At 71.4% G+C, this 115,343-nt stretch carries 94 protein-coding genes; 48 read left to right on the forward strand and 46 right to left on the reverse strand.

The window, feature by feature from the left end; all coding sequences use genetic code 11:
* Positions 1 to 4,280, reverse strand: a 4,280-nt coding sequence (locus tag C8054_RS01980) for a type I polyketide synthase (protein WP_146179834.1), incomplete at its 3' end; no start/stop codon positions are given.
* A 281-nt stretch (positions 4,281 to 4,561) separates the two neighbouring features.
* On the opposite strand from C8054_RS01980, the gene C8054_RS01985 reads away from it, so the two are divergent.
* From C8054_RS01985 to C8054_RS02000, 4 genes are read left to right on the forward strand one after another with little or no spacing between them, the layout of a single operon-like run.
* The gene (locus C8054_RS01985; protein ID WP_233219441.1) at positions 4,562 to 5,506 is read left to right on the forward strand and encodes a 3-oxoacyl-ACP synthase III family protein; all 945 of its coding nucleotides are present in this window, start codon (positions 4,562 to 4,564) and stop codon (positions 5,504 to 5,506) included.
* A gap of 28 nt (positions 5,507 to 5,534) precedes the next feature.
* On the forward strand, positions 5,535 to 6,344 hold the full coding sequence (locus C8054_RS01990; protein ID WP_107154955.1) for a 2-oxo acid dehydrogenase subunit E2: 810 nt from the start codon (positions 5,535 to 5,537) through the stop codon (positions 6,342 to 6,344).
* A 13-nt stretch (positions 6,345 to 6,357) separates the two neighbouring features.
* Positions 6,358 to 7,821 (forward strand): FAD-dependent monooxygenase, encoded by a 1,464-nt coding sequence (locus tag C8054_RS01995; protein WP_107154956.1) that lies wholly within the window; start codon positions 6,358 to 6,360, stop codon positions 7,819 to 7,821.
* A complete protein-coding gene (locus tag C8054_RS02000; protein WP_107154957.1) occupies positions 7,818 to 9,284 on the forward strand; it encodes an MFS transporter in 1,467 nt (488 codons plus the stop codon). Before C8054_RS01995 ends, C8054_RS02000 begins: the two co-directional genes overlap by 4 nt.
* On the opposite strand, the gene C8054_RS02005 is transcribed toward C8054_RS02000, so the two are convergent.
* Complete coding sequence (locus C8054_RS02005; RefSeq protein ID WP_107154958.1) at positions 9,281 to 9,835, reverse strand: TetR family transcriptional regulator; 555 nt, start codon at positions 9,833 to 9,835, stop codon at positions 9,281 to 9,283. The genes C8054_RS02000 and C8054_RS02005 overlap by 4 nt on opposite strands.
* A gap of 141 nt (positions 9,836 to 9,976) precedes the next feature.
* Between C8054_RS02005 and C8054_RS02010 the strand changes: the two genes are divergently transcribed.
* Positions 9,977 to 10,399 (forward strand): nuclear transport factor 2 family protein, encoded by a 423-nt coding sequence (locus C8054_RS02010; protein ID WP_107155213.1) that lies wholly within the window; start codon positions 9,977 to 9,979, stop codon positions 10,397 to 10,399.
* 48 nt (positions 10,400 to 10,447) lie between these two features.
* Here C8054_RS02010 and C8054_RS02015 read toward each other — a convergent pair whose 3' ends face one another.
* Positions 10,448 to 11,479 carry a methyltransferase gene (locus tag C8054_RS02015; RefSeq protein WP_107154959.1) on the reverse strand — a complete coding sequence of 344 codons (1,032 nt, stop codon included), beginning with the start codon at positions 11,477 to 11,479 and terminating at the stop codon, positions 10,448 to 10,450.
* A gap of 354 nt (positions 11,480 to 11,833) precedes the next feature.
* Here C8054_RS02015 and C8054_RS02020 point away from each other — a divergent pair, with 354 nt between their 5' ends.
* The 6 genes from C8054_RS02020 (at position 11,834) to C8054_RS02045 (ending at position 17,934) form a co-directional block, all read left to right on the forward strand.
* Positions 11,834 to 12,535 (forward strand): thioesterase II family protein, encoded by a 702-nt coding sequence (locus tag C8054_RS02020; protein WP_233219442.1) that lies wholly within the window; start codon positions 11,834 to 11,836, stop codon positions 12,533 to 12,535.
* The gene (locus C8054_RS02025; protein WP_107154961.1) at positions 12,532 to 13,308 is read left to right on the forward strand and encodes an AfsR/SARP family transcriptional regulator; all 777 of its coding nucleotides are present in this window, start codon (positions 12,532 to 12,534) and stop codon (positions 13,306 to 13,308) included. Before C8054_RS02020 ends, C8054_RS02025 begins: the two co-directional genes overlap by 4 nt.
* Positions 13,309 to 13,417: 109 nt before the next feature.
* Positions 13,418 to 15,310: an HAD family hydrolase gene (locus C8054_RS02030; protein WP_107154962.1), complete on the forward strand. Its 1,893-nt coding sequence runs from the start codon at positions 13,418 to 13,420 to the stop codon at positions 15,308 to 15,310.
* On the forward strand, positions 15,310 to 15,552 hold the full coding sequence (locus tag C8054_RS02035; protein ID WP_107154963.1) for an acyl carrier protein: 243 nt from the start codon (positions 15,310 to 15,312) through the stop codon (positions 15,550 to 15,552). The genes C8054_RS02030 and C8054_RS02035 overlap by 1 nt, the downstream gene beginning before the upstream one ends.
* Positions 15,549 to 16,736, forward strand: a complete 1,188-nt coding sequence (metK, locus tag C8054_RS02040; RefSeq protein ID WP_107154964.1) for a methionine adenosyltransferase — start codon at positions 15,549 to 15,551, stop codon at positions 16,734 to 16,736. Before C8054_RS02035 ends, metK begins: the two co-directional genes overlap by 4 nt.
* Before the next feature lie 40 nt (positions 16,737 to 16,776).
* Positions 16,777 to 17,934 carry an NAD(P)/FAD-dependent oxidoreductase gene (locus C8054_RS02045; protein ID WP_107154965.1) on the forward strand — a complete coding sequence of 386 codons (1,158 nt, stop codon included), beginning with the start codon at positions 16,777 to 16,779 and terminating at the stop codon, positions 17,932 to 17,934.
* Between the two features lie 62 nt (positions 17,935 to 17,996).
* On the opposite strand, the gene C8054_RS02050 is transcribed toward C8054_RS02045, so the two are convergent.
* The 9 genes from C8054_RS02050 to C8054_RS02090 form a co-directional block, all read right to left on the reverse strand.
* Positions 17,997 to 19,220 (reverse strand): cytochrome P450, encoded by a 1,224-nt coding sequence (locus C8054_RS02050; protein WP_107155214.1) that lies wholly within the window; start codon positions 19,218 to 19,220, stop codon positions 17,997 to 17,999.
* Positions 19,221 to 19,532: 312 nt separating this feature from the next.
* On the reverse strand, positions 19,533 to 20,957 hold the full coding sequence (locus tag C8054_RS02055) for an XRE family transcriptional regulator (RefSeq protein WP_146179835.1): 1,425 nt from the start codon (positions 20,955 to 20,957) through the stop codon (positions 19,533 to 19,535).
* Between the two features lie 458 nt (positions 20,958 to 21,415).
* On the reverse strand, positions 21,416 to 22,771 hold the full coding sequence (locus C8054_RS02060; protein WP_107154967.1) for an FAD-binding oxidoreductase: 1,356 nt from the start codon (positions 22,769 to 22,771) through the stop codon (positions 21,416 to 21,418).
* The gene (locus C8054_RS02065; RefSeq protein ID WP_107154968.1) at positions 22,768 to 23,103 is read right to left on the reverse strand and encodes a hypothetical protein; all 336 of its coding nucleotides are present in this window, start codon (positions 23,101 to 23,103) and stop codon (positions 22,768 to 22,770) included. Before C8054_RS02065 ends, C8054_RS02060 begins: the two co-directional genes overlap by 4 nt.
* On the reverse strand, positions 23,100 to 24,407 hold the full coding sequence (locus C8054_RS02070; RefSeq protein ID WP_107154969.1) for an ATP-grasp domain-containing protein: 1,308 nt from the start codon (positions 24,405 to 24,407) through the stop codon (positions 23,100 to 23,102). Before C8054_RS02070 ends, C8054_RS02065 begins: the two co-directional genes overlap by 4 nt.
* The gene (locus C8054_RS02075; protein ID WP_199199484.1) at positions 24,404 to 25,543 is read right to left on the reverse strand and encodes an FAD-dependent oxidoreductase; all 1,140 of its coding nucleotides are present in this window, start codon (positions 25,541 to 25,543) and stop codon (positions 24,404 to 24,406) included. Before C8054_RS02075 ends, C8054_RS02070 begins: the two co-directional genes overlap by 4 nt.
* Positions 25,540 to 27,093: a class I tRNA ligase family protein gene (locus C8054_RS02080; RefSeq protein WP_107154970.1), complete on the reverse strand. Its 1,554-nt coding sequence runs from the start codon at positions 27,091 to 27,093 to the stop codon at positions 25,540 to 25,542. The genes C8054_RS02075 and C8054_RS02080 overlap by 4 nt, the downstream gene beginning before the upstream one ends.
* Positions 27,090 to 27,461 (reverse strand): cupin domain-containing protein, encoded by a 372-nt coding sequence (locus tag C8054_RS02085; protein ID WP_199199486.1) that lies wholly within the window; start codon positions 27,459 to 27,461, stop codon positions 27,090 to 27,092. Before C8054_RS02085 ends, C8054_RS02080 begins: the two co-directional genes overlap by 4 nt.
* Positions 27,458 to 28,777 carry a SidA/IucD/PvdA family monooxygenase gene (locus tag C8054_RS02090; protein WP_233219443.1) on the reverse strand — a complete coding sequence of 440 codons (1,320 nt, stop codon included), beginning with the start codon at positions 28,775 to 28,777 and terminating at the stop codon, positions 27,458 to 27,460. The genes C8054_RS02085 and C8054_RS02090 overlap by 4 nt, the downstream gene beginning before the upstream one ends.
* A gap of 525 nt (positions 28,778 to 29,302) precedes the next feature.
* On the opposite strand from C8054_RS02090, the gene C8054_RS02095 reads away from it, so the two are divergent.
* The 3 genes from C8054_RS02095 (at position 29,303) to C8054_RS02105 (ending at position 32,811) form a co-directional block, all read left to right on the forward strand.
* Positions 29,303 to 30,529, forward strand: coding sequence for an MFS transporter (locus tag C8054_RS02095; protein ID WP_158273778.1), 1,227 nt, complete (start codon positions 29,303 to 29,305; stop codon positions 30,527 to 30,529).
* 100 nt (positions 30,530 to 30,629) lie between these two features.
* Entirely contained in the window at positions 30,630 to 31,817 is a 1,188-nt protein-coding gene (gene eis / locus C8054_RS02100) for an enhanced intracellular survival protein Eis (protein WP_107154973.1), read from the forward strand.
* 127 nt (positions 31,818 to 31,944) lie between these two features.
* Positions 31,945 to 32,811 (forward strand): alpha/beta fold hydrolase, encoded by an 867-nt coding sequence (locus tag C8054_RS02105; RefSeq protein ID WP_107154974.1) that lies wholly within the window; start codon positions 31,945 to 31,947, stop codon positions 32,809 to 32,811.
* A gap of 208 nt (positions 32,812 to 33,019) precedes the next feature.
* Here C8054_RS02105 and C8054_RS02110 read toward each other — a convergent pair whose 3' ends face one another.
* Entirely contained in the window at positions 33,020 to 33,469 is a 450-nt protein-coding gene (locus C8054_RS02110) for a CGNR zinc finger domain-containing protein (RefSeq protein WP_107154975.1), read from the reverse strand.
* Positions 33,470 to 33,622: 153 nt separating this feature from the next.
* On the opposite strand from C8054_RS02110, the gene C8054_RS02115 reads away from it, so the two are divergent.
* The gene (locus C8054_RS02115; RefSeq protein ID WP_233219444.1) at positions 33,623 to 34,282 is read left to right on the forward strand and encodes a M23 family metallopeptidase; all 660 of its coding nucleotides are present in this window, start codon (positions 33,623 to 33,625) and stop codon (positions 34,280 to 34,282) included.
* Here the strand turns inward: C8054_RS02115 and C8054_RS02120 are convergent.
* A complete protein-coding gene (locus C8054_RS02120; RefSeq protein WP_107154976.1) occupies positions 34,257 to 34,919 on the reverse strand; it encodes a TetR/AcrR family transcriptional regulator in 663 nt (220 codons plus the stop codon). The two genes, C8054_RS02115 and C8054_RS02120, sit on opposite strands and share 26 nt — an antisense overlap.
* A 70-nt stretch (positions 34,920 to 34,989) precedes the next feature.
* On the opposite strand from C8054_RS02120, the gene C8054_RS02125 reads away from it, so the two are divergent.
* Together C8054_RS02125 and C8054_RS02130 are read left to right on the forward strand one after the other, a co-directional pair.
* A complete protein-coding gene (locus C8054_RS02125) occupies positions 34,990 to 36,258 on the forward strand; it encodes an FAD-binding oxidoreductase (RefSeq protein ID WP_107154977.1) in 1,269 nt (422 codons plus the stop codon).
* Positions 36,259 to 36,273: 15 nt separating this feature from the next.
* A complete protein-coding gene (locus C8054_RS02130) occupies positions 36,274 to 37,005 on the forward strand; it encodes a MerR family transcriptional regulator (RefSeq protein WP_107154978.1) in 732 nt (243 codons plus the stop codon).
* On the opposite strand, the gene C8054_RS02135 is transcribed toward C8054_RS02130, so the two are convergent.
* Positions 37,002 to 37,679 (reverse strand): DUF3159 domain-containing protein, encoded by a 678-nt coding sequence (locus C8054_RS02135; protein ID WP_107154979.1) that lies wholly within the window; start codon positions 37,677 to 37,679, stop codon positions 37,002 to 37,004. The two genes, C8054_RS02130 and C8054_RS02135, sit on opposite strands and share 4 nt — an antisense overlap.
* A 112-nt stretch (positions 37,680 to 37,791) precedes the next feature.
* Positions 37,792 to 38,646 carry an NmrA family NAD(P)-binding protein gene (locus C8054_RS02140; RefSeq protein WP_107154980.1) on the reverse strand — a complete coding sequence of 285 codons (855 nt, stop codon included), beginning with the start codon at positions 38,644 to 38,646 and terminating at the stop codon, positions 37,792 to 37,794.
* 127 nt (positions 38,647 to 38,773) lie between these two features.
* On the opposite strand from C8054_RS02140, the gene C8054_RS02145 reads away from it, so the two are divergent.
* From C8054_RS02145 to C8054_RS02155, 3 genes are all read left to right on the forward strand, one after another.
* Positions 38,774 to 39,181 (forward strand): helix-turn-helix domain-containing protein, encoded by a 408-nt coding sequence (locus tag C8054_RS02145; protein ID WP_107154981.1) that lies wholly within the window; start codon positions 38,774 to 38,776, stop codon positions 39,179 to 39,181.
* A 212-nt stretch (positions 39,182 to 39,393) separates the two neighbouring features.
* Positions 39,394 to 41,403 carry a hypothetical protein gene (locus C8054_RS02150; protein ID WP_107154982.1) on the forward strand — a complete coding sequence of 670 codons (2,010 nt, stop codon included), beginning with the start codon at positions 39,394 to 39,396 and terminating at the stop codon, positions 41,401 to 41,403.
* A gap of 30 nt (positions 41,404 to 41,433) precedes the next feature.
* The gene (locus tag C8054_RS02155; protein WP_107154983.1) at positions 41,434 to 41,829 is read left to right on the forward strand and encodes a hypothetical protein; all 396 of its coding nucleotides are present in this window, start codon (positions 41,434 to 41,436) and stop codon (positions 41,827 to 41,829) included.
* A 263-nt stretch (positions 41,830 to 42,092) separates the two neighbouring features.
* On the opposite strand, the gene C8054_RS02160 is transcribed toward C8054_RS02155, so the two are convergent.
* Entirely contained in the window at positions 42,093 to 42,569 is a 477-nt protein-coding gene (locus C8054_RS02160; protein ID WP_107154984.1) for a DUF6326 family protein, read from the reverse strand.
* Between the two features lie 186 nt (positions 42,570 to 42,755).
* Here C8054_RS02160 and C8054_RS02165 point away from each other — a divergent pair, with 186 nt between their 5' ends.
* Both C8054_RS02165 and C8054_RS02170 read left to right on the forward strand, forming a co-directional pair.
* Positions 42,756 to 43,889: a sensor histidine kinase gene (locus C8054_RS02165; protein ID WP_107154985.1), complete on the forward strand. Its 1,134-nt coding sequence runs from the start codon at positions 42,756 to 42,758 to the stop codon at positions 43,887 to 43,889.
* Complete coding sequence (locus tag C8054_RS02170) at positions 43,886 to 44,542, forward strand: response regulator transcription factor (RefSeq protein ID WP_107154986.1); 657 nt, start codon at positions 43,886 to 43,888, stop codon at positions 44,540 to 44,542. The genes C8054_RS02165 and C8054_RS02170 overlap by 4 nt, the downstream gene beginning before the upstream one ends.
* 124 nt (positions 44,543 to 44,666) lie before the next feature.
* Here C8054_RS02170 and C8054_RS02175 read toward each other — a convergent pair whose 3' ends face one another.
* The 11 genes from C8054_RS02175 to C8054_RS02225 form a co-directional block, all read right to left on the reverse strand.
* Entirely contained in the window at positions 44,667 to 47,363 is a 2,697-nt protein-coding gene (locus tag C8054_RS02175; protein ID WP_107154987.1) for a sugar-binding protein, read from the reverse strand.
* Between the two features lie 485 nt (positions 47,364 to 47,848).
* Entirely contained in the window at positions 47,849 to 48,865 is a 1,017-nt protein-coding gene (locus tag C8054_RS02180) for a LacI family DNA-binding transcriptional regulator (protein WP_107154988.1), read from the reverse strand.
* 40 nt (positions 48,866 to 48,905) lie between these two features.
* On the reverse strand, positions 48,906 to 49,568 hold the full coding sequence (locus C8054_RS02185; protein WP_107154989.1) for an SDR family NAD(P)-dependent oxidoreductase: 663 nt from the start codon (positions 49,566 to 49,568) through the stop codon (positions 48,906 to 48,908).
* Positions 49,565 to 50,347, reverse strand: coding sequence for an HpcH/HpaI aldolase/citrate lyase family protein (locus tag C8054_RS02190; protein ID WP_107154990.1), 783 nt, complete (start codon positions 50,345 to 50,347; stop codon positions 49,565 to 49,567). The genes C8054_RS02185 and C8054_RS02190 overlap by 4 nt, the downstream gene beginning before the upstream one ends.
* Positions 50,347 to 51,429 carry an ABC transporter substrate-binding protein gene (locus tag C8054_RS02195; RefSeq protein ID WP_107154991.1) on the reverse strand — a complete coding sequence of 361 codons (1,083 nt, stop codon included), beginning with the start codon at positions 51,427 to 51,429 and terminating at the stop codon, positions 50,347 to 50,349. Before C8054_RS02195 ends, C8054_RS02190 begins: the two co-directional genes overlap by 1 nt.
* Positions 51,426 to 52,295: an ABC transporter permease gene (locus C8054_RS02200; protein ID WP_107154992.1), complete on the reverse strand. Its 870-nt coding sequence runs from the start codon at positions 52,293 to 52,295 to the stop codon at positions 51,426 to 51,428. The genes C8054_RS02195 and C8054_RS02200 overlap by 4 nt, the downstream gene beginning before the upstream one ends.
* Entirely contained in the window at positions 52,292 to 53,089 is a 798-nt protein-coding gene (locus C8054_RS02205) for an ABC transporter ATP-binding protein (RefSeq protein ID WP_107154993.1), read from the reverse strand. Before C8054_RS02205 ends, C8054_RS02200 begins: the two co-directional genes overlap by 4 nt.
* Positions 53,086 to 54,024: a polysaccharide deacetylase family protein gene (locus tag C8054_RS02210; RefSeq protein WP_107154994.1), complete on the reverse strand. Its 939-nt coding sequence runs from the start codon at positions 54,022 to 54,024 to the stop codon at positions 53,086 to 53,088. Before C8054_RS02210 ends, C8054_RS02205 begins: the two co-directional genes overlap by 4 nt.
* Positions 54,018 to 55,481, reverse strand: coding sequence for an MmgE/PrpD family protein (locus C8054_RS02215; protein ID WP_107154995.1), 1,464 nt, complete (start codon positions 55,479 to 55,481; stop codon positions 54,018 to 54,020). Before C8054_RS02215 ends, C8054_RS02210 begins: the two co-directional genes overlap by 7 nt.
* On the reverse strand, positions 55,478 to 56,509 hold the full coding sequence (locus tag C8054_RS02220) for a zinc-binding dehydrogenase (protein WP_107154996.1): 1,032 nt from the start codon (positions 56,507 to 56,509) through the stop codon (positions 55,478 to 55,480). The genes C8054_RS02215 and C8054_RS02220 overlap by 4 nt, the downstream gene beginning before the upstream one ends.
* A complete protein-coding gene (locus C8054_RS02225) occupies positions 56,506 to 57,483 on the reverse strand; it encodes an asparaginase (RefSeq protein WP_158273779.1) in 978 nt (325 codons plus the stop codon). Before C8054_RS02225 ends, C8054_RS02220 begins: the two co-directional genes overlap by 4 nt.
* Before the next feature lie 371 nt (positions 57,484 to 57,854).
* Here C8054_RS02225 and C8054_RS02230 point away from each other — a divergent pair, with 371 nt between their 5' ends.
* Together C8054_RS02230 and C8054_RS02235 are read left to right on the forward strand one after the other, a co-directional pair.
* Complete coding sequence (locus tag C8054_RS02230; RefSeq protein ID WP_233219445.1) at positions 57,855 to 59,828, forward strand: SCO2524 family protein; 1,974 nt, start codon at positions 57,855 to 57,857, stop codon at positions 59,826 to 59,828.
* Positions 59,829 to 59,972: 144 nt separating this feature from the next.
* Entirely contained in the window at positions 59,973 to 60,338 is a 366-nt protein-coding gene (locus C8054_RS02235) for a hypothetical protein (RefSeq protein WP_146179836.1), read from the forward strand.
* Here the strand turns inward: C8054_RS02235 and C8054_RS02240 are convergent.
* The 3 genes from C8054_RS02240 to C8054_RS02250 are packed head-to-tail and all read right to left on the reverse strand — an operon-like array spanning position 60,316 to position 62,620.
* Complete coding sequence (locus C8054_RS02240) at positions 60,316 to 60,996, reverse strand: GPP34 family phosphoprotein (protein WP_107155000.1); 681 nt, start codon at positions 60,994 to 60,996, stop codon at positions 60,316 to 60,318. The genes C8054_RS02235 and C8054_RS02240 overlap by 23 nt on opposite strands.
* Positions 60,993 to 61,712 carry an ABC transporter permease gene (locus tag C8054_RS02245; protein WP_107155001.1) on the reverse strand — a complete coding sequence of 240 codons (720 nt, stop codon included), beginning with the start codon at positions 61,710 to 61,712 and terminating at the stop codon, positions 60,993 to 60,995. Before C8054_RS02245 ends, C8054_RS02240 begins: the two co-directional genes overlap by 4 nt.
* A gap of 26 nt (positions 61,713 to 61,738) precedes the next feature.
* Positions 61,739 to 62,620 (reverse strand): ABC transporter ATP-binding protein, encoded by an 882-nt coding sequence (locus C8054_RS02250; RefSeq protein ID WP_107155002.1) that lies wholly within the window; start codon positions 62,618 to 62,620, stop codon positions 61,739 to 61,741.
* Positions 62,621 to 62,727: 107 nt separating this feature from the next.
* Between C8054_RS02250 and C8054_RS02255 the strand changes: the two genes are divergently transcribed.
* From C8054_RS02255 to adhE, 4 genes are all read left to right on the forward strand, one after another.
* Positions 62,728 to 63,882, forward strand: coding sequence for a sensor histidine kinase (locus C8054_RS02255; protein ID WP_107155218.1), 1,155 nt, complete (start codon positions 62,728 to 62,730; stop codon positions 63,880 to 63,882).
* Positions 63,879 to 64,481 carry a response regulator transcription factor gene (locus C8054_RS02260; protein ID WP_107155003.1) on the forward strand — a complete coding sequence of 201 codons (603 nt, stop codon included), beginning with the start codon at positions 63,879 to 63,881 and terminating at the stop codon, positions 64,479 to 64,481. The genes C8054_RS02255 and C8054_RS02260 overlap by 4 nt, the downstream gene beginning before the upstream one ends.
* 158 nt (positions 64,482 to 64,639) lie before the next feature.
* Complete coding sequence (locus tag C8054_RS02265; protein WP_199199488.1) at positions 64,640 to 65,872, forward strand: glycoside hydrolase family protein; 1,233 nt, start codon at positions 64,640 to 64,642, stop codon at positions 65,870 to 65,872.
* Between the two features lie 290 nt (positions 65,873 to 66,162).
* Complete coding sequence (gene adhE / locus C8054_RS02270; protein WP_233219446.1) at positions 66,163 to 68,847, forward strand: bifunctional acetaldehyde-CoA/alcohol dehydrogenase; 2,685 nt, start codon at positions 66,163 to 66,165, stop codon at positions 68,845 to 68,847.
* 58 nt (positions 68,848 to 68,905) lie between these two features.
* On the opposite strand, the gene C8054_RS02275 is transcribed toward adhE, so the two are convergent.
* The gene (locus tag C8054_RS02275) at positions 68,906 to 69,505 is read right to left on the reverse strand and encodes a flavoprotein (protein ID WP_233219447.1); all 600 of its coding nucleotides are present in this window, start codon (positions 69,503 to 69,505) and stop codon (positions 68,906 to 68,908) included.
* Between the two features lie 93 nt (positions 69,506 to 69,598).
* On the opposite strand from C8054_RS02275, the gene C8054_RS31910 reads away from it, so the two are divergent.
* The 4 genes from C8054_RS31910 to C8054_RS02290 all read left to right on the forward strand — a co-directional run bounded on the left by C8054_RS31910 (position 69,599) and on the right by C8054_RS02290 (position 73,904).
* Entirely contained in the window at positions 69,599 to 69,766 is a 168-nt protein-coding gene (locus C8054_RS31910; RefSeq protein ID WP_158273780.1) for a hypothetical protein, read from the forward strand.
* 70 nt (positions 69,767 to 69,836) lie between these two features.
* A complete protein-coding gene (locus tag C8054_RS02280; protein WP_107155005.1) occupies positions 69,837 to 71,027 on the forward strand; it encodes a hypothetical protein in 1,191 nt (396 codons plus the stop codon).
* 73 nt (positions 71,028 to 71,100) lie between these two features.
* Positions 71,101 to 73,221: a tetratricopeptide repeat protein gene (locus tag C8054_RS02285; RefSeq protein WP_107155006.1), complete on the forward strand. Its 2,121-nt coding sequence runs from the start codon at positions 71,101 to 71,103 to the stop codon at positions 73,219 to 73,221.
* Positions 73,218 to 73,904, forward strand: coding sequence for a flavin reductase family protein (locus tag C8054_RS02290; RefSeq protein ID WP_107155007.1), 687 nt, complete (start codon positions 73,218 to 73,220; stop codon positions 73,902 to 73,904). The genes C8054_RS02285 and C8054_RS02290 overlap by 4 nt, the downstream gene beginning before the upstream one ends.
* Here the strand turns inward: C8054_RS02290 and C8054_RS02295 are convergent.
* A complete protein-coding gene (locus C8054_RS02295) occupies positions 73,891 to 76,815 on the reverse strand; it encodes an AAA family ATPase (protein WP_107155008.1) in 2,925 nt (974 codons plus the stop codon). The genes C8054_RS02290 and C8054_RS02295 overlap by 14 nt on opposite strands.
* Positions 76,816 to 77,378: 563 nt before the next feature.
* Between C8054_RS02295 and mtnA the strand changes: the two genes are divergently transcribed.
* Both mtnA and C8054_RS02305 read left to right on the forward strand, forming a co-directional pair.
* Positions 77,379 to 78,389 carry an S-methyl-5-thioribose-1-phosphate isomerase gene (gene mtnA, locus C8054_RS02300; protein WP_107155009.1) on the forward strand — a complete coding sequence of 337 codons (1,011 nt, stop codon included), beginning with the start codon at positions 77,379 to 77,381 and terminating at the stop codon, positions 78,387 to 78,389.
* 28 nt (positions 78,390 to 78,417) lie between these two features.
* Positions 78,418 to 80,376, forward strand: coding sequence for a bifunctional aldolase/short-chain dehydrogenase (locus tag C8054_RS02305; protein ID WP_107155221.1), 1,959 nt, complete (start codon positions 78,418 to 78,420; stop codon positions 80,374 to 80,376).
* A 113-nt stretch (positions 80,377 to 80,489) separates the two neighbouring features.
* Here the strand turns inward: C8054_RS02305 and C8054_RS02310 are convergent, their stop codons facing one another.
* From C8054_RS02310 to C8054_RS02320, 3 genes are all read right to left on the reverse strand, one after another.
* Positions 80,490 to 81,173 carry a response regulator transcription factor gene (locus tag C8054_RS02310; RefSeq protein WP_233219448.1) on the reverse strand — a complete coding sequence of 228 codons (684 nt, stop codon included), beginning with the start codon at positions 81,171 to 81,173 and terminating at the stop codon, positions 80,490 to 80,492.
* Complete coding sequence (locus tag C8054_RS02315; protein WP_107155010.1) at positions 81,170 to 83,122, reverse strand: sensor histidine kinase; 1,953 nt, start codon at positions 83,120 to 83,122, stop codon at positions 81,170 to 81,172. Before C8054_RS02315 ends, C8054_RS02310 begins: the two co-directional genes overlap by 4 nt.
* Before the next feature lie 100 nt (positions 83,123 to 83,222).
* Positions 83,223 to 86,372: a hypothetical protein gene (locus C8054_RS02320; protein ID WP_107155011.1), complete on the reverse strand. Its 3,150-nt coding sequence runs from the start codon at positions 86,370 to 86,372 to the stop codon at positions 83,223 to 83,225.
* A 207-nt stretch (positions 86,373 to 86,579) separates the two neighbouring features.
* On the opposite strand from C8054_RS02320, the gene C8054_RS31915 reads away from it, so the two are divergent.
* From C8054_RS31915 to C8054_RS02330, 3 genes are all read left to right on the forward strand, one after another.
* A complete protein-coding gene (locus C8054_RS31915; protein ID WP_158273781.1) occupies positions 86,580 to 86,741 on the forward strand; it encodes a hypothetical protein in 162 nt (53 codons plus the stop codon).
* Positions 86,738 to 87,763 carry a cupin-like domain-containing protein gene (locus C8054_RS02325; protein WP_199199491.1) on the forward strand — a complete coding sequence of 342 codons (1,026 nt, stop codon included), beginning with the start codon at positions 86,738 to 86,740 and terminating at the stop codon, positions 87,761 to 87,763. Before C8054_RS31915 ends, C8054_RS02325 begins: the two co-directional genes overlap by 4 nt.
* A gap of 86 nt (positions 87,764 to 87,849) precedes the next feature.
* On the forward strand, positions 87,850 to 89,394 hold the full coding sequence (locus C8054_RS02330; protein WP_107155012.1) for an NAD(P)-binding domain-containing protein: 1,545 nt from the start codon (positions 87,850 to 87,852) through the stop codon (positions 89,392 to 89,394).
* Here C8054_RS02330 and C8054_RS02335 read toward each other — a convergent pair.
* The 7 genes from C8054_RS02335 to C8054_RS02365 form a co-directional block, all read right to left on the reverse strand.
* Entirely contained in the window at positions 89,378 to 89,977 is a 600-nt protein-coding gene (locus C8054_RS02335; RefSeq protein ID WP_233219473.1) for a nitroreductase family protein, read from the reverse strand. The two genes, C8054_RS02330 and C8054_RS02335, sit on opposite strands and share 17 nt — an antisense overlap.
* 120 nt (positions 89,978 to 90,097) lie before the next feature.
* Positions 90,098 to 91,222 (reverse strand): glutamate--cysteine ligase, encoded by a 1,125-nt coding sequence (locus tag C8054_RS02340; protein WP_233219449.1) that lies wholly within the window; start codon positions 91,220 to 91,222, stop codon positions 90,098 to 90,100.
* A 65-nt stretch (positions 91,223 to 91,287) separates the two neighbouring features.
* Positions 91,288 to 92,451, reverse strand: coding sequence for a M20 family metallopeptidase (locus C8054_RS02345; protein WP_107155014.1), 1,164 nt, complete (start codon positions 92,449 to 92,451; stop codon positions 91,288 to 91,290).
* 92 nt (positions 92,452 to 92,543) lie between these two features.
* Positions 92,544 to 93,122: a carboxymuconolactone decarboxylase family protein gene (locus C8054_RS02350; RefSeq protein WP_107155015.1), complete on the reverse strand. Its 579-nt coding sequence runs from the start codon at positions 93,120 to 93,122 to the stop codon at positions 92,544 to 92,546.
* 417 nt (positions 93,123 to 93,539) lie between these two features.
* Positions 93,540 to 94,526 carry an aldo/keto reductase gene (locus tag C8054_RS02355; RefSeq protein ID WP_233219450.1) on the reverse strand — a complete coding sequence of 329 codons (987 nt, stop codon included), beginning with the start codon at positions 94,524 to 94,526 and terminating at the stop codon, positions 93,540 to 93,542.
* A gap of 4 nt (positions 94,527 to 94,530) precedes the next feature.
* The gene (locus C8054_RS32200) at positions 94,531 to 94,818 is read right to left on the reverse strand and encodes a hypothetical protein (protein WP_199199493.1); all 288 of its coding nucleotides are present in this window, start codon (positions 94,816 to 94,818) and stop codon (positions 94,531 to 94,533) included.
* A 275-nt stretch (positions 94,819 to 95,093) separates the two neighbouring features.
* Complete coding sequence (locus C8054_RS02365; RefSeq protein ID WP_233219451.1) at positions 95,094 to 95,492, reverse strand: hypothetical protein; 399 nt, start codon at positions 95,490 to 95,492, stop codon at positions 95,094 to 95,096.
* 102 nt (positions 95,493 to 95,594) lie between these two features.
* Between C8054_RS02365 and C8054_RS02370 the strand changes: the two genes are divergently transcribed.
* Entirely contained in the window at positions 95,595 to 96,179 is a 585-nt protein-coding gene (locus C8054_RS02370) for a dihydrofolate reductase family protein (protein WP_107155017.1), read from the forward strand.
* A 185-nt stretch (positions 96,180 to 96,364) separates the two neighbouring features.
* Here C8054_RS02370 and C8054_RS02375 read toward each other — a convergent pair whose 3' ends face one another.
* Positions 96,365 to 97,372 carry an RNA polymerase subunit sigma-70 gene (locus C8054_RS02375; protein WP_107155018.1) on the reverse strand — a complete coding sequence of 336 codons (1,008 nt, stop codon included), beginning with the start codon at positions 97,370 to 97,372 and terminating at the stop codon, positions 96,365 to 96,367.
* 416 nt (positions 97,373 to 97,788) lie between these two features.
* On the opposite strand from C8054_RS02375, the gene C8054_RS02380 reads away from it, so the two are divergent.
* The 6 genes from C8054_RS02380 (at position 97,789) to C8054_RS02405 (ending at position 105,617) form a co-directional block, all read left to right on the forward strand.
* On the forward strand, positions 97,789 to 99,261 hold the full coding sequence (locus C8054_RS02380; protein ID WP_255562936.1) for an FAD-binding oxidoreductase: 1,473 nt from the start codon (positions 97,789 to 97,791) through the stop codon (positions 99,259 to 99,261).
* Positions 99,258 to 100,049, forward strand: coding sequence for an enoyl-CoA-hydratase DpgD (dpgD, locus tag C8054_RS02385; RefSeq protein ID WP_107155020.1), 792 nt, complete (start codon positions 99,258 to 99,260; stop codon positions 100,047 to 100,049). The genes C8054_RS02380 and dpgD overlap by 4 nt, the downstream gene beginning before the upstream one ends.
* 536 nt (positions 100,050 to 100,585) lie before the next feature.
* Positions 100,586 to 100,822 carry a hypothetical protein gene (locus C8054_RS02390; protein ID WP_146179837.1) on the forward strand — a complete coding sequence of 79 codons (237 nt, stop codon included), beginning with the start codon at positions 100,586 to 100,588 and terminating at the stop codon, positions 100,820 to 100,822.
* A 535-nt stretch (positions 100,823 to 101,357) separates the two neighbouring features.
* Complete coding sequence (locus C8054_RS02395) at positions 101,358 to 102,179, forward strand: methyltransferase domain-containing protein (protein ID WP_199199495.1); 822 nt, start codon at positions 101,358 to 101,360, stop codon at positions 102,177 to 102,179.
* 88 nt (positions 102,180 to 102,267) lie between these two features.
* A complete protein-coding gene (gene acs / locus C8054_RS02400; protein ID WP_107155022.1) occupies positions 102,268 to 104,277 on the forward strand; it encodes an acetate--CoA ligase in 2,010 nt (669 codons plus the stop codon).
* Positions 104,278 to 104,414: 137 nt separating this feature from the next.
* Complete coding sequence (locus C8054_RS02405) at positions 104,415 to 105,617, forward strand: acyltransferase (protein ID WP_107155023.1); 1,203 nt, start codon at positions 104,415 to 104,417, stop codon at positions 105,615 to 105,617.
* 1,157 nt (positions 105,618 to 106,774) lie between these two features.
* On the opposite strand, the gene C8054_RS02410 is transcribed toward C8054_RS02405, so the two are convergent.
* Positions 106,775 to 108,421: a condensation domain-containing protein gene (locus C8054_RS02410; protein ID WP_107155024.1), complete on the reverse strand. Its 1,647-nt coding sequence runs from the start codon at positions 108,419 to 108,421 to the stop codon at positions 106,775 to 106,777.
* Between the two features lie 150 nt (positions 108,422 to 108,571).
* On the opposite strand from C8054_RS02410, the gene C8054_RS02415 reads away from it, so the two are divergent.
* On the forward strand, positions 108,572 to 109,585 hold the full coding sequence (locus C8054_RS02415) for an LLM class F420-dependent oxidoreductase (protein ID WP_233219453.1): 1,014 nt from the start codon (positions 108,572 to 108,574) through the stop codon (positions 109,583 to 109,585).
* A gap of 125 nt (positions 109,586 to 109,710) precedes the next feature.
* Positions 109,711 to 110,268, forward strand: a complete 558-nt coding sequence (locus C8054_RS02420) for a dihydrofolate reductase family protein (RefSeq protein WP_107155226.1) — start codon at positions 109,711 to 109,713, stop codon at positions 110,266 to 110,268.
* A gap of 362 nt (positions 110,269 to 110,630) precedes the next feature.
* On the opposite strand, the gene C8054_RS02425 is transcribed toward C8054_RS02420, so the two are convergent.
* Positions 110,631 to 111,920 (reverse strand): MFS transporter, encoded by a 1,290-nt coding sequence (locus C8054_RS02425; RefSeq protein ID WP_158273782.1) that lies wholly within the window; start codon positions 111,918 to 111,920, stop codon positions 110,631 to 110,633.
* Positions 111,921 to 112,096: 176 nt separating this feature from the next.
* Here C8054_RS02425 and C8054_RS02430 point away from each other — a divergent pair, with 176 nt between their 5' ends.
* Positions 112,097 to 113,728: an alpha/beta hydrolase gene (locus C8054_RS02430; protein ID WP_199199496.1), complete on the forward strand. Its 1,632-nt coding sequence runs from the start codon at positions 112,097 to 112,099 to the stop codon at positions 113,726 to 113,728.
* Between the two features lie 717 nt (positions 113,729 to 114,445).
* Positions 114,446 to 115,318: an AfsR/SARP family transcriptional regulator gene (locus C8054_RS02435; RefSeq protein WP_199199497.1), complete on the forward strand. Its 873-nt coding sequence runs from the start codon at positions 114,446 to 114,448 to the stop codon at positions 115,316 to 115,318.
* Positions 115,319 to 115,343: the final 25 nt, after the last annotated feature.

Consider the following 115,343-nt stretch of genomic DNA (forward strand, 5'->3'; position numbering starts at 1 on the left):
GGGGGGGGGGGTGGTGGTGGGGCTTGTTCGAGGATGACGTGGGCGTTGGTGCCGGAGATGCCGAAGGCGGAGATCGCGGCGCGGTGGGGGCGGTGGTGGGGCCAGGGGGTGTTGTGGTGCAGGAGTTGGATGGCGCCGGTGTGCCAGTCGACGTGGGGGGTGGGGGTGTCGGCGTGCAGGGTTTTGGGCAGGGTGTGGTGGTGCATGGCCTGGATGATTTTGATCATGCCGGCGATGCCGGCGGCGGCTTGGGTGTGGCCGATGTTGGATTTGATCGAGCCGAGGTGCAGTGGTTGGTCGGTGGGGCGGTGTTGGCCGTAGGTGGCGAGTAGGGCTTGGGCTTCGATGGGGTCGCCGAGGCGGGTGCCGGTGCCGTGGGCTTCGACGATGTCGATGTCGGTGGGGGTGAGTCCGGCGTTGGCGAGGGCTTGGCGGATGACGCGTTGTTGTGACAGTCCGTTCGGGGCGGTGAGTCCGTTGCTGGCGCCGTCGTTGTTGATCGCTGATCCTCGGATGATGGCCAGGATCGGGTGGTTGTTGCGGTGGGCGTCGGAGAGTCGTTCCAGTAGGAGGGTTCCGGCGCCTTCGCTCCAGCCGGTTCCGTCGGCCCCGGCCCCGAACGGTTTGCACCGCCCATCCGGCGCCAACCCCCGCTGGCGGGAAAACTCCACGAACATGCCCGGCAACGACATCACGGTGGCGCCGCCGCTGAGCACGAGGTCGCATTCGCCGCTGCGTAGTGCCTGGCAGGCCTGGTGCAGGGCCACCAGTGACGACGAGCACGCGGTGTCCACGGTGACCGCCGGACCCTCCAGGCCGAGCGTGTACGCCACCCGCCCCGACGCCACACTCGGCGTCTGCCCGGTCAGCAGATACCCGTCGTGGCCGTCCGCCGGCTCGTGCAGCCGCGGCCCGTAGTCCTGGGCGGAGACGCCCACGAAGACCCCGGTGCGGCTGCCGCGCAGGCTGGTGGGGTCGATCCGGGCCCGCTCGATCGCCTCCCACGCCGTCTCCAGCAACAACCGCTGCTGCGGATCCATCGCCGCCGCCTCACGCGGACTGATCCCGAAGAACTGGGGGTCGAACTGGCCGACGTCGTACAGGAAGCCGCCACGCCGCGTGTACGTGGTGCCGGCGCGGTCCCCGTCCGGGTCGTACAGGCGGTCCAGGTCCCACCCGCGGTCGTCCGGGAACTCTCCGGTCGCGTCCACCCCGTCGGCGACCAGTTGCCACAACTGCTCCGGTGACGCGGCGCCGCCGGGGAACCGGCAGGCCATGCCGATCACCACGATCGGCTCGTCGGTCGCTACCCGGGCAGCCGCAGGGCCGGCTTCGTCGGAGGACTCCCCGGCCAGTTCGGCGCTCAGGTGCCGGACCAGTGCCCGGGGCGTCGGATAGTTGAAGATCAACGTGTTCGGCAGCCGCAGGCCGGTGGCCACGGCGAGGCGGTTGCGCAGCTCGATGACCGTCGCCGAGTCGAAGCCCAGGTCCTTGAACGGCAGCTCCATGTCGACGTCGTCCGGCGTGTCGTGACCCAGCGCGATGGCCGAGGTCGTCCGTACCAGGTCGAACAGGTCGGGGTGCCCGGCGGTGCGCGCCGGTGCCGGCTCGTCGGTCAGCGAGGGCTCCGCCGCCGCCACGTCCGGCTCGGCGGCGGTGGTGGTGTCGAACGCGAAACGCCGGCGCTGGAAGGCGTACGCGGGCAGGTCGACGCGGCGGGACGTGGCCGCCCGCACCGCCCACCGCACCCGGCCGCCCTGCACGTGGTACTGGCCGAGCGAGGACCGGAACTGTCGCAGGTCGCCCTGGTCCCGGCTCAGCGTACCGACGACCAGGGAATCGGCCAGCCCGGCGGCCTCCAGGGTCTCGCTGAGGGCGCCGGCGAGCACCGGGTGCGAGCTGCACTCGACAAGCGCCCGGTAGCCGTCCGTGGCCGCGGCGCGCACCGCGGCCTCCAGCTCGACCGGCTGACGCAGATTGCGATACCAGTAGTCGGCGGTCAACTCGGTGGTGTCGAGGCGGCCGCCGGTGACGGTCGAGTAGTAGGCGAGCGCGGACCGGCGCGGCCGGATCTGCGCGAGCGCCTCCAGCAGGCGGTCGCGCAGAGCCTCGACCTGCGGCGAGTGCGACGCGTAGTCGACCGGGATGGTGCGTACCGGGACCCCGTCCGCCCGGTAGCCGGCGAGCAGGTCCCGCAGCGCCCCCAGGTCACCCGAGACGACGGTGCTGGACGGCCCGTTCACGGCCGCCACGCCGAGCCGGTCGGCGACCCCGACGAGCCGGGCCCGGACCTCGTCGGCGGGTGCGGCGATCGACGCCATGCCACCCTGGCCGGGCAGCGCGGTGATCGCTTGGCTGCGCAGCGCGACGACGGCGGCGGCGTCGGCGAGTGACAGGGCCCCGGCGATGTGGGCCGCAGCGATCTCGCCCTGCGAGTGGCCGATGACGGCGCTCGGGCTGACGCCCTCCGCCTCCCACAGCCGGGCGAGCGAGACCATGACGGCGAACAGCAGCGGCTGGACCACGTCGACCCGGTCCAGCGGTGGCGCGTCGGGACGCCCGCGCAGGACGTCGACCGGCGACCAGTCGATGTGCTCGGCGAGCGCCCGCGCGCAGGACCGGAACTGCTCGGCGAACGCCGGGGCGGTGTCCAGCAGGTCAAGCGCCATGCCGGCCCATTGGGAGCCCTGGCCGGGGAAGACGAACACCGTGTCGCCGACCGGCCGGGCGACACCACGGATCAGGTTCGCCGCCTGCCCGTCGCGCTCCAGCGTCTGCAGGCCGGCGACCAGTTCGGTGCGGTCGGCCCCGAGCACCAGGGCGCGGTGCTCGAACGCGGTACGGGTGGTTGCCAGGGAGAAGGCGACGTCCGCGAGGTCGACGTCGGCGTGCGTCTCCGCGTACGCGCGAAGGCGTGCCGCCTGGCCGCGCAGGCCGGCCGGGCTGCGGCCGGAGAGCGGCCAGCCGATCGGGACAGCGCCGTCCGGGCGGGCCGGCCGGAGCGCCGGCTCGTCCGGCGGGCCGGCGCCGGTCGGCTCGGCGAGGACCAGATGACAGTTGGTGCCGCCCATGCCGAACGAGCTGACCCCGGCGATCAGCGGACGCTGCTCGTCCGGCCACGGCGCCAGCGCGCCGTGCACCCGCAGGTTGAGCTCGTCGAACGGGATGGCCGGGTTCGGCGCCTCGAAGTTCAGGCTGGCCGGCAGCAGCCGGTGTCGGATGCTCAGTACGACCTTGAGCAGCCCGGCGATTCCGGACGCCCCCTCCAGGTGACCGACGTTGGTCTTCGCCGATCCGACCGCCAGCGGACGGTCCGCCGGCCGCGCCGCGCCGAGCGCCGCACCGAGGGCCCGCGCCTCGACCGGATCGCCGACCGGGGTGCCGGTGCCGTGCAACTCGACGTACTGGACGGCATCCGGTTCGACGCCGGCTGCCCGGGCGGCCAGCCGGATGACCTCCCGTTGTGCCTCCGGGCTGGGAACGGTCAGGCCGTCGGTGGCGCCGTCGTTGTTGACCGCGCTGCCGAGCACGATGCCGTGGATCCGGTCGCCGTCGGCCCGGGCCTGCGTCACCGTCTTGAGCACCAGCACGCCGCCGCCCTCGCCCCGGACGTAACCGTTGGCGCGGGCGTCGAAGGTGTAGCAGCGGCCGTCCGGCGACAGCGCGCCGAACCGCTCCACCGTGGCGCTGCTCTGCGGATCGAGCATCAGACTGACGCCACCGGCCAGCGCCACCGTCGATTCCCCGTCGCGCAGACTGGTGCAGGCCAGATGGACGGCCAGCAGCGACGACGACTGCGCCGAGTCCACGGTCAGGCTCGGGCCGTGCAGGTCCAGCGCGTACGACACCCGGTTGGCGATGATGCCGCGGTTCAGGCCGGTCATCAGGTGCGGCGAGATCCGGCCGCCGCCGCGCCGGGAGAAGAGGGTCGCGTAGTCGCTCGCGATGGCGCCGATGAACACGCCGGTCCGGCTCCCGGCCAGCTCGGCCGGCACGACTCCGGCATCCTCCAGCGCCTCCCAACAGAGCTCCAGGACCAGGCGCTGCTGCGGGTCCATCGCGGTGGCCTCGCGGGGGGAGATGCCGAAGAACGCCGCGTCGAACCCGTCGACGGCGTCCAGGTAACCGCCGTACCGGGCGGACCCGGGTCGATCGGCCGGAGCCTCGGTGATGGCGTGCCGGCCGTCCCGGAGCAGGCTCCAGTAGCCGGCCGGGTCGGTGGCGCCGGGCAATCGGCACGACATGCCCACGATGGCGATTCCAGCTAGCTCTTCAGTCATCGGTCCCACCCGCAGAGTGACGGTGAAGGAGCGGTGCGGCTCCTCGGCGACCGTGTGCGCGGCCGCTGAAGACGGCCTAAACCCGCCCGCACGGAGCGCGACCTTTAGCCGTGCTTCAGGCCGGCGGCCGACCGTGTCGCCAGGCGCCGGTCCAGCGGCATCGGCGCGCCGAGCAGCGGGAGGTACGCCGGATGGCGGCGCGGGACATACGCCTGGTATCGGCCGGCACAGCCCTTCCGGGCGAGCCCGTCAGCAACGCCCTGCTGGCGAAGGGCCTCGGCATGACCCCGGTCTTCGAGGAGTGGATCGACGCCTTCGTGGGCACCCGGAGCCGCTACCTCTCCATCGACCTCGCCACCGGGGAGGTGCACTGTTCGGTCGCCGACCTCGGCGTGCGGGCGGCCCGGCAGGCGTTGGCCGGGGCCGGAGTCGACGCCGCTCACCTCGACATGATCGTGATGGCGACGTCGATGCCCGACCGGCTGCTGCCCACCACCGCCGGTGAGATCGCCGACCGGCTCGGCGCCGGCCCGGTCCCGGTGCACCAGCTGCAGTCCGGCTGCACCGGGGCGGTGCAGGCGCTCGACCTCGCGTACCAGGCACTCCTTGCCGGCGCGGCCCGGACCGTGCTGGTGGTCGGCGGTGACGTCTGTGCCAAGCACGTCGACCTGCGGCTCGACTACAGCCGGCTGCCGCCCGCGGAGATGGTGAACGCGGTGTTGTTCGGCGACGGCGCGGGCGCGGTGGTGCTGGGCAGCGGCGGGGACTTCCCCGACGCGCCGGTCCTGCACCGGGTGCTGCTCGAACTGACCGGCCTGAACCGGCCTCCCGCACAGATCGTGGAGTGGTTCGGCCCGGGCGATGCCGACCCGGCCAAGCCCGCGGTGTGGGAGGACTTCAAGGCGGTCCAGGAGTACGTGCCGGTCATCGCCGAGGAGATCCTCGCGGATCTTCTCGACAGCCAGGGATGGACGGCGTCGGACGTCGACTACCTCCTGCCGCCCCAGCTGTCCGGCCAGATGACCGCGGCCATCACCAAGCGGCTCGGCATGCCCGCGGCGGTGGAGGTCAGCTGCGTCGCCGACACCGGCAACACCGCCAACGCCCTGCCCTTCACCCAGCTCCAGATGATTCTGCCGGAGCTGGCCAGTGGCGACCGGCTGGTCGCCATCTCAGTCGAGTCCAGCAAGTGGATCAGGGCCGGGTTCGTCCTGGAGAAGCCGTGACGGCCGGCCACAGCGGAGGTGACGCGTCATGACCCGGACCACGCCCGTGCCGCGCGAGCGTCGGCACACCCTGCACTTCCTCAGGTACGCCCGGGTCCATGCTCCGGTCTTCCTGGACACCGAGGTCGACATGTCCGCGGTGCGGCGGGACCGGGAGAGGGCCCGTCCGGACGAGCGGCCGCCGTCCTGGGTGACCTACGTCCTGCACGCCGCCGGCCGGGTGCTCGCCGAGCACCCGGAGGCCAACGCCGCGCTCTGCGGCCGCTTGCGCCCGCGCCTGGTGCGGTACGACACCGTGAACGCCAAGCTCGCCTTCGACAAGTCGCTCAACGGCGTACGGGTGGTGCTGACCGGGCTCATCCCGGACGTGCACACCGCGACCCTGCGCGACATCCAGGAGTGGATCAACCGGGTCCGCGACGGCGATCCGGCGCAGGTGACCGAGTTCGGCGGGGCCCGCCTGATGCACCGGCTGCCCCCGGCCCTGGGCAACCTGCTGTTCCGTGCGGTGGCGCACTCGCCCCGGCAACGGCTGGGTGTCCTCGGCACGCTGGCCGTGACCTCGCTGGGGCACCAGCCGGTGGACGCCTTCCACTCCAACGGCGGCACCACCATCACGCTGGGCGTGGGCCGGGTGACGGACCGGCCGGTGGTCCGCGCCGGTCAGATCGTGGCCGCGCCGGTGATGCGGCTCAGCATGGCTTTCGATCACCGGGTCATCGACGGGGCAGCCGCCGCCGACATTCTCGGCGACCTGGTGGACGCACTGGAGAACTTCGACGGCGACGAACAGCCCTCGACGCCGGACCCGGCCGGTGCCGCGCGCGGTGCGGTCTGACCAAGGAGGACACATGAGCCCTGTGGTGATCGTCGGAGCGGGCCCGACGGGTCTGATGCTGGCCTGCGAGCTGCGGGTCGCGGGCGTGGCGACCGTCCTGCTCGAACGCCTGCCCGAGCCGACCGGCCAGTCCCGGGCGCTGGCCCTGCACGCCCGCTCCGCCGAGGTGCTCGACCAGCGGGGACTGCTCGACCCGTTCCTGGCCGAAGGGGTGGTCTGGCCACACGGGCACTACGCCGGCCTGCGGCTGGACATGGCACGGCTCGACGGCCGCCACCGGTACACCTTGCATGCGCCGCAGTCGCGGGTCGAGGCGTTGCTGGAGAAGGCCGCGGTGGGGCTTGGCGCGGAGATCCGCCGGGGCCACGAGGTGGTCGGGCTCAGCCAGCACGACGACGGGGTCGAGGTGACGGTGCGCGCGAACGGCGACGAGTACCGGCTGTCCGGCTCGTACCTCGTCGGCTGCGACGGCGGGCACAGCGCGGTCCGCAAGCTCGCCGGCATCGGCTTCCCGGGTACGCCGTCCTCGCTGTGGGGGGTGCTCGCCGACGTGGACGCCTTCGACGCGCCCGTGGCGATCCGCGAGGCGATCATCTCGGAGCGGGGCTGGTTCTCGGTCATCCCGCTCGACGAGAAGCTGACCCGGCTGATGTTCATCCAGGACGAGCCGCCCCGCGGCGACGTCGAGAACCTGACCGCCGAGGACCTGCGTGCCATGGTGCGCGAGATGACCGGGATGGACGTGGCGGTCGGTCGGCCGCAGTGGTCGTCCAGGTTCGGCGACGCGACGCGGCTGGCCGAGCGCTACCGGCAGGGACGCGTCTTCCTGGCCGGCGACGCCGCGCACATCCATTTCCCGCTCGCCGCGCAGGGGATGAACACCGGCATCCAGGACGCCGCCAATCTGGGCTGGAAGCTGGCCGCCACCCTGCACGGCTGGGCACCGCCCGGCCTGTTGGACACGTACCACAGCGAGCGGCACCCGGTGGGCGAGTTCGTCTGCACGAACGTCCGCGCCCAGATCGTGCTCACCTTCCCGTCCGATCGGATGGCGCCGGCTCGCGACCTGCTCTCCCGACTGCTGGAGTTCGACGACGTCCACGACTACCTGTCCAGGCGGATGTCCGGCACGGACGTGCGCTACCGGGTCGACGGCCCGCAGGACGATCCGCTGCTCGGGCGCCGGCTCCCGGACGCGGTCCTGGCCACTGCCGACGGGGAGACGACGGTGCTGGCCACGCTGCGCGGCGGCCGTGGGGTCCTGCTCGACCTCTCCGCGGGGGGCGGGACGGATGCCGTCCACGGATGGTCGGACCGGGTCGACCTGGTGCGCGCCGACGCCGTCCCGGACCTGCCGCCGGAGGCTTTCCTGCTCCGGCCGGACGGGCACCTGGTGTGGCACGGGCGCGCCGGGGACGACGGCCTGGCCGAGGCGCTGCGGAACTGGTTCGGCGTGCCCGCGGCGGCCAACCCGTGACCCGGCTGACCGAGGCGGTGCGGCCGGCTGCCGGCACGGAGGCGCGGCGCTGGATGGCGGTCGTCGTGCTGTCCGTCTGTGTGCTCCTGCCGTTCATGGACATCACCATGACCAGCGTCGACCTGCCCAAGATCACCCGGGAGCTCTCGATCACCTGGGTGGACGCACAGTGGGCCGTCGGCGGCTACCTGCTCGTCTGTGGCATCGGCATGCTTGTCGTGCCCGCGATCGGCGGACGCTGGGGATACCGGCGTACCCTGCTCGCCGGGATGGCGCTGTTCGGCGGCGGCGGGGTGCTCGCCGCCTGGGCGCCCGGCCCGGCCGCCTTCCTCGCCGGCCGGGTCGTCATGGGGCTCGGCGCGGCCACCGTGCTGCCGGCCTGGGTGAGCATCACGTCGGCGCTGTTTCCCGCGCAGCGGCGTAAGCGCGCCTTCGCCGTCGGCGCCGCGCTCGTGTCGGCGGCGACCCCGTTCGGACCGATCGCCGGCGGCGCGCTGCTCGACCGGGCCTGGTACGGCTCCCTGTTCGTGCTGGACGCGGTCGTGGCGCTCCTGGTCCTGCCGTGCATCGCCGGGCTGACCCCGGAGGCCCGCACCGGCCGGGGTCCGAGGCCCGACGTGCTCGGCATCGGGCTGGCCGCCGGCGCCTCACTGGCGCTCTTCGGCACGTTGACGGCGGCCCGGGACGGGCGGGAGCTCACCGCCGGGCTGGCCGCCGCGGTGGTCGTGCTGGCCGGTTTCGTCCTCCGGCAGCGGGCGGCCGCTCATCCGCTGATCGACCTGGCGGTCCTCCGCCGACCCGGGTTCGTCTGGTCGCAGCTCACCATCTCGCTTGTCAACTGCGCCTGGACCGGACTGCTGTTCCTGCTGCCGACGTACCTCCTGGTGGTCCGGGGCAGCACCGCGCTCGCCGTGGCGCTGCTGCTGGTGCCGCTGGCCGCGATGGCGAGTGTCGCCTCGATGGTCACCGGGCGGGTGACCCGCCGGCTGGGCGTACGGGGCACGGTGATCACCGGCCTGCTGCTCTTCGCCGCCGGGCTCGCGCTGCTCTCGCTGCTGACCCCCTGGCCGGGGTACGGCCTGGTGGTGTTCGCGCTGGCCCTCAGCGGCCTGGGCGCCGGGCTGCCGCAGGCGCCGGCGCTCGCCACCGCCCTGGCCGCGCTGCCGGAGCGCTCCGCGGCGAACGGTCCGGGCGTCGTCAACGCGCTGCGTCACCTGGGTGGCGCGCTGGGCGTGGCCGTCGCCGGGCTCACCGTCGCCACCGCGTACGGCCGAGGGCTTCCGGATGCGGCCGGCGCGACGGCACCCGCCTCCGTGATCACCCCCGTCGGGGGACTCCGGGAGACCGCCCGTGCCGCCTTCACCGACGGCGTCTCGCTGTCTCTGCGCGGCGGCGTCGTGCTTCTTCTCGCGCTCGCCCTGCTCGCGGCGGTCCTGCCCGATCGGGGACCGGAACCGGGCTAGCGGTCCAGGCAGCGCAACGCGGCGGCGAGGAACTCCGCCCGCGCCGCTGCCGTCAGCGTCCCGTCGCCGGCCCGCACCGCCCAGAACGTGCCCTGTTTGGCCACCGCGAACGCGGCCCAGGCCCGCGTCCAGGCCGCCTCGGTCGGGTCCGGCCCGGCCAGTGCCCGGACGAACGTCTGCACGCTGCCCTCGACGTCGTAGAGGCGGCGCAGCACCGGGGCGATCGAGGGGTCGTTGCTCAGCAGCGCCTGCATGGAGTGGGTCGCCGCGGTCAGGTCGATGAGCGACCCGAGCAGCTGCTCCGCGCTCATCCGTTCGTTGCGGCAGCGGTCGGCGAGGGCGGCGTAGACCGAGACGGGCTCGGTGATCAGGGCGCCGAGGAGCTCATCCTTGGACTTGAAGTGGTAGTACAGCGCGGCCTTGCTGGTGCCCAGCTCGCGGGCGATGTCGGCGATCGACGTGCCGGCATAGCCGCGTTCGGCGAACAGCTCCTGGGCGAGTTCGAGGATCTTCGCCCTGGTGCGAACGCCATCGCGCTCGGCTACGGCCACGACATCTCCCTCCCGGTCGGGGAGTTTACGCTACTTGACGACCGATCGGTAATCCAGCCACATTGGGGTGGTTGGTCGATTACTCTCCGTTTCGACGCCTTGTTCGATCAGCGGGCGTTCGACGACGGGGGGAACTGGCCGATGACCGTGACGTCGCGCGAGGTCGTGGAGCGCATCCTGCGCGCCGGCCGCGAAGCGGACACCGAGTCGTTCGTCGACCTGATGGCGCCCGACGGCTACATCGAGTGGCCGTTCCGGCCACCGGGGGCGCCGGCGCGTGTGCAGGGCCGCTCGGAGATCCGCCGGTTCCTGACCGAGACCGCCGGCGGGCTCGTCGCGTTCGACGAGTACCGCAACGTCATGGTGCACGAGACCACCGACCCGGAAGTGATCATCGTCGAGTACGACGTGCGCGGCAGGGTGCTCGCGTCGGGCGCGCCGTTCCGGCAGCGGGTCATCGCCGTCTTCCGGGTCCGGGACGGCCAGATCGTGTCGTACCGCGACTATCTCGATCCGCTGCCGGTGGCCGAGGCGCTCGCCGACGCCGCCCGCGCCGAGGGGTAGACGCCGTCAAGCCGCCCGACGGGCGACTTGACGGGGTACGCGCGGCGCTTACGCCTCCTTGAACCCGACCACCAGCGTCTCCGCGCCGGCGAGGTCCCGTACCGACGTCCGGGTGAAGCCGGCGGCGGTCAGGTAGCTCTGGCAGTCCGACGCCCGGTAGTCGCTGCCGCCGCCGTCGCTGACCACGTAGAGGTGCAGGCTCTCGATCAGCCGGGACAGGTCGGCTCGGTCCTCGTCGACCATGCGCTCGACCACCAGGATCGTGCCGCCGGGGTTCAGGCTCCGGAACGCCTTGGCGGCCAGCGCGTACCTGGTCTCCGGCGCGAAGTTGTGCAGGATGTGGCCGAAGATGTAGACGTCGGCCGGCGGGAACTCGTCGGTGAAGAAGTTGCCGGGGTGGAAGTCGACCCGGCCTTCCAGCCCTGCGGCGGCGATCTGCTCGAGGGCGAACGGCCGCACCTGCGGCAGGTCGAACACCACCCCCCGCAGGTGCGGGTGCGCCGAGACGATCTCGGTCAGGTGCCGGCCGTCGGCCCCGCCGAGGTCCGCGACCGACTGGCGGCCCGACCAGTCGACCGCCTCGACCAGGGCCGGTCCCGTGGAGCGGTTGACCTCCTTCATCATCGCCAGCAGGTGCCGCGCCTGGTCCGGGTCGTCGAGAATGGCGCTGAAGTTCTCCCGGGCGTTCCCGTCGGTGGCCGCGTCCTCGGTCCTGGTGAGCAGCGCGGCGAGGTTCTGCCACCTGGCGTAGAGGGAATTGTTGTAGAAGGTCAGCGTGCTGCCCAGGTATCCGGGGCTGTCCGGCACCAGGTACCGGTCGGCGGCCGGGCTGTTGGCGAACTCGTCGTCACCGGTCCGCCGCAGGATGCCCAGGGCCACCAGCACGTTGAGGAAGTCGGGTGCGGCCTGTTCGTTCAGGGCCAGCTTGGCGCAGATCTCGCCGGTGCTCAGCGGCCCGGCCTTCAGCAGCCCGAACACGCCCAGCTCGTCAGCCGCCAGCAGGCATCTCGCCTCCGCGAAACGGTTGGCAATGCTGAGGAACGCGGACGAGTCCTCGGCCGGTGCGGCGGGTTGCGACATCCGGAGACCTCCGTTGCGGCTTGGCCGCCGTGGTGCCGGCGGCGGGTCGGCTTTGCGGGCAGCCTGGCCGGGCCGGCCAAAGTCTCGCTAACCCCGCAGCACGTAGGTGACGGCGATCGGCTGATAGGGGTGGCGTCGTCGGCTACGGCGTGTGCCCGCAAGGTCTCTAGGGGTGTCCGCCTATTCCCGCCCTACCTAGGCTGATTTTCTGTGGTCGTGGGCTGAATTGGATATGCGCTCGGTGATGAGCGCGATATTCCTCGCACAACGATTACGACGGGAAGATCGATGATTCAGGAAAATCCTGCACAGAATCCATGGATTCAGCGTTTCCACCCATCTCCGGACAGTCGGATGAGCCTGTTCTGCTTTCCGTACGCCGGAGGATCCGCCACCTACTACTTCCCGCTCTCCCAGGCCTTGGCGCCGGAGTGGGAGGTTTTCGCGGTGCAGTACCCCGGCCGGCAGGAGCGGCACCGGGAGAAGGTCATCGATACGGTGCCGGACCTGGCCGACCGGGTCGCCGAGGCACTGACCGATCGGACCGACCGTCCGTTCGCCTTCTTCGGCCACAGCATGGGCGCCGTGGTGGCCTTCGAAACCGCGCGGCGCCTGCAGGTGGCCGGCCGGAAGAGCCCCGCGTGGCTGTTCGCCTCGGGACGGCGTGCGCCGTCCCGCCGCCGGGCGGCCACCGTCAGCCGGCTCGACGACGCCGGCCTCCTCGCGGAACTGCTCCACCTGGGGGCGACCAGCCCACGACTGCTGGCCGACCCGGAGATCCGGGCGGCGATCGTGTCCACCGTCCGCGCCGACTACCGGGCGATCGAGACGTACGAGGCGGAGCCCGGCGCGTCCGTGTCGTGCCCGGTCACCGTGCTGGTCGGCGACTCCGACCAGCAGACCAGCTACGAGGAGGCCCTGGCCTGGCGCGACCACTGCACCGGACGGTTCGCCATCAAGGTCTTCAGCGGCGGTCATTTCTATCTCGACAACTGCCGTCGGGAGGTCGTCGACACGATCCGAGACAGCCTGGTCCACGAACGGGGGATGTCATGAGGTACGAGATCCTGGGTCGCCTGCAGGTCAACGACGGTCAGCGGGCCGCCACCATCGGCGCACAGAAGGTCGAGACCCTGTTCGCCGTGTTGTTGAGTCAACCGAATCAGATCGTCGCGGCCAGCCAGCTCATGGACGAGATCTGGGGGGAGCGGCTACCGGGACGGGCCGCCGCCGGAATTCATGTGTACGTGTCGCAACTGCGCAAGTTCCTGAGCCGATTCACCGGCCCGGACACCCCTGTCATCACCACCGCGCCGGGATACGTGTTCGATCCCCGCGACGGCGACATCGATTTCCAGCTCTTCGAGCGGCTGACCCGACTGGGCAAGAAGCACGCCCGGGAGAAGCGGCACCGGCAGGCGGTCAGCCATTTCGAGAGCGCCCTGGCGCTGTGGCGCGGGCCGGTGCTGAGCGGGCTCACCCTCGGCTCGCTGCTCAGCGGGTTCGCGGTGCACCTGACCGAGTTCCGCCTGGAGTGCACGGAGGCGCTGATCGAGTCGTACCTCGCGCTCGGCCGGCACCGGGAACTGATCGGCCGGCTGTATTCGCTGATCGCCGAGAACCCGCTGCGCGAGGCGTTCTACCGCCAGCTCATGCTCGCCCTGTACCGCTCCGACCGGCAGGCCGACGCGCTGAAGGCCTACCAGTCCGCGCGTCTGGTCCTCCGCGAGGAACTGGGGCTCGAACCGTGCCGCGCGTTGCAGGACCTGCAGCGGTCGATCTTGTCCGCCGACTACCACCTCGACCGGTTCCGCCAGGTGGCCGGGTAGCGGCCGGGACGAGCGGGATGCGGGCGCCCTCGTCGTCGACCGCCGACCGTTAGCGCGACTTTAGCCCGGCCGCTGAGCATCAGCGCAGGCCTAGTCCACGAGGAGTGAGATGGACGGTTCCGAGGTTCGTCCGAGCGATCCGCCCGCGACGCTGCTGGAGCTGCACCGGTCGGGGCGGCTCGCCGCCGAGTACCCGGCCGTCCGGGGACTGCTCGCCGGCCTCTCCGGCGCGCAGTTGGCGCAGGCCGGCCAGCTGCTCAGCCGGCTCACGCCGGAAGCGGTGCTCCGCGAGCACCCCGGGACCCCCGCGTTGACCGTGGCGATCACCGGACACGGCACCCTCTCCGCGCTGCGCCCGGCGCTGACCGCCGAGATGGCGCGGCACGGGCTGCTGCTGCGGCCGTTCCTGGCCGACTTCGACAGCTACGTCTTCGACCTCGGCGACCCGGGCAGCGCGCTGTACGCGGCCGACCCGGACCTGGTGCTGTGCGTGCTGGATCCGCTCGTCGTCTTCGACGAAACGCCGACGCCGTGGCGACCGGCCGATGTGGAACGCGTCCTGGACGAGAAGATCGGTCTGGTGGAGCGGCTGGCCGCCCGGTTCGCCGGCCGGGCCCGCGGCACGCTGGTGCTGAACACGATGCCCCTGCTACGGCGCTTCACCGCCCAACTCGTCGACCACCGGTCCCGGGCGCGGCTGGGCGCTGTCTGGCGCGAGGCCAACGCCCGGCTGCTGCGTCTCACCGAGACACACCCGGCGGTGCTCACGGTGGATCTGGATCCGTTGCTCACCGAGGACGTCGCGGCCAGCGAGATCCGGATGTCGATCTACGCCAAGGCCCATCTGTCGGCCGGCCTGCTGGCCGCGTACGCCCGCGAGGTCGCCCAGCTGGCCCGGCACCTCGCGGGCCTGACCAGGAAGGCCCTGGTGCTCGACCTGGACGGCACGGTCTGGGGCGGCGTGCTGAGTGAGGACGGCCCCGCCGGCATCGAGGTCGGCGACGGCTACCGCGGCGAGGCGTTCACCGAGTTCCAGCGGGTGATCAAGCAGCTCGGCGCGCAGGGCGTGCTGGTCGCCGCGGTCAGCAAGAACGACCTGGCGCCGGTGCTGGAGGTGCTGCGCGACCACCCGCGGATGCTGCTGGGTGAGGACGACTTCGTCCAGGTGATCGCGAACTGGCGGCCCAAGCACGAGAACCTCGTCGAACTCGCCGCCGCGCTGAACCTGGGCGTGGACAGCTTCGTGTTCGCCGACGACAGCGCGTACGAGTGCGGGCTGGTGCGGTACGCCCTGCCCGGCGTGGGCGTGGTCGCCCTCGACGACGAACCGGCCCAACACGTCGCCCGGCTGCTGCACGAAGGCTGGTTCGACGTGCGCGAGCTGACCGACGAGGACACCGTCCGGCCGGCCCGGTACCGCGAGGACCTGGTCCGCAAGACGTTCCTGGACACCTTCGACTCGATCGAGGAATACCTGCGGGAGCTGGATGTCCGGGTGCGGCTCGTCCCGGCCACCGGGGACGAGGCGGCGCGCGTCTCGCAGCTCACCCTGCGCACCAATCAGTTCAACCTGACCAGCCGCCGGCTCCAGGTGCCGGACATCCGCGACCGCCTCGCCGACCCGGACGCGTCGGTGCTCGCCGTCCACGCGAGTGACCGCTTCGGCGACAACGGCCTGGTCGGCGCCGTGCTGCTCCGTCGCGACGGGACCGACCTGCACATCGACAACTTCCTGCTGAGCTGCCGGGCCTTCTCCCGCGGCATCGAGCAGGCCTGCCTGAGCTCGGTGCTGCGGCATGCGCGCGACACCGGCACGCGATCGGTGTACGCGGCCTACCGGGCGACCCCGAAGAACGGCATGGTACGCGACTTCTACCCGCGCAACGGCTTCGAGCGGCTGACCGACGACGGAGTCACGACGACTTTCCGGCACGACCTGGCGCAGATCGCCGCGCCACCGGCGACGGTCACCCTCACCGACTTCCTGGGAGTGAACGCCTGATGGAGACGATCGACGACTTCCTCCTGCTGGTCGAGACCGAACTGGGGCTCCGGGTGACCTCGCGCGAGGCGGCACGGAGCTTCGACGAGCTCACCGGCTGGGACTCGATGAACCTGCTGGCGCTGATCGCGGCGGTCGAGCGGAACACCGGCCGGTCGGTGTCGCTGGCCCGGGTCCTCGAAGCCGCGAACCTGGAAGAGGTCTACCTGCTGACCGTACGAGGCGCGGAGGCGATCGGATGAAGCGTCTGTTCACGTCCGAGTCGGTCACCGAAGGCCACCCGGACAAGGTCGCTGACCAGATCAGCGACGCGATCCTCGACGCCCTGCTCGCGCAGGACCCGGACAGCCGCGTCGCGGTGGAGACCCTGGTCACCACCGGGCAGGTGCACGTGGCGGGTGAGGTCACCTCGCGGGCGTACGTCGACGTGCCGCACATCGTGCGGGACACCGTCCTGGGGATCGGCTACGACTCGTCCAGCAAGGGCTTCGACGGCGCGTCCTGCGGCGTCAGCGTCTCGATCGGCGCCCAGTCGCCGGACATCGCCCGCGGTGTGGACAACGCCATCGAGGTGCGGGAGGGCGACTCCGACCACCTGCTGGACGCGCAGGGCGCGGGTGACCAGGGCATGATGTTCGGCTTCGCGTGTGCGGAGACGCCGGAGCTGATGCCGTTGCCGATCGCGTTGGCGCACCGGCTGGCCCGGCGGCTCTCCGCCGTGCGCCGGGACTGCACGATTCCGTACCTGCGGCCGGACGGCAAGACCCAGGTCACCGTCGAGTACGACGGGTTGCGCCCGGTGCGGCTGGACACGGTGGTCGTGTCGGCGCAGCACGCGGCGGACGTGTCGCTGGAGACACTGCTGGCCCCCGACGTGCGGGAGCACGTGGTCGGTCCGGAGCTGGCAGGTCTGGGCCTGGACACCGAGGGGTACCGGTTGTTGGTGAACCCGACCGGCCGGTTCGAGATCGGTGGGCCGATGGGTGACGCGGGCCTGACCGGGCGGAAGATCGTCGTGGACACGTACGGCGGGTACGCCCGGCACGGCGGTGGGGCGTTCTCCGGCAAGGACCCGTCCAAGGTGGACCGCTCCGCGGCGTACGCGATGCGCTGGGTGGCCAAGAACGTGGTGGCGGCGGGGCTGGCCGAGCGGTGCGAGACCCAGGTGGCGTACGCGATCGGCAAGGCCAGCCCGGTGTCGCTCTTCGTGGAGACGTTCGGCACCGAGAAGGTGCCGGTCGAGCGGATCGAGAAGGCCGTCCGGGACGTGTTCGACCTGCGCCCGGCCGCGATCATCCGGGACCTGGGGCTGCGGCGCCCGATCTACCGGCAGACCGCGGCGTACGGGCACTTCGGCCGCGAGCTGCCGGAGCTGAGGTGGGAGAGCACCGAGCGCGCGCAGGACCTGAAGAACATCGCGCTGTGATGCCGGCCGTCCCCGTAGTCGGCGCCGGCCGGGTGGCGCGGTGAACCGGATCGTCGTGGTCGGCGCGTCGGCCGCCGGCCTGGCGGCCGCCGAGACCCTGCGCCGGGAGGGCTTCACCGGCCCACTCACCCTGATCGGCGAGGAGATCGACCCCCCGTACGACCGCCCGCCGCTCTCCAAGCAGATCCTGGCGTCCCGGTGGGAGCCCGAGCGGTTGTACCTGCGTACCGAGGCCCACCTCGCCGCGCTGGCCGTCGAGCTCCGTCTCGGTGCGCGCGCCACCGGCCTCGACCTGGCCAGCCGCCGGATCCGACTGGCCGGCGGGGCAGAGGTGCCCTACGACGGGCTGATCATCGCCACCGGGGTACGGCCACGCCGGTTGCCCGGTCCGCCGGCGCACGTGCTGCGTACGGTGGGCGACGCCCTGGACCTGCGGCGGCGACTCGGTCCGGGCCGTCGCCTCGCGGTGGTCGGCGCCGGCTTCCTCGGCGCGGAGGTGGCGGCGGTGGCCCGCGGTCTCGGCTGCGAGGTGGTGCTGCTCGAGCCCGCGCCGGTCCCGCTCGCGCACGCGGTGGGTGAAGCGGTCGGGGGGGTGCTCGCCGACGCGCACCGGGAGCGCGGCGTCGACGTGCGTACCGGTGTCGTGGTCGCCGGGGTCGCCGAGGAGGGCGGCGTTCGCCTGGCGGGTGGCGGTCGGGTGGCGGCCGACGAGGTCCTCGTCGCGGTCGGGTCGCTGCCCAACACCGAGTGGCTCGACGGCAGCGGCCTGACGCTGGCCGACGGTCTCGTGTGCGACCGGTACAGCGCGGCCGCCCCTGGCGTCTACGGTGCGGGGGACGTGGCCCGCTGGCACAACCCCCTGTTCGGGGTGGGTATGCGGATCGAGCATCGCACCAACGCCGCCGAGCAGGGCATGGCCGCCGCCCGTAACCTGCTGCGCCCGCAGGCGCGCCGGCCGTTCGCGCCGGTGCCGTACTTCTGGTCCGAGCAGTACGATCTGAGGATCCACGCGTTCGGATACCTGCGCGGCCACGACGCGGTCGAGATCGTCGACGGTGACCTGGCCGCGCGCCGCTTCCTGGCGGTGTACCGCAGGCAGGGCCGCGTGGTCGGGGCGTTGACGGTCGGCATGCCGCCGGCGGCCGTCCGCCCATGGCGGCAGGCCATCACGGCCGCAGCGGCCCCCGGGCACGGCTGACGGCCGGGCACCGGCGCCGTCGCGCCGACGTCCGGCCGGGGGAGCTGTGCCGGGTGGCCGCGTTACCAGGTGACCGGCAGTGCGGAGACGCCGTCGATCGCGCACACTCCGTTGATCGCCACCGTCTCCTTGTAGGGCAGGTCGGCGACGTCGACGGCCAACCGCAAGGTCGGGATCCGGCGCACCAGCGTGCGGAAGGTGATCTCCAGTTCCGTCCGGGCCAGGTTCTGACCGAGGCACTGGTGGATGCCGTACCCGAAGGACACGTGACGCCGGTCGCCGCGGTGCGGGTCGAACTCGGCCGCGTTGTCGAAGACTTCCTCGTCCCGGTTGGCCGAGGTGAGCGAGAACATCACCCCGTCACCGGCCTTGATGGTGACCCCGCCGATCTCGATGTCCTCCTTGGCGAAGCGCGGCAGGCCGTCGGTGGTGGGCTGATAGCGCAGCATCTCCTCGACCGTCTTGACCACCAGGTCCGGGTCCTTCTGCAGCTCGGCGTACGCGCCCGGCTCACGGAGCAGCGCGATGGTGCCCAGCGCGATCATGTTCGACACCGTCTCGTGTCCCGCCACGAGCAGCAGCATGGCCATTCCGACCAGCTCGGCGTGGGTGAACACCCCGGTCTCCCGGTTGCGGACGATCAGCCGGCCGAGCAGGTCGTCGCCGGGGTCGGCCTCCTTGCCGGTGATCAGGTCCTCCATGAACGCGTTCAGCGCGCCGCTGGCCGCGAACTGGGCCTCCATCGAGCTGCCCGCCTCGAGCAGGACCTCCGTCTGCCGCTGGAAGAACTCGCGCCTGTCGTCGGGCACGCCGAGCAGTTCGCTGATCGTCATGGCCGGCACCTGGGTGGCCAGCTCCGTCCACAGGTCGGCCTCGTTGCCGCCGGCCAGGATCGCGTCGATCCGCTCGTCGACGATCTCCTGGATCCGCGGGCGCAGTTCGTTGACGCGCCGCATGGTGAACTCGTTGACCACCATCCGCCGCGGCGCGGTGTGCTCGGGCAGGTCGAGGCCGATCAGGGCCTTGCTGGCGCCGGCGAATCCCTTGCGCAGCTGTTCCTGCAACTGTCGGTGCTGCGGAAACTGCGGGTCGAAGCGGTCGGAGCTGAGCCGGGGGTCGGTGAGCAGGGCCCGCACGTGATCGTGTCGGGTGACCAGCCAGACCTCCTGGTCGACGCGGGGCAGGCGGGCCCGGGCGATCGGCTCCTCCGCGCGGAGCCGCGCGTACTCCTCCGGCGGGTCGAACGGGCAGCGCCGCGCGATCGGGAATTCCAGTGGTTTCGTCATGTGCGCCACTCTCAGCTCGGTAAGCGGGTCTGTCTCCCCGCGCCAGCGTGGCACCGACCGCTAAAGCGCCGCTAAAAACCACTGCAAGGTTCAGCGGGCAACCAGCGCCCACGGTCCCACCACATGGTCGTGCCCACAGGTGACGTCTTTCTCTTCCCGAGTTGATCGGCACCGCACAGCACCTTGCGGTCAGCCACGGGCGTGCCACCCGGAACCGCTGCCGGCGGGGTGGTCGGGGTGGCAGCAGCGGCCCGATCTCGGCCCAGAGGTCGTCCGAGACGATCCACAGCGGCTGCTCACCCCTCCACACGATCAGACAGAGCGATCTCCACGTCCCGAGGACACACCCGACATCATGAGGTTGGGAGGTGTCAGTGATGTCTCGCCGCGAGGCGGCACGGTACGGCTGGCGCGGAAGGGACCGACGACGGCTGGCAGGCCGCGAGCCACCGATCTGGCGGTATCGGAAAGGAACGCACGCACAAGCGGCGACAGACGCAGTTCGGCGCATCCGCTGGGCGTGTCGCTGAGCATGCCCGCATCAACGAGTTCGTCCACCAGCTCGTCGTCCTCCGGCGGTAGCGGGCTCACCGCATCCGCGGCGACCGGGGCCAACCAGTGCAGCAGTATCTGGGCCGGCTGGCTCAGCGCCAGATAGGCCGACCGGAGGTATTCCCGCATCGACAGATCGCCGATGCGGAGCCAGCTCAGAATGTCTCCACCACGGTGCCAACCGTCCACCACCTGTCGAAGGACCGTGTGTGGACGCAGGGCGATCCGCCGGAGCGCGATGTCCAGGGCCAGCGGCAGGTCGCCGCAGGCCGCGGCGAGATGGTCGAGGTCGTCGGGCTCGGCCGTGACGGTGAGGGGGAGGGCCGATTCGATCATGGCGAGGGAGTCGGTGCGCGCCAGTGGTCCGACCTGTAGCCGACGGACGTCGCGTAGTCCCAGCAGCCGTTTGCGGCTGACCAGCATTGTCGTGCTCGTGTCACTGTCCACCAGCAGCGGGCGCACCTGCTGCTCGTCCCACACGTTGTCGAGGAGTATCAACAGGCGGCGTTCGGCCGCCAACGTGCGGTACAGGCCCACCCGGTGGTTGAGGGTGCCGGACAGTTGGTCGCCCGACACCCCGAGTGCCCGGAGGAACCCGTCCAGGATGTCGTAGGGGCTGGACGCGCTGCGGGCATGGTGCGCGCCGAGGTCGGCGTACAGCTGCCCGTCGGTCGCCTCGGCTGCCTGCGTGTGGGCATGGTGCAGAGCCAGGCCCGATTTGCCGACCCCCGCCGGACCGCTGATCACGATCGGGGTGTCGCCCGGGATCCGCAACCACTCCAGTTCCGCCGTCCGACCGATGAATCCGCGTGGTCGCTGTGGCAGCTGCATCGGGTACGGGAGCCCGTCGGCGCGCCGGCCCGCCGGCCGTACCCGCGTGGAGAGCCGCACCTCCCCGCCCGTGGCGGCGAGCCAGCGCTGCCGCCAGATGTCCTCGTCGCCACCGCAGGCGGCCACGAACGCGAGCGTCACCGGCAGGGACGGCATCCGATTGCCGCTCGCGGCGCTGGAAAGCACAGACGGCGAGAACAGCGCGCACTCCGCCATCTGGCGATATGTCGGATTCCCCGCCAGCGCACGCAGTTGCCGCAATTCGTCGGCAAACTGGGCGACGCGTTCTCTGGCTTTATTGACCGGCTTCTCGGGCCTGCCCACGATGGATTCTCCCCACACGTTGTTCAACACGGCGCAATCGGCTCTCCCTGCGGGAACCGAGCCCTGATGTTCGCCGAACTGTTGAGTCGGTGTCTCCGCTGCCTGATCCGCGACAGCTGATCCTCAGGCACGTCTCGTGCCCGAATTCATGCGGACGCCGCGTACGCATGTTCATGAGGTGAGGTGATTGGTTCTACCATTCGCTCAATGTGGGCTTTCGCCTTTTCGCGGCAGTATCGGCCGGGTGGGGTGGATGGCTTTTCGCTGGCTGATTTCGAGCCGGGATTCGTCGTCCGGACGTGTGCCGACGCGGCTCTGACCCTTGTCGGGGCCCGCCCAGCGGCGCGATGTCCGGTACCCGTCGCGGTCTGATCGCGGGCGAGCTCGCCCGTCGGGCACCCGTCCGGACCCGGCCCCGGTGGCAGGGCTCGGACGGGTGCCGCTCGCGGGCCGAATCGGTGCGGAACGTCGAACTCGCCGGTACGCGGTCACACCGCCTGTGGGAAGGCGAAGAAACGGTCCGGGTCGTACCGGCGTTTGACCTGCGCGAGCCGATCGGCATTCGGCCCGTAGTAGGCCCGCTGCCAGTCTTCGAGGTCGGGGTCGGTGAAGTTGACGTAGGACGCGTCAGGGGCGAACCGGCCCGACTCGACGTAGCGGGCGTGCAGCCAGTCCAGGTTGGCGCGAACGACCTGCGGCGAGTCGGTTTCGGCCCATGAGGTGTCGAGACTGAGCAGGAACCGGGTGTCGCGATGCGGGAACGCGGTGTCCGCCACCGGTACGCGGCTGATCGCCCCGCCCCACGCGAACAGCGCGGCCCCGGCCCCGTCCGCGTTCCCGCTGCCGGGCCACGTCTCCACGGCCCGGACCAGTGCGACCAGTCCGGCGTCGTCGATCGGGTGCGGCACGCAGCGGTTCCGTGCCGCGAAGGCGCCGCCGGCGCTGCTGTGGTGCAGGTAGGTGGCGGCGGCCCAGAAGTCCCGGTCCTCGACCTCGGCCCGGTGGGGCCGGGCGACGGCGTGGGCGGGCGCCAGCAACTCGCGCAGCTCCGCTGCCGGGCCGAGGTGGTGGCCCACCACGGACACGACACCCGCGCCGCCGGGCGCGCGGGCGATGCCGATGCGGGCGGAGAAGCCGTCCGGCGCCGTCCGCATGATCTCCTGCATCGTGGCGAGCACGTCGACCGCGTGCGGCCACGACCACAGCACCAGGCAGGTCGACCCGGCCGGAGCGGGGCGGACCTGGAAGGTGAAGCTCGTGTTGACACCGAAGTTGCCGCCCCCGCCACCCCGGCACGCCCAGAACAGGTCCGGGTGTTCCCGCGCCGAGGCGGTGACCCTGCTCCCGTCGGCCAGTACCACGTCGGTCGAGACCAGCGCGTCGCAGGTGAGACCGTGCGCGCGAGAGATCGTGGTGACACCCCCGCCGAGGGTCAGGCCCCCGATGCCGACCGTGTCGGAGTTGCCCAGCGGGAACGTGACGTCGTACGGCCGCAGGGCCGCGTAGATGGCCTTCATCGGGGTGCCGCCCGCCACCACTGCCTGTCCGTTGTCCGGGTCGAACCGGACACCCGCGAGCCTCCGCAGGTCCAGCACCAGCCCGGAGGACACGGAGTAGCCGGCGTAGCTGTGACCGCCGCCGCGGGCGACCAGCGGCACCGACTCGGCACGGGCCCAGTCGATGGCTCGGCTGACATCCCCGGCGTGGGCGACCGTGAGGACGGCGGCCGGTCGGATGCCGGCGAACCGCCGGTTCGCCGGCGAGCCCGCTTCCGAAAAGCCGGGATCGCCGGGGAGCCGGAGCTCGCCCTCGACGAGGCCGCGTAGCGTCCGCCACCCGGTCATCGCGCCGCTCCCGGGATCTCCTCGAGGTACGACACGCCGGCGGCGGTGTGCTCGCCGTAGCGCTGCCAGACCTCACGCAGCACCAGGGTGTCGCCGAGCCACTGCGGCGTGTTGGTGCTGTGCCCGGCGATCACCTCGCCGCCGGCCAGCACCATGGTGTAGGCCAGGCTGAGCACGCCGTGTTCGTCGCAGGTGCCGGTGATCGTGCCGCGCCGGACTCGTCCACCCTCGAATATCGCCCAGACCAGGTCCCCGCGCTGGTGGTATGTGGCGCAGGTGCCGTCGCCGCCGCCCAGCGCGCGAAACCGACGGCCGTCGTAGTCGATGCTCACGCGTCCACGTCCAGCAGCCCGGCGGGCATCGTCAGAGTGGTGCCCGGCGGCGGGGGAGCGACCGGTTCGGCATCCAGTTCGACAAGTGCCACCGCGTCGTCGAGCTGCCGGGCGCAGGTTTCCGGGTCCGGGGCGGAACAGACGACGAACGAGTGGCGGGCGATGTAGCCGCCCGGTGGCAGCCGCAGTGTGGTGCCCGGCTCGACCATGCGGGACGCGAGAACCAGGCCGGGCGCCTGCTCGGGTACGGCGACCGAGTGCACGACGCAGTCGTGGTCGGGGTAGCCGAACCGGATGCCGGCGACGCCGGCGCGGGCATGGGTGAGGTCGGGCCGCTGGCCGGTGGCGACGTCGAACAGCACGCTGCCCGGTTCGATGCCGGTGGCGATCTGACCCAGATACGGGATCAGGTCACCGCCGAGGCGGCCGTTGACCTCGATGATCACCGGGCCGTCCGGGGTCAGCCGAACCTCGGTGTGCGTGATGCCGTTCTCGATGCTTAGAATCCGATGCGCCGTGACCAGCGCGTCCAGCAGCGTGTCGTCGGACCGCAGCGGGTCGGCGGAGTCCACGACGTGCCCCGTCTCCTCGAAGAACGGTGGCTGGCCGGTGGTCTTTCTGGCGACGAACATCGGCAGGTACTCGCCTTTGTGCACGGCGCCGTCGACGCTGATCTCCGGACCGTCGACGAAGCCCTCGACGATCGCTCCACCGCGGTAGGGTTCGTCGCCGACCAGGCTGGCCTCGTGCGCGACCCGGTACGCGAACTCGAGTTCCCGCTCGTCGGAAGCGAGCGACACCCCCATGCTGGCGCCGAGCGCACGCGGCTTGACGATCACCGGGTACCCGATCCGGGCGGCGGCCGTGCGGGCCTGGTCGAGATCGGCGGTCAGCTCGAACCCGGGTTGCGGTACGCCGGCCGCGGTCAACCGGGTACGGCAGCTGTACTTGTCCCGACAACCGTGCACTCCGGGTACGCCCAGACCGGGCACGCCGAACTCGGCGGCCAGTTCGGCCGCGGGCATCACCAGCGGCTCGTCCCAGCACATCAACCCGGTGACGGTGTACCTGCCGGCCAGCTCGCGGGCCGTCTCGGCGAGCAACCCGTGGTCGAACACGTTGACCACGACGATGTCGTCGAAGTACTCGTGCTGCCAGGTCGGCCGGAGATTGTTGATCAGCACCAGCCGCAGCCCGGCCTTGCGGGCACGGTCGGCGACGGCACGGACGATGTACTCGCGGTAGAGCCTGAGTCCGCTGCCGACAACGAGCAGCGCGCCGGGTGCGGGTGCGGGTGCGGTCATGAGAGGGTCCTCCAGGGTGCGGTGGGTGTCATGGGGTCGACGCCGCACCGGCGGCTCGACCCCGAAAGCTCGTCGACGACCGCGTCGACGGCATGCGGAGCGGTGCGGAATCCGTCGCCCCCGCTGGCCGGGCGGGCCCAGGCCCGGAGCCCGATCCGGACGAAACCGGTGTCCCCGCCGGCCGCGGTGGCGTAGTGGCAGTGCCGTACGCGCACGACGTCGTACCGGTGGACGTCGGCCACGATGCCGGCCGAGAGCACCCGGGCGGCCCAGCCCGCTCCGTCGTCCGGATCGGACAGCGTGGTCACCTCACGCCGGACGGCATCGGTGCTGATCTTGAGCAGGGTGCCCGCCACCGCGGGCAGCAACCATGCTCGGCCGTCGGTGCCGATCCCACCCGCGGCGGGGGCCGCCGCCCAGCTGTGGACCAGCTCGGCCGGTGGCCGCAGATAGACCATGGTCTGCCGGTGCAGCGTCACCGGCAGGTCGATCAGGGTCGCCGACCAGGGCCCGGCCGTGACGAGCACCGCGTCCCCGGACTCGATCGAGCCGTCGGCCAGCAGCACCCGGCCGGTGTCCGGTCCCACGCCGACGACCTCCCGGCCGGGCCGCAGGTCCGCCAGCCGGTGACGCCGTAACCACCGGACCGCTGCCCGCAGGATGCGGTCGGCGAGCAGGACGCCCGCGTGCGGCTCGAACACGACAGTGGCGCCGGCCGGAAAGCCGATGTGCGGACGGTCCGCCGGATCGGTGACCCGGATCGGCAGCCCGGTGGCGTCGGCCGTGGCGACGGCCGACGCCACCCCGTCGGGGGGGAGTGCCGTCAGCACCCCGACGCGCCGATAGAGCCGGGCGCCCGACAGACCCCCACTGATCAGGGAGTCCAGCTCACGCCAGCGGCGGTGCAGTCGTGCCGCCCGTCCGGTGCCGGCCACGTCGCCGGTGGCCAGGGCGCGCAGGACACGATGCTGGTCGAAGGACGTCGACTCCGGATGCGGGATCGGGCCGTGCTCCAGCAGCACCACGCGGTGCCCGGCCAGTACGCACCGGATCGCGGAGAGCAGCCCGGTGACGCCGGCACCGACCACCACGACCCGCGGCCGGTTCCGGTCCGCCTGGCAGGTGGCCCCGGTCATCGCCCGCCCCTCGCCGCGGCCAGCCGCGGTAGCGGCACCGGAACGACGGAGGTGACCTCGGCGGGACTCGTGCTGGCGGTCGCGGCTTCACCCAGGGCCCGGGCCGCCAGGTCGACCAGGATCGGCGCGGCCGCCCGGAGCAGCCAACCGACCTCGAAGCAGAAGTCGCCGGCGTCGTCGTCTGCCGCCGGCCAGCGGTCCAGCCTGGCCAGGTGGTCGCTGATCGCCTCCGCCGCGCGGTTGAGGCTGAACCCGGGCAGCTCGTAGGACGCCACGAACCGGTCGGACATGCGAGTTGCGGCGTGGCGCGAGCGCGCCGACACCGGCAGTGGGCCGCGCCCGACCCAGCGGCTCACCCGCTCGGCGATCCGGTTCCACGGCCCGGTCAGCCGGGACTCGGTGACTCTCGCGAGCGCGTCCCGGCTGAAGCTGGTCCGCTGGTGTTCCGGGCTGGTCGTGGCCAGGTAGAACCGGATCAGGTCGGGTGGCACCTCGGCAGCCAGGTCCCGGCCCCGCACCACATGTCCGCGGCTGGTGGAGAACTTCTGGTGGTCCAGCTCGTAGAACTCGTTGGTCAGGTAGCGGGTGGGCAGCTCGTAACGGTCGTCGCAGGCCAGCAGCATCGCCGGACCGGTGACCGCGAACGGGTAGAAGTTGTCGAATCCGAGGAAGTAGACGATCTCCGATTCGCTGCCGGCCCGCCAGAGTGCGTCCTCGCCGGCCGGGGGGTGCCCCCGGTTCTCCGCCGCCAGCGCCGAGCAGTGCATGCTCCACGCCATCGCTTCGGCGTTGGGGTTGACCACCTGCCCCGCGACCTCCGGGAACGGCACCTTGATGCCCCACGGCACCGGATAGGTCACCGGGAAGTCAGGCAGTGGTCGGGACAGCACCCGCGCCATCGCCTGCGCCATGTGCGGTCGCATACCGTCGGCGTGCCGCTCGAAGTGCGTGCGGAGCCGGTCGCGATAGCGCTCGACCGGGAGTACGAGCACCCGGGCGTCCCGCAGCGGCACCGGCTCGTCCGGGTCCAGGGTGGACCGCACGTTGAGCAGCTCGCCCGCCGGCACCGGGTGCCCGCAGCTCTCGCACAGCCCGGCGCAGCCCTCGGCCAGGCACTCCGGGCAGTTGCCGGACACGAAGCCGTCCACCAGGAACTGCCCGGTCCGCTCCGAGTACGGGAACGGCATCGTCCGCAGCTCCAGCCGGCCTGCCGCGCGCAGCCGGCCGATGAAGTCGACGACCCACCCGGTGAAACGGTCGTCGTCGCCGGTGTAGCTGTCGACACCGACTCCCATCGTCCGCAGGGTCGACTCGATCTGCGCGGCCGAGGTGGCCACCAGTTCGTCCGGGTGGACGCCGCGGCGGTGGGCGGCCGTCACCACGAACGTCGAGGTGTCCTGGAAACCGGTGCCCAGGAGCACCTCCCGTCCCTGCGCCCGCGCGTAGCGGGTGTGCACGTCGGCGGCCAGGAACGGGCCCGCGATGTGCCCGAGGTGCAGGTCCCCGTTCGCCGTCGGCGCCGGCGAGATGATCACCGTCCGGGTGCTCATCGTCGATCCGCTTCGTGCCGGGCCAGGAACGTCGCCGACATCTCGGGGTCCCACCAGAGTCCGTAGTACTCGAAGTCGTCGGGGCCGTCGTTGACCACCCGGTGGGTGGACCCCGGCGGCAACCGGACGATGTCGCCCGCGGCGAAGGGATGCCGCGACTCGTCGACGACCACCGTGGCGGTGCCGGCGACGGCGATGAAGATCTCGTATTCGTGGTGGGAGTGCGGAGTCGACTCGGTCCCGGCACGCAGGACGCACCAGGCGCCCTCGAACGGCGCGTTGAGCGCCGGCCAGGGCAGCAGGCGCTGGCCGGCGATTCCGTAGGCGGGCTCCAGGTGATCACGGTCGAGGCGGTGAATGTCGATCATGCCCGCACCGCCAGCGCCCGGTCGGCCGACACCTGGTCGACGCCGGCGCCCCGGTCGGCGACACGGCGGTCGACCATGTCGCCGACGATGTCGGCCGAGCGTTGCGCGAGGACGCTGATGAGCGAGTCGGAGATGCCGTGCGTGGCTTCGTTGACGCCCTGGAGGTACAGGGCGCCCCTGGCGTCCGCGCCCAGTTCGACGCGGTAGTGCCGGTTGACGGTGACCTTCGGCAGACCGATGGTGTCGGCCAGTTGGCGCACCATCGCCGGCATCCGTGAGTCGAAACCGGTGCCCAGGAAAAGCGCGTCGCATCGGAGCTGCTCCACGCTGTCGTACCGGAGGTCGCGAACCTCGAGCACCACCTCCTCGCTGCCTCCGGGCACGGCCTCGACCGTTGCCCCGACGACCTCGGTGAGCCCGCGGACGCTGGAGACGGGCTGGCCGAGCATCTTCTGCCGGTAGATCATCGAGTACAACTCGTCGAGGAACGGCGGCGCCAGGCCCGCGTAGTTCGTCAGGTGCATCTCGTTGAGCACCTTGTGGCGAACCTGGTCCGACATGCCGAAGAAGGTGTCCACGAAGGACGGGTAGAACAGCTCGTTGACGAACTTGCTGGTCTGGTAGTTCTTGAGGGCGATCGAGCGCAGCAGCATCACGGGCGACGAGCCGGGGGCGTCCTGGTGCAGCGCCATGAACATCTCGGCCGCGCTCTGGGCGCCACCGACGACCACCGGCCGCAGTGGCCCGCCCGCGCGGGCCAGGCTCGTGGCGGCGCCGACCCGGCTGCCGTACTCGGTGCTGTGGATGACGCGCTCGGTGGGCAGGCCGCGGAACACCTCGGGCACGAAGGCGTCCCGGCCGCCACCGAAGACCAGGTCGCGGCAGACGACCGTGTCGCCGTCGGACAGGTGCACCACGAAGCCGAGTACCGCGGCGTCGTCGGCGCGGATCGGCTGGATCCGCTCGGCGCGGACCTGGTACCGCACCCGGACGTGCTCCAACGTGTCGGCCACCCACTGCTGGTAGGCCGACAGCTGCCACCGGAACGGATTGAACGTGCCGAGGTTGACGAACTCGTCGAGTTCCCCGTTCTCGTGCAGGAAGTTCAGGAACGAGAAGCGACTGCGCGGGTTCCGCAGGGTCACCAGATCCTTGAGGTACGACACCTGGCTGCGGGTCCACGGCAGAAGCAGATTCCGCTGCCACTTCACATCCCCGTACTGCTCAAGGATCATGGCCCTGTCGGCGACCTCGGGTGAGTCGCACTCCTCGAGGGCCACCGCCAGCGCGAGGTTCGACGGACCTGCGCCGATCATCAGAACATCCACGTCATGGACAGACACGTGTATTCCTTCCGGGATGGGTGTGACGTGCCGCGACGGCACGCCGTAGGGGCGCGACGCACCGTCGACAACAGCGTTTTCCGGCTGTCGTGCATTCACTCAAGCCGACGTACGCATTGATGGAAAGCATTGGGGGAGGAAGACAATCAAGTGATCGTGACCGCGCGGTCGACGAGTTTATCGGTATGGCGGATACGACCTCTGTCGGCCGAATGAAAGGGGTCGGGATGTGTGAGGCGCGAGCGGTCCGGTCGCGACTCCGGTCGGACCGCGGCAGCGTTCGACCGTCGACCAGCGGTTGTCATCCGCGGCGATCCGTCGTGGCCGCCAATTCTGCTGGAAGCTATTCCCACGGGAGTGTGCGAGTTGGTTCTTCTGCGCGGTCAAAACTTCCGACCAACTCGTCGGCGCGCTGCAATGGCAGCCGACGGCAGGAGAGACGACCTTCGATGTCGTGCCCGCGCGCCACCCGACGACGAGCCACCTGGAGACATCGCCGTGACCGCCACCCTCGACAGACCCGCCGGTGTGCTCACCGTCCTGCGCCGGACCCCGACACCGGTGCGTTGTCTGCTCGGGGGCGTGCTGGTCAACCAGCTCGGCGCGTTGGTCCAGACGTTCATGGTGCTCTACCTGGCCTTCCGCGGGTTCTCCGCCGGGCAGGCCGGCACCGCGATCGCCGCCTACAGCGTCGGATCGGTGGTGGGCGTGCTCGTCGGCGGCGAGCTGATCCACCGCGTCGGCCCGCGTGGCACCATCACCGTCGCGATGCTCGGTTCCGCCGCGATCCTCGCCGTCCTGCCTCTGCTCAGCCGACCTTCGACGTTCGGCGTGCTGACGGTCGCCATGCTGTTGGCCGGGCTCGCGACCCAGAGCTACCGTCCCGCCGCGGCCGTACTGCTGAGCGACCTGATGCCGGACGACATGCGCGTGATGGGCTTTTCGATGATGCGCATCGCACTGAATATCGGCGCCGCGCTGAGCCCGCTGATCGCCGCCGGGCTGATCCTGCTGGACTGGAACCTGTTGCTGTGGTTCGACGCCGCCACCGCGCTGTTCTACGCGATCCTCGCCCGCTGGCTGCTACCCGATCTGCGCACCGGACGGGAGGCGCCCGGCGCGGTCGTCCGGGTCGGGACCGGTACCCGCACGGGGTACGGGATCCTGTTGCGCGACACGCGGTTCTGGTTCTTCCTCGCCTCGACGCTGATCAGTGCCGTCATCTACGTCCAGTTCAACGTCGTCCTCCCGCTCAAGATCAGCACGGAGGGGCACTCCACCGGTCTGTACAGCGGCGTACTGGTCACGGCGTCGATCGTGCTCATCCTCTGCGAACTGAAGATCACCGCAAGTGTCGTACGTCGGCCTGCCCACGTCGCGGCGACGGCGGGCACCGTGCTCATGGCGGTCGGTGCGGCCAGTTTCGGAGTCAGCGGTGGCTCAGCCGTGGCGCTCGTCGCGTGCACCGTCGTGTTCGTGTTCGGCACCATGATCAACGGGCCCACCATGTTCGCCTACCCCGCCACGTTCCCCGCGCCGGTGAACGCCCGCTACATCAGCGCGCACCAGGCGACGTTCGGCCTGGGGATGGCCGCCGGCCCGCTGGTCGGGGTCGCGGCGTGGGTGGGGCTGGGCAACGGGGTCTGGTGGCTGTGCGGCGGACTCGGCCTGGTGGCGGCATGGTGCGCCCGGCTCGGGATGAAACCCCCGCGCCAGACCCCGTAGTGCGACCGCCGCGCGACGTCGCACGCCAGATGACGGGCCCGTCCGAGGGCGGGCCGGATTGTTCCGATCGAGCATGCCGGGCAAGGAAAGGTTGATCCCGATGAGCGACATCCGCCAGGTGTCCGGCGACGAACGCCTGCGCACCGCCTTCACCCTCTATCCGTACGCCTTCGACGAATCGCCGTCCCCGGACGCGGCGGAGGGCCTGGCGAGCATTCTCCCTTTTCACGAGGGCAACCACACGCTGATCGCGGAGAGCGGTGGCCGGACGCTCGCCACGGCGGCGGCGATCCCGACGCACCAGAACCTGCGCGGCACCGTCACGCGCATGGCGGGCATCGCCTGGGTGGCCACCCATCCCGCGGCCCGCCGACAGGGCCACTGTCGTCGATTGATGCGCCGGCTTCACCGCGACATGCTCGACACGGGACACCTGCTGGCCACGCTCTATCCCTTCCACCCGTCGTTCTACGAACAACTGGGCTACGTCGGGCTGCCGCTCAACCGTACGGCGACGTTCGCGCCCGAGGGGTTGGCGCCGCTGCTGGGCGTCGAACTCCCCGGTGACGTGTCCTGGCAGGGAATACAGGATGGCTTCGAGGTCTACCGCGCCTTCCAGCGGCGTCTGCTGGCGCAACGGCACGGTGTCATGTTCACCCCCGACTACCGAGCTGTCCGCGTCCTCGCCCCCGCCGACCGTTGGCTCGCCGTCGCCTCGGTCGACGGGGAGGTGGTCGGTGTGCTCACCTACCGCATCGACGGCTACGGCGGCCGCCTGCACGGTGACGAGTTGCTGTACACCAGTGGGCTCGGGCGGGCGTTGTTGCTCCAGTTCCTCGCCCAGCACGTCCACCAGGTCGCCCAGATCTCGGTCACCGTCGCGCCGGACGAGCACCCCGAGACCTGGGCGGGCTCCCTTGCCGTCCGGACCGAGGCGAGGGCGGCCTTCCCCACGTCACCGCCCCTCATGGGTCGACTCCTGTCGATGGATGCGCTCCGCGGGGTGTCCTGCGGCTCCGGGCGGGCTCAGCTGGAGATCGTCGAGGACGAGCTCCTCGCGGGGCGGTATCTGCTCGACGGAACCCGCGGGACGATCGACGTCACCGTCGCCGGACAGGCCGGGGAGAGGGCCACGCTCACCGCCGCTGGGCTGTCCGGACTGGCCTACGGTGTGCTCGACCCGGTCGACGTCGTCGCGCGCGGCCTGGGTGACATCTCCGACAACGTGGCGGCCGAGCTACGCGCGCTGCTGCCCCGCCGCACGCCGTACGCCTTCGGTAAGGGCTGACGCACCGCCGGCTGGGGGTGAGGGCCGTGGAACGGCTCTCCGTGTCTAACCCCCATGGCTCTGTTGACAGGTTGCAGAGCACGGTTGCATGATCTAACCGTCAAAGACAAACAAGGGGGTTAGTTCCATGGTTCACCATCGGTACGCTTCGGTCGACGGGCACCGGCTCTTCTACCGGGAGGCCGGCGAGGTGTCCAAGCCGACAATCGTGCTCCTGCACGGCTACCCGACCAGCTCGTTCATGTTCCGCGAGCTGATCCCGCGGTTGGCCGGCGACTTCCATGTGATCGCGCCCGACCACCTCGGCTTCGGGCTCTCCGACGCCCCGTCGGTGCGGGAGTTCACCTACACCTTCGACGCGCTCACCGACCTCACCGCGAAGTTGCTGACCCAGCTCAAGGTCGAGCGTTACGCGATCTACGTGCAGGACTACGGCGCCCCGATCGGCTGGCGACTGGCCCTGCGCAACCCCTCGGCGATCACCGGGATCGTCACCCAGAACGGCAACGGCTACGAGGCTGGCTTCGTGCCGTCCTTCTGGGACGGGGTATGGGAGTTCCATCGCGATCGGAACGAGAAGACCGAGGCCGCGATGAGCCGGGCGATGTCGCTCGAGGCGATCCGCTGGCAGTACGTGCACGGTGTGGCCGACCCGACGCTCGTCGACCCGAGCGTGTGGTGGCACGACGTCGCCCTGGTGTCCCGGCCGGGCAACGACGCCGTCCAGCTCGACCTGTTCTACGACTATGCGACCAACCCGCCGCTCTACCCCAGGCTGCACGAATACTTCCGCACCCACCGGCCGCCGCTGCTGGCCGTCTGGGGCGCGGGCGACGAGATCTTCGGCCCGGCCGGTGCCCGCGCGTTCGCCGAGGACCTCCCGGACGCGAAGATCCACCTGGTGCCCGGCGGCGGGCACTTCCTGCTCGAGACCAACCTCGACGAGGTGTCCCGGCTGGTCCGGGAGTTCCTGGCCGGACTGCCTGGACGCTGACCTGGTCGATGCCGGGCGTCGCGTGCCCCGCGCCGCCTCCTCGGGCGGGACGGGTCATCGAGCCCTCGTCGTCATGGATCCCGAATCGGCGGTGTCGATCGGGCCGGCGGGCGACGGCGAGCGGAGCCGGCTCGTCGGCGGTCGAGCGTCATCGCGGACCGCTCCCGCCGGGGGCGCCGGTCCTCGCGGTGGTGCACCGGAGCGGCGGTCAGCCTCGTCGGGTTCGTTGATAGTGGCGGCGGGCCTTCAGCTTGTTGCCGCAGGTGGCCATGGAACACCATCGGGCGCTGTTGGACTTGCTGCGGTCCAGCAGGAACAGCGCGCACTCGTGGTTGGCGCACGGGCGGAGCCGGTCGGGGCGGGTGCGCCGTATCTCGTCCCAGGCGGTGATCGCCCGCAGCAGGATGCTCCGGGCGCCGTGGGCGTCGGTGGTCCAGAGCAGGTGGCCGTCCTCGTCGATGGACGGGTGTGACGTCACGCCGTGCAGCAGTGGTGCCAGAGCCGTGGCTGGCTCGTCGCCGCGGACGACGGCTTGCAGGAGGTCGCGACCGGCACGCAGGAGTGCCGGGTCGTCGACGTCGAGGTCGAGGATGTCGGTGCGGGTGCCGTCGATCACGGGTGTGCTGTTGAGCAGGGTGAGAAGTAGTTCCTCGTCCATGTAACCTCCAAACCTCGCTTGACAGGTTATCCGATCGGATGTCACCGCTCCGGCGCCCGGCACCGGCGGCGAGGAAGGCCAGCCGACCTCCCGGCGTGCCGCGCACCGGTCACCGAGGGCAGCTGCGGGGCCGCCGAGCCTGAGGCGCGTGCCATGATCGAAGCGATGACCGGTGACCTGCCGTACGACTCCCGCCCGCGACGGTCGCGGCGTGGGGTGACCCGCGTCGCGGTGCTCGCCGCGGTCGGCGCGGCGCTGGTTGCCGCCGCGGTGGTCGTGGCGCCGCTGCTGCGGCCGCCGGGTCCGCGCCCAGCGTTCCAGCTCCCGGTGGCGTGTGGCGAAACGTGGCGGTTGTCCACCTATCCCGGCCACGACGACTACGACGTCGACTTCTTCCCCGCCACCGGCGAGGCGTGGGGGCGGCCGGTGCTGGCCTCCGCCGCCGGCACGGTGACCGTGGCGGGGATCAACGGCTCCCTGGGTGGCCGCACCCGACAGGAACCGAACGGCCCGAAGGGTCGGGGCGGCGGCTACTGGGTGGTCATCGACCACGGCGGGAAGTGGCAGACGCAGTACCTGCACCTGCTCGAACCGCCGGCGGTGCGGGCCGGTCAGCGGGTGGAACGGGGTGAACGGCTCGGCTCGGTCGGCAGCACCGGCAACTCCGGTGCCCCGCACCTGCACTACGAGCAGCGCCGGGGCCGGGAGAAGGTGGAGGCCCACTTCGACGGGGTGGCCTCCGGCATCACCTCCGACGACCGGGAGTACGCGGTCCGGCGCACCAGCGCTAACTGCGACCCGACCGGCCGGTGACGCCCGCGACCGGCCCGGCGGTGGCGGGTTCTGCGCGGAGCGCCGTGGTGGCCTGGTCGACCAGCCAGCGTTCCGAGCGCTCGAAGGTCCAGCCGTTGTCGTCGAGCAGGGTGAAGTAACCGGAGTATCCGAAGTAGAACCAGAGGATGTCGGTCGCCTCCGCGACGTCCATCCCCGCGCGTAGGCCGCCGACGTCGCGCAGTCGGACGGCGACGACTTCGACGGCGTCCCGGTAACGTTTCGTGGCCAGCCGGAGGGCCTCGGCGACCTCGGTGTGGTGCGGCGCGGTCGACAGCATCAGCCGGATGATGTCGCCGTACGTCTCGCGCATGGCCCGGACCGTGGCCGCCGTGTTCCGCAGGATCTCGTCCGGGTCGGTGAGGGTCGCCTGGCGGGAGAGGGTCTGCGCCACGATCGGCGCCTCGCTCCACAGGTCGACGAGCGTCCGGATCAGCCCCTGTTTGCCGCCGGCCACCGCATACACCGTGGCGGGCGCGACGCGGGCCTCCACCGCGATGTCCTCGATCTTCGTGGCGAAGTATCCGTGGCGGGCGAAGAGCAGGCGGGCCGCGTCGATGATCGCGGCGCGGGTGGCTGCGGCGTACTCGGCTCGGCGGCCTTTCGGTGCTTCTGTCATGGTCGGCTCAGCATAGCCCGTACTACTCACCAGAGTTGGACTCTGATAAGTAGATGGTTACCATGATCAGATGGGTGACATGGTGACGTCCGGACCGGAGTACGAAGCAGCGCGGACGATCTGGAACGGGGCGGTGTCCAGCCGTCCGCTCGCCGTCCTTCGGTGCGCCACCACCGCCGACGTCCAGGCGGGGGTGCGGGCCGCTCGGGAGAGGGACCTTGCGCTGTCGGTGCGCGGTGGCGGCCACGACTGGGCCGGTCGCGCGTTGGCCGACGGCGGGTTGACGCTGGACCTGAGCGCGATGCGGCAGGTGAGTGTCGACCCGGCCACCGGGGTCGCCACCGTGGCCGGCGGTGCCACCTCGGCCGACGTGGCCGCGGCCGCGCAGCGGGCCGGTCTGGTCGCGGTGACCGGGACGGCCGGTTCGGTCGGCATGGCCGGTCTGACGCTCGGCGGTGGATACGGGCCGCTGAGCGGCCGGTTCGGCCTCGCCGCCGACAACCTGCTGTCGGCCGACGTGGTGCTCGCCGACGGCACGCTGGTCACCGCCGACGAGGAGCACGCTACCGAGTTGCTCTGGGCGCTGCGCGGCGGTGGCGGCAACTTCGGCGTGGTCACCTCGATGCGGATCCGGCTGCACGCGGTGCCGGCGATCCTGGCCGGGATGATCATGTTCCGGTTCGACGTGCTGCCGGCGTTGGCGGAGTCGCTGCTGCGGGGGCCGGACGAGCTGACCGTGCAGTCCGGCTTCATCACCGCCCCGACCGGTCAGCCGGCGCTCTTCGCCGCCCCGACCTGGTGCGGCGATCCCGAGGCCGGAGCCACGGTGCTGCAACGGCTCACCGAGCTCGGGGAGCCGCTGACGGCGCAGCTCGGCCCGACCACGATGCCCGAGCAGCTCGCGCAGATCGACGCGATGTTCCCGGCCGGCCGCCACGTCGAGATCGGCTCGCGCACGGTCACCGGACTCGACCGTACCGTCCAGGAGGTCCTGCTCGACGCCGCGCGCGCGACGACCTCGCCGCTGTCGGCCATCTCGCTGCACAGCCTGCACGGGGCGGCCGCCCGCGTCCCCGCCGACGCCACCGCGTTCCGCAACCGGACGCCGCACCTGATGGTCGAGACCATCGCGGTCTGGGAACCGGGAGACCCCGACGAGGACCAGCACAAGGCGTGGGTGCGGGGGACCGACCGGCTGCCGGGCGGCTACCCCAACCTGCTCGGCCCGCAGGACACCGAGCGCACCGCCGCCGCCTTCGGACCGAACGCCGAGCGCCTGCGCGCCGTCAGGAAGCGATACGACCCGGACCTGGTGTTCCACGCCCCGGGGCGGCTCTGACCGAGGAGGTGCGCAGTGGCCTGGAGCACCCGGGAGATCGCCCAGCTCGCCGGCACCACCCTGCGAGCGGTACGCCACTACCACGACATCGGCCTGCTGGCCGAACCCCACCGGCGCACCAACGGGTACAAGCAGTACGGGGTGGCGCACCTCGTCCGGATCCTGCGGATCCGGCGCCTGACGGAGCTGGGGTTCTCGCTGTCCCAGATCGCGGCCATGCCGGACACCGACGATCAGCCCGTGGCGGCCCTGCGCACCCTCGACACCGAACTCGCGGCCACCATCGAACGACTCCAACGTGCCCGCCTCGAACTCGCCGTCATCCTGCGGCAGCCCACCCCGGCGGAACTGCCACCCGGCTTCGCCGCCGCCGGAGCCGTGACGGGGATGCCGCCCGCCGACCGATCCTTCGTCGTCGTGCTGACCCGGGTGCTCGGCGCCGACACCATGCGAGCCTGGGCGGACATGCTGAGCAAGCCCGTCACCGACCCGGTCGCCGAACGGTTCGACACGCTCCCCGCGGACGCCGACGAGCAGACCCGCGCCGCCGTGGCCCGGGACCTGGCCCCCTACGTACGCACCCTGTACGCGGAGCACCCCGGCGCGACGATCACGAACACCGGCACCCGGTACAGCGCGCGCTACGTCCAACAGGCCATCAGCACCGCCCTGGCGGAGCTCTACAGTCCGGCGCAGTTGGACGTGCTGCGGCGCACCAACCGACTGCTGTCCGAACCGCACGACTAGTCGTCCGCGCCGGCCCTGATGAGGCGTCCGGTGCTGCGCCGGAAGCTCCACACGACGACCAGCGCGGCCAGCACGGTGAGCGGCGTGCCCATGACGATCCGGGCGACGCCCAGCCCGCCGGTGCTGTCGCTCAGGTAGAGCCACTGCTGCACCACGAACCGCGAACCGAACACCGCCGACGCGGCGAGGGTCGCCAGGTCGTGTGCCACGCGTACGGCCCGGTCGGCTCGCCACGCGTGCCCGCCGCCGTGCAGCACGTTCCAGATGACACCGGTCAGTGGCCGACGAGCCAGCAGCGACCCGAACGTGACGACGAATCCGGCCAGCGAGGCCCAGATCCCGATCACGAAGAAGTCCCGCGCGGAGCCGGTCCACGCGACGATCCCGGCGGCCACCGCCACGCCGAGCAGGCTGCCGACCGCGGACAGGGGACGCTCGCCGCGCAGCAGCCGGATGATGAACAACGCCAGCCCGGTCGCGACCGCGACCCCGACGGCCACCGGCAGCGGCAGGAACGCGTCCGCCGTCACGAACACGATCACCGGAACCGTCGAGTGGACGAACCCGGCCACGCCGCCCATCCGGTGCAGCAGGGTGGGCGGGGCGCTGTCGTCAGGACGGGTGGGGCCGTGGTGCCGCTCCGGCAGCCCGGCTGGTTCGACCTCGTTCAGCATTGATCCATTAGCCGGTGTGCCGCAACGGCACAGTCAAGCCCGTACCACACGGTATGTCGAACCTCATGGTGGGGACGACCGACCAGATCACCTCCCGGGCGGGGTCGGGTGTTCAGCGCAGGGCGGCGGCGATCGCTTCGGCCGGGGTCGTGGTCGGCCGTCCGATCAGGCGCCGCAGGTCGCCGGAATCGGTGAACATCTCGTCGCGGCTCATGGCCAGATCAGCGTCAGCGAGAACGGGAACCAATTCGGTGGGTACACCCGCGTCGGTCAGCACCCGGGCGAACGCGTCGGCTGCCATATCGACGTACCCGATCTGCTTACCGGTGGCGGCCGAGATCGCCGCGGCCAACTCGGTGAGGGTGAAGGCTTCGTCCCCGCCCAGTTCGTACACCTTGCCGGTGTGGCCGTCGGCGGTAAGCACGACCGCAGCGGCGTCGGCGTAGTCGGCGCGGGTCGCGGCGCTGATTCTTCCCTGGCCGGTGGCCCCGACAACGACTCCTCCTTCCAGCACCTGAGGGAGCTGGGCGGTGTAGTTTTCCAGGTACCAGCCATTACGCAGCATCACGCTGGGCAGCCGCTCGCGCAGGTACTTCTCCGTGGCGCTGTGGGTGGGAGCGAGGCTGGTGGTGGACGTGTCCGCGCGCAGCATGCTCGTGTACGCGACAAGCGATGCCCCCGCCGCGACTGCGGCGTCGATGGCGCGGCGGTGGTTGGCGACGCGCTCGCTCGGGGTCGTGGTGGAGACCAGCAGAAGCTTGTCTGCGCCCTGGAAAGCCGCGGGCAGGCTGTCGGGCTCGGCGAAATCGGCCCGGCGGACCACGACACCGCGGTCGACGAGGTCTTTGATCTTTGTGACGTCACGGCTGGTCGCGACGACCTCGGAAGCGGGCACTCCACGGGACAGCAGCGCCTCGACGGTGAGCCGGCCCAGTTGTCCGGAGGCTGCGGTGACGACGATCGACATGATGTTCGTTCCCTCCTGCCGCGGAACTCCCGCGGCGTGAACCCACGATGACCTGGTCACTCTCCTTTGGTAAGGACGCACTTGCGGGTAAGGTGGCCACCCCGATGCAAGGATCGAGGTGAGGTGTGTGCCGCCGACTCGGGAAGTGAGTGGGCCCACTTCTTCGTGGGATCCCTACGCTCGTGGGTGTCCGTCGCGTGAGGTGCTCGACCAGATCGGCAGCAAGTGGGCCGTTCTCGTGCTGGGCGAGCTCGGTAGACATGGAGCATGCCGGTTCACGCAGCTACGGCAGCAACTCGCGGGAGTCAGCGAGAAGATGCTCACCCGGACGCTGCGCACCCTCGAACGCGACGGGCTGCTGCTGCGGACGGTGTATCCGGAGGTACCGATCCGCGTGGAGTACGAGCTGACGCCGCTCGGCCAGACCCTGCGAGGACCGTTGAAGGCGCTCACCGACTGGTCAGTGCAGCACATCGAGGAAGTTCTCGACGCCCGGAAAGGGTATGACGAGCGCGTCGGAAAACGCTCCACCTGATCACCTGGTGCTGGTCGCCTCGCCATCCTCGCGATCTGCGCTGCCAACCGAGCCCGCGCGACGAGCCCGAGCATCCGGACGTGATCCCGTTGACCGTCGACGAGATCCGCCGCCTCATCACCGTCCTGCTCGACCGTGCGGACGGCCGAATACGCGTTTCTCCGGTCGGCGTTCGCTCCGTAGGATCACCGGCGATCAAGGGGGATGGAACGGTGGGCGATTTCCAGCAGTTCGTGGCGGATGTGACGTCGCGTCTGTCCACGATGTCCAAGGGCGAGTTGTACGTCGTGGGCGACGGTCTCGACCGGGACTCACTCTGGCTCACCTTTCTCGACTCCTTCCCCGCCGGCACCAATCCGCGGTTCCGTGAGCGATCCGAGTACGACTGCTCGACCTGCCGTGGTTTCATCAAGCACTTCGGCAACGTCGTCGAGATCCACGACGGGCGGGTCCGTACCGTCTGGGCCGGGGTGTCGGCCTCCGACCCGGTCTTCTCCGTGGTCGCCGCCGCTCTGGACGAGTTCGTTCGTTCGCTGCCGTTGTCCACCGTCTTCCGGTCCGCTCAGGCGCAGTACGGAACGAAGACCACCCGGACGCTGCGCGACGGCCAGGTCGAGGTCTGGCACCACCTGCACGGCCGGGTGGCGGAGCGGCACCGCACCGAGGACGTCGGCGCGGCGCAGGGCGCCTTTGACGCCGCGGCGCAGGTCTTTCACCGGGGCCTGACCGAGCTGACCCGGCATGCTCTGGACACCGTCGTCGACCTTGTCGACGACAACGCCCTCTACCGCGGCGCGGAGCATCGTCGGGCGCTGACCGAGTTCCGCTCGCTGCAGAGTCGGTGGACCCAGGCTCCCGACCGGCGTGCCTTCGTCTACGCCAACGCCATGAACCCGGCGGCCCGGTTGCGCAACACCGTGATCGGCACGCTCGTCCAGGATCTCTCCGCGGGCGTCGACCTGGAGCAGGCGGTCCGGTCGTTCGAGGCGAAGGTGGCGCCGCAGAACTACCAGCGCCCCACGGCGTTGATCACCCCGGGCATGGTCAAGGCCGCCATGAGGACCATTGCCGAGCTGGGCGTCGAGGAGTCGTTGCAGCGACGTTTCGCCCGGCTGTCCGACGTGTCGGTCACCAACGTGCTGTGGGTCGACAACGACGCCCAGGAATGGATGAAGGACGGCATCGAGGGGCTGCTCATGCGGGCGGCCACCCCCCGATCGTCGAGTGCGCTGCTTCGCGACGCCGAGCCGGAGGAGATCCCCGTGGTCTCCTTCCTGAAGGACATCCTGCCCGGCGCCGCCACCATCGACCTGTGGGTCGCCAACTCCCACGAGCCGAACTTGGTCAGCCTCACCACCGGCCGGCACCCGGCTGCACCCCGGTTGTTCAAGTGGGACAACGACTTCGCCTGGTCGTACGGCGGCAACGTCACCGACTCGATCAGGGAGAGGGTCAAGCGGGCCGGCGGCAACGTATCCGGCAAGCTGCGCGTGAGCCTGTCCTGGTTCAACCACGACGACCTCGACCTGCACGTGTACGAACCCAACGGTGACCACATCTGGTACCAGGAGAAGCGCAACAAGCTGGATGTCGACATGAACGCCGGCGGGACACTCTCCCGCGAACCGGTGGAGAACGTCACCTGGACCGACCGGGTCCCCGACGGTGCGTACCGGATCGAGGTGAACCAGTACCGCAAGCGGGACAGCACCCAGGTCGGCTTCGTGGTCGAGACCGAGAGCAACGGGAAGATCGAGCATTACCGCCACGAGCGCGCGGTCGGCCACAAGGAGACCGTCGACGTGGGCCGGATGACGGTCACCGGCGGGGTGATCACCGCCTTCCGACCGGGTGCGGACGTGCGGCCGGGCAGTGCGGGCAAGGAGTTGTGGGGCATCACCACCGAACAGTTCGTACCGGTGTCCACCATCATGTACTCGCCGAACTACTTCGACGACAACGAGGTCGGCAACCGGCACTACTTCTTCATCCTGAAGGGGTGCGTGAACGACCAGCCGACGCGGGGGATCTACAACGAGTTCCTCCGCGGCGACCTGCAGCCGCACCGCAAGGTGTTCGAGGTGCTCGGCGACCGCACCAGGTGCGAACCGGCTCCGGACCAGCTTTCCGGCCTCGGCTTCAGCTCCACCGTCCGTAGCTCGGCGCTCGCCAAGGTGACCATGACCGGCGGACGGCGCCGCCTCATCAGCATCCAGTTCTGATCCCTGCTCCGATATTCCAGAGAGGTCACCGTGACCATTTTCGAGAAGGCCACCCGGGAGAAGTTCCGCTATCCGTCGACCAAGGGACTGCTGACCACGGAACAGCTGTGGGAGCTTCCGCTGACCGCCAAGTCCGGCTTCAGCCTCGATGATGTGGCCAAGGCCGTCAACGCCGAACTCAAGGCCGTCGACACCGAGTCGTTCGTGGCCACCGAGGCCGATCCGGCCAAGGCGACCCTGGAGACCAAGCTGGAGGTCGTCAAGCACGTCATCGCCGTCCGCCTCGCGGAGGACCAGGCGGCGAAGGCGGCGGCGGCCAGGAAGCTGGAGAAGGAGAAGCTGCTGGCGGTCCTGGGCCGCAAGCAGGACGCGGTCCTGGAAAACCTGACCGAGGCAGAGCTGCTGGCCCGAATCAACAACCTGTAGCAGGAGCCGTGACGGTCCCCTGTCGGTGTGGTGGGGCGGCGGTGCCGATCACCCCTCGGACACGGACCGGAACCAACGGTGCGTGGCAAGGTCGACACTTGCCCCGCACCGTTCCTGTTTCCGGGTCGTACGACGGGTGCAGCCGCAGCCTGTGGTGGACCCCGGGCTCGTGCTCCGGGCCGCGCCCTACGAGTTCTTCGAGTTCCTCGACGACGGCCATGAGGCGCTGTCGCCGACGCCCGGCACCGGCCCTGCCTCCAGCGTCACAGCCGGGCCTCGGCGAGGTCGCGGCCGGCGGTGGCGCGAGTCCCCCGCGGCCAGAGCCACGCGGCGCGCAGGATGAAGGCCAGGAGCAGCAGCTCGAGCCCGATGGACAGGCCGTAGAAGGAGAAGTACCTCCAGGACTCGCCGTCCGCGTTGTACACCGAGACGGGGACGTAGAGCGTCGCCACGATGAGGTTGACGATGCGGTTGACCCGGGCCGGGAGTGCCGTGGAGAGCAGGATCATGAGGATCGGGACGGCCATGAGCGTGAGCGCGAGGGCGACGAAGGTGGGGCCGGTGTCGAACTCGTGAACGACGCCGCCCCGGATCTCGTCGATGAAGCCGGGCTTGTACAGGGCGAGGTAGTCGACGTAGAGGTAGAGGAACATGAAGCTGGTCCAGGCCGCGGCGAGCTTCGCCTGGACCGGGATGTGCGGCTCCTGGAGCGCACCGGCTGGTCTGTCGGTTCTGATCATCGGTTCTCCCGGGTGCTGGTGTCAGTCGGGTCGGCTCACCCGACGTCTTCACTATGAGCAGCGCTGACCGGTGCCACATCCGCTCGTGGGCTCGCGCCGTCCCGGTCCCCGGCACGGGAAAGCCGCCGTACTTTCGGCTGATTCGCCCGAGCGGCGGCCCCCCTACGTTGTCCGCGAGGGGGAAGCATGGTTGCTGGGATCTGGGCTGAACCGCGCCCCGCGCGCCCGCCGGTGCGGGTCTGGCGGGACTGGGCGCTGTCCTCGGCTCTCGTCGCGATCTCGCTCGTCGAGATACTGCTGCGCGACGACCGGGCCTGGGCGCCGCTGCTGGTCGGCGTCAGCGTCGTGGTCGCGGCGTGCCTGCTCTGGCGACGCACGCGGCCGCTGGCCGCGGTCGCCGTTGCCTTCGGAACCGTTCTCGCGTTCGACATCGCGAGGATCGCGGTCCTCGACGTCACCGGTCTGCTGGGCATCGCGGGGCTGCTGGTGCTGCCGTACGCCCTGCTGCGCTGGGGGGCAGGTCGAGAGGCCGCCGTCGGACTCGGCATCATCCTCGTCTGGCTACCCGTCACCCTCGTCGCGGACCCGACCTCACCCGCGGAGAAGATCGCCGGTTACGGGTTCTTCCTGTTCTCGGCCGCGCTCGGCGCGGCGGTGCGCTACCGCGCCAGAAGCCATGACCGCGACATCGAGCAGGTGCGGCTTCGTCAGCGCAACGAACTCGCCCGCGAGCTGCACGACACGGTCGGCCACCGCGTCCTGGCCATCGCCGTCCAGGCACAGGCGGGTCGCGCGCTGTCCGCCGCGGATCCGCAGCGCGCGCTGGCCACCCTGGTCACGATCGAGGAAGAGGCGTCCCGGACGCTCCGGGAGATGCGAGCGCTCGTCGGGGTGCTGCGCGACGGAACGGACGCCGACCTCGTCCCCCGACGAGGGGTGGCGGACGTCGAACGACTCGCTCGTCCCGGCGGCGAGGTGCTGGGCGTCCGCGTGCGGGTCTCCGGCGACGTCGAGACCGTCGAGCCGGCGGTCGGCACCGCGCTCTACCTGATCGCCGCCGAGGCGGTCACCAACGCGACCCGCCACGCCTCCGGCGCCACCGGCGTCACCGTCGACGTCACGGCATCCCGCAACCAGGTGCACCTGCGGGTGCGTGATGACGGCGAGGCGACCACCACCAGCTCCCCGCACGCCGGCTACGGGCTGCGCGGCATGGCCGAGCGGGCGAGCCTGCTCGGCGGCACCCTCCGGGCGGGACCTCACCCGGACGGCGGCTGGCGCGTCGACGCCTCGCTGCCTCGGAAAGGGCGGGCGTCATGACCATCCGGGTGCTGGTCGCCGACGACCAGGACATCGTCCGGGCCGGGCTGTGCATGATCCTGGACGCCCAGCCGGGCATCACCGTCGTCGGTGAGGCCGCCGACGGCCGCCGGGCGATCGCCCTGGCCCGTTCGCTGCGTCCCGATGTGTGCCTGCTGGACATCCGGATGCCCGAGGTCGACGGGATCGAAGCCACCCGCCAGCTCGCCGGCGCCGACGTCGTCGATCCGCTGCCCGTCGTCGTCATCACCACCTTCGACCTCGACGAGTACGTCTACGGCGCGTTGAAGGCAGGCGCCCGGGGCTTCCTCCTCAAGGACGCCGGCGCCGAGATGCTCGCCCAGGCCGTCCATGCCGCCGCACGTGGCGACGCCCTGATCGCCCCGAACATCACCGCGAGGCTGCTGTCCTCCTTCGCGAACAGCCGTCCGCGCCCGGTGCCACCCGAGCCGGTCGAGGCGCTGACCGCTCGCGAGGAACAGGTCCTGCTGGCTGCCGCTCGCGGGCGGACCAACAGCGAGATCGGCGACGAGCTGGCGATCAGCCTCAGCACCGTCAAGACCCACATCGCCGCCCTGATGCGCAAGCTCAACGCCCGCAACCGCGTCGAGATCGTCATGTGGGCCTACGAGACCCGCCGCGTCGGCGTCTGACCGGTGCCCGCCTGCGCGAACCCGGATGCGGGAACACCGGTGGGCCGGACAAGGCGAGGAACTCACCTCGCGTCGCGGCCGGGACCGGAACCCCCGCCGGTCGGCGGGGGTTCCGGCTCGCGGATCAGGTCAACGGGACCTGGCGGGCGAGTGCCGCACCGCCGCTTTCGAAGGCGGCCAGGACGGAGGTGGGCGTGCCACCGGTCACCGGCACCAGGACGGTGACCGGGCGGCCGGGACGGAGCCGCACCGTGTGCTCACCGAGCGACCGGTCGCCGTCGTAGGTGTGCAGGTAGGCCGTGCCGGCGCGGTCGGCCCGGACGGTCACCCGCACGCCGCCGGCCACCTGTCGTTGGCCGGTCAGTCGCAGCGCCCGTTCGGGCAGCCGGGCCACGGCGGCCGGCGCGACGCCGTCCACCGCCGACTGCGCGATGGTCTGCGCGCTGTGCACGCTGCGCGCGGCGGTGTCGGGGAAGACCGGGGCGCTGGGCTGCCGGTCCGCCGGGGTGAGACCCGGCAGGGTGACCAGCCCGTACCGGTACGGGTCGGCGCGGACGCCGGTGAACGTGGACCAGCCGAGCCGGGACTGGGAGCTGAGGTCCTGGGTGTCCGAGTCGTAGACCAGCACGTTGAAGCCCATGTGCGTCGGGTCGATCGCGTCGGGCAGCACCGCGAACGGGATGCGGGCCTCGATGGTGTAACCGGTGTACGGGGCGGTGACCTTACTGACCACGGTCATGCCGGGAGCGGTCGTGGCACCCGGTCCCTGCCGGTTGTCGGCGTCCCGCTGCCAGCACGGCGGGTCGCCGTTGGCGGGGTCGTCGGTGACCGGGAAGATGCCCGCCTTGAACACGGTGGAAGTGTCCGTCGAGTTCCCCTTCGGGTCGACGATGATCTCGACGCTGTCGGTGCGTCGCTGCCGCTTGCAGTCCTGGGGCACCACCTTCTTGCCGAGGACGTCATCGGTGACCTGCACGAAGACGAGGAGGGCGTCCTCGGTCCAGGCGATCCGCCCGGTGGCCGAGGCGTCCTGTCCGGTGGTGGCCTGTCCCTCCCAGATGCGGGACAGGTCCAGCTCCTCGCCCGGGTACTCGCCGGGGCCGGCCACCCCGTCGACGGCGTGGCTCTGCCCGGCGCGCGGGACCACGCTGGTCGGCACGATCTCCAGGGCGCCGGTCTCCACCGTGCTGCCGGTGCCGCTGGTGGTGGTGATGGTGAAGCCGTAGTCGCCGCCGTCGCCGCCCTCGTTGGCGGTCGGCAGGGTGGGGTCACTGTTGGTAACGGTGAAGGTCACCGCGCCGGTGGCGCCCGGCGCCAGGCCGGGGTAGCTCTTCGTCGCCGCGTCCGCTGTGAAGCCGGCCGGCAGGCCGAGGGCGACGGTGCCGCTCTGCGTCGTCGTGCCCTGGTTGCGCAGGTCGATCCGGACGGTCCGGCTCCTGCCCGAGCCGATGGTCAGCACCGGCTTGATCAGAGTGTCGAGTTGCGGGTAGCCGCTGTCGCCGGCCCAGCTCCGGAACAGCCCGACCTCGGGCAGCGGCTCCAGGGTGCCGCGCACGTCGGCGACCACCCGGACGGCGCGGTCGGTCCGGCCGGCGCCCTGGCCGGTGGTGAGCGACGCGCCGAGCAGGTGCTGGGCGTTGGTGCCGGCGCCGGCCGGGACGGTCACGGTGAAGGTGGCCGTACGCTCCTTGCCGGCCGGTACGGCGCCGCGGAGCGCGCCGGAGCCGGTGGCGGTCCAGCCCTCGGGCAGCCGCAGCGCGACCCGGGGCGCGGTCAGCGCCCGGTTGCGGGGCGCCCGTACGTGGGCGGTGACCGTGACGCGCTGCCCGGGGGCGAGGTCGAACCGGTCGGCGGTCAGCTGGAACTCGGTGCCGCGGGGCAGTCCGCCGGCGGCCGGGGGCAGCACCGATCCGCGCAGGATCGCCTCGGGTGAGGTGTCCGACGGGTCGTACGGGACGCGGCTGTCGACCAGGGTGTAGAAGTCGCAGCGGATCGCGGCGGGGTCGGTGGGGGCGGCGGCGGTGCCCGCCCAGCCCTGGGTGACGTACTCCCGGCGGGCGTCGACCTCGATCTCGGCCCAGGTCCGGCCGTCGGCGGCGCGAGTGCCCTCCCAGACGCCGAACACCTGGTCGGTGGGGACGGTCGGCACGAAGCTGGAGGCGCACAGTGGCCCGGCCGTCGAGGTGCCGGTGCCGCCGGTACGCAGCAGCTTGGCCGCCCGGAACGGCGTGAGCCCTTCCCGGGTGAGCTGCTCGGGGAAGGCCCTGGGGTCGGCGGCGGCGTGGAACGCCTCGGCGGCGAACCGGGCGGCCTGCTGGTGGTTGCCGTGGTTGCCGGGGGTGGGGGACGGGTTCATCGTCATCAGGATCTCGGGCCGGGTCTGCCGGATCACCCGGACGATCTGGCCCAGGGTCTCGTCGTGGCCCCAGATCTGTTCCGACAGGGGCGCCGAGGCCGTGTACCAGAAGTCGACGCGGTCGAGGTTGTAGAGGTTCTCCACCCCGGCCTTGCCGATGGCGGTGCGCTCCTCGCGCTCCCGGATGATGCCCAGCGGCGGTCCCTCCTCCAGGCCGACGGCGTTGCCCCCGCCCTCGCCGCGGGTGATGGTGACGACGCCGGCCTTGGCGCCGTACTTCTCCTTCCACTGGCCGAGGGTGGCGAGGCTGCCGGCCTCGTCGTCGGGGTGCGCGCTGACGAAGAGCACGTCCAGGTCGACCGCGTCGGTCGGGCGGGCGGTGGGGGGTGCGGCGTGGGCCACGACCGGTGTCCCGGACAGGGCCAGGGCGAGCGCCGTGGGTAGCAGGAACGCCTTGATGCGCATGCAGATCCTTTCGTGCGGCGAGGTCCGCGCAGCGGCCGACGACGTCGGGCGCGGCTGCGCCGACGGCGGGGGTCGCGGGTGGACGCTGAGTGGGGCCGCCAGGGGGCGGCAGGCCCGGGAGCACCGGCGTGGGACGGGTGCCGGTAGCACGGCGGTCCGTACACACTGGAAGGCCTTCGCCGGAGACGCTAGGGAGCGGCGCGGCGGCTCGTCAATGCTTTGCAAGGACTTTCTTAATTTCCAGAAGAAAACAAGTAGCCGAGCAAAACGCGGCGCGTGGGTGTGGCGCGCGAGGCCGCGCCGACATGCCCCGCGCCCGGAACCGGCGGTGTTTTCGCTGCCAAAGCGCTTCGGGTGTACGCCGCATCAGCCTTTCGGCCACTTGACCGTTTAATTCGTTCGCCGTATGAAGTAAGGGTGACTGACGTGGTGCTGTCCCCACAGAGCCGGGTGGGTCGAGCGGTGGACCGGGAACCCCGCCGCCGCTATCCCGCCGACGAGGTGGGGGAGAAGTCTCCGGTGGTGGCCCGCACGATCAGTTCGGGTGCCAGGCGCGCCGATCGGGCCTCGCCCGAGGCCAGCAGGTTCAACATCGTGTGCAGCGCCTGCGCGCCCATGTCGCGCAGCGGCTGACGGATGGAGGTGAGGGGCACCAGCAGTTGGGCGTCCACGTCGATGTCGTTGTAGCCGACGACCGCCACCTGCCGACCCACCCGCAGGCCGTGGTCGCGCAGCGTGCCCATCGCCCCGATGGCGGCGAAGTCGTTGACGGCGAAGACGCCGTCCGGCCTCCCGGACTCCAGCAGCCGGGACATCGCCGCCGCCCCGCCGGCCACGTCGAAGCTGGACGGGGCGACCCACCGCGGGTCGACCGGCACACCGCGTGCCTTCGCCGCGGCGAGGAAGCCGCTGACCCGGTCGGCCGAGGTGCTGGCGTGCTCGGGGCCGGCGACCACGGCCAGCCGCCGGCACCCGACGTCGATCAGGTGGTCCGCGGCCAGCCGACCCCCGAGGCGGTCCCGGCCGGTCACCGAGGGGTGACCGCGGGACGCGCGACTGACCAGCACGAACGGCACCCGGTCGGCGGCGAGGCGGGCCAGCATGGGGTCGGTGCGCCGGGCGTCACCGATGATGAGCCCGTCCACCCGTTCCCCGATGAACCGTTTGATCCGTACCGCCCGCGCCTCGTCGTCGTCCCACGAGCTGCTGACGACCGCCTGGTAGCCGGCGCTCGCGGCGGCGGCGTCGATGCCCTCGAACACGGTGGCGAGCACGATGTCGGTGATCCGGGGGACCAGCACCCCGATCACCCCGGTCTTGCCGCTGCGCAGGCTCGCCGCCCACCGGTCCCGGTGGAAGCCGAGATCCTTCGCCGCGTCGACGATCCGGGCCGCCGTGGCGGGGCTGACCCGGACGTCGTCGCCGCGCAGGACGCGGGAGACCGTGGAGACGTGCACACCGGTGAAGTCGGCGACATCCCGCAACGTCACCCGTTTGTTCACAGTGCCTCCCGTGGCGCACGTCGAGGTGGTCCCCGGCAACCTAGCTGAGATGACTGCCACCGTTCACATCGAACGTCGTCCCGGTGACCGTGGCGCAGGAGTCGGAGAGCAGGAACAGCACGATGGCGGCGATCTCCTCGGCCGAGGCGACCCGGCCCAGCGGCATCCGCCCCCGAAGCGCCGACTTCTGTTCCGCGGTGAGCCGGTCGTGCATGGGCGTCGCCACCGGGCCGGGCGCGACGGCGTTCACCCGGACTCCGCGCGGTCCGTAGTCGACGGCCAGGTGCCGCATCAGGCCGAGCACCCCGGCCTTCGCCGCCGCGTACGCGACACCGGACAGCCGGGTCCCGCCGTCGCGGGCGTTGAGGCTGCTCATCAGCACCAGCGACCCGCCGCCCCGGGCCGCCATCCGGGGCACCACCGCCTGGCTCACCACGAAGGCGGAGGTGAGGTTGTTGCGCAGCGTCCGTTCCCACTCGGTGAGGCTGGTCTCCTCGACGCCACCCGCACTGACCACGCCGGCGAGGTGGGCCACCCGGTCCGGGACGCCGACCGCGTCGACGAACTCGCCCACCGCCACCGGGTCGGCGGCGTCCACGCCGGTGCTGACGTCGATGACGTGGACCGTCTCACCCCGGCCGCGCGCGGCCGCGACCACGGCCGCGCCGATGCCACTCGCCCCGCCGGTCACCAGCAGGCTCATGCCGCACCGCCCAGGATCTGCTCGCGTGCCTGCCGGTACGCGGTGGACAGCAGCATCTCCGGCTGTGAGTACACGACGAACCGGACGCCCCGGTCGATCCACCGGCGGGCCTCCTCGGGGGAGTAGGCCAGCATCCCGGCGACCCGGTCGGCGGCCACCACCCGGTCGACGAACTCGACCGCGTGCTTCTCCACCTCGGGGTGGGTCGGCTGGTAGCCCAGACCCAGCTTGACCGACAGGTCGGCGCGGCCGAGCATCAACACGTCCAGGTCGGCGGCGAGGATGTCGTCCAGGTTGGCCAGCCCGGTGGGCGTCTCGACCAGGGCGACGGTGGTGGTGTTCTCCGCCGCCCAGGTCAGGTAGCTGTCGAAGTCACCCCGGGCGGTGCCGTGCCCGGCAGCGCGGGCTGCCGAGCACAGCGTCCGGTCCCCGGCCGGCGGGTACCGGGTCAGCCGGGCCGCCTCGGCGGCCTGCGATCCGGTCTCCACCAGCGGCAGCACCACCCCACCGGCGCCGCTGTCCAGCGACCACAGCAGGTCCTTCTCCTCGATCCGGCGCAGTCGGACCAGCGGGGTGGTCCCCGCCGAGCCGGCCGCCCGCACCATCGCCAGCACACTCTGCTCGTCGGCGGCGGCGTGCTCGGTGTCGATGACCAGGAAGTCGTACCCGAGCACGCCGAGGATCTCGCCGAGCGCCGGCTCCTGGAGCAGGGTGAGGCTGCCCAGGGCGACCCCGCCGTCGCGCAGGACGGTGGCCAGCCGGCTCGGGCGCGGGTACATCAGGACTCCAGCTTCTGCACGGCGGAACAGTCCCGGTTCGCCGGCACCTCGCCGACGATCTTCAGGGCGGCGTCGACCACCGAGCCGTCGTGCCACTCGGAGACCTCTGGCAGCTTCTCGATGATCTTGTTGTCGAGCAGCCACTTGCCGTCCTCGGCGACCACCGTCGCGGTGTCCACCCGCCCGTTGGGGTCCATGTACGGCCACTGGTCGGTGCCGTAGAGCTTGCCGATCGTCTCCGCCGGGACCTTGGTCCGCTCAGCGATGATCTTGACGACCTCGTCCCGGTTGGCCGGGTCCTGGTAGTACCGGACACCCTCCAACCAGCCGGCCATCCACCGGGCCGCGACCTCGGGCCGCTTGCCGATGAAGTCCTGGGACATGGTGATCAGGCCCTGCTCCTGGTTGGGCGCCACCTCGTTCATGGCCAGCACCCGCTTGGCCTGCCCGTCGCTGATGAGCTGGTACGCCAGCGGTTCCACCAGGAAGCCGGCGTCGATCGCGCCGCTCTTGAGCGCGTTGGCGGTGTCCGGGTAGCTCAACGTCACGACCTGACCGAGGTCCGACTGCTTCAACCCGACCTGCCCCAGCGCCCGGTCCAGCCAGTACTCGGTGCTCGACCCCTTGGCCAGGATGGCCACCTTCTTGCCCTTGAGGTCGGCGACGCCCTTGAGCCCGCCGTCGTACGCGGCGGTCCGGGCCAGCAGCAGGTTGTCCGAGGCGCACCGGTACTGCTGGCGGTCGGCGACCACCCGCACCCGCAGCCCCTGGTTGACCGCGTTGAACAGCGCGCCGCCGGTGCCCGGGATGTTCACGTCCAGCTTGCCCTGCCCCTGCACCGCCAACCGGGAGTAGATGTCGGCGTTGCTGAACTCCACCTCGACGTCGTGCTTGCCGAAGAAACCCTTCGCGTCGGCCACCATCATCGGCGCCAACGACAGGATCTCCAGCGAGTTCACCGTCACCTTGTCGGTCCCGCCGGAACCGGCCGACTCCGCCTGGTCGCCACCGCACGCGGCGGTGCCGAACAACAGCGAGACGCCCAGCACCCCGGCGACCACACCCGTCTTCGTGATTCTCATTTCTGACCCTCCGTCCAGCCGAAGAAGCGCCGCTGCACCCGCAACGTCACGGTGGTGAGCAGGAAGCCCATCGCCGCGATGACCGCGAGCGTGGCGTACATGTTGTCGATCTGATAGATCTGCCAGTACCGCCAGGTCATCGAGCCGACGCCGTCACTGGCGGCGAGGAACTCGCCGGCGATCGTGCCCAGCAGGGCCAGTCCGGCGGCGAGCCGGATACCGGCGAAGATGGACGGCAGCGCGGCGGGCAACACGATCTTCCACAGGATCTGCTGCCGGCCGGCGCCCAGGTTGCGGGCCATCAGGATGAGCCGCTCGTCGACCTGGAGCACCCCGGACATCGCGTTCACCACGGCCGGGAAGAACGAGATGATGCCGGCGAGCACGACGATCGGCCGACCGCCGGTGCCGAAGATGACCAGCAGCAGCGGCAGGATGGCCACCACCGGGATCGGGTACGTGATGGCGATCAGCGGGTCGACGAGCACCCGGATCCAGCGGGACCGCCCCATCGCGATGCCCAACAGGGTCGCCGGGATCACGCCGAGCAGGAACCCGAGCAGGATCCGGCGTGCCGTGATGCCGACGTTCGGCAGCAGCTCACCGGAGGAGAAGAGCCCGACCAGGGCCTGGACGCACTCCGACGGCGCCGGGAAGAACGTCTTGTCGATCAGCCCGGCCATGCTGCCCGCCTGCCACAACAGCAGCACCAGGGCCACCGGGACGATGCTGCCCGCGCCGCTGCTGAGCAGCCGGAACAACCGACCCGGCGGGCGTTCCGCCCGCGGGTCCACGGCGTACCGGACCACCGGCGGCGTGGGCTGTCCGGACGCCCGCTCCCGGGTCGGCACGCTGCTCTCGCTCATCGTTCCCCCTTCGCTTCGGCCCACTCGGCAGCCAGGGTGGCGTCCCGTAGCTGCGCCCACAGGTGGCGCTTCAGCTCGGTGAAGCGCGGGTCCAGTTCGACGTCCCGGTCCCGGGGCCGCGGGAACGGCACCCGGATCTCCTCCACCACCCGGGTGGGTCGCGGGCCGAGCACGATGATCCGGTCCGCCAGCAGCAGCGCCTCCTCGATGCTGTGCGTGATGAACAGGACCGTCTTGCGGTTGCGGGACCACACCTGGAGCAGTTCGTCCTGCAGCAGCGTCCGGGTCTGCGCGTCGACGGCCGCGAACGGCTCGTCCATCAGCAGCACCTCGGGGTCGCTGGCCAGCGCCCGGGCGATGCCGGCCCGCTGGCGCATGCCACCGGACAGCTCGTGCGGCTTGGCGTCGGCGAACGCCTCGATGCCCATCATCGCCAGGTGCTCCCGGGCGATGTCCCGGCGGCGCCGGGCCGACACCCCGCGCAGCTCCAGCCCGAACGCGACGTTGTCGACGATGGATCGCCAGGGGATCAGCGCGTAGTCCTGCCAGACGATCGAGGTGAGAGGACCGTCGGCGGTGCGCTCCCCGACGAACCGGATCTCCCCGCTGTCCGGCCGGCGCAGCCCGCCCAGCAGACCCAGCAGGGTCGACTTGCCGCACCCGCTCGGCCCGATGACGCAGACGAACTCCTCCGCCTCCACGGCGGTGCTCAGGTCGCCGACCACCGACAGGCGGGAGCCGTCGGCGCGGGCGTAGCCCTTGGCCACGCCGTCGATCTCGATGCGCACGGTCACCGCCCCCCGTGCGTGGGCAGGTGCGAGTAGTTGGCGTACCACCAGTCGGCGATGTCCCGACGGCGGGCGAACCAGATGCCGGGCCGCTCCTGCGCCCAGGCGATCAGGTCACGCAGCGCCGAGGCGCGGCCGGCCTGGCCGATCAGTCGCGCGTGCAGGCCGATGGAGATCATCTTGGGTGAGGTCTCACCCTCCTCCCACAGGTACTCGATGCCGCGCCGGCAGTTCTCGAAGAAGTCGGCGGGGCTGGCGTAGCCGGGGCTGAACGCGAACCGGCCGTCGTTGTACGTGTGGGTGTACGGCACGACGAGGTGCCGGGAGCCCGCCACGTCCACCCAGTACGGCAGGTCGTCGTTGTAGGCGTTGGAGTCGTACCGGAAACCGCCCTCCTCGACGAGCAGCCGTCGGGTCCGGTCCGACGGCGCGTACCGGGAGTACCAGCCGACGGGTCGCTCGCCGCACAGCTCGCCGATCAGCTCCACCGCCCGCCGGATCTCCGCGCGTTCCTCTTCCTCGCTCATCCCCGACGGCTCCCGCCACCGCAGCCCGTGCGAGCAGATCTCGTGCCCTGCCTCGACGAACGCCCTGGTCAGGGGCGTGTTTCGGGCGAGCGCCTCGGCGCAGCCGTACACCGTGACCGGCGTGCCCATCCGCTCGAACAGTCGCAGCAGGCGCCACGCGCCGGCCCGGCTGCCGTACTCGTACACGGACTCCTGGGACAGGTCGCGGTGCGCCGCGCTGGTCGGGGTGTACGAGATCTCGCCCACCCATTCGTTGGTGTCGTCGCCGTCGAGCAGGCTGTGCTCCGCGCCCTCCTCGTAGTTGAGGCAGAGGCTGACCGCGACGCGCGCGCCGTGCGGCCACTCGACGCGGGGCGGGTCCGCCCCGTAGCCGAGGAAGTCACGCTCGGTGCCGGGTTCCACCTTGATCACCATGACGCCGTGTCCTTTCTGCGGGGGTGCCCGGCGCGGCCGGGGTGGGCCCCCGGACCGCCGGTGGGGGACGGCGCCTCGCCGCGCATCGGCGCGGTGAGGTGCCGCAGGGGGAGAGAGCCGGGCGCTTGCGCCAGTGCGCGCAGCACGTCGGCCGCACCGGCCGGCGACCCGGCCGCGCGCAGCAACCCGGCGTTCACGGCGGCCAGTTCGTCGGAGGAGAGCGGGGTCTCCCGGTCGCCCGGGTGGAACCGGGCCCGAGCGGTGTGCCGCCGGCCGGCCCGGTCGTGCAGCTCGACCACGGCCGGCCGGCCGTGCGGGTAGCCGTCGTCCAGGCCCGGGTCGTGGCGGACCACGACCCGCTCGGCGATCCGGGCCGCCTCGGTGTGCCGCCGCGCCTCGCCGGGCCCGTCCGCCGCGCCGGGGTCCAGGCCCAGCAGCCCGCAGGCCACCGCCCACGGGATGCTGAACTGCCGGGCCAGCCGGCTGCCGGGGAACCGCTCGTCGAGCAGCGCCGCGCCGGCGTAGGTGTGCACGGTGACCGAGGCGACGTCGACACCGGCGACGTCCCGGGCCAGTGATCTCGCCGCCGTCCAACTCGTCAGGGCGTGCGCGCACACGCCGACCGGCTTGAAGTAGGCGTCCGGCAGCAGCGGGCGGGTGGTCAGCGCGGCGTCGACCGCGGCCGGGGTGGACGGGCCGAGGTGGGCGGTCCGGCGGAAGTGCGCCACCGCCGGGCCGGTGGCCGGGAACCCGTCGCGCACCAGGTACGCGACGGTCAGGCCGGTGGCGGCGCCGAGGGCGGGCAGCAGGTGGTGGGCGGACGATCCGCGTCGGGTCGAGTCGTCCGGACCGGCCAGCGCGACGGTCAGCGCCAGGTTCACCGCGTCGGTCAGGCCGGCGGTGTCCAGGCCGGCCGCCACCCCGGCGGCCGCGGCGGCGGCAGCCGTGCCCCAGCCGCCGTGCGGGTGCACGCCGGTGCGTGGCGGCCCCAGGAGCAGGCCCAGGCGGGCGCCCACCTCCCAGCCGACGGCCAGGGCCCGCAGCAGCGTTCGGAGGTCACCGTCGGCGTTCTCGGCCGCGGCCAGGCCGGCGGCGTACGCGTGCAGGCCCGGGTGTCCGCGGGACTCCCGCAGCCCTTCGTCGCACTGGGTGGTGGTGATCGCCGCCGCGGTCGCCGCCGCGGCCCGTTCCGGCGTGTCCGTCGCCCCCGCCGTCGCCAGCAGGGTGCACCGTCCGGCCCGGTGGCCCGGCGGAGCGAGGCCGGCCGGCAGGTGGCCCCGCGCGGCCACCGCGTTCCCGGTCAGCCGGGCCGCCACCGACCGGACCTGTCGCTGCCCGGGGATCGTGGCCAGTAACGCGTCGGCGGCGGCGACCCCGACCGCCACCAACGGGGACAGCACGTCGTCGTCGGAAACCATGGCGTTCGGGCCGGCGGGGCGGACGCCGCGGCTGGTCATGGGGTGATCACCTGCTTGCCGAGCACCCGGCGGTCCGCCATCGCCCGGTGCGCCCGGGCGGCCTCGGCCAGGGGGAGGACCGCGTCGATGCGCGGGCTGAGCCGTCCCGACGCGACCAGGTCCAGCACCCGGGCGATCTCGTCCGGGCGCTGGCTGCGGGACCCGCGAAGCTCGAACTCGTTGCGGAACGTCTCGATCACGTCGAGGCGGGGGTGTTCGCCGGCGTGGCCCCCGCCGATGATCATCCGGCCGCCCGGCGCGAGGGTGCCGAGGGCCGCTTCGAACACCGTTCCGCCGATGTGTTCCACCACGACGTCGAAGCCGGCGCCCCCGGTCGCCGCGCGGGCGCGCTGCGGCCAGTCGTCGTCCCTGGTGCTCAGCACCGCGTCGGCGCCGAGGGAGGAGACGAACTCGGCCTTGGCCGGGTCACCGACCAGCCCGACCACGTGGGCGCCGCCGAGCTTGGCGAGTTGTACCACCGCGTGGCCCAGCCCGCCCGCGGCGCCGGGGGCCAGGACCCACTCACCGGGCGCCAGCCGCCCGATCGAGTACAGCGTGCGCCAGGCCGTGCCGAAGGAGATGGGTGTCGCCGCGGCCACCGCCGGATCGAGATCGCCGATGTCCAGCAGACCCCGGCCGGACACGACCGCGTGCCGCGCGTAGCCGCCCCACCGGGTGATGCCCGGCATGTCCGCCCGGGGGCAGAGATTCGCCCGTCCGGCCAGGCATCGCACGCACCTGCCGCACGGGGTGTTCGGCAACGCCAGGACGCGGTCGCCGGGGCGACGGTCGACCACGTCGTCGCCGACCGCCTCCACCACGCCCACGACCTCCCGGCCGAGGACGTGCGGCAGCCGGAGGCCCATCCGGGACACGCCGCTGCGCAGGTCGGCGTCGAGGTGGTTGACGGCGACGGCGAGCACGCGCAGCCGGACCTCGTCCGGGCCGGGCGCGGGCAGTTCCGGCTCGGCGAGGGTGAGCACGTCCGGGCCGCCGTACTCGTTGATCATCATGGCTTCGGTCTTCACGGTCGGCGTCCTTCCACCAGGTTCCGCAGTGCCGCCGGCACCGCGTCGGGTCCGTCGATGGCCAGGGCGAGCGCCAGGGCCACCCGCGCCTGGCTGCCGGTGAGGTCCCCGGCGAAGAGCGCGCCGGCCTGGGCAAGGTCCGCGCCGCCCCCGGAGTAGATGGGGCGGACCCGGCCCGCGCCGGTCCGGCTGGTGATGACCACGGGTACGCCCCGCTTGTCCGCGTCGCGAACGGCCTCGGCCACGGACTGTGGCGCGTTGCCCGCCCCGAACGCCTCGACGACCAGGCCCTCGGCCCCGGCCCGCAGCGACGCTCGCAGGTGGGTGTCGTCCGCACCCGCCACCAGCTTGACCAGGTCCACCCGGGGCAGCCGGTCGGGTACCGGTCGGTCGGCGTAGTGACCGCCGCGGGCCGAGGCCGACAACCGCAGCACCCCGTCGTGGTCCACCAGCGCCAGCGCGCCCGCGGAGCCACCGGAGAAGGCGGAGACCGCGGAGGTGTGCACCTTGCGGCCCTCCACCGCGGCGCAGGCCACGCCGCCGAGGACGATCGCCACGCCGACCGGCTCGGCGGCGGTGACCACCCGGATCGCATCCATCAGGTTGCGCCCGGCGTCGGAGTCCGGCTCGTCGGCCCCGCGCTGCGCGCCGGTCAACGCCACCCGCGCGTCCCGGCCGGTCAACTGACTGGTCAGGTAGGCGGCCTCCTCCAGCGTGTCGGTGCCGTGGGTGACCACCACGCCCGCGAAGCCCTCGGCGAGCTTCGTGCGTACGGCACGGACCGTGTCGAGCATGTCGTCGAGAGTCAGGGTGAAGCTCGGCCGGCAGGACAGGTCGAAGCCGCGGATGTCGATCCCGGCCAGGTCCGGGACGTGAGCGAGCAGTTCGGCGACGGAGTCGGCCACCGCCAGGGTCCCGTCGGGTTCTCGGCGGGACGCGATCGTTCCCCCGGTCGCCAGCACCGCGATCCGCACCGGACCACCCTTCTGCGCAATCGTTTGTTCACTGGCTGAAGACAGTTGCACAAACGTTCGCTCAGCACAAGAGCTGGGATTACGAGAGTTGGAGACCGTGCCAGGGCGCGCCTGCCGCCCTGCCGCCCTGCCGCGCGACGGAGGTGCCGTGCCGGACGAGAGACGGCCGCCGCGCTGCTCCTTCGAGACGGGCAAGTCAGCCAAGGATCGAGGACGCGACGGCCACTTCGTCACCCGGCCGGCCGGGTGACGCCCGCTGATCAGCGGCCACGCCGCCGCGGTGCGGTGCCGCCCCTTGCGGGCAACCATCAACTCCGACGCAAAATGGGCGGTGAGGGCGCCGCGCGGGTCCTGTGGGCCAAGGAGGCGAGGTGACGGTGGCCGGCTTCGTCACTGTCCAGAGGAACGAGTACGCCGTGCCGCACGCGGTGGCCCGCCGGGCGCTCGGGCTCAACCAGACAAAACCAGGATGGAACCACTCCAGCGGTTCCGAGTCGGTGACTAGATGTGGACGGCGGTGGATCATGCGGATACAGCCGCGTCAGGAGATCCTCGACATCTGGCGGGCCGCGGTGCGCAGTTGTTGGGACAGCGGTGAGTGGCACTGGGGCGGGCGCAGCGGTAGCAACTCCATCAGCGACGCCGAGCAACTACTGGTCCTGCTCCTGCCTGCGACCAAGGTTCCCGTGCTGTCGCTCGACGACCCGGACCGCACCGACGACGAGGTGATCGAGGCCCTCAGCCGGATCGGCGGTGCGATCGAGATTCCCCGCCGGCTGGTCGGCGTCATGGTCGACTACTTCGGGCGGTACACCGCCGAGGACGGCACGCCCATCTTCAGCGGCGGCAGCTACCTCAACCCGAGTGAGGCCGGCCCGGAGCTTACCGAGGAGCAACGGTCCCTCGACATCGTCGACTCGTTCGCCGTCTCCGTCACGCTCACGTTGGCGACCATCGGTTTCGTCAAGGTCTACCGCGGGGCCACCCGACGACGGGAACTGCTCGAGCAACTGGACGACCTGGAGGCGATGGCCAGCATCCGGCTCACCGCCGCCATGGTGGGCCTGTTGCGCAGCTTCAGCACCGTCGTTTTCACATCCACCGACGACTACGGCCGCCGGCTGTGCGACATGGTCAACCAGGACGAGTTGCCGCGCCGCGAACTCGTGGCGGCGCTGCGCGAGCAGTTGTGGGACACCATGGCCAGCCTGCGCGGCGTGGTGGTCGGGCCGGTGCGGCCCACCGCGGACCTGGGCAACAGCGAGATGCTCTTCGAGTGCGGCTGGTCGTGGGGCACCATCGCTGGGGCCGAGGAGGTCCCGACCAGCGAGCCGATCGGCAGGCAACGTGAGGGCTCGGCGGAGAACGCCCCTCACCTCTACTTCACGGTCATCGCGATGGACGCCATCGAAGACCTCAACTCCGAGCGGACCCGCCTGCTCGGCCTGCTCAACGAGGAGCAACAACGGCTGTCGCGGGCGCTGCAACTGCGCTGGGAACTGACCCGGACCTACTGGGCGACGGTGGCGACCTTCGGCAACCGGCGGCGCTGGCCCATCGAGGACATCCCGTGGCGCACGACCGACGGCGACCGCGCCGACTACTACACCCTCCAGGCGACGTCGTTGGCGGTCAAGGGACTGCTCGCCGTCGGCCGCGGCGGCGACGAGGAGCTCGGGCGTATCGCTGCGGTGCTCGTGGAACTGGCGCAGCGGGCACGCGTCACCCGACGCGCGTCGCCCGGCGAGTTGGCGTTGCTCGTGCATGCGCCGGGCAAGCGGGTCGTGCTCAACGACGGCACGTCCACGCCGATCATGACGTGGAACGTGAACGAGTTCTCCACCGTCCTGCTCCGGCTCGCGATCACCGTCGCCGGCCTGCTGAGCAACGCTCGGCGGCGCAGTGAGCTGCTCGAGTTGGCTGACGAGGTGTGGGAGCACCTGCTGCTGCGCCGCGTCCCCGACGGTCGGCACCGAGGGCTGTGGGACCACGTCGGTGGCGCCTTCCCCGGGCTGGCGCCCACACCGGACGCTCCCTCCTGGTATCTGACCGAGCGGGTGGTGCATGCGCTCGTCAACGCCGGTCGACTGCTCTGGGAGCGGCCCTTCCCCCGGGCCGACGGCTTGGCCGCGTACGCGCAGGATCTGATCGACGAGGCGGAATACCTGTTCGGCCGCGAGCTGATGCGGGGCACGTTCGCCGGTGCGGCGATGCAACGCAGCATGCGCCGCATCCGGGCCAGCCTGCGCCGGGCGCGACTGCTGGTGGACGAACGCCCGGGCACCGCCGCCGCCCTGGCGAACACGCTGCTGCTCCTGCTCGACGACGTCACCCCCGGGCAGTAGAAAGCCAGCGAGGGAGACTGATGCTGGTCGTGTTGGTGCCGGGAGTCAGAGGCGTCGGTCGGCCACCGGGACCGTCTCAGCCGTGCTCGGCGTGCCCATCCCGTGGTCGCGGGCCGGGGCGACGGCCTCGGCGCGGCTGCCCACGTGCAGCTTGACCAGGAGCCGTCCGCGTACCACCCGACCAACGAGATCAGCTATCTGGCGTACGCCCGGTTCTCCTGGGATCCCGGGCTGGCCTGGGCCGATTTCTGGCGCGACGAGGTGGCCCCCCGCTTCGGCGGGTCGGCGGAGGCCGAGGCGTTCCGGGACGGCGCGGCGCTGCTGGACGACCCGACGGCCACCGGCTCGGCGGTGGCTGTGGCTGGCCGAGCGGGCGGCCCGGTACGCCCACTCGGCCGGCTGACCGGGGCGGCGGCTCGCGCCCGGTCCGTCGCTCGGCCTGGGGCCCACCCCGCCGCAGGACCCGCGCCATGCCGGCACGGTCGCCTCAGCCGCGCGGAAGCACGGTGATGGCCACGATGACGCTGTTGACGACCGTGGCCGTCACGGTACGGGTCACGGCCTGCGCCGCGGCGTCGGCTCCCCAGTCGCCTCGTTCCAGTTCCTTGGCCCGCGTGATCACCGACGACGTCCACGGGATCTCGCGGTGGAACCGCGGGAGAGTTCCGCTCGCCGAGAGCAGCGCCGCGAGCGCGGCGATCCGGGCCGGTGGCGGCGTGTCCGCCGAGAGGGCCTGCCGGACGTCGGCGAGCAGACGCGCCCGACGTCCGGTCGCACCCTCCCGGAGGGCCGTCGTGCGGAACAGGCCGAGGACCTTGTGCGGCCTCCGGTCGAGGTGGCCGCGCGCGATCAGCCTGTCCAGCACCGGCTCGCGCAGTGGGGGGCCGATCGCCGCGAGGGCGGTCTGCGCGCCCCTCGGCTTCGCGGAGAGGTAGTCCCACGCCGGACGCAGGAGGTCGTCCGACGGTGGGTGACCCGCCACGCTCCTGATCCGGCCCCGGGACTCCGTGGCCAGGTGGTCGCCGAGGGCGAGGTCCGCGAGGACGGCGCCGCCGAGCACGTAGAAGAGCGTGTTCTCGCCCGCGATGGTCCCGGACCCGGGCTGGAACAGCAGCAGCAGGAGATCCTCCACCAGGGTCGGTGGGTCGGGCCGGCGCTCGGTGGTCATCGGCGGGGCTCCCAGCGGAAGAGTCGGGTGGCCAGGGCGACGGCGACGACGACCCAGCCCAGGGTGGGTGCGAGCAGGAGCAGGGAGTCGGTCACGGCCACGCCGCCGTTCCAGGCGTTCCTGGTCAGCTCGGTGGCGGCGCCGCCGGGCAGCAGCCGCTTGAGCCAGGCGAGGCTCTCGGTGCCGCTGATGCCCACCCAGGTGGCCACGGCGATCACGCCGAGGGTGACCGGCAGGGTGGTGACCTGGGCGTGCTCGGGAGAGTTGGTCAGCCCGGCGGTGGCCAGGGCCAGGCCGATCATCATGGCCAGGGTCGCCAGGACCGCCAGCACCAGCAGGGCGGCGTTGGCCGGCCCGCCGGCGACGACGGCCAGCGCGGTCAGGATCGCGGCCACCTGCACCACCGCGATCGTGGTGGGCGGCAGCAGCAGGCCGGCCAGGATGGTGGAGTCGGCGACAGCGGTGGAGCGCAGTCGCTTCAGGAAGAGGTTCTGGCGTCGGGAGGCCAACGTGGTGACGGCGGTGGCGTAGAGCCCGAACGCGGCCACGGTGAACAGCACGATCGCCGCGATGTAGCCGAGGCTGCCGATCTCGGCGAAGAGCTCGTGCTGGCGGACGAAGACGGCGCAGACCACGACCGGGATGACCAGGCTGGTGATCAGCACCAGCCGGTTCCGGAAGATCTGGATCAGCTCGCTGGACGCGATGGACAACATGGGATGCTCCGGTTCGAAGAAGAGGTTCAGCGGGTGACGGCGCGGAAGACGTCGTCGAGCCGGGTCGATCCGGCGTGCAGGTCGCGCAGCTCCACCGCGTGGTCCTGGGCCCATCCGAGCAGGGCGTGCAGGTCCTTCTGCAGGGCGAAGGTCTCGATCACGACGTTCCCGTCGGCGTCGACGGCGGCCTGCGCCGGCAGCGTCGGCGCCGGTTCCGCGAGGGAGAAGCGGATCACGGCTGGCAGGCTGCGGGTCAGCTCGGAGACGGTGCCCTCGCGGTGCAGGACGCCCTGGTGCATCAGCCCGATCCGGTCGGCGCGCTGCTGCGCCTCCTCCAGGTAGTGCGTGGTCAGCACGATGGTGGTGCCGTTCTCGCGCAGCCGGTCGACAGTCGCCCAGACGGCGTCGCGGGACTGGATGTCCAGGCCGGTGGTCGGCTCGTCCAGGATGATCAGCTCCGGGGTGCCGTAGACCGCGGTGGCGAAGTCCAACCGCCGCTTCTCGCCGCCGGACAGTTGAGCCACCTTCCGGCCGGCCCGGTCGGTGAGGTCGACCAGGTCGAGCACCCGGTCGACGTCGTCGTGGCGCCCGCTGAGCCGTCCGATCAGACCGACGGACTCGCGGACCGTGAGGTCGGGGGAGAAGCCGCTCTCCTGGAGCATCACCCCCGTGCGGGGACGTACCGTCCGCCGGTCGTCGGGACGATGCCCGAAGACGAGTACGGTGCCCGAGGTCTGCCTCCGGTGCCCCTCGACGACCTCCAGCGTCGAGGTCTTGCCGGCCCCGTTGGTGCCCAGCAGCGCGTAGAGCTCCCCGGGGCGTACCGCGAAGGAGAGGTCCTTGACGGCGTGGAAGTCACCGTAGGTGAGGTTCAGCCGGTCGACTTCGATGACGGGTGTGGTGGACATGCACCCATGACAGCGCGGGTGTGCCCGGCGTGGCAGTGGCGCGGTGTCATGACCGCGTGTGACGTGGTGTCACTGGTCGCGGCCGATGATCGTCGGATACTGGGGTGGTGACCGCACCGACGCCCCGCTTCACCGCTTCGACGCAGAAGAGGCTGCGCCGGCTCAACCTCGCCGCCTCACTGCCGCCGGTGGTGTTCGCCGCCGTGGTGCTGGTCTACACCGACGCGCGTACCTGGTGGCACGTCGCCGTCCTGGCGCCCGGGGCGGTGGCGGCCCTGGTGGCCTTCGAGCGGTGGACGGCCGGCGACCTCGACCGGTTCGCGCTGCCCTGCGCGGTCGTCGCGGCACCGGTATGGCCACTGGGCGTGCTGGTGAGCGGCAGTCCCAACGCGTACTGGGGGATCTGCGCCGTGGGTTCGCTCGCGCTGCGCCAGGTGCGGCGGCGCCGCGCCCTGGTGATGGCCGGGCTGTTCTCCTTCGTCGCCGTGGTCGGCGCGATGCGGCTGCTGGTGCAGCGGGACGACCCGGGCGACGTCCTGGTGCGCTACGTCCTCGTGCCGACCGTCCTCACCGTCGTCGTGACGGTCCTGACGGTGGTGGGGGAGCGGTTCTACGACCTCATCCGGGAGCTCGAACAGACCCGGGAACGCGAGGCGGAGCTGGCCGTGGTCCGGGAACGGGCCCGGTTCGCCGGCGACCTGCACGACATCCAGGGCCACACCCTGCACGTGGTCAAGCTCAAGATCGCCCTGGCGCAGCGGCTGCTGGACCGCGACACCGCACGGGTGGCCAACGAGCTGCGGGAGACGTACGCGCTGGTCAGCGACACCATCGCGCAGACCAAGGAACTCGCGTACGCCCAGCGGCGGCTCAACCTCACCGCGGAGATCGAGAACGCGAAGAACCTGTTCGAGGCCGCCGGCATCCGGGTCCGGGTGACCCGGGAGGCCGAGGTCGACACCCGCGTCAGCGAACTGCTCGGCCAGGTGCTGCGGGAGACCACCACCAACATCCTGCGCCACGCGCAGGCCGCCCAGGTGCAGATCACGCTCGTCGAGACCGGTATCACGATCGTCAACGACGGCGTCACCGCCACCGGGCTTCCCGAGCTGCGCGGCCTGGCGGCGTTGCGGCAACGGGTCGTGGACGACGGCGGCGAGTTGTCCGTGGAACAGCGCGACGGGCGGTTCCGGACGGCTGCGGTCTTCGCACCCGCCCGCGCCGACGCGGCCCGCACGGTGGCGAGGGAGGACGGCCGATGACGAGCATCGTGCTCGCCGACGACGAGGTGCTGCTGCGTACCGCCCTGGCCACGCTGCTGCCGATGGAGGGCGACATCACCGTGCTCGCCGAGGCCACCGACGGCGGGACGGCGATCGCCGCGACCCTGCGACACCGGCCCGACGTGCTGGTCATCGACCTGGAGATGCCGGGCGTGGACGGCCTGGAGGCGGTCGCGGAGATCCGCCGCGTACGGCCCGATCAGGTGATCCTCATGCTGACCCGGCACGCCCGGCCCGGCGTGCTGCGCAAGGCGTTACGGCTCGGCGTGCAGGGCTTCGTCAGCAAGTCCGCCGAGCCGGCCCACATCACCTCGGTCATCGCCACCCTGCACGCGGGCAGACGCTGGATCGACCCGGACGTGTCCGCGCTCGCCGTCACCGAGGACTGCCCGCTGACCGACCGTGAGATCGACGTGCTGCGGGTCACCGGGGAGGGCTACTCGGTCGCCGACATCGCCACCCGACTGCACCTCGCCCCGGGCACCGTGCGCAACTACCTCTCCAACGCCATGCGCAAGACCCAGACCCGGACCCGCCACGACGCGGCCCGGTACGCCCGCGAACACGACTGGCTGTAGCGACCGTCCGGCGACCGCTCGGGGCGTTGGGCATGGTCACCTGTCGGCGTCGCGGTCCGATCGGATCGCGTGATCGGTGAACCGAAGGCCGTCCCCGACCGTGGTAGGCGCAGTCCCGCCTGTCGTAGGGCGGGTCCGGCGAGTGGTGGAGGGGTCGAATGCAGATGTGGCAGCGGTGCGGCGCGCACCGGGCGGTGCGCGCCGTGGTGGTCCTCGGTGCGGTCGGGGCCGTGCTCGTCGCGGGTCTGGCGGTGGTGCCCACCGCGCGGGCCAGTTCCCACCCGACCATCGTCGGCGCCGGCGGCAGATGCGTCGACGTGGCGTGGACGCAGACCGCCAACGGCACGCCGATCCAGGTCGCGGACTGCAACGGCACGGTCGCCCAGGACTGGTTGCACGACGGTTCGGGACCGGTGCGGGCGCTGGGGAAGTGCCTCGACGTGGCCGGCGGCGGCCGGGCGGACGGCACGCGCATCCAGTTGTTCGACTGCAACGGCACCGGCGCGCAACAGTGGCGGTTCACCGACGGGCAACTGGTCAACACCGGCTCCGGCAAGTGCCTCGACGCCCCCGGCGACGCCGACGGCACGCACCTGCGGTTGTGGACCTGCACCGGCAGCCCGACCCAGCGGTGGAGCGTGCCGGGCGCACCGCGTCCGGCGGGCGGGGCGGGGAAGAAGGGCGTGAGCACGTGGGCCTTCCCCGGGGTCGCCGACGGCGTCCACGCGGTGGGGGCCGGCTGGTACTACGACTGGTCCGCGAACCCGGACGACGTCCCGGCGCAGGCGGAGTTCGTACCGATGATCTGGGGAGCCGGCGCGGTCAACGACGGCGAACTCGACAGTGCGCGGCGTTCGGGCACCACGCTGCTCGGTTTCAACGAGCCCGACCTGCCGCAGCAGGCGAACATGAGTGTCGAGCAGGCGCTGACGTTGTGGCCGCGGCTCGAACGGACCGGCATGCGCCTGGGCAGCCCCGCCGTCGCCTTCGGCGGCGACGTCCCCGGCGGATGGCTGGACCGCTTCCTGAGCGGGGCACGTCAGCGCGGCCTGCGGGTGGACTTCATCGCCCTGCACTGGTACGGCTCGGACTTCGGCCCCGCCGCCCCGCAGCACCTGATGGACTACGTGCGGGCGGTGCACGAGCGCTACGGACTGCCCGTGTGGGTGACCGAGTTCAGCCTGACCAACTTCACCGGTCATCCGCGCTACCCGAGCGCCGGGCAGTTGACCGAGTTCGTCCGCGAGGCCACCGCCCGGCTGCGGGCGGCCCCGTACGTGGAGCGCTACGCGTTGTTCGCGCTGCCCGCGTCGGGGGAGGCGGCGGCACTCGGGCTGTATCGCGAGGACGGCGTCCTGACCCCGGCCGGGGACGCGTACCGCGGGTCGTGAGTCGCGGGGGCGGGAGGGTGCGGGAGTCGTCTTCTCCCTCCCGCCAAGCGCGGGACCGGGCCCGGCGATCGCCGGCTGGCGTGATCCGACACCGACGTCGCTGCCGCCGGTGCGGCTGTCGACCAACGCCCAGCCGTGGTGCCGCCTCATGTCCTCGCGTAGCGCGTCGATCAGGGGCGTAAGGCCCGGGCGGTTCGGGCCGCTTGCCACCGGCGCGGACCGGGGCGCGACGGCGACGATCAGGGTGTGGCCGGTCGACGCGACCGGCACCGACGATCGGAGTGATCCGGATGACCGCCACGACCGCGATGAGCCACCGGCCGGCCCTGGACTCGACGCCGCGCAGCGGGATGGCCGGCACGCCCGTAACGACCGTCGAGGCCGGGACGACGATCGGGACCCTGGTCGACAACGGGCTCCGGGCCCTGGCCGACTACGCCGCCTTCGATCAGGAACACATCGACCGGATCGTGGCCAAGGCCTCGGTGGCCGCGCTGGGCCGGCACGCGGAGCTGGCCCGGATGGCGGTGGCCGAGACCGGCCGCGGCGTCTTCGAGGACAAGGCGGTCAAGAACGTCTTCGCGTGTGAGCACGTCACCAATCACATGGCGGGCCTGAAGACGGTAGGGGTCATCTCCCGGGACGAGATCAACGGCATCGTCGAGATCGCGGAGCCGGTCGGCGTGGTCTGCGCCGTCACCCCGGTCACCAATCCCACCTCCACGACCATCTTCAAGGCGCTGCTCGGCCTCAAGACACGCAACCCGATGATCTTCGCCTTCCATCCGGCCGCCCAGCGGTGCAGCGCCGAGGCGGCCCGGGTGGTCCGGGACGCCGCCGTCGCCGCGGGCGCGCCCGAGCACTGCATCCAGTGGATCGAGGAGCCCTCCGTCGAGGCCACCGGCGCGCTCATGCGGCATCCCGGGGTGTCGACGATCCTGGCCACCGGGGGCAACGGCATGGTGCGGGCGGCGTACTCGTCCGGGAAGCCGGCTCTCGGCGTGGGGGCCGGCAACGTGCCGGCGTACGTCCACCGCGGCGCGGACCTGCGTCGGGCGGCGCACGACATCGTGTTGTCGAAGTCGTTCGACAACGGCATGGTCTGCGCCTCCGAGCAGGCCGTGATCGTCGATGCCGAGGTCTATCCGGTGGTGCTGGCCGAGCTCGAACGGCTGCACGCCCACGTGGCCACCCCCGACGAGAAACGCCGGATCGAGGAGCTGATCTTCGGTGGCGGTACGCCCGCCGCAGGCGCCGACTGCGCCGGTGGACGGCTCAACCCTCAGGTCGTCGGCCAGAGCGCGGCGTGGATCGCCGCGCACGCCGGCGTGACGGTGCCGGCCGACACGTCGGTGATCCTGGTCGAGGTGGACCACGTCGGTCCGACCGAACCGCTCACCCGGGAGAAGCTCTGCCCGGTCCTGGCGGTGCTGCGCGCCGAGTCCACCGACGACGGCATCCGGTACGCCGAGCAGATGGTCGAGCTGAACGGCCTCGGCCACAGCGCGGTCATCCACACGGAGGACGAACGACTCGTGGAGGAGTACGGCCGGCGGGTCAAGGCGGTGCGCGTCATCTGGAACGCTCCCGCGTCGCAGGGCGGCATCGGCGACATGTACAACGCGTTCCTGCCGTCGTTGACCCTGGGCTGCGGCAGCTACGGACACAACTCGGTGTCGAACAACGTCTCGGCGGTCGACCTGCTCAACATCAAACGGATCGGTCGCCGGACCAACAACCTGCAGTGGTTCAAGGTCCCGCCGAAGATCTACTTCGAGCCGAACGCGGTCCGCTACCTGGCCGACATGCCTGACGTACATCGCGTCACAGTGGTCACCGACCACACCATGACCCGACTGGGGTACGTCGACCGGCTGATCACCGTCCTCCAGCGGCGGCCCGACCGGGTGGCCCTGCAGATCATCGACGACGTCGAACCGGAGCCGAGCGTCGGCACGGTGGACCGCGGCGCCGAGCTGATGCGGTCCTTCCGGCCCGACACGATCATCGGGTTGGGCGGCGGGTCGGCCATGGACGCCGCGAAGGTGATGTGGCTGCGGTACGAGCACCCGGAGGTGGTCTTCGCCGACATGCGGGAGAAGTTCTTCGACATCCGCAAACGGGCGTTCAAGTTCCCGACGCTGGGGGAGCGGGCCCGACTGGTCTGCATTCCCACGACCTCAGGCACGGGCGCCGAGGTGACGCCGTTCGCCGTCATCACCGACACCGCCACCGGCAAGAAGTTCCCCCTCGCCGACTACGCCCTGACGCCGAGCGTGGCCATCGTCGATCCGGTGCTCGCCGCCGACCTGCCGCCCACCATCACCGCGGACAGCGGCTTCGACGCGCTGACGCACGCCACCGAGTCGTACGTCTCCGTCTACGCCAACGACTTCACCGACGGGCTCGCGTTGCAGGCCGTCAAGCTGATCTTCACCTATCTGGAGCGGGCGGTGCGCGACGGCGCGGCCGACACCGAGGCCCGAGAGAAGATGCACAACGCGGGAACCATCGCCGGCATGGCCTTCGGCAGCGCCTTCCTCGGCATCGTGCACGCCATGTCACACACCCTGGGCGCCACCTTCCATGTGGCGCACGGACGCACCAACGCGATCCTCATGCCGCACGTCATCCGCTACAACGGCACGACTCCGGCCAAGCTGACCGGGTGGCCCAAGTACGAGCACTACCGGGCGCCGGAGCGGTTCCAGGACATCGCCCGGATGCTGGGCCTGCCGGCAGCCACCCCGGCCGAGGGCGTCGAGTCGTACGCCGCCGCGGTGGAGCGGCTGCGCGATGCCGTCGGCATCGAGCCGTCCTTCCAGGCCGTCGGCATCGACGAGGACGCCTTCCTGGCGGCGCTGCCGCAGCAGGCGCTCAACGCCTTCGAGGACCAGTGCGCCCCGGCCAACCCGCGGATGCCGATGCTCGACGACATGCAGGCACTCATGCGGGCCGCGTACCACGGCAAGTGACGTGCTCAACGGCCCGGTGACAGGGCCGGGGGCCAACGGCCGCCGTCGCCGGGCCGGCTCAGGCGACGGGGTCGGCGGTCTGCTCGGCCCCGGTGGCTTCCTCGCCCTCGGCGGCGAGCGTGGTCTCCAGCCAGCTCACGATCAGCTCGGCGACGGTGTCCGGCGGCGGCATGGCGATGCCGACCGCGTTCTCCCGCTGCCACAGCTCGAAGATCACGCGTTCCTGCGGCTCCACCACCGTGTGGCCCTCGTCGCGCAACGCCTCGACGTGTCGCTGGGTGACCCGCTTGACCCACATGGAGCGGTTCATGCTGGGGAAGAAGAGCGACGGGCGGTCGCTGGCCAGCAACGCCGTCTGCGCCGGCGTGCCGGCCAGGCCGAGGGCCGTCGCGGCGAGCATGTTGGCCGTCGCCGGCAGCACCACCAGGCCGAGGGACCGCTTCGCGAACTCGGTCGGATTCAGCGCCGGATCGGCGCTGGTCCAGACCTCGTCGGCGTACCAGGCGGCCACCTGGGGCGGCACGAAACGTTCGGCGCTCGCCGTGAGCAGCACCCGCAGCGGCAGGTCGATCTCCTGGCGGAGCCAGGACAGGTACCCCGAGGTCGCCATCGCGGCGCTCGAGCCGCTGACGATCACCGACAGTGCGTCATCTCGCATGGCGCCAGCGTGGCGTGACGACCCGGTCTCGGACATGGGGGCGCGGCCCCGTCTTCGCGCCCCCGCCCGCCGGGAGTTTGGGGGCCGTTCCCCATGCCGCCCGGACCGGCCGGGTGGCAGGTTCTTCCCCAGGCCCCGGCCGGCCAGCCACCCCGACGCCCGTCCGAGGAGGTGAACGTCATGAAGAAGATCACGATCCGCAAGACCGGTTCCATCAAGCTCACCACGTCTGCGCCGCTGTACTGCACGGACTGCTGCTGACCGGTCCGGCCGCCCCGACGCCTGCGGCGCCGGGGCGGCCGTCACCGGCCGTCACCGCGATGGAGGGCCGATGTCACCCACCCGCTTGGAGTTCCACCCGCTCACCTACGTGCCGGAGCGGGACGGCATCACGGTCGGCCGCGTCGACGCCGCCTCCTTCGCCGTGCTGCCCGAGGACGGCGTCGCGCTGCTGCGCCGACTGGCCGGGGGCATGCCGGTCGACGAGGCCGAGCAGTGGTACCGGCGCACCTACGGCGAGAGCGTCGACATGGCCGACTTCGTGGACGCGATGCGCGAGCTGAGGTTCCTCCGGGCCGAGGGCGAACCGCTGGCCACGCCGCCGAAGGTGCGTTTCCACCGGCTCGGCCGGCTCGCCTTCTCCCCGCTGGCCTGGGTCGTCTACCTGCTGGTGACGGGCGCCGCCGTCGTCGCCATGGTGAACCGACCGGAGCTGCGCCCCCAGGCCGACCACGTGTTCTTCGTGCCCTCCCTGCTCGCCGTGCAGCTGGGCCTGGCCCTCTGCCAGTCGCCGGCCATCCTCTGGCACGAGTTCTACCACCTGCTCGCGGCCCGCCGGCTCGGCCTGCCCACCCGGATGCGGATCGGCCGCCGGCTCTACTACGTGGTGGTCGAGACCGAGCTGGACGCGCTGCTCACCGTGCCGGCGCGGCGGCGCTACCTGCCGATGACGGCCGGCCTGCTGGCCGACGCGGTGCTCTTCGGCGCGCTCGTGCTCGCCGCCTGGGCCGACCTGTCCGACGGTCTGTCCTGGCCGGGCCGGCTCGCGCTCGCGGTGGCGTACACCGTGTTGCTGCGGATGTCCTGGCAGTTCTACGTCTTCCTGCGCACCGACATGTACTACGTCGCCACCACGGCCCTGGGCTGCACCAACCTGGACGAGGTGAGTCGGGCGTACCTGCGCGACCGGTTCGGCTGGTTGCCCTGGGTGCGTCGGGCCGACTGGACCGAGGGCGACTGGTCGCCGCGGGACCGGCGGCTCGCCCCCTGGTTCGCGCTTGTCACCTGCGCCGGCGTCGGGGTGCTGCTGGTCACCGTCGCGCTCTGGACCGCGCCGCTGATCTGGGAGTTCGGCACCCGGGTGGTCAGCGCCCTCGTCAACGGCTCGCCCACCGGGCCCGGCTTCTGGGACTCGGTCGGCTCCCTCCTGTTGGTCGCGTTCGAGCTGGTGCTGCTGCCGCTGCTGGCCGGGCGGATCCAACGCCGGCGGGCGAAGCGCCCGAGCCCGGCTCCGGCCGGCTGACCGCCCGCCCGCCCACCACGACCGTCCACGACGGCCACCGAGCCGCCGGACCATCCCAACCGAGGAGCAAGGCATGACTGCACACCAATGGCGGGTTGGGCCGTCGCCGGCCGACGGCGAGCGGGCCGATCTCGCGGTCGACGCGCATCGGGGCCTGCGTGGTCCGTACACCGGGCTGGGCAGCCTGCTGCGGCTGATCGTGCCGGAGACGTACGAGCGCCGGCCCGACCTGGTCCGCCGGCACCTGACCGAGATCCTCTCCGCCGCGCCGGAGCTGCGGGGCGCGATCGACGCCGCGCCCGAGACCCTCACCTCCCTCGCCGTACCCGAGGAGCGGACCCGGATCTACCCGGCCAACCGGACCCGGCGGCTGGCGCACGGGGCGACCGAGTTCGTCGCCGGCCACGCCGCCGCCTCCGGGCGGCTGCCGCTGCGGGTGGCGTTCGACCGGGTGGACCAGGCGGACCCGACGGACCAGGAGTTCCTCGCCATCTTCCTGCGGCGGGTCCGGCCGGACCGGGTGCGGGTGACCATCGGCACCGACGGCGGCTCCCTGGAGCCCGAGTTGTCCGCCGCGCTCGAGCGGTACGCGACCCGGCTGCCGGACCTGCCCCGGCCGGGTGCCGCCGCCGGCCGCGACCGGGAGGAGCTGGCGCAGGCGTACGTCGACGCGGACGGCACCTCCACCGACCCGGCGGAGCTGGCCGCGTACGAGCAGACGGACGCGGACCGCCGGGTACGGCTGCACGACGCGCGCGCGGCGCGGCTGCGCGAGCGCGGCGAGTGGAGCCTGGAGCTGGGCGCGATCCCGTGGCACCTGGAGCGCGGCAGTGATCCGGCCGGCGCCGGCGCGGACGCGCTCTACGAGGCGGCCCGGCACTGCGGCGCGATGGGCTACTACCACGCGGTGATCGACTACGGGACCCGCGGCCGGGCGATCGTGGACCCGGAGACCCAGATGCAACGGTTCTGGCTGTTGAGCACCCGGGCCAGCTCGGCGATGGTGGTGCTCGGGCGCACCGTGGAGGCGGAACCGACCTACCTGGACCTGCGCAGCCGGTACGCCGACCCGGAGCTGCAGATGTCCACCGGGTACGCGCTGGCGATGCTCTACACCCGGTTCCACCCCGACGAGCTGCGGGACCACCACCTGGCCCGGGGCTACATCAACAACTCCATCGCGATCGCCTCGCTCCTGCCCGACCTGGAGAAGCGGGCCTTCCACTCGGTGTTCCAGAACAACGGTCTGGCGCTGATCGAGATGCGGTTGGGTCGGCTGCCGGCGGCCCTGCGGCTGGTCGACGAAGGGCTGCGCCGGCTCGACCAGGAGCTGCCCGGCGACAAGCACCGGCTGCACCGCTCGGTGCTGGTGCACAACCGGGGCAAGGCGTACCTCGCGCTCGGCCGGCTGGACGAGGCGCTGGCCGACCTGACCAAGGTGATCGAGCTGGATCCGAACTACGCCGACTACTACTTCGACCGGGCCGACGTGCGGCGGCGGCTGGGCGACCTGACCGGCGCCGTCGCCGACTGCGACACCGCGATCAGCCTGTCGCCGCCGTTCTACGAGCTGTACTACAACCGGGCGGACATCCGGACCGAGCTGGGCGACCTGGCCGGCGCGGTGGCCGACTTCGGTTACGTCGTCGAGCTGGAGCCGGACCAGGTGGACGCCCGGGTCAACCTGGTCAGCCTGCTGCTCGACGACGGACTGCTCGACGACGCCCGCCCACACCTGGACGAAGGACTGCTGCGGCACCCCGACGAGCCCCGCCTGCGGCAGCTGCGCGGCGTGCTCGCGCTGGCCGACGGCGACCGGGCGCAGGCGCGTCGGCACTTCGACGCGGCGCTGCGGGCCGACCCGGAACTGGTTGCCGCGCTGGCCAGCCGGGCCGCCCTCGCCTTCGACGGCGGGGACCACGCCACCGCGGTCGCGGACCTGACCGCGGCGCTGGCGGTCGAGCCCGACAACCCGGACCTGTGGTACAACCGGGGCTTCGTCCACCAGGCGTCGGGCCGTTGGGTCGACGCGGTGGCCGACTACAGCCGCGCGTTGGACCTGCCCGGGGCCGACCGGGGCGAGCTGCTGAGCCAGCGGGCCCGGTGTCACGCGGAGCTCGGGGACACCGAGGCCGCCCGGGCCGACGAGACGGCCGGCGCGGCCGAGCGGCTGGACCTGGCCGGCGCGCGATGACCACCACGGCCTCGATCAGGGACTCGACAGCGGTCGGGCCGCCCGACGCGTCCCACCCGCCCGTCGGGGCCGCCGACCGCTCCCCGCCCGTCGGGGCCGCCGACCGGTCCACGGTGGGCGACGCGGCCCCGCCCGCGCCCGCCGGTGGCCCGGCCGCCGAGCCGCCCGCGCCCGCCGGCAACCGGGCCGGCGACCCGGCCCGGCCCGGCGGCGTCAGCGGCCCGCTGCTGCGCGAGTTCATGCGCAACTGGGCCACCGGTGTCGCAGTGGTCACCAGTCACGCCGACGGGCGGCCGGTCGGCTGCACGGTCAACGCCTTCACCTCCGTGTCGCTGGGCCCACCCCTGCTGCTCGTCTCGCTCGGACGGGCGAGCCGCACGCTGGCCGCGCTCACCGCCGGGGGCGGGTTCGCGGTGAACCTGCTGAGCCGGCGGCAGTGCCACCTGGCCGACCAGTTCGCCGGCCGCGTGCCGGACCGGTTCGCCGGGGTGCCGTACCGCGACCGGGACGGGTTGCCGCTGCTCGACGGCGCGCTCGCGGTCGCGGTCTGCACCGTGACCCAGGTGATCGGGGTCGCCGACCACGCGCTGGTGCTGGGGGCTCCGTACTGGTGCGAGAGCCGCGCGGGCGGGGAGCCGGCCGTCTTCTTCGGCGGCGGGTACCGGGCGGTCAGTCCGGATTGACCCGCTCGCGGAACCGGGCGGCGTACCGGTTGAGCGCCGCCCGGTTCGTCTGCTCGGTCTTGGCGATCAGGCTCGCCACGTGCTTCTCCACCGTGCGCGGAGAGATGAAGAGCTCGTTGGCGATGCTGCGGTTGTCGGACCAGTCCGCCATGAGTTCGAGGACCTCGTACTCCCGCTCGGTCACCCCCTTGAGGCGCAGCGGCGGTGGCACCCGGCTGGTGTCGCGGCGGTGCGGCACCACCACGCCGCACCGGCGCAGCTCGGCCCGGCAGGCCCGAGCGGGCGCCCCGAGGCCGGCCTGGCGGAAGTGCTCCTCGGCCTGGCGCAGCCACGCGACCGGGTCTCCCCAGCGGTCCGTCCGGGCCGCCCCGGCGACGAGGCGCAGGCCGAGGTGGACGGCGATCGGGTGGGCGTGCGCGTCCCGTCGCACCGCCGCCACCGCCGCCGCGGCCTCCTCGCGCCGACCCTGCCGGCCCAGCAGCACGGCCTCGGCGAGCGACCCGAACTGCCGGTTCCAGTGCAGGCGACCCGCGTCGCCGCCGCTCGTCGCGCGCCCGCGACACCAGCTCGCCTCACCGCCCAACACGTCCAGCAGCAACCCCAGCCCGTGCGCGCCGGCCAGCGGATAGGGCGCGGGCCGTTCCGCGTCGTACCGGGCCGCGCGGGCCAGCTCGTCGCGCGCCCGGTCCGGGTCCTCCTCCAGCAGCGCGCAGACCGCGTACGCCATCCCGTGCGCCAGCGCCAGGTACGGCGAGCCGCTGTCCCCGTGACGCCGCAGGTCGACAAGCGCCTCGTCCAGCTCCGGCCGCCGGCCCCGGTGCCCGGCGCAGATCGCGCGCACCAGCGACGACCGGACCAGCACGTCGCGCAACCCCACCCGCTCCGCCTCCGCCACGCTCGCGGCGACGAGGCGCTCCGCCTCGTCGTACCGGCCCCGCAGGGCGTGGTGCCAGGCGAGCAGGGCGTGCCCGGTGTGGCGCAGCGCGGGGGAGCCGAGCCGTCCGTTCCGTTCCACGCTGTGGCGCAGGGCGTCGGCGTCGCCGGTCAGCAACCACTGGTGCTCGGCGAGCAGCAGCGTGGCCCGGGCCCGCCACAGCGGCAGGTGGTGGCGGTCGGCCAGCTGCCGGATCCGGAAGAAGCAGGTCTGCGCCTCGTCGGTGTCCCGCCGGCGGGCCAGCTGGCCACGAACCTGCCAGGCGAGACAGGCCACCGCCGGCAGCCCGGCGTGCTCGGCCTCGTCCACCGCCCGCTCGGCGAGCCGGACCGCCTGGTCGGGCACGCCGACCGCGAGGTGGGCCGCGACCGCGTCGAGGTGGGCGGTCTGCGGTGCGGGGGCGTCCGGACCGAGCACCGCCCGGGCCGTCTCCAGTTGGACGACCGCGTCGGCCCACCGCCCGGCGAGGCCGGCCAGCCGGGCGAGCTGCACGTGCACGCCGGCCAGCCGTTCGGCCGGGACGCCCGGGTGGCAGAGGTCGTCGAGGCTGTCGAGGAGCCGCAGCCCGCGTTCGGCGTCGCCCGTCTCCACCAGCGCGCAGAGCAGCTCGTGCAGCACCTCGGCGCGCAGCGGGGCGTCCGGGGCGGTCTCGGCGAGTTGCCACGCCTGCTCCAGGGTCTCGACAGCCGGGTGCAGCCGGCCGGTGGCGAGCGACCGGCGGCCGGCGAGGGTCAGCAGCCGGGCCGCCCGCGCCGGATCGCCGCCCCGGCCGGCGAGGCGGGCGGCGAACGCGCACCATCCCCCGGTCAGCTCCGGGTGCAGCTCGTGCACCGCCTCGGTCGCCCGCTGCGCCAGCACGGCCCGGTCGGCCGGGGTGAGCAGGTCGAGCAGCGCCAGGGCGGTGGTCGGGTTGCGGAAGGCGTACCAGTCGTGGCCGTCGGGGCCGGGCACGACCAGCCCGGCGGTGACCGCCGCGCGTACGTGCCGGAGCAGATCGTCCTGGTCCAGCCGCAGGGCCTGGCCGAGCACCGAGATGGGGAACCGTTCGCCGATCACGGCCGCGGCGGTGAGCAGGCGGCGGCCGGCGGGGCCGAGCCGGGTCGCCTGGCCGGCGACGGTGTGCCGGACGCTCGACGGCACGGCGGTGGGGACCTCGTCGACCAGCCGGCAACCGCCCGGGTGCACGACGACGGCGCCGCTGTCCCGCATGGCCTGCAGCAGCTCGGTGGCGAGGAACGGGTTGCCGGCGCTGTCCCGGCAGAGCCGGGTCACGACCGCCTCCGGCACCTGGTGGGGGAGCAGCCGCAGCCGGGACGCCGCGAGCAGGCGGACCGCCGGCGGGTCCAGCGGGTCCAGCGGCAGGACCGCGCCGCCGCACCGCCGGCCGAGCGACTGGGTCAGGTCCCATGCCGGTCCCGGGCCCTGCCGCACGGTCGCGAGCAACAGGGTGCCCTGGTCGACGAGGTTGTCGGCGAGGTATTCCACCACCGTCAGCGTCCTGCGGTCGGTGTCGTGCAGGTCCTCGAGCGCCAACAGGCAGCCGCGCTCGGCGCCCGCGACCGACAGCAGCCGCAGCACCGCCTCGCCGAGGAGCACCGGCGAGGTCGGCACCGGAGCGGCGTCGGGGGAGCGGTACTCGGGGAGCAGCCCGCCCAGGGCGGACCGGTAGGGGCGCAGCCGGGGATGCTCCAGGATGGGTTCGCTGCGGGACAGGTGCGCCAGGGCCTCGGTGAGGGGGCGCAGCGGCACCACGGGTCCCGTGCTGCCCGCCCGCCCCGGCAGCACCGACATGCCGGACCGCCAGGCCCGACGGACGGCCTCCAGGACCAGCCGGGTCTTGCCCGTGCCGTCCTCGCCGACCAGGAAGACGCAACCGCCGTGCCCCTGCCGGGCCCGGTCCACCGCCGCGTGCAGCAGGTTGCGCTGGTGGTCGCGGCCGACCAGGACGGGCAGTGAACAATGACTCCCGCCGAGCATGGCACCTCCCTGTCTCGGAACAAGAACGGAACGCCTGGTCACCCTCGAAGCGTCGTGACACGTATCCGACCGGCGTCGTAGGAATCGGGACCGGCGGTTCCGGGAACGGTCAGCTTAAAAAGGATCGCAACGAATTTACAGTCTTGTATTTTCTTTTGGATCTTCCGGTTGATACACCGGCCGTGGTCGAGAGAGTGCGCTGGGTCACGTAAATTCCCGCTTATGATCCGCTTTGGTGGTTTTCGCGGACGGGCTGTCGTGGCGCGATGATGGATCATCGAACAATGGGGATTGCACGATGAATGGCCTGTGCCGGTGCTTTTGAAAGGAGTGTCGCTGTATGGCGGCGAACAGAGCGATTCGCCGGAGCGGGAACCATTTTTGCAAAGCTGCCCGGGCGGGGCGCCCCGGCCGGGGCATCGAGGGAGGTCGCGGTCGCCGGCCGGCGGGAACATCGCGTTCCGTGCGGGGTCCGGCACGAGCTGTTGACAGCTCTCGATTCGTGGGGAACTCTCCTGCTGTGGTCGACGTATGATCGGCAACCCGGGCGGTGAGGGGTACGGATGCGGACCATCGACTGGCGGGACGACCGGATCGTCGCGATCGACCAGACCCGGCTGCCGCACGAGGTCGAGTTCCTGGAGATCGACACCGTCGAGGACCTGATCGCCGCGATCCGGTCCCTGGCGATCCGGGGCGCGCCCGCGATCGGCGTCGCCGGAGCGCTCGGCGTGGCGCTCGCCGCCCGACGACACCCGGACCCGACCGAGCTGCGCCAGGCCGTCGACGCGCTCCGCGGCGCCCGCCCCACCGCGGTCAACCTCGCCTGGGGCGTCGACCGGGTCCGCGCCCGCCTCGACGCCGAGGGCGCCGAGGCGGCCCTCGCCGAGGCCCTGACCGTGCTGGCGGAGGACATCCGCTGCTGCCGGGAACTCAGCGAACGCGGCGCCCGCTGGTTGGTCGACACCGTCGGCCCGCAGGTGGCCGTGCAGACGCACTGCAACGCCGGCGCGCTGGCCACCGTCGAGTGGGGCACCGCCCTCGGGGTCGTCCGGTCCCTCCAGGAGCACGGCGCGCTCACCCACGTGTACGCCTCGGAGACCCGCCCGCTGCTCCAGGGCGCCCGGCTGACCGTGTGGGAGCTGGCCCAGATGGGCGCGGCGCACACCCTGGTGGTGGACTCGGCCGCCGCGTCGGTGCTCGCCCAGGGCCGGGTCGACGCGGTGGTGGTGGGCGCGGACCGGATCACCGCCAACGGCGACGTGATCAACAAGGTGGGCACGTACCCGCTGGCGCTGGCGGCGGCCCGGGCCGGGGTGCCGATGGTGGTCGCCGCCCCGGAGTCCACGGTGGACCTCGCCACCCCGTCCGGCCGGGACGTGCACATCGAGGTCCGCGACCCCGAGGAGATCACCGCACTGGGGGCGGTGGCGCTGGCCCCGAAGGGCACCGGCACGCTCAACTACGCCTTCGACGTGACCCCGGCGGACCTGGTCACCGCCATCGTCACCGAGCGTCGGGTCATCCTGCCGGCCGCCGGCGGTCGCCCCGACGACCCCATCGGCCGGAGCTGACCCACCGACCCGAGGAGTGCACACCCCGATGCGTAACCGCTGGTCCGCTGCCGACGCCCCGGACGGCTCCGCCCCGATCGCGCGACTCGTGTACGCGTCCCGGCTGCTCGGGGCCGACCCCGGCCTGGTGCTGCACGGTGGGGGGAACACCTCGGTCAAGACGACGGTCACCGACCTGACCGGGGAGCCGGTGGCGGTGCTGCACGTCAAGGGCAGCGGCTCCGACCTGGCGACGATGGACGCGTCCGGCCTCACCGCGCTGCGGCTGGAGCGGCTGCGGGCGCTGCTGCGGCTGGAGCGCCTCGGCGACAGCGACATGATGAACGAGTTGCGCTGCGCCCGGCTCGACGCGCGGGCGCCGGACCCGAGCGTGGAGACGCTGCTGCACGCGCTGCTGCCGCACCCGGTCGTGCTGCACAGCCACGCCGACGCGCTGCTCGCCCTCACCAACCAGCCGGACGGCGCGCGGCTGGTCGGGGAACTCTACGGCGACAGTGTCGTCGTGGTGCCGTACGTGATGCCGGGGTTCGATCTGGCCCGGCGGTGCGCGGACCTCTACCCGGCCCACGCGCACGCCGGAACGGTCGGCATGGTGCTGCTCCACCACGGGCTCTTCACCTTCGGCGCGGACGCCGAGGAGGCGTACCGCAGGCACATCGACCTGATCAGCCGGGCGGAGGAGCGGATGGGGCTGCCCCGGCCTCCGGTCGCGGCGGTCCCGCCCCGGCCGGTGGACCGGGTCCGGCTGGCCCGGCTGCGTCGGGACGTCTCCGCCACGGCGGACGCCCCGATGCTGCTCAGCCGCCACGAGGACCCGGCCGTGCGGGCCTTCCTGGACCGGCCCGACCTGGCGGCGGTCGCCACCCGGGGCCCGGTCACCCCGGACCACGTGCTGCGCACCAAACGGATCCCGCTGGTCGGCACCGACCCGGCCGGCTACGCCGACGCCTACCGCCGGTACGTCGAGCGGCACCGCCCCCGGGCCCGCACCACGCTGACCATGCTCGACCCGGCGCCCCGGGTGATCCTCGACCCGGAGCTGGGGATGCTCACCACCGGCCGGTCGGCGGCCGAGACGCTGATGGCCCGGGACATCTACCGGCACACGGTCGACGTGATCGAGGCCGCCGAGGCGGTCGGCGGCTACCGGGCGCTGCCGGCGGAGGACATCTTCGACCTGGAGTACTGGGAGCTGGAGCAGGCGAAGCTGCGGCGGGGCGGACCGACACCGGAGTTCGCCGGCGAGGTGGCGGTGGTGACCGGGGCGGCCTCCGGCATCGGCCGGGCCTGCGCCGAGGCGCTGCTGGCGCGCGGGGCCTGCGTGGTGGCCCTGGACCGGGACCCGTCGGTCGGCGCGGCCGACGGGCCGGCCCGGCTCGGCCTGACCGTCGACGTCACCGACGCCGCGGCCGTGGACGCCGCCCTGGACGCCGCGGTCGACCGCTTCGGCGGGGTGGACATCGTCGTCGCGGCGGCCGGGATCTTCCCGCCGAGCCGGGCGATCGCCGACCCGGACCCGGCCGGGTGGCAGCGCACCATGGCGGTCAACGCGGAGTCCGTGGCCCACCTGTTCGGCCGGGCCCACCCGCTGCTCGCGCTCGCGCCCCGTGGCGGCCGGGTGGTGGTGATCGCCTCCCGCAACGCCCTCGCCCCCGGCCCCGGCGCGGTCGCCTACTCCGCCTCGAAGGCGGCGGTGACACAGGTGGCGCGGGTGGCGGCGCTGGAATGGGCGGGCGACGGGATCCGGGTGAACGTGTTGCACCCCGACGCGGTCTTCGACACCGGGCTGTGGAGCCCGGAGGTGCTCGACGCCCGGGCCCGGCACTACGGGCTGACCGTGGCGGAGTACAAGCGACGGAACCTGCTCGGCGCCGAGATCACCAGCGCCCGGGTGGGGAAGCTGGCCGCCACCCTCTGCGGGGAGACGTTCGCGGCCACCACCGGGGCGCAGATCAGTGTGGACGGCGGGAACGAGCGGGTGATCTGACGGACCGACGGTCGGGGTCGGTCGCACGACGACCGGACACGGTCACCGCTCCTCGGGGTCGGACCGTGGTCGGTGGACTCCCTGTCGTCGGCGTGGTTGGTTGTGCCGGAGGGTCACGCGCGCCGGCCGTCGACCGGTGGCGCCTCCGCGGGGCCGGGCGCGCCCAGCCCGTGGTCACGGGCCAGGGCGATGGCTTCGGCCCGGCTGCCCAGGTGCAGCTTGACCAGGATCGCCGAGACGTTGTTCCGCACGGTCTTGGCGCTCAGCCCGAGCCGGTGCGCGATCATCGGGTTCGCCAGGCCCCGGGCGAGCAGCACCAGGATCTCGCGTTCCCGGTCGGTGAGCTGCGGGAACGGGCCGTCGGCACGGGCGCCGAGCAGCGCGCCCGCCCGGTCGGCGAGCGGCGCGCCGAGGATCAGGTCGCCGCCCGCCACGCCCCGGATGCCGCGCTCCACGTCGGCGGCCGACGCGCCCTTCAGCACGTAGCCGCGCGCTCCGGCGCGCAGCGCGGCGACCAGCGAGGCGTCGTCGTTGAGCATGCTCACCACCAGGACCCGGACCGTCGGGTGGTCACGGCGCAGCAGGCGGGTCGCCTCGATCCCGGAGCCCTGGCCGAGGTGCAGGTCCATCAGCACCACGTCGGGGCGTACCCGGGCGACGAGGGTGCGAGCGTCGGCGGCGTCGGCGGCCTCCCCGACGCACTCGATGCCGACCAGAGTGTCGAGCAACGCGCTCATGCCGAGTCGGAAGACCGGGTGGTCGTCCACCACGACGACGCGGATCGGGTGGTCGCTCACGGCCGCTCCAGGGGGATCGTCAGGCAGACGGTGGTGCCGCGGGCCCCGGCCGGTCGCACGGTCAGGGTCGCACCCACCGCCTGTGCCCGCTCCCGCATGGCGTGCAGGCCGACCCCGTGGTTGGTGGGGCCGGCCGGCACGCCCCGACCGTCGTCGGTGACGGTGACGCGTAACCGGTCGGGCAGCCGGTCCAGCGAGACGGTGCACCGGTCCACGCCGGCGTGCCGCTGTACGTTACGGATCGCTTCGGCGGTGACGCCGTAGGCGGCGGTGGCGATCAGCTCCGGCAACGGGTCCAGGACGGCCGGTCCGTGCACCACGACGTGGAGACCGGCCCGCGCGTACTGGTCGCGGAGCAGGTCCAGGGCGGGGCCCAGGCCGCCGTCGGCGAGCACCGGGGGCAGCAGACCATGTGCCAGTTCCCGGACCTCCGCCGCGCGGGCGGTCAGCTCGTCGGTCAACCGGTCCAGCAGGTCCTCCGCCCGGTCCGGGTCGTGGCGCAGCAGGTTGCGGGTGGCGGCCAGCCCCAACCCGATGCCGCTCAGCGCCGGGCCGAGGCCGTCGTGCAGGTCCCGGCGCAGGGACCGGCGTTCCTCGTCGCGTACCTCCGCCAGCCGTTGCCGTGACCGGGCCAGGTCCCGGTTGGTGCCGGCGAGGTCCACCACGGCGGCTACCACCGGCGCGAGGACGGCGAGCGACTCACGGGTCCGGCCGTCGAGCAGCTCGCCGGGCCGGGGCCAGGCGTGCAGGTGGCCCACCAGTCGGTCGCCGCTGGTCAGCGGCACGGCGACCGGAGGGCCGTGGTCGTGGGGTGGGGGTGGTGGGCCGTGCTCGGTGATGCGTACCTCGGCCAGCCGCAGTGCGGCGGCGATGGTCGCGCCGATGTCGGTGGTGCTGCCGACGCTGTGCACCACCCGCTGTAGCAGCGGTTCGGACGCCTCGCCGTGCACGAGGCGGTCGACCCGTCGTTGCACCGCCTGGCGGATCGGCTGGAAGGCCGCCGCGAGCGCGGCGGTCACAACGAGCTGCGGCAGCGGCAGGGCACGCGGCAGCAACCGGTCGAGCAGGGCCACCGCGGCACAGTAGCCGGCGATCACCACGGCGGTCATCAGATACCAGACCAGGGTGCGGCGCACGGCCACCCGCAGCCCCCACAACTGCTGGCGTAGCACCACCACCGCCACCGCGGCGGGGAAGAACGCCTGCGAGGCGAGCATCAGCAGCGCGGGCACGGTCGACGGGACAACGGGTGGTAGGAGGGAGGCGGCGAAGCTGAGGGTGAGCAGCGCGCTGCCGGCGGTCGCCCAGCCGAGGCCGTGGCGCTGCGGCGCGGGACCCCGCCGCCACCGCCATGCCAACCCGGCGCAGGCCAGCAGGCCGAGACCGACAAGCGCCCACGACAGGACCGGCGCCAGCGGGCGCAGCAGCGCGGCCCGAACCTCGCGCAGCTCGGGCGGTAGCGGGAGCGCCCCCAGCGGCGGTGGCGCGGTGGCGAGCACGGCCGTCGTCAACGCCACGTAGCCGAGACCGGTGGCGGCGGCGAGTCGGTCGAGGCGGCCGAGTGGCCGGTCAGGCAGCAACCAGGGCATGACCACGACGAGTGCGTAGAGGCCGGGCACCCAGGCCACGTGGTGCAGGACGGCCAGCAGCGGTGGTCCGCCGACGGCGAGCTGCCACTGGGCGACGCACGCGGACAGCGCGCTGCCCAGCGCCGCCGCGCAGGCGATCACACCGGGCAGCCGGCTGCCGGTGCGCTGCCGGCTGAGGATCAACCAGGCCACCGCCCCGTAGACGAGGCCGTCGAGCAGGTCGACGAGGGAGTAGAGCCCGGTGGCGGTGAACGGGGGAGTCACCACGGACCAGGCGGCGACCGCGCCGAGGCTGAGCAGGGCGGTGAGGGCGAGGACGGTCCACGCGGCCCACCGCCGCGTCCCGGGTGCGTTCGACATGTCGGGTCCACTGTGTCAGTCCGGTGCCGTCGGCGGGACCACCGAAACGGCGTGAGCCGGACGACGGGCCGGTCGAGGCGACCGGCCCGTCGTCCGGGGGTCAGCTCTGCGCGACGGCCTTGCCGCTGACCTTCAGCTGGTCGACCACGGTGGCGACGTCGGGCAACCGCTCCCGGTAGACGTTCGCGGCGAGACGCTGCGAGTACGTCTCGTAGACCGCCGCCAGCTCACCCGCCCGTTCGATGGCGACCGCGTGGATGCAGTTGCCCAGATATTCGTTGGGCGAGTTCGGGCTGTCCGCGCCCGAGCACGCCGTGTTGAAGATGGGCGCCTGCCCGACCCGGGGGTCGATCTCGGAGATCGACTCCGGGCACGGGTCACCCGGCGTCGCCTGGGTGCAGGGCGCGTAGTCGGCCTCGGCGACCTGGTACGCCCGGCTGATGTGGGTGTCCGGCAGTTCCCGCCCGATCGGCGCGCCCGGGTGGCGGTGGTCGCTCGGCAGCAGGTTCCCGCCGAGCAGGTAGCCGCTGAGTGAGGCGTCGGAGTCCAACGCCACCGGGAAGCCGAGCTTCGTGTACGCCTGGAGCAGCCGGAACGCCTCGGTGACCTTGTTGCCGGCCTTACGAAGGTCCGAGACCGGGTCGCCGAACTTCTGGTTGACCAACTGGTAGTAGCGCTTCTGCTTGCCCCACAGCATCCGGTCGCCCAACGTGCGGGCGATGGTCAGCCGCTCCGGGTTGTCGGCCGAGCGCGCACCCGTCTCGAACGCCGGCAGGTGCACCGACTCGTCGTTGTAGGTCATGTAGTAGACCTCGTCGTAGCAGTAGCCGGTGGGCGGGTTGTCCCGGGTGCTCCACGAGCAGACGATGCCGGCGCTCTTGGTGTTGCGCCACGTCCGCACGTCCATCCAGAAGTTGCCCTGGTTGACGCTCATCTGCGCGTGCACGGTCAACTGGAGGTCGGCCTTGGTGATCTCGGCGCGCGGCCCGGTGGTGGTCACGTGGTTGACCAGTTCCGCGTCGTAGCAGAGCCGGAAGTGCGGCTCGAACTGCCGGTTCGTGCCGTGGGCGAGCAGCTGGAACGCGTTCGGCAGGTCACCGAGGTTCACGTTGCTCGGGATGCGCACCCGCGGCAGCGGGCTGAACGGCGCACACCCGGACATCTTGGCGTCGGCGTTGTAACTGCGCGGCTTGTCGGCGGTCCAGTACGACCGGGTGTTGGTCAGGCGCGTCGGCGGCGCCTGGTCCGGGCCGTACCACGGGTTGTAGCCGCCGCCGGTGGCCTCGTCGCGCACCTTGCGCAGCTCGGCGGACTGGGCGTTGACCGCGCTCTTGTAGTTGTCCACCAGGCCGGTGAACAACGCGTTGCGGTGCCCGTCCGCCGTGGGCCGGCTGAACCGGCTGCTGGCGTCCAGGATCTGCTGGCCGGAGCGGCCGATCCGGGCGGCGAACGAGTCCTCGCCGGTCATGTCGCCGGCCAGCGTCGGGTTCTCCAACGCCAGCGCGGTGAACGGCCGGGTCGACATCGTCCAGACCCCGGCGTGCGGGGTCTTCACGGTGGCCGGATACCCCGGGTCCCACTTGCGGGCCAGGTAGGACAGGTAGTCGATGGCGCCGTAGGGGGTCTTCTCGTCGAGCACCTTCACCGGCTCGATCGTGGACTGCGACCACTCGGCCGGGGTGAGGACGAAGGGCGCGCCCGCGGCCGTGGAGGTGGCGGCGGTGAACAGCCGGCCCTCCGTCTCGTCGTACTGGGCCACCGAGAGGGGACGCCCGGTGCGCGCCTTGTAACCGACGTAGGTGTTGATGACGTACTCGGCGTCGGCGAGCGCGCTCTTCTTCAGCGCCTCCTGCATCGAGAGGCTGAGCTGGTCGACCTTGGTCTCCAGCCCGTAGATCTGGTGCTTGATCGCCTCGATGTCGCGCATCACGACGCCGATGTCGTCGCGCATCTTCAGCAGGACCGACATGACGTCGTCGTAGATCGCCGAGAGCATCGCCTCCACCCGGTCGAACCGTTCGTGCATCTCGGTACGCAGCTCGCCGACCTGCTCGCGCAGCTTGCCGATCTCCTGCATCACCAGCTCGTGCTCGCTCGGGCCGGAACCCATGAACAGCGGCAGCAGCGTCATCACCGCGCCCAGCACGTTGCCGGTGAGCACCACCGTGCTCAGCGACCCGATGGCGTCGCTGAGGCTGAGCCCGGCCACCGTCGGCAGGTACTTGTTGATCGCGGTGGCGATGCCGACCGCGGCCTTGCCGATCGCCAGCACGTCCCTGCCGGCCTTCGCGTCGGCGAACCCGGCGAGCGTGGCGAGGATCGTTACCGCGGAGTCGGCGGCGTCGATCGCCACCTGCCGGCTGGCGGCCTCGGCCAGCGCGGCCGTGTAGTCCTGCGGCGTCGGCTTCGGGCCGGGGCCGACCGGATACTTCAGGTCCGCGGCGGCCAGCTTGTCGATGATCTGCGCGTTCTGCGCGGCGACCTGGTCCAGCGCCCCGCTCAGCTGCGCGCGCAGCGCCGCCAGGTAGGCCTGCTCGTTACCCAGGTGCTCCAGGATCGCCTCGGTGTTGACGAAGGAGGCGAGCAGCGGGTCGGCGAGCAGCTGCTCGGTGGTCGCGGTGGCGCGCACGTTGAGCTGCGCGCCGATCTCCCCGTCCCAGGCCGCCGCGAGGTCCGCGTCCTGGGCCGCCGCCCGGGTGAGCTGCCCCCACGCGCGTTCCTGCTGCGCGTAGAGCGCGTCCATCCACCGGTAGTTCTGGTAGGCGCTGGTCACCGCGTCCTCGACCTCGGCCGAGGCGGTGATCGTGCCGCCGACGGTGGCGTCCAGCAGCCCCTTGACCATCGGCGCGCCGATGCTGACCCCGGGGATGCCGGACAGCGCGTCGATCACCTTGATCATGGTGGCGTACGTGGTTCGGGCGGTGGTGTCGGAGATGCCCGCCGCGTTGACCGCCTGCCGCGTGGCGACCAGGTGCCGCACCACGTCGTCGCGGGACGCGCCGGGGTGGTGCCCCCGCCAGTCCAGCAGTTCGGCGGTGAGCACCAGGTTCTTCAGGCCCGCGACGCCACCGTTGTGCGCTCGCAGGTAGGCGGCGAACACGCCGTCGTGGAACTTCGCCGCCTGGAAGTCGACCGGGTCCTCCGCCGCCACGGCCGGCGTCGGCGACATCACCACCACCGCCGCCACGACCGCGGCTACCAGCGCCCGCCACCGCCGTCGGCGGCGGGGAGCCCACACCATCACACCCACTGGGTTTCCTCCGGATCGCTCCGCGTCCGCCGGGGGTCGGTGGACGCGCAGCGCAGCCTGCGACGGGCGGTGTCCCGTCGGCCAGGTGTGGATGTCCCCTCCGGGCGGGACGCGGGACCTCCACCGTCCGGTCAGGTGTCGTCGTCCCGGGTCGGCCGGGACCGGCGTCCCTGGTGGCCGGGACAGCGCGGCGATTGACTACGCGGCATGACCGACACCTCGCCGGACCACATCCCGGCCCACGTGAAGAACTCCTACGTCAACTGCTCCGAGTACACCCGGGCGCCCCGGCTCACCCCGCCGCCGACCGTGGCCGGCGCGGACGGGAGCGTACCGCCGGCGCCGGTGCGCCTGGTGGTCGTCCGGTGACCGTGGCCGCCGCGCCGGGCCTGCTTCCCGCCTGGCGGGAGTGGCTCGTCGAGAACCTGGCGATGGGGGTCGCCGCCGGGCCGGCCCGCGCGGCGGCCGTCGCCGCGGGTGCGGACGCCGACGCCGTCGACGCGGAACTGGCGGCCCTGGACGCGCACCCGTACTACGCCGTCTGCCGACGGCTCGCGCTGCGTTACGACTGGATGGAGTCGGTGCTCGACACCTACCGGGTGCTGCGCGACGACGACGGCGGTCGTGAGCTGGAACGACGCGTCGACATCACCGCGGCGGAGTTCTTCGGCCGCTACTACTACGCCAACCGTCCAGTGGTCCTCGACGGCCTGATGACCGACTGGCCGGCGCGGAACTGGACGCTGGACGCGATGGCCCGTCGCTGCCCGGACGCCGTGGTCGAGGTGATGACCGGCCGCGAGGCCAACCCCGACCACGCCTGGCAGTACGACCGGCACCGCACCACCATGCCGTTCCGGGACTACCTGGCGCTGCTGGGCTCCGGCACGCGCACCAACGACTACTACATGGTGCCCCGTAACGAGAACTGGACCGGCTCGCTCCGGTCGCTCGCCGAGGACGTGCGGTCACCGGGCCATCTCGTCGATCCCGCCGGCGGGGGACACCTGCTGCTCGGCCCCGCCGGCACGGTGACCCCGCTGCACGTCGACAACAGCACCGTGCTGCTCTGCCAGGTGCTCGGCCGCAAGCACGTCCGGCTGGTTCCGTCGTACCAGCGGCACCTGGTCTATCCGCGCGGCGGGACGTTCAGCGCGGTGGACGCGGCCCGACCCGACCTGGACCGGCATCCCCGCTACGCCGAGGCCACCGTGCTGGAGACCATCCTCGAACCGGGCCAGATGCTGCTCATTCCCGTCGGCTGGTGGCACTGGGTGCACGCGCTCGACCTCAGCGCCACCGTTACGTTCCACCACTTCCGGGTTCCCGGCCAGAACCATCGGATGGCCACCCCACCCGCGGCCCTCGCCACCGACCGCGCCGACCGGTGAGGGCGGGGCGGGACCCATCCGGCATTGACACGCCTCGCTCCACATTCCATGGTCGATGGACTCACCTCTCCGTCGAAGGGCGCGGCATGGTCAGCAGCGAACACCGGTACGTGATCGTCGGGGCGGGACCCGCCGGACTGCAACTGAGCTACTACCTCCAGCGGCAGGGCGCCGACTACCTGACGTTGGAACGGGGCGACGCCCCCGGCGGGTTCTTCCGACGGTTCCCGCGGCACCGTCGCCTCATCTCCCTGAACAAGGTGCACACCGACAGCACCGACCCCGAGATCCGCCTGCGCTGGGACTGGAACTCGCTGCTCAACGACGAGCCGGACCTGCTCTTCCCGCGGTTCAGCGACGAGTACCTGCCGGCGGCCGACGACCTGGTGCGCTACCTCGCCGAGTTCCAGCGGGTGCACCAGCTCAACGTCCGCTACGGCACGACTGTCGAACGGATCAGCCGGACCGGCGACGGCTTCACGGTGCGCACCGACCGGGGTGACGTGCGCGCCGCCTGCCTGATCGTCGCGACCGGCTGGGGCCGGCCGTTCGTGCCGGCGATCAAGGGGATCGAACACGCCGTCGGGTACGAGGACATGGTCGTCGATCCCACCGCGTACGACGGCCAACGCGTGCTGATCATCGGCAAGGGCAACTCCGCCTTCGAGACCGCGTCGGCGATCCTCGGCCGGGCCTCGATGGTGCACCTCGCCAGCCGGCAGCCGCTGCGACTGGCGTGGAACACCAAGCACCCGGGCGACGTCCGGGGCCAGTACGGCGCGATCCTGGACAGCTACCAGTTCAAGACGCTGCACTCGGTGCTGGACTGCACGATCGACGAGATCCGGCCCGTCGACGGGCGGTTCCGGGTGTCGATCACGTACACCCACGCCGAGGGGGAGACCGCCGAGCTCGACTACCACACCGTGCTCAGGTGCACCGGTTTCCGGATGGACACGTCGATGTTCGACGAGTCGTGCCGTCCCGAGATGGTGCGCGACGGTCGGATGCCCGGGTTGCGCCCGGACTGGCAGGCGCGCAACGTCGACGGCCTGTACTTCGCCGGCACCATCGCCCAGGACCGGGACGTCAAGCACGCCTCCTCGCCGTTCATCGACGGATTCCGGTACAACCTCCGGACGTTCACCCGGATGCTGCGGGAGCGGTACGACGACGTGCCGCTGCCGTACGCGACGACGCCCGCGGACCCGGCGTCGCTGACCAAGCTGATGCTCGACCGGGTCAACTGGTCCTCGGCGCTGTGGACGCAGTTCGAGTACCTCTGCGACGTCTTCGTCCGCGACGACGTGACCGGCGACTTCCAGCACTACGAGGACCTGCCGGAGGACTACGCCGTCGAACGCTTCGGGACCGCCACGCACTGGTACACGCTCGCGCTGCGGTGGGGCCGCGACGACTACGGCGACGTCTTCGCCATCGACCGGCACCCGACGCCCGACCGGGCCCGGGAGAGCGCCTTCATCCACCCGGTGATCCGCCGCTACCGCGGCGCCGAACTGCTCGCCGAGCAGCATCTGCTGGAGGACCTGCTGGCCGAGTGGCGACGCCCGGACCGACACGTCGGGCCGCTCGTCGACTTCCTGACCGAGGACCTCACCGACAGACCATGACCTCGTCGAGCGGCTTGCGGGTCAGGTCGGGGACGCGGGCGTCCGGGGCGGGGTACCCGACGGGCATCACCACGTACGGACGCTCCTCCGGCGGACGCTCGCACACCTCGTTGAGGAACCGCATCGGGCTGGGCGTGTGGGTCAGGGTGGCCAGGCCGGCGTGGTGCAGCGCGGTGATCAGCACGCCGACCGCCATGCCGACGGACTCCTTGACGTAGTACGGCTTCGGGCTGTTCGGTCCCTGATGGACCTCGAACACGACGATGACGACGGGTGCGGTCTCCAGGAACGGCTTGCGCCAGTCGGTGCCGATCCCGGCGATCGCCGCCAGCCAATCCGGCGAGGCACGGCGGTCGTAGAACGCCCGCTCCTCGGCCTCGGCGGCCTCGCGCAGCCGACGCTTGCGGACCGGATCCGTCAGGACGACGAAGCGCCACGGCTGGACGTTGGCGCCACTGGGCGCGGTCGAGGCGGCCCGGATCGCCGCCTCGACCACGCCGGCGGGCACCGGGTCACCGGCGAAGTCGCGGACCGAGCGGCGTTGGGCCATCCGGTCGGCGAACGCCTCCGCCTCGCGCACCATGTCCGCCGGCGGGCGGCGACGGTGCCGGACGGGGACCGTGGGCAGCAGGCTCGTGTCGTTCACCTGGAACCTCCCCTGATCAGGTGCGTCCAGCATGTCCCGGCGGTGGCCGCCCTGTCGTTACTCAGAGGTGCGCTCCTCGCGCTCGGGCGCGGTGTGCCTGGCGATCGTGTCGACCACGTCGGTCAGGCGCCCGCGCGGCGCCCGGGCGTCCCGCTGGCGGGTCGCGCCGTCGCCGCAGTCGGCGAGCCCGGCCAGCCAGCCCTCCACCCGCTCGCGGTCGCCCGCCTCGTCGAGCGCCGGGCGGGCGCGCTCCACCAGCCGCTCGGCGAGCGTCGCCGCCGGCACGGGGCGACCGGTGGCGATGTCGACGCCCTGGCCGCCCATCCCGTCCCGGGCGGCCCGCCAGTATGCCAGTCGCATCAGCTCGGGGGCCGGGCGTGGCCCTTCGTCACCCCGGTCGACGGCCTCCCCGGCGACGACCGACAACGCCCGCACCAGGGCGGCGAACGCGGCGGACTCGGGCGCGGTGAGCGGGACGTCGGCCACCCGCACCTCCAACGTGGGGTGCCTCGTCGACAGGCGGAGATCCCAGAAGACGGTGCCGTGGTCGACCAGCGCGCCCGCTTCGAGCAGCGTGTCCACATGGTCGTCGTACTGCTTCGCGGAGGTCAGGTACGGCGGTGGGCCGGCCACCGGCCAGCGCCCCCAGGTGATGGTGCGCCAACTCGCGTAGCCGGTGTCCCGCTCGGACCAGTAGGGCGAGTTGGCGGTCAGCGTGAGGAGCACCGGCAGGTGCGGGCGCAGGTGGTTGCCGATCAGCACGGCGCGGTCCCGGTCGGGTTGCTCCACGTGGACGTGCAGGGCGCAGATGGCCAGCTCGTCGTGCAGCCCCCGGAAGGTGGCGGTGCCCCGGTCCTGGCGGGGCCCCTCGGTGACGGGTGGCGGCACCGCGCGACCGAGCACCGGCGAGCCGCTGGCGAGCACCCGCAGACCCGCGGACCGGGCCGCGGACTGGATCGCGGCCCGTCCGTCGACGAGTTGCGCGTGCAGCACGTCGAGGCTCCGGCACGGGTCCGTCCGGGTCTCGACCTGCAACTTGGTGATCTCACCGTCGACCCGTGGGCCGAGGGCCGGGCGGGCGCGGTCGACGACGGTGGCCGCCTCCGGCACGACCCCGCGGTGCGCGGCGTCGACGACGAGGAACTCCTCCTCGACACCGAGCCGGGGTACGGAGGTTGGCACGCCCTGTTCCGTAGTCACCACGCCGCCGACCCCTCGCTGCCGGTCGTTCGCCGGCGTAGAGCAGGTTACGGGATGTCGTCCTCCGGTGACGGCACGATTCGCTCCACGATGGACAGCGTGTCGACGAGGCCGGCCAACAGCGCCGTCCGCTCGGGCATCCGGTCCAGGCAGACGTACTCGTCGTCGGCGTGCGCCCCGCCGCCGACCGCGCCCAGGCCGTCGAGGGTCGGCACCCCGATCGCGGCGGTGAAGTTCCCGTCGGACGCGCCGTTGGCGTACGCGCCGTCGGGGCTCGGAACGCCGATCCGCCGGGCCGCCGACCGGGCCAGTTCCAGCAGCGGGCGGGCGAGGTCCGGGGACATCGGGTACCGGTTGATCCCGCCCTGCACGTCCAGCGTCGCCTCGGGCAGGACCGGCGTGAGGCTGCGGATGGCGTGGTCCACGCGTTCGAGTTCGTGTCGGGTCCAGGCCCGTACGTCGACGGCGAGGCAGGCGGAGTCGGGCACCGTGTTCGTGGTGGTGCCGGCGGAGAGCAGCGTCGGCGTGACGGACGTGCCGTCGCTGTCCGCCGTGCCGATGCGGCCCACCGTGAGGACCTGGTAGGCGACCTCGACCGTGGCGTTGACCCCGCGCTGCGGCTCGACGCCGGCGTGGGCGGCCCGGCCGGACACGGTGAGGCGGTAGACCGAGCCGCCCTTCCGGGCCACCTTCAGGTGCCCCTCGGGGGTGGCCGCCTCGCAGACCAGGACCGCACCCGACCGCCGTGCCTCCCGCTCGATGAGCGGCCGGGACGTGCCGGAGCCCGTTTCCTCGTCGCAGGTGAGCAGCACGCCCACCGCCGACGTGTCCTCGATCAGGCGCAGCGCCGTGAACATCTGCACGATGCCGGCCTTCATGTCCAACACGCCGGGACCGGTCGCGACGTCCCCGCGGACGGTGAACGGCCGGGACCGGACGGTGCCGACCGGGAAGACGGTGTCGAAGTGGCCGAGCAGCAGCACGCGCTGATCGACGGCCGGCCACAGCAGGTGCGGCAGGCCGTCGATCTCGACCCGCTGGGCGGGCCGGCCGAGGACCTGCTCGCCCCAGCGGGCGAGCAGGTCGGCGCAGGAGGCGAGGTGGGGCAGCGAGCCCGGCGCCGATTCGCAGGAGACGAGCGTGCCCAGCCGGTCGACCATGTCCGCCTGGTACTGCTTCGCGGCGCCGAGTAGAGAGCATTTTCGGCCCATAGGTCCCTCCACTGCATGGTTGACGGGTTCGATATGATGCCCGCCTATTTCACCGTCGCAGGGGGACCGGATGTGGTCTTCCTCGTTCGTGCTCAGCTCGCCGGCGCGGTGGTCGACCGCAGCGGAGCGGACGATCCGTAGCCCACCTCGATGATCCGGCGGGCGGTCTCGGAGTAGGCGTCCGGCCCTTCGGGCGCGAAGGTGCCGAGGCCGTCGACGTAGCGGTTGAACATGCAGAACGCGGCCGCGATCAGGACGGTGTCGTGGATCTCCACGTCGGTGGCGCCCTGGGCGCGGGCGTCGGCGACGAGTTCGGGGGTGACGTTGCGGCCACTGATCTGGACCGCGCCGGCGATGCGCAGCAGTGCCCGCAGTTTCGCCGAGATCGGCGCGCTGTCGAGGTCCGCGCGGACCTGGTCGACGAGGGTCATGCCGTCGTCGAGCTGCGCGGCGGCGAACGCCGAGTGCGACGCGCAGCAGAACCGGCACTCGTTGCGTCCCGAGACGTACGCGGCGATCAGTTCGCGTTCCCCGGCCGGGAGCGTGTGCGGGGCGCGCAGGAGCACCTCGGCCAGTTCGTTGAGCGGCTTCGCCGTCTCCGGGCGGTACCGCATGGGACCGGAGATGCCGGGGAACTGCTTCTCGTCGACCCCGAGATCGATGTGCGCCATGGTGTGCTGCCTCCAGTCGTGACCGTGGCGCCGGCCGGGTCGTGCTCCTGCCGTCGCGGAGGCCCGGACCGGACGGCGTGTTCGGACGCCGTGCGCCAACGATCCCATATGGACGGGGGCCACATCCCATGGTTCGTGCTCTCTGTCCGGCCCGGACCGGGGCGCCCGCGCCGCGCCGGACGCGCCGCAACGGTGGAGATGCGGACGAAGGGTGCCGACGGTGAGGCTGATCGAACAGGTGCCCGGCCGCCGGCCAAGCGCCCGGCGGCGAGGAGCCCGTCCGGCGTGATCGCGCCGGCCGCGGATCCACCCCCACCGCACCCGTCAGCGCCGACGGGTGCGGTGGCGGTGGCCGGCCGCCCGACCGGTCGGCCGGGGAGCCGGCACCGGGTCACTTCCGGCGGACCGCCGCCATGGTCAGCCCGGCGTCCCGGGAACCGGCCACCCGGGCGGCGATCGGTTCCAGCTCGGCCAGTTCCGCGCCGGTGAGCACGAGACCGGCCGCGGCCACGTTCTCCGCGAGCCGGACCGGGCTCCGGGTACCGGGGATCGGCACCACCGGCAGACGTGCACGACCGCCCGCTGGTGCACCCAGGCCGACGCGACCTGTGCCGCCGTGACGGAGCGGGCGGCGGCGATCCGGTGGACCGGGGTGAGCAGCGCGGCGTTGTGCCGGGCCCGGTCACCGGTGAAGCGCGGCATGTGCCGACGGGAGTCGTCCGGGGCGAGCCGGTCGACACCGGTGACGGCCCCGGACAGGAAACCGCGGCCCAACGGCGCGTACGGCACCAGTGCCACGCCGAGTTCCGCCGCCGTCGGGACGACTGTCGTCTCCACGTCCCGGGAGAAGACCGACCATTCCGACTGCACGGCGGCGATCGGGTGCACCGCGTGCGCGGCCCGCAGCTGTGCCCCGTTGACCTCGGAGAGCCCCAGGTGCCGGACCTTGCCCTGGGCGACCAGCTCGGCCAGGGCGCCGACGGTCTCCTCGACCGGCGTCGCCGGGGCGACCCGGTGCACGTGGTAGAGGTCGATGACGTCGACACCGAGACGGCGCAGGCTCGCCTCCACGGCGTGGCGGAGATACCCGGGCGAGTTGTCGATGCCCCGGTGCCGGGGATCGGCCACGCTCCGGACCAGGCCGAACTTGGTGGCGATGACGACCCGGTCCCGGTTGGCCCGGACGAACGGCCCGAGCAGTTCCTCGTTCCGCCCGTACCCGTACGCGTCGGCGGTGTCGAAGAGCGTCACCCCGAGCTCCAGCGCCCGGTCGAGGGTTCGCCGCGACTCCTCGACGTCGCTCGGGCCGTAGAACTCGCTCATGCCCATGCAACCGAGCCCTTGCGCGCCGACCGGTGGGCCGGCGGCGCCCAGGGCGACCGGCCGCAGCGTCCGTTCCGTCATCGGGTCATCGGCCCGACCAGTGCGTGCCGGCGGCGAGTTCCTGGTCGACGGTGCGGAGCAGGTCGACGTCGATCTTCCGGATGTCGTCGACCAGGTGGCGCACCCCGGTGGCCACCATCTCCTCCCGCTGGAAGTTGTGCGGCATGCTGGCCGGTACGCCGATGAAGCCGGCGCCCAGCGCCCTGGTGACCTCGGCCACCCGGTTGATGTCGTCGACGAAGACGACCTCGTCGAACTCGTAGCCGAAGATGTCCCGGACGATCTCCTTGGTGCCGGGCCGGACGTCGTTCACGTCGACGTACGGGATCTCCGCGTCGAAGTAGCTTGCAGGCGAGGGCCATGTTCTGCCCGGCGGCCAGTTGCGGCGAACCCCAGACGTGCCGTTCGACGTGGGCGGTGTACGCCCCGCCGTGCTTGGTCACGAAGGTCTCGATCACCGGGCTGTAGGTGTCGTTCAGCACCACTCCGTCGCTGTCGAGCGCGACGAGGCGGATCTTGTCCAGCCTGCTCACTTCTTCTCCAGACGGTCGGTCCGATGGGTCGGTCGGTGGTGCGGTCGGGCGGCGGTCACGCCGCGGTCAGCACGAGTGCGGCGTTGTGCCCGCCGAAGCCCAGTGACGTGCTCACCGCCACCTCGATCCGGGCCGGTCGCGGCGCGCCGCCGACCACGTCGATGTCGAGTTCCGGGTCCAGCCGGTCGAGGTTCGCGGTGGGCGGGACGCTGCCGTGCTCGATGGCGAGCGCGGTGTACCCGGCCTCGATCGCGCCGGCCGCCGCCAGGGTGTGTCCGGTCACCCCCTTGGTCGAGGTCACCAGCGGCCGGGCACCCAGCACCCGGTGCAGCATCCGGCGCTCGGTGACGTCGTTGAGGGGGGTCGAGGTGCCGTGGGCGTTGACGTGGTCGACGTCGGTGGGGCCGAGCCCCGCGGCGTACCCGAAATGTCTGTTCCGGTCGGTGCCTTCCACTCCAGGGCCTTGTGGATGGCGTAGCCGGCACAGCGCGCACCGATGAGGTTCTCACGCAGCGCCCGTCTGTATGTATGAGATCGACTACGAGAGGCTGGCACGATGCGGAAACTGACCTACGGCATGAACGTGTCCCTGGACGGCTACATCGCCGCGCCGGGTGACGACCTCGGCTGGAACGGCGGTGGGGGTTCGGACCCGTCGCTGAGCGACGAGTTGTTCCAGTGGTGGTCCGACCGGGTGGCGGCGACTGGCCTGGCGCTGTACGGGCGCAGGTTGTGGGAGAGGATGAGCTCCTTCTCGCCGATCGCCGACCAGCAGCCCGGCGCCACACCGGCGCACATCGAGTACGCCCGCCGCTGGCGGGACATGCCGAAGGTGGTGTTCTCCTCGACGACCAGCACGGTCGACTGGAACGCCCGCCTGGTCACCGGCGACGCGGTCACCGAGATCACCCGGCTCAAGACGGAGGACGCCGGCCCGATGGACATCGGCGGCGCGACGCTCGCCGGGGCGGCCATGCGGGCCGGGCTGATCGACGAGTACCTCCTGATCACCATGCCGGTCCTGGTGGGCGGCGGTACGCCGTTCTTCACCGCGCTGGACAGCTGGGTGAACCTGCGCCTCGTGGAGACGCGGGCGTTTCCCGCCGGCGTGTTGCTGACCCGATACGAGACGAGGCGATGAGCGCGGGCCAGTCGTCCGGTTCGTGAGGCCGGGTCGAAGTCCTTCCTGACGTTCTTCGGGCATCGAGGCGCCCCGTCGGCGACGCCGGCGGGGCGTTGGTGTTCGCCGGTAGGTGCTCATCCCGCGGTGACCTCGGTGGCGTCGGCCCGTGGCGCTGGGCTCGTCGACGACGGGGACTTGCCTGATCACAGCGTGGGGGGCAGGTCCAGCCACGGTTTGTCGGTGGCGTCGAATCCGGTGAGCTCGGCGATCTTCCCGTCGACGATGTGCAGGACCGCGATGGTGAACAACCGGTACTCCGGGTCGTCAGGGGTGCGGAGGTACAGCCCGACGGCGGGCATGCGGTTGACCGTCGTGGCGATACCGCGCCAGTCGTCGGAGCCGCGCTGGAAGAGCCCGCCGGAGACCCAGCCGTCGACCGCGTCCTTGGCCGTGACGACCGAGGTGCCCGCCTCGGGCAGCATCACGAAGCGCAGGTCGTCGCGGAGCAGGGACATCAGCACGTCGAGGTCGTTTCGCTCATGGGCGTCGATATATGACTTCACCACGCCACGCTCGTCACTCGACAGCTCGTGGGCGGCGGGGCTCCGCCAGTCGAGGCGGCGGTCGGGTAGCTGCTCGCGCATCGTCACGCGTGCCCGCTGCAGGGCGCTGGTTACCGATGCGATGGTCAGATCGAGGGCGTCGGCGGCCTTCGACGCCGGCCAACCGACGACGTCGCGCAGGATGAACACCGCCCGCTGCCGCGGCGGCAGGTGCTGGACGGCGACGATGAACGCCAGCTCGATCGTCTCTCGCGCCACCACCGATTCCTGCGGGTCCTCGGGGAGCATCCGGTCGGGGTACGGCTGCAGGTACAGCACCTCGGAGCCGGAGTCCGGCAGCCCGGACGGGACGGGTGTGCGATCGTTGCGCTTCTTCAGGAAGTCAAGGCAGACGTTCGTCGCGATCCGGTACAGCCAGGTCCGCAGCGCGGCGTGACCCTTGAATGACTCCCGTTTGTGCCACGCCCGCAGGAACGTCTCCTGCGTCATGTCCTGGGCGTCCTCGTAGTTCGCCAGCATCCGGTAGCAGTGTATCTGCAACTCACGTCGGTGGCGCTCCGTGATGAGCGCGAACCGCGCCGTATCGCCTGAGTGAACCACCGCGATGAACGAGGCCTCGTCAGTGCCAAGCGGTCTAGCGTTGGTCATGGTCGCCGATCCTTCCACCGGTGCGAGAGCGCTACCAGCACCGACGACGTGGCGGGAAGAATTCTGCTCGGTGGAACCGCTGGCACCGGGCCGCTCGTCAGGTCGGATGGGTCGGGCGCCAAGCCCGTCGCGGCCCCACCTGGACCCGACCAAACCATCACAGAAAGCTCGGAGGGAATCGACAAGCCGAGCAAGTTTGAAGTAGACCGCTCGGCGGTGCCGCTGTTCTCATGTACTCGTCAATGTGACGATTGGGGGAACCGAGGATGGCGGATTTCAGTCGCCGTGGGCTTCTTGCAGGTGCGGTTGCCGGGGGGATCACTCTCGGGCTCAACGGGAACAGCGCAAGTGCGGCACAGCCGGATATACATGCAGGATCGGTGGCGACTGGAAATTGTGCGCCGCCTCCCGCGGCGGTGGCGGTCGGTCGTAGCGATCCGCGATACCCGAGTCTCATCACTCCCTGGAACAGGCGATTCCAGGGAAATCCCCAGAACGTCCACATCGTGCAGTCCGCACAGCAGATCGCCGAGGTCCTCAGCGATGCCGTCGGTGCGAAGAAGCGGATTTCGGTGCGCAGCGGCGGACACTGCTTCGAAAACTTCACCTCTTCCCCTGACATTCAGGAACTGATAGATGTTTCGCAGATGTCGGACGTCTACTACGACCCCAAGCGGCGGGCGTTCGCCGTCGAGAGTGGCGCCACGCTCGGCCAGGTCTACAACACCCTCGTCAAGGGGTGGGCCGTCACCATCCCGGGAGGAATTTGCCCGGGCGTCGGTGCCGGCGGCCACATCGCCGGCGGTGGCTACGGCTTCTTGTCGCGCCGGTACGGTCTCGCGGCCGACTACCTGTACGCCGTGGAAGTCGTGATCGTCGACAAGTCGGGACGAAGTCGAATCGTTGTCGCCACCCGTGAGGAGGGAGATCCCAACCGCGATCTCTGGTGGGCGCACACCGGTGGCGGAGGCGGAAACTTCGGCGTCGTGACACGGTACTGGCTGCGATCGCCGGGTACGGATTCCAGGGACCCCGCCGAACTGCTGCCGCGCGTGCCCGCGACCATGATCAACAGGACGATCACGATCAACTGGGACCAGCTGAACAGGGCGTCGTTCTCGAAGTTCCTCCGAAACTACTGCACCTGGTTCGAGCAGAACAGTGCCCCCGATTCGCGGAACGCGAATCTCTGGGGTGGGTTCTTCGCTTTCCACCAGTCGGCGGGGCCACTCGGCTTCGTCGTGGGTGTCGACAGTGGGGTGCCGGGCGCCCAGAGCCTGCTCGACGCACACTGCGAGGCGGTCATGTCCGGTGTCGGGGTGCAGCCCGTGGCGGACACCACTGATTCCGCGCCGTACCTGGACGAGCGGAACTGGCAGATCGAGCCCTATGCGCGGTCGAAGGACAAGGCCGCCAACCTGCGCAGAGGATTCTCGGACCGGCAGATTGCGGCCATCTATCGTGGTCTGACCGACCCCGAGCCCACCAATCCGGGCGCGTGCTTCGCCATGGCCGGGTACGGCGGTAAGATCAACGCCGTGGCGCCGGGTGCGACCGCGACGGCGGACCGGGACTCGGTGCTGCGGGTGTACATCACGGGTGGCCGATGGAGTTCGCCTGACGAGGACGCGAAGTACATCAAGTGGATCCGCGAATTCTATCGCGACATCTATGCGGAGACCGGCGGGGTTCCGGTGCCGAACGCGATAAACGCCGGAAGCTACATCAACTATCCTGACGCCGATCTTGCCGACCCGGCCTGGAACAAGTCGGGGACGTCGTGGGCGGAGCTCTACTACAAGTCCAACTATCCGCGTCTGCAGCGCATCAAGAAGCGGTACGACCCCGGGAACGTGTTCCGCCACGCCTTGTCCATCGTGCCGAGGTGACCGTTCGATACCAGAAGCAGGAACGGGTCGCCTACGTGACCCTGGACCGGCCACATGTGCTGAACGCGATGGATCTGCGTACGCATGCAGAGCTCGCCGAGATCTGGGACGACTTCGAAGCCGATGACGACATCTGGGTTGGCGTGCTGACCGGAGCGGGGGAGCGCGCCTTCTCGGTGGGGCAGGATCTGAAGGAGTTGGCGGCACTGACCGAACGGGGCCAGGCCGCTCCGTCCACCTTCGGCAGCCGGGGCAAGCCGGGCTGGCCCCGGCTGACCGAACGGTTCGGTCTTGCCAAGCCGCTGATCGGGCGGGTCGACGGGTACGCCCTCGGCGGTGGTTGCGAACTGGCCCTGGCCTGTGACGTCATCGTCGCCTCGGATCGGTCGGTGTTCGGCCTCACCGAGGCCCGGCTCGGCCTGATTCCCGGGGCGGGCGGGGTGTTCAGGCTGACCAGGCAGGTGCCCTACCGGGTCGCTGTCGGGCATCTGATCACCGGTCGCCGGTTCGACGCCGCACGCGCCTACGAGCTGGGGCTGGTCAACGAGGTCGTGCCGGCCGCCGAACTCGACGCGAGCGTGGCGAGCTGGGTCGACGACATCCTGAGCTGTGCCCCGCTGTCGGTGCGCGCGATCAAGGAGGCGGCGGCTTCCTCGGCCACTCTGCCGCTCGCCGACGCCTTTGCCGCCCGCTACGCCTGGGAAGAACAGCGTATGCACAGCGCTGACGCGATCGAGGGTCCGCTTGCCTTCGTGCAGCGGCGAAGTCCGGTATGGCTGGGACGTTGAGCGTTCGAGCAGGACTCTCACACTGTCACCGTGACCGATCGTTCTTCGCTGGCAGCGGGCTGCGGAGCCCACCACGCCCGCACCGGTGAGGCCGGTGGACCGACAGTGGCCGGTCCACCGGCTGGCACCTCTCCGCCGTGCGTGGCCTCCGGGGTGATCGGGGGTGGGTGGGTGAACGGAACGGCCTCTGTGGAGGCGGACGGCGGCGGGTGGGATCACCTCGACAGGATCGTGGAGTTCGCTTCGCTTCACGACACACGAGGAATCTCACCCGCCGCTGTCCTCACGTCGGATCCGGCACTGTCCTTGGCAGGGCAGCTTGGCCGGGATCTGCCCGGCCCTGAGCGGTCGAAAAGGCCATCAGTCGTGGCGAGGTGGCCGAACCGCATCTCCGACAATGCGCAGATGCGCCACACAGCCGAGCCAGCCCAGCAAACTCGAAGTTGTGGCCAGTGCCGCGCTGCTGAGACTCTTGCCCGAGTTAACTTCTGGAACGTTGGAACTGGCCCGCATTGATGATGCTGGAGGGTTGGTACATGGCCACGAAGACCAGTATCAGCGTGTGGCTGAGTGCGCGTGACAGTTGCCGGACGACAGATGAGCCAGACATCGTGGTGACCGCTGTCCGCGAGTTCCACGAGCAGCACCCGGAATATCTGGTCGAAATCAAGGCGTCCGACCACTGCCGGATGCCCGGAATCGTGGCCCGAGCCGCAGAGCAGCGGGGCCCGCCCCATATCGCGGAGTTCACGTCACTCCGACGCGGACCATGACGGGCGCACCCGGAGGCGACGGAGTGTCCTGTCCACGCCCCTTGAGCAGGCAGTCGCGGGGCGAACCGAGATTTTCGACGAGCCGGTCGTGCCCGAGAGCATGCTGCCCGCGGCGCGTGGCCTCTTCCGCTACGCCGGCGAGCTGATGTCCATGCCTCGGACGGCGCCCACCCGGGTGTGGTACGCCAACATGCCCATCCTTTTCCGCGCTGGTGCGACCGAGCCACAGTGCATCCGTCGATGCCACTCACCTGATGCAGCGAGGTGGGCGTGGCGGCTTCACCGTCGAGGCCGGCCGCATGCCGTACGACGGCGAGGTCCGTTCCGCGGGCGACAGTAAGCGTGGTCGACGGCGAAAACGGGCGTTGGCACCACCACCTGAGTCGACCGCCGATACCAACGCCACGGCGGACACCTACGACAACGCCGCTCCCGACGCGCCGGCTCTCAGGGCACGACAGTTCGACATCCGAGCGACGGAACAGAACTCTCCCGGCCGCGCCGCGGCCCCGATCAACGAGGGAAGTCAGCATCGATGATTCTCCAGGACCAGTACTTTCTTGGCTACCGGAGCGCGGAGCACGAGCGGCTGTTGGAGCAGGCGGAGGACTTCCGTTCCGAGGCGGCCTGGTTGTTCGACCAGGTCGGACCGCTCGACGGTAAGGCCGTCGTGGAACTCGGCGTGGGACCTCGTGGCTGCCTGGACGAGCTGGCCCGACGGGTGGGGCCGGGCGGTAGCGTCATCGGCGTCGAGCGCGACGCGGAGTCGGTCGAGCGCGCGCGCAAGTTCGTGGTGGACCGCGGGCTGGACAACGTCGACGTCCGACACGGCGATGCCCGGGCGACCGGCCTCCCCAGCGACGGCTTCGACCTCGTCACCGAACGGCTGATCCTGCACAACGTGCCGAGGCCTGAGGAGATCGTCGCCGAGGCGGTACGGCTGGCCCGCCCGGGCGGATGGGTCGCATTCCACGAGGGCGACCGCAGGGGGCAGGCGTGCGACCCGCCCGCCCCGTCGTGGACCAGGATCATGGATGTTCTCAAGCGGTACGCCGACAGCAACACGATCGACCTGTTCGTCGGCCGGCGGATGCCCGGCCTGCTCCGCCGCGCGGGTCTGGTCGACGTCCAGGTGCGGCCCGTCGTCTACATCGACCACGAGCCCGGACACCCGCGGCGAATGGTCCTCGCGGACTTCGCCGAGAACCTGCGTGACCGCCTCATCACGAACGAGCTGATCACCAGAGAAGAGTTCGACGATCTTCACGCGGCGTTGCGCCGGCACCTCGCCGACCCGGACACCACCGTGATCTCCCACTTGTACGTGCAGGCCTGGGGCCGCAAGCCGGCTGAGTAGCCGGCTGCCCGGCACCGTCGGAGATGCTCGCCGACGAACGCCGCGGCTGGAATGAGATCGCGCTGGATCCGCGAGAGGAGCCGTCACCATGTCCACGACGCTGGGGAATCTCTCCACCGAGACGCGAGCGTTCGCACCGCCGCCGGAGCTGACCGCCCAGGCCAACGTCACGGCTGCCGCCTACGACGAGGCCGCACCGGACGCGCCGGCGTTCTGGGCCCGGCAGGCGGAGCGGCTCACGTGGGTGCGGAAATGGGATCAGGTCCTCGACTGGAGCAATCCGCCGTTCGCCAAGTGGTTCGTCGGCGGCGAGCTGAACATCGCCTACAACTGCGTGGACCGTCACGTCGAGGCGGGCCGGGGGGAGAAGGTCGCCATTCACTGGGAGGGCGAGCCCGGTGACTCCCGTACGATCACGTACGCCGATCTGCTCCGGAGCGTCAGCCAGGCGGCGAACACGCTGACCGAGCTCGGCGTGACGGCCGGTGACCGGGTGGCCGTCTACCTGCCGATGATCCCGGAGGCCGTGGTCGCGATGCTGGCCTGCGCCCGCATCGGCGCCCCGCACAGCGTCGTCTTCGGCGGATACTCGGTGGAGGCGCTCGCCACCCGGATCCAGGACGCGGGCGCGAAAGTCGTCATCACCGCGGATGGCGGTTACCGAAGGGGCAGCCCGTCGGCGCTCAAACCCACCGTCGACGACGCCGTCGCACGATGCCCGAGCGTCGAGCGGGTGCTGGTCGTACGCCGCACCGGTGAGGACGTCGCCTGGGGCGAGAAGGATCTGTGGTGGCACGAGACGGTCGAACAGGCCAGTGACCAGCACGAGCCGCAGGCGTTCGACTCGGAGCACCCGCTGTTCATCCTCTACACGTCGGGCACGACCGGTAGACCGAAGGGCATCCTGCACACCACCGGCGGTTACCTGACCCAGGTCTCGTACACCCACTGGTCCGTCTTCGATCTGAAGGTCGACACCGACGTGCACTGGTGCGCAGCCGACATCGGTTGGATCACCGGGCACTCTCACCTCGTCTACGGTCCGCTGTCGAACGGCGCCACCCAGGTCATGTACGAGGGAACCCCGGACACCCCGCACCACGGCCGGTTCTGGGAGATCGTCGACAAGTACCGGGTCAGCATCCTCTACACCGCGCCGACACTGATCCGCACCATGATGAAGTGGGGCGACGACGTCCCGGCCGGCTACGACCTGTCGTCGCTGCGGATCCTCGGCAGCGTCGGCGAGCCGATCAACCCCGAGGCCTGGATGTGGTACCGCAAGCACATCGGCCACGACAACGCCCCCGTCGTGGACACCTGGTGGCAGACCGAGACCGGTGGGATGATGATCTCGCCGCTGCCCGGCGTGACCGCCACGAAGCCGGGCTCGGCCATGACCCCGCTTCCGGGCATCACCGCGGACGTGGTCGACGATGCGGCCGAGTCGGTGCCGAACGGGGGCGGCTTCCTGGTGCTACGCGGGCCCTGGCCCGCGATGCTCCGCACCATCTGGGGTGACGACAAACGCTTCATCGACACGTACTGGTCCCGATTCGGTGCCGGCGCCGGCGCCGGCGACGAGTGGATCTACTTCACCGGTGACGGCGCGAAACGGGACGAGGACGGCGCGCTGTGGCTGCTCGGCCGGGTCGACGACATCATGGTCGTCTCCGGCCACAACATCTCCACCACCGAGGTCGAATCCGCGCTGGTGTCGCACCCCGTGGTCGCTGAGGCGGCGGTGGTGGGCGCCGCCGACCCCATCACCGGCCAGGCCATCGCCGCCTTCGTCATCGCCCGCAGCAATGTGGACACCACCGGCCGGGCCGGTGAAGAGCTCACGATCGACCTGCGCAACCATGTCGCCAAGACCCTCGGCCCGATCGCGAAACCCCGGGTCGTGTTCGTTGCCGAACTACCCAAGACCCGCTCCGGCAAGATTATGCGTCGTCTGCTGAAGGATGTCGCCGAGAATCGCACGCTGGGCGACGTCAGCACGCTTCTCGATTCGACGGTCATGGATCTGATCAAGGCGGGCTACGGGACACCGGCAGGATCTGACGTCAGCGCGATTCGCCGCTCGACCGCTCCCTAGTCAGGCCACCGCGCCGAAGTCCACGGGCTCTGGTCGCAGGCTGTTCGGAAAGCGCGCCCAGATGAACGCAATCTGGAAGACGCGTTCGCCACGGGATCCAGGAATCCTCGTTGCAAAGAGCGAAAGGACAGCCGCCGATGACAGCGCGAGAAGTTCAACCCGAGGTGCGCGGTGCACCGGCGATCCATGCGCCTTCCGGCGTCCAACTCCCTTCCCTGACGGCGCTGCGGATCGTGGCCGCGACATTGGTGTTCATCCACCACACGGCGTTCCAGCCGGTGTTCGCCAACCAAGGCCTGCAAGATGTCTACAACGCACTCGCCTGGAACATCGGTGCCATCAGCATCACCTTCTTCTTCGTGCTGAGCGGCTTCGTCCTCACCTGGACGGCCAAGCAGACCGACTCCGCGAAACAGTTCTGGCGGCGACGTGTCGTCAAGATCTTCCCGAGCCACCTCGTGGTGTATGCCATCGTGCTGTTCCTGATGTTTGTGGCCGGCCGATCCGTCCGATGGCCCGAAGCGCTGGTCAGCCTCGGTCTCCTGCAGGCCTGGGTGCCGAACAACGACTACTTCTTCTATGCGATCAACCCACCCACGTGGTCGTTGTCGATCGAGTTGCTGTTCTACCTGTGCTTCCCGCTCCTCCTGCTGCTGGTCAACCGCATCCGGGCCGGCCGGCTGTGGCTGTACGCGGGGCTGACGGGCGTGGCCGCCCTGCTCGTGCCGGTGGTCTCGTGGCTGATCCTGCCCGGTGCTCCGGCGGGCTCCGACTTCGCCCCCTTCTCCTGGCCCCAGATGTGGTTCAACTACTTCTTCCCGGTCGCGCGGGTCTTCGAGTTCCTGGGCGGAATGATCCTGGCCAAGATCCTCCTGGCGGGCCGCTGGCCGACGGTGCGGCCGCTGTACGCCGGGGTGCTGCTGGTGGCGTTGTGGGTGGTGACCCTGCCCGTGTCGCACAACATGTTCGACAACGTCTACCGTGCGCTGTTCAACATTCCGATCGCCCTGCTGATCACCGCCGCAGCCGCATCGGACCTCGCCGGGCGCCGGACGTTGCTCAACCACCGCGGCATGGTCTGGCTGGGCGAGATCTCCTACTGCTTCTATCTGGTGCATGTCACCGTGCTCTTCTCGCTGCAAGCCGCGTTCAGCCGTCAATGGGGCCTGGGCGGGATTTTCGAGGCACACCCGTTCGGCACCGTGCCCGGAATCGCCTTCATCATCGCCGCCTATCTGGCATGTGTACTCTTCGGATGGCTCGTCTACCGGCTGGTGGAGCGTCCGGCGATGCGGCGGTGGGCTCGTCCCAGGCGGGCCCGACCGGTAGCAGTCACGTAGGCGGCCGGACCGTCTGGCGGACCAGCTCGGTCCGGCACCCCCGCTGCGGCGGCCACGTTCGTCGGCCGCTGCAGCGGCGACGTTGCGGCCCCCTGGACGACCGCCCACGGGGGCCGGTGGCGAAGGCGACAACGCGGTGGCACAGGCGATGGCGGCCTTGTCGGCCGGCTCGTCGAGCAGGTGAACCACGTGCGCAGCGCACTCGGCCGTGCCGGTCCGTGACTCGCATGCTCGGCTCCCTCGGCCCGGCCTGCTCCGGCGCCCGAGCAGCCGCCGGCACCCCCCCTACCGGCCGAGGAACTCGTCACGGGGCCCCACCGCACGTACAGCGCTGCTGAGGCACCCGGGCGTCGACGGTCCGGATGGTGCCGCGCAACGTGTTGCTCACGGTCATCGCCTACGGCGAACGCTCACCGTCGCCGGCTACGACGAACTCCTCCGCCATCGCCGCGCTGAGGGACCAGTGACGGCACAGCGCAAGCTCTGAACATGCAAGCCCGACACCGCCATCGATCCGCCTGTGAGCAGCTACGTCCGCCGACCATCAGCTCTCCGTCCGCCGATTTCACCGAAGCCGCCACCCGCGGCCACATGGCGGGTCCGCCGCTCGGCCCGATCGACGACTCCGGCACAGGCGAGTTGCACCTGCCGGTCGAGCCGAGGTGCCGAGGCAGCCACGGCGCCGGTTTCCGGTCGAGCCGAGGTGCCGAGGCAGCCACGGCGCCGGTTTCCGGTCGAGCCGCCGACGGCGAGCAGCCGGCCAAGATGACGGCCCGCTACGGCCGCGTCGATCTTCGCTACCGGCCACGCCCGCTGAGGCTTCCGCCGTGGGACTGTGCCAGGAGCGGTGTTCCCGGCCCGGCGCGCCGGGGTCGACGTCCGGCGAGACGGACACTGTGCAGAAGGCCGACGGTGACCGGCGGCAGCCGTCACCCGAACAGGCCGCAGCGGCGGCGATGGTGGCCGAGGCCGAAGCCAGCAGCCGGGACCCGACCGGGGCCGGCCGCGCCGATGGACGACGCGCTGGAGGCCCGTACCGAACGCCTTCGCCGTCACCTGCGGTGACCGCTGGCCGGCCGCCGGAACCTACCACCGGACAGCCGGAAGAGCCGATCTCGGTACGGGCCGCCGGCCCGCCGGCGAATGGCGATTCCCGATCATGTGTTCCGTTGCTCGAGTCCTTCGGGACCGTTGTCGATGATGTTCACGAAGTGTTCTTCGATGGCGTCGGCGAGGATGGCGTCGTGCATGTCGGTGCGCACCTGCAGGCCGATGTCCTGGCCTTCGGGGACGGACGAGACGATCAGCATGACGGGGAAGGAGCATCTGGTGGCGAGCACGGCGCCCTCGGCGATGAGTGTTCCGGTGACGTCACCCAGGCTGAGCTCAGGTGTGGTGTTGTAGTTCAGTGACACCACCCGGTCGAGCTGGATCAATTTCTCGGGCCCGCTGAGCGCGGCTCCCAGCTCTTCGGGGACGATGAGCACGTCGCGGGCGGCCATGGCCCGCCGGTAGGCTTCGCGGGTGCGCTCCAGCAGGTGCGGGCTTGAGTAGGACGGCCCGTTGGGGCGGAGCAGGATGGTGCCGACCCGGTTGGTGATGGTTCGGTCGATCACCTCACCGGAGCTGTTCGCGATGGCGACCATCACCGCGAAGTCCGGCGCGGCGCCGGCCCGGATGATGGACTCCTGGTACACCGCTGCGATACCGACCGATGGTGGCATGCCGTGGACACGGGCGTACTCGTCCCAGGGTTCCAGTTGCTTGTGGGACACGAGGAAATTGCGCATGACGGCCGGACCGGGGAGCGAGTACCGGGAATTGTCGGGCATCGGGGGGATCTGTGCTGACCCGTCGCTGCGGGCGGGAAGCCGGCAGGGCGGGAGGTCACCCAGTTCGTCGCGCCAGTACTGGCGTTGTTTCTCGAGGTCGACCGATGCGAGCTGGTGCCGGAAGTCGCAGGCCATCTCGGCCAGTGATGCGGTGCGGCCCGGCCACTGCGGTGGATTGCCGGCCAGCCGCGCCGTGTAGGCCGCGGACAGCTCCGCGGTCAGGATGCCCCACGAGTGGCCGTCGAACCCCGAGTGGTCCAGGGCCACCCCGAACAGGGTGCGCCGCCCGCTGCGGGCGAGCACGGCCCGCCACACCTTGCCCTGCTCGACCGGCAGCGGCAACCGCAGGGTCTGTCGGAGCGCCTCGATCGCCGCCTGGTCACTGGTCTGCTCGCCCAGCTGGTGGAACTCCGCCCGTCCGGGATCGGCCGGGACCTCCGCCAGCCCGAGCTCCGGCCCGTCGAGATACCGGGCGTGCAGCGCCTGATGACGGTGGTGCACATCAGTGGCGGCGCGCTCCAGCGCCGCCGCGTCGATCGGGCCGTCGAACCACCAGGAGAACTCAGCCACGATCTTCTGCGGAACCGTTTCCGCCTGCACCGGAGTGATCGCCACCAGCTGGTCACCCTCGGCGGCCGACGCCCTGCCGGGGCCGGGCCGGTCACCGGCTGACCCACCGCGGGCGGTGTCGATCCATGCCGCGAGCTGCGCCACGGTGGGGGTTCGGAAGATCTGGGTGAACCTGACCCGCACCCCGGCGAGCTGCTCCAGCCGGGCACAGGCCACCGTCACCCACACCGAGTCGAGCCCGAGATCGAAGACCGACGTCGTACGCGGCAGCCCGGCGACCCCGAGCAGGTCGGCGAAAACCCTCTCGACCATGACCTCCGTGGCGCCGCGCGGGCGCTCCTGGGGGGCAACATCGGACAACGCGCCGGTGTCGACGGTCTCCGAAGCCTCTTGCTGGCTCATGTCCACTCCTCGGGAACGACAGGAAGGGGCTGGCGAACCACACCGGCCAGAACCCGAGGATCACCCCACCCCGTCGGCCACGCACCTCCCGAGTTGCTGACCCCGCGCCAGAGCTCCCCGCACCCAGGACGACCGGCACGATGCGAGAAGATGACGTACCCGGTGGCCCGTAACCTTCGACGTATGCAATTTGGTCTCTCCATACCCCAGGGCAGCGGGTTCGAGCTCGTCGGCATCCCGCCGGCCGAGCAGTGGGATTCGATACGCGACCTCGCCATGGCCGCCGACGCCGGGCCGTTCGATTCGATCTGGATGGCCGACCATGTCCTGACCTACCCACCGTCTGATGAATCAGTGTGGGAGGTGTGGTCGATGATGGCGGCGTTCGCCGTCTGCACGTCGCGGGTGCGGCTGGGGCAGCTCTGCACGTGTATGGGCTACCGCAATCCGGCCCACCTGGCCAAGATGGCGGCCTGCATCGACGTCATGTCCGGTGGCCGGCTGCAGATGGGCATCGGCGCCGGTTGGTTCGAGGAGGAATGGCGTACGTACGGCTACGGCTTCCCCGGTGTCGCCGATCGACTCGGCATGCTCGACGAGGGGGTGCAGATCATGCAGCAGATGTGGACGACCGGCACCGCCACCCTCAAGGGGAAGCACTACCAGGTCGACGGGGCGTTCTGTCGGCCGCTGCCGGCGCAGGAGGGCGGAATCCCGTTGTGGATCGGGGGCGGCGGTGAGAAGAAGACGTTGCGGATCGCGGCCAAGTACGCGCAGTACGCGCACTTCGGCGTGTTGCTGGACGAGTTCGCACACAAGTCCCAGGTCCTGGCCAAGCACTGTAAGGATGTGGGCACCGACTTCGACGCGATCGTCCGGTCGACCACCCTCAACGTGACCATCGGTGAGACCGAGAAGGATGTCGCCGACAAGATGGCCTGGACCCGGGCCCACTACGAGCCGCTGCTGCCGCCCGAAGAGCTCGAGCACCTCATGCGCTACAGCGCGCCCGGCCTGGTGGGCACGCCCGAACAGATCGTCGAGCGGCTGGTGAAGGCCGGCCAGGCGGGCCTCGGTTATCTGATCGTCCGATTCGTCGACGCGGCCTACGACCGGACCAGCCTCGACATGTTCGTCAACAAGGTGATTCCGGAACTCGCCTGACGGCCACAGCCGAAGAAGTTTCTGTCACGCCATCGCGTGATGTTCGGTCAAGTTGTCATGTCAAGCGCAGCGAAACGCTACGGATGGTGCGTCCCGACGCCGTGATGGCGCTAGACTCTCCGGCCATGGGATTGCTCACCTTCAACATGAACGTCACTGTGGATGGTTGCGTCGACCACGAAGAGGGGGTCAGCAACGACGAGACGCACGCCTTCTTCACCCGCCTCATAGACGAGAGCGGCGGGATGCTGTGGGGCCGTGTCACCTACGAGATGATGGAGAGCTACTGGCCAGCCGTCGCCCGCGGTGACGTGGAGGCGCCGCAGTCCAATCGTGAGTGGGCGCTCAAGCTGGACGCGCTACCCAAGTACGTGGTGTCGTCGACGCGCACGGAATTCCCGTGGAACAACAGCCACCACATCACCGGTGATCTGCGCGAGGGTGTGCAGAAGCTCAAGGACGCGACCCCGGAGGGGATCCTGGTCGGAAGTGGCAAGCTCGCGACCGAGCTCGACCGGCTGGACCTGATCGACGAGTACAAGTTGCTTATCCATCCCATGATCGCCGGTCACGGCCCGACGCTTTATCAGGGCGGGCTGCCCGCCACTCGTCGGCTCGAGCTGCTCTCGGCCAAGCCGCTCTGCGACGGCGTGATGTTGATGCACTACCGCCGCGCACGCTGAATCACCGAATTCCTCGCTGCGAGCAGCACATGGCCGCCGCTTCTCTCCGCAGGGGAGGAGCGGCGGCCTGAGGTGTGCCGCGATCGGCGTAACCCACACCGCAGGGCAGAGGCGTGTGGATGCGACCGGTGAGTCCGGTCCGGAGCGGGACGAGCCCGACCGGCTTTTCCAGGGCGCTCCATAGTGGAGTCGTCCCGGTCCGATGAGCCACGGGATCGACATGCCGGGGACTCGTTGGCGTCCGGCCGGCTACAGCCCGGGGCCGGATCTGAATGGCCTGCCCGACGTATCCGGTCGCCGGTGGTTCTCCTTGCGCGCGGTGTCCGGTCCCCGGACTCCTGCTGCTGCCACCGCCGGTGGGGCTATGCCGGCGCGCCCTCCCGCGTCATCGGCTCCTCCCGCGCGGGCCTGGTCCGCTCGCCCCACCGCGCCAGGGCCGGTGCCACCAGGCCCACCAGGGCGAAGAACACGCCGATCCCGATCAGGCCGGGCCGGCCGAGGGTCAGGATGAGGCTGAGAAACAGAAACGGGGCTATTGCCTCGCCGATGCCGGCGCCGGCCCCGAGGAAGCCCATGTACTGGCCCTGTGCGTGTGCCGGAGGCAGACCGAAGTTGAGGGCGAACGAGCCCGCCATGTACCACAGTTCGCCGTAGGTGTGCACGCAGACGGCCGCTGTCAGGAGCAGCGCCGCGGCCCAGCCGGGCAGTCCGTTCGCAAAGCCGATCGCGGAGCAGCTGAACAGGAGGATCACCCCGGCGCGCCGGATCGCCACGCCGCCTTGGCGGATCGTCTTCACCCGGTTGCCGATGCGGACCTGGAACATGACGATCAGGACGTTGTTGAGCAGGTAGAAAAGCGCCACCGACCAGGATGGAGCGTCGGTGGCGTCCACCACCCAGAGCGGCAACAGCATGTTGATCATGAAGAGCTGGAGATTCATGGCGCCGGCCACCGCCGTGTACGCGACGAAGGGCCGGTCCGCGAACACGCCCCAGCGTGGCGCGGTGGGCGGCTTCGGCAGCGGCTCGTAGGACGGCAGCCGGGTGAAGACCAGCAGGGCGCCCAGGAAACTGAGCGCGTCGAGGACGATCATCAGGTGATATGCGGTAGGAGTGCCGATCTGGATCACGACGCCGCACCCCGCGGTCCCCAGGCCCATGGCGAGGTACTGGATCGCGTGCGTCTGGGACCGGAAGCTGATCGCGTCCTCGTCGGCCACCCGGCGCAGCAGCGATTCGCTGGCCGCTATCGACGCCTTCATGGCCAGCATGTCGAGGGTCGCCGCGATGACCAGGTCGGTAAAACTGGTGATGAAGATCAAGTAGATCGCCGTACCGCACTGGATCAGCAGCATGACCTTGACCGTCTTCAGCGGACTCCACCGGTCGGCCAGGTTGCCGACCGGGACACCGCTGACCAGGCTGATGGCGACCCCGATGGTGAGCGCGGCGCCCACCTGCGAGGCGGGTAGTTGCACGATCCGGGTGAAATACAGGCTCATGCTCACGACGAGCAGCCCGAATCCGAACATGTTTATGAAGGTTGCCAGCGCATACACGCGCTTTGGTCCGGGCTCGGGGATGAGTGCTTTGACTTCCCTGATCGGGTCAAACCTCGGCATGGAGTACCACTGCTCCTCGTAACCACCCATTCCTCGCCGTCCGGCAGCGGAGATCATCCTTGCTGGACTTTGGCGTCGAAATCAACTCTCAGGGTGCTCTTGTTTCGACGTGCCGTTTCGCCAGGAGTTCGCCTCGCCGCATTCTGCGAGCAGCGCTTACCTTCTGCGCGGCCTACCGTGGTCCTGATCGGGCGCAGAGATGAGTCGTGCTCGATCCGGGCGGGTGCCATGTCGCAGTAGGGGGAATTGTGGACCGGAAGATCGTGAAGGGCCTCGCCCTCTTCATCACCGCGGCGACGGTGGCGGTCGCACCTGCGGCGAGCGGCGCCGCAGCGGGAACCGAAGCGGAAACGGCACGGGCCGCCAGAATCGCGTGGGAGCCCTGTGGGGGGCCCGAGCCGCACGGGACCGGCGCTGAGTGCGGCCTGCTCGACGTGCCGCTGGACTACGGCAAGCCCAACGGCAGGAAGATTCAGATAGCCGTCTCTCGGATCAGGTCGACGGTAGTCGCCAAGGACTACCGAGGCGTCATTCTGGGTCTTCCGGGTGGCCCTGGTAATCCTGGGCTGTGCACATCGTCGGACTGCGTCCCCACCGCCGTCGGGGCCGCCTACGACTGGATCGGCTTCGACCCGCGGGGCGTCGGCTCCAGTGTGCCCGCACTGTCCTGCGACAGCGAGTACTTCGACCCGCCGCGTCCGGAGTACGTCCCGCTCAGCCGGGACCTCGAGCGGACCTGGCTCCGGCGATCGAAAAGCTACGCCCACGCCTGCGGTGCGGCCGGCGGCGCGCTGCTCGACCACATGACCACGCGGGACACCGCGATGGACGTGGATTCGATCCGCAAGGCGCTCGGTCTCGACCGGATCAACCTGTACGGCATCTCCTACGGCACCTACATCGGCCAGGTGTACGGCACGTTGTACCCGGAGCGGGTGCGCCGCATGGTGCTCGACAGCAACATCGACCCGCGCAAGGTCTGGTACCAGGCCGCTCTCGCCCAGGACGTGAACTTCGAACGCAACCTGCGCCTCTGGTTCACGTGGGTGGCCAGGTTCGACGACGTCTACCACCTCGGCAGGACCACCGACCAGGTCAGACACCGCTGGTACGCGGAGCGGAGCAAGCTGCGTACGGCGCCGGCCGGCGGTGTCGTCGGACCTGCCGAGTTCACCGACATCTTCATCTACGCCGGCTACTTCCAGTTCATGTGGCCGACCCTGGCCGAGTGGTTCGCCAGTTCGGTGAACGACCCCGACGCCGAGCTGCTGGTCGAGGCGTACGAGAGTTCCTTCCGCCCGGCCGACGACAAGGTCTTCGCGGCCTTCAACGCGGTGCAGTGCACCGACGTCAGGTGGCCGCGCAGCTGGCACACGTGGCGGCGCGACAACTGGCGCACGTTCCGCAGCGCACCGTTCGCCACCTGGTACAACGCCTGGTCGAACGCGCCGTGCCTCTTCTGGCCCGGCCGGGTCTCCGAGCCGGTGAAGGTCGACGGTGCGAAGGTCAGGAGCGTGCTGTTCGTCGGCGGCACGCTGGACGCGGTCACGCCGTTCGAGGGCAGCCTCGAGGCGCGGCGTCGCTTCCCGAACGGCTCGCTGCTGGCGGAGGTCGGCCAGACCACGCACGTCAATTCGTTCAACGGCAACCCGTGCCTCACCAGCGCCATCGCCGACTATCTCGCGACGGGCAAGCTGCCGCCGCGCAAGCCCGGCAACCAACCTGACGCGACCTGCCAGGCCCTGCCTCAGCCCGATCCGACCGCACCGTCTGCGCGGACGACGATGCCGGCCGGCAGTCCGGCGATGCGCGCGCTGCTGTCCGCCGTACGCCGCTGAGGGCTGCCCGTCAACGTTCTGTGGCCCTGTGGGGCATGCTGCCGACGGTGCCTCGCCGGGCATCCCGGGGCACATGTTCCCACCAGGGCCGGTGTCGAAGTCGGTCACCGCATTCGGTGATCGTGGCGAGGTGAACGGTGGCTCCGCCGCGGACGGCGAGTCCGCGGCTCGCCGATGCCGGCGTGCGGGGCGGCCGTGCACACGTGGTTCGGCTGGTGTGCGCCGCTGACCTGGCGTCACGGCGCATCGTCGGCCGGGCCAGCACCGAGCACCTCAGAACCGAGCCGGTCAGCGCTGCTCCCATCGACGCCCTCCTCCGGCGACGACCCGGGCGTGGGCCGGTCTTCCACTCGGACCGTGGTGGCAGCACACCGACGCCCGGCACGACCGCCTCGCGTCACGTCACGGCATCCGCCTGCCCGTCGGACGGCGCGGGCGGTGCCGGGACGACGTGGTCGCCGAAACGATCTTCTCCGCCATCGGGGCAGAACTGCCGCACCGCCGGCCACGGGCCTCCCAGCACGCCGCCCGCCAGGCCAGATCTGGGTACGTCGATGGGCCGGCACGGCGCCCGTCGTCGATACTCGACCCTGGACCACCTCGGCTCCGCCGCCCTCGAAGCCACCGGTTCGCAACTTCTACCAGCGGTCCGGGCAGCCTGGTTAGATCAACACATCGACCCTGTCCGTCGAAACGGGTCAAGCCCACTGGAGCGGCATGATGGACAAGAAAACGGTCACCCTGCGACTACTCGGCCCGGTGTCCGCGTGTCTGAACGATCAGCCGGTGATGCCGAGCGCGCCCAAGCAGCGTCAGATCCTCGTACTGCTCGCGCTCAACGCGGGCCGGGTGGTGACCGTCCAGACGCTCGTCGAGGAGCTGTGGGGCGACACGCCGCCACGCAGCTTCGCGACCACGTTGCAGACCTACATATTGCAGCTCAGGGGCCGGTTGGGTGAGGCGGCCGGGGACCGCGGGTGGGCGCGGCAGTTGCTCAGGACCAAGCACGCCGGCTACCAGCTCGATGCGCAACTGTGTGCCACCGACGTCGCGGAGTTCAGCGGTCTCGTGCGGGAGGGTCGACGGGCCGCCGAAGCCGGCGACCCGGCCGGCACCTCCGAGCTGCTCGGCATCGCGCTGGCGATGTGGCACGGGCCGGCCATGGTGGATCTGCCGGTCGGGCGGGTGCTGCGGGCCGAGGTGGCTTCACTCGAGGAGACGCGGCTGAGTGCCCTGGAACGCCGGATCGAGGCCGACCTCATCCTCCGCCGCCACGCGGACCTGTTGGCGGAGCTGACGATGCTGGTCGACCGCTATCCGATGAACGAGAGCTTCTGCGCCCTGTTGATGGCCGCCCTCTACCGCTCCGGCCGGGCCGGACATGCGCTGGAGGCGTTCCGGCGAATGCGTACGGTGCTGCGCGAGGAGCTGGGAGTCGAGCCGGGACCGCGGTTGCAAGGGCTGCATCAGGCGATCCTGGCGGGTGACCCGGACGCCGAGCCGGCCTGGTTCGTCGTGAAGCCGGTCCACGGCCGGCGGTCGGGACGGGCGCATCCGCAGCGGCCGGTCGACGTCCCGGAGTCGGACTGACCGGTCCGGGGCTCGGGTCGCGAGC

Origin of the sequence: Micromonospora sp. RP3T (genome assembly GCF_003027925.1) — a bacterium.
GTDB lineage: Bacteria > Actinomycetota > Actinomycetes > Mycobacteriales > Micromonosporaceae > Micromonospora.

Bases quoted from the DNA above. Each gene is read 5' to 3' on its own strand.
- C8054_RS01985 (WP_233219441.1), top strand. From the start codon at position 4,562: ATGACCCCGGTCTTCGAGGAGTGGATCGACGCCTTCGTGGGCACCCGG.
- C8054_RS01990 (WP_107154955.1), top strand. From the start codon at position 5,535: ATGACCCGGACCACGCCCGTGCCGCGCGAGCGTCGGCACACCCTGCAC.
- C8054_RS01995 (WP_107154956.1), top strand. From the start codon at position 6,358: ATGAGCCCTGTGGTGATCGTCGGAGCGGGCCCGACGGGTCTGATGCTG.
- C8054_RS02010 (WP_107155213.1), top strand. From the start codon at position 9,977: ATGACCGTGACGTCGCGCGAGGTCGTGGAGCGCATCCTGCGCGCCGGC.
- C8054_RS02015 (WP_107154959.1), bottom strand. From the start codon at position 11,479: ATGTCGCAACCCGCCGCACCGGCCGAGGACTCGTCCGCGTTCCTCAGC.
- C8054_RS02020 (WP_233219442.1), top strand. From the start codon at position 11,834: ATGAGCCTGTTCTGCTTTCCGTACGCCGGAGGATCCGCCACCTACTAC.
- C8054_RS02025 (WP_107154961.1), top strand. From the start codon at position 12,532: ATGAGGTACGAGATCCTGGGTCGCCTGCAGGTCAACGACGGTCAGCGG.
- C8054_RS02030 (WP_107154962.1), top strand. From the start codon at position 13,418: ATGGACGGTTCCGAGGTTCGTCCGAGCGATCCGCCCGCGACGCTGCTG.
- C8054_RS02035 (WP_107154963.1), top strand. From the start codon at position 15,310: ATGGAGACGATCGACGACTTCCTCCTGCTGGTCGAGACCGAACTGGGG.
- metK (WP_107154964.1), top strand. From the start codon at position 15,549: ATGAAGCGTCTGTTCACGTCCGAGTCGGTCACCGAAGGCCACCCGGAC.
- C8054_RS02050 (WP_107155214.1), bottom strand. From the start codon at position 19,220: ATGACGAAACCACTGGAATTCCCGATCGCGCGGCGCTGCCCGTTCGAC.
- C8054_RS02060 (WP_107154967.1), bottom strand. From the start codon at position 22,771: ATGACCGGGTGGCGGACGCTACGCGGCCTCGTCGAGGGCGAGCTCCGG.
- C8054_RS02070 (WP_107154969.1), bottom strand. From the start codon at position 24,407: ATGACCGCACCCGCACCCGCACCCGGCGCGCTGCTCGTTGTCGGCAGC.
- C8054_RS02075 (WP_199199484.1), bottom strand. From the start codon at position 25,543: ATGACCGGGGCCACCTGCCAGGCGGACCGGAACCGGCCGCGGGTCGTG.
- C8054_RS02080 (WP_107154970.1), bottom strand. From the start codon at position 27,093: ATGAGCACCCGGACGGTGATCATCTCGCCGGCGCCGACGGCGAACGGG.
- C8054_RS02085 (WP_199199486.1), bottom strand. From the start codon at position 27,461: ATGATCGACATTCACCGCCTCGACCGTGATCACCTGGAGCCCGCCTAC.
- C8054_RS02090 (WP_233219443.1), bottom strand. From the start codon at position 28,777: ATGATCGGCGCAGGTCCGTCGAACCTCGCGCTGGCGGTGGCCCTCGAG.
- eis (WP_107154973.1), top strand. From the start codon at position 30,630: ATGAGCGACATCCGCCAGGTGTCCGGCGACGAACGCCTGCGCACCGCC.
- C8054_RS02105 (WP_107154974.1), top strand. From the start codon at position 31,945: ATGGTTCACCATCGGTACGCTTCGGTCGACGGGCACCGGCTCTTCTAC.
- C8054_RS02110 (WP_107154975.1), bottom strand. From the start codon at position 33,469: ATGGACGAGGAACTACTTCTCACCCTGCTCAACAGCACACCCGTGATC.
- C8054_RS02115 (WP_233219444.1), top strand. From the start codon at position 33,623: ATGATCGAAGCGATGACCGGTGACCTGCCGTACGACTCCCGCCCGCGA.
- C8054_RS02120 (WP_107154976.1), bottom strand. From the start codon at position 34,919: ATGACAGAAGCACCGAAAGGCCGCCGAGCCGAGTACGCCGCAGCCACC.
- C8054_RS02125 (WP_107154977.1), top strand. From the start codon at position 34,990: ATGGGTGACATGGTGACGTCCGGACCGGAGTACGAAGCAGCGCGGACG.
- C8054_RS02135 (WP_107154979.1), bottom strand. From the start codon at position 37,679: ATGCTGAACGAGGTCGAACCAGCCGGGCTGCCGGAGCGGCACCACGGC.
- C8054_RS02140 (WP_107154980.1), bottom strand. From the start codon at position 38,646: ATGTCGATCGTCGTCACCGCAGCCTCCGGACAACTGGGCCGGCTCACC.
- C8054_RS02160 (WP_107154984.1), bottom strand. From the start codon at position 42,569: ATGATCAGAACCGACAGACCAGCCGGTGCGCTCCAGGAGCCGCACATC.
- C8054_RS02165 (WP_107154985.1), top strand. From the start codon at position 42,756: ATGGTTGCTGGGATCTGGGCTGAACCGCGCCCCGCGCGCCCGCCGGTG.
- C8054_RS02170 (WP_107154986.1), top strand. From the start codon at position 43,886: ATGACCATCCGGGTGCTGGTCGCCGACGACCAGGACATCGTCCGGGCC.
- C8054_RS02175 (WP_107154987.1), bottom strand. From the start codon at position 47,363: ATGCGCATCAAGGCGTTCCTGCTACCCACGGCGCTCGCCCTGGCCCTG.
- C8054_RS02185 (WP_107154989.1), bottom strand. From the start codon at position 49,568: ATGAGCCTGCTGGTGACCGGCGGGGCGAGTGGCATCGGCGCGGCCGTG.
- C8054_RS02190 (WP_107154990.1), bottom strand. From the start codon at position 50,347: ATGTACCCGCGCCCGAGCCGGCTGGCCACCGTCCTGCGCGACGGCGGG.
- C8054_RS02195 (WP_107154991.1), bottom strand. From the start codon at position 51,429: ATGAGAATCACGAAGACGGGTGTGGTCGCCGGGGTGCTGGGCGTCTCG.
- C8054_RS02200 (WP_107154992.1), bottom strand. From the start codon at position 52,295: ATGAGCGAGAGCAGCGTGCCGACCCGGGAGCGGGCGTCCGGACAGCCC.
- C8054_RS02210 (WP_107154994.1), bottom strand. From the start codon at position 54,024: ATGGTGATCAAGGTGGAACCCGGCACCGAGCGTGACTTCCTCGGCTAC.
- C8054_RS02215 (WP_107154995.1), bottom strand. From the start codon at position 55,481: ATGACCAGCCGCGGCGTCCGCCCCGCCGGCCCGAACGCCATGGTTTCC.
- C8054_RS02240 (WP_107155000.1), bottom strand. From the start codon at position 60,996: ATGACCACCGAGCGCCGGCCCGACCCACCGACCCTGGTGGAGGATCTC.
- C8054_RS02245 (WP_107155001.1), bottom strand. From the start codon at position 61,712: ATGTTGTCCATCGCGTCCAGCGAGCTGATCCAGATCTTCCGGAACCGG.
- C8054_RS02250 (WP_107155002.1), bottom strand. From the start codon at position 62,620: ATGTCCACCACACCCGTCATCGAAGTCGACCGGCTGAACCTCACCTAC.
- C8054_RS02260 (WP_107155003.1), top strand. From the start codon at position 63,879: ATGACGAGCATCGTGCTCGCCGACGACGAGGTGCTGCTGCGTACCGCC.
- C8054_RS02265 (WP_199199488.1), top strand. From the start codon at position 64,640: ATGCAGATGTGGCAGCGGTGCGGCGCGCACCGGGCGGTGCGCGCCGTG.
- adhE (WP_233219446.1), top strand. From the start codon at position 66,163: ATGACCGCCACGACCGCGATGAGCCACCGGCCGGCCCTGGACTCGACG.
- C8054_RS02275 (WP_233219447.1), bottom strand. From the start codon at position 69,505: ATGCGAGATGACGCACTGTCGGTGATCGTCAGCGGCTCGAGCGCCGCG.
- C8054_RS31910 (WP_158273780.1), top strand. From the start codon at position 69,599: ATGCCGCCCGGACCGGCCGGGTGGCAGGTTCTTCCCCAGGCCCCGGCC.
- C8054_RS02280 (WP_107155005.1), top strand. From the start codon at position 69,837: ATGTCACCCACCCGCTTGGAGTTCCACCCGCTCACCTACGTGCCGGAG.
- C8054_RS02285 (WP_107155006.1), top strand. From the start codon at position 71,101: ATGACTGCACACCAATGGCGGGTTGGGCCGTCGCCGGCCGACGGCGAG.
- C8054_RS02290 (WP_107155007.1), top strand. From the start codon at position 73,218: ATGACCACCACGGCCTCGATCAGGGACTCGACAGCGGTCGGGCCGCCC.
- C8054_RS02295 (WP_107155008.1), bottom strand. From the start codon at position 76,815: ATGCTCGGCGGGAGTCATTGTTCACTGCCCGTCCTGGTCGGCCGCGAC.
- mtnA (WP_107155009.1), top strand. From the start codon at position 77,379: ATGCGGACCATCGACTGGCGGGACGACCGGATCGTCGCGATCGACCAG.
- C8054_RS02305 (WP_107155221.1), top strand. From the start codon at position 78,418: ATGCGTAACCGCTGGTCCGCTGCCGACGCCCCGGACGGCTCCGCCCCG.
- C8054_RS02315 (WP_107155010.1), bottom strand. From the start codon at position 83,122: ATGTCGAACGCACCCGGGACGCGGCGGTGGGCCGCGTGGACCGTCCTC.
- C8054_RS31915 (WP_158273781.1), top strand. From the start codon at position 86,580: ATGACCGACACCTCGCCGGACCACATCCCGGCCCACGTGAAGAACTCC.
- C8054_RS02330 (WP_107155012.1), top strand. From the start codon at position 87,850: ATGGTCAGCAGCGAACACCGGTACGTGATCGTCGGGGCGGGACCCGCC.
- C8054_RS02335 (WP_233219473.1), bottom strand. From the start codon at position 89,977: ATGGTGCGCGAGGCGGAGGCGTTCGCCGACCGGATGGCCCAACGCCGC.
- C8054_RS02345 (WP_107155014.1), bottom strand. From the start codon at position 92,451: ATGGGCCGAAAATGCTCTCTACTCGGCGCCGCGAAGCAGTACCAGGCG.
- C8054_RS02350 (WP_107155015.1), bottom strand. From the start codon at position 93,122: ATGGCGCACATCGATCTCGGGGTCGACGAGAAGCAGTTCCCCGGCATC.
- C8054_RS02355 (WP_233219450.1), bottom strand. From the start codon at position 94,526: ATGACGGAACGGACGCTGCGGCCGGTCGCCCTGGGCGCCGCCGGCCCA.
- C8054_RS02370 (WP_107155017.1), top strand. From the start codon at position 95,595: ATGCGGAAACTGACCTACGGCATGAACGTGTCCCTGGACGGCTACATC.
- C8054_RS02375 (WP_107155018.1), bottom strand. From the start codon at position 97,372: ATGACCAACGCTAGACCGCTTGGCACTGACGAGGCCTCGTTCATCGCG.
- C8054_RS02390 (WP_146179837.1), top strand. From the start codon at position 100,586: ATGGCCACGAAGACCAGTATCAGCGTGTGGCTGAGTGCGCGTGACAGT.
- C8054_RS02395 (WP_199199495.1), top strand. From the start codon at position 101,358: ATGATTCTCCAGGACCAGTACTTTCTTGGCTACCGGAGCGCGGAGCAC.
- acs (WP_107155022.1), top strand. From the start codon at position 102,268: ATGTCCACGACGCTGGGGAATCTCTCCACCGAGACGCGAGCGTTCGCA.
- C8054_RS02405 (WP_107155023.1), top strand. From the start codon at position 104,415: ATGACAGCGCGAGAAGTTCAACCCGAGGTGCGCGGTGCACCGGCGATC.
- C8054_RS02410 (WP_107155024.1), bottom strand. From the start codon at position 108,421: ATGAGCCAGCAAGAGGCTTCGGAGACCGTCGACACCGGCGCGTTGTCC.
- C8054_RS02415 (WP_233219453.1), top strand. From the start codon at position 108,572: ATGACGTACCCGGTGGCCCGTAACCTTCGACGTATGCAATTTGGTCTC.
- C8054_RS02420 (WP_107155226.1), top strand. From the start codon at position 109,711: ATGGGATTGCTCACCTTCAACATGAACGTCACTGTGGATGGTTGCGTC.
- C8054_RS02425 (WP_158273782.1), bottom strand. From the start codon at position 111,920: ATGGGTGGTTACGAGGAGCAGTGGTACTCCATGCCGAGGTTTGACCCG.
- C8054_RS02435 (WP_199199497.1), top strand. From the start codon at position 114,446: ATGATGGACAAGAAAACGGTCACCCTGCGACTACTCGGCCCGGTGTCC.